The organism is Rhizobium sophoriradicis (genome assembly GCF_003939025.1).
GTDB lineage: Bacteria > Pseudomonadota > Alphaproteobacteria > Rhizobiales > Rhizobiaceae > Rhizobium > Rhizobium sophoriradicis.
This window is the reverse complement of the sequence record NZ_RQIH01000003.1, coordinates 170946-282228: the sequence shown is the minus strand read 5'-3', so window position 1 is coordinate 282228 and position 111283 is coordinate 170946. Positions and strand designations below refer to the sequence as shown.

Annotated in this window: 114 protein-coding genes and 1 pseudogene (2 of these 115 only partly in view); 72 read left to right on the top strand and 43 right to left on the bottom strand. The window is 61.3% G+C overall.

Going from position 1 to position 111283, the window contains the following annotated elements:
• A protein-coding gene (cobO, locus tag EFR00_RS06005; protein WP_009996487.1) for a cob(I)yrinic acid a,c-diamide adenosyltransferase crosses the window boundary here: on the top strand, window positions 1-590 show its 3' portion. Its footprint begins 46 nt before the window's first position; 590 of the gene's 636 nt are visible here — the last part of the coding sequence; the start codon falls outside the window, past its left edge; the stop codon is at window positions 588-590.
• Window positions 591-613: 23 nt separating this feature from the next.
• Here cobO and EFR00_RS06000 read toward each other — a convergent pair whose 3' ends face one another.
• A complete protein-coding gene (locus EFR00_RS06000) occupies window positions 614-1399 on the bottom strand; it encodes a TSUP family transporter (RefSeq protein WP_010055707.1) in 786 nt (261 codons plus the stop codon).
• A 98-nt stretch (window positions 1400-1497) separates the two neighbouring features.
• Between EFR00_RS06000 and EFR00_RS05995 the strand changes: the two genes are divergently transcribed.
• From EFR00_RS05995 to EFR00_RS05960, 8 genes are all read left to right on the top strand, one after another.
• Entirely contained in the window at window positions 1498-1917 is a 420-nt protein-coding gene (locus tag EFR00_RS05995; RefSeq protein ID WP_077989327.1) for a cobalamin biosynthesis protein, read from the top strand.
• 69 nt (window positions 1918-1986) lie between these two features.
• Entirely contained in the window at window positions 1987-2937 is a 951-nt protein-coding gene (locus EFR00_RS05990; RefSeq protein ID WP_077989326.1) for a nucleoside hydrolase, read from the top strand.
• A gap of 299 nt (window positions 2938-3236) precedes the next feature.
• On the top strand, window positions 3237-4076 hold the full coding sequence (cobA, locus tag EFR00_RS05985; protein ID WP_077989325.1) for a uroporphyrinogen-III C-methyltransferase: 840 nt from the start codon (window positions 3237-3239) through the stop codon (window positions 4074-4076).
• A complete protein-coding gene (locus tag EFR00_RS05980; RefSeq protein WP_077989324.1) occupies window positions 4073-5380 on the top strand; it encodes a cobyrinic acid a,c-diamide synthase CobB in 1308 nt (435 codons plus the stop codon). The genes cobA and EFR00_RS05980 overlap by 4 nt, the downstream gene beginning before the upstream one ends.
• Window positions 5377-6483, top strand: coding sequence for a threonine-phosphate decarboxylase (locus tag EFR00_RS05975; protein ID WP_077989323.1), 1107 nt, complete (start codon window positions 5377-5379; stop codon window positions 6481-6483). The genes EFR00_RS05980 and EFR00_RS05975 overlap by 4 nt, the downstream gene beginning before the upstream one ends.
• Complete coding sequence (gene cbiB / locus EFR00_RS05970) at window positions 6480-7460, top strand: adenosylcobinamide-phosphate synthase CbiB (protein ID WP_077989322.1); 981 nt, start codon at window positions 6480-6482, stop codon at window positions 7458-7460. The genes EFR00_RS05975 and cbiB overlap by 4 nt, the downstream gene beginning before the upstream one ends.
• A gap of 87 nt (window positions 7461-7547) precedes the next feature.
• Window positions 7548-7748 carry an ECs_2282 family putative zinc-binding protein gene (locus EFR00_RS05965; protein WP_077989321.1) on the top strand — a complete coding sequence of 67 codons (201 nt, stop codon included), beginning with the start codon at window positions 7548-7550 and terminating at the stop codon, window positions 7746-7748.
• A gap of 149 nt (window positions 7749-7897) precedes the next feature.
• Complete coding sequence (locus EFR00_RS05960) at window positions 7898-8326, top strand: L,D-transpeptidase (RefSeq protein ID WP_077989320.1); 429 nt, start codon at window positions 7898-7900, stop codon at window positions 8324-8326.
• Window positions 8327-8408: 82 nt separating this feature from the next.
• On the opposite strand, the gene EFR00_RS05955 is transcribed toward EFR00_RS05960, so the two are convergent.
• A complete protein-coding gene (locus EFR00_RS05955; RefSeq protein ID WP_077989426.1) occupies window positions 8409-9128 on the bottom strand; it encodes a Crp/Fnr family transcriptional regulator in 720 nt (239 codons plus the stop codon).
• A gap of 367 nt (window positions 9129-9495) precedes the next feature.
• On the opposite strand from EFR00_RS05955, the gene EFR00_RS05950 reads away from it, so the two are divergent.
• From EFR00_RS05950 to EFR00_RS05920, 7 genes are all read left to right on the top strand, one after another.
• A complete protein-coding gene (locus EFR00_RS05950; protein ID WP_003540486.1) occupies window positions 9496-9774 on the top strand; it encodes an acyl carrier protein in 279 nt (92 codons plus the stop codon).
• A gap of 116 nt (window positions 9775-9890) precedes the next feature.
• Window positions 9891-10373, top strand: a complete 483-nt coding sequence (locus EFR00_RS05945) for a 3-hydroxyacyl-ACP dehydratase FabZ family protein (protein WP_077989319.1) — start codon at window positions 9891-9893, stop codon at window positions 10371-10373.
• The gene (locus EFR00_RS05940) at window positions 10370-11575 is read left to right on the top strand and encodes a beta-ketoacyl-ACP synthase (protein ID WP_077989318.1); all 1206 of its coding nucleotides are present in this window, start codon (window positions 10370-10372) and stop codon (window positions 11573-11575) included. The genes EFR00_RS05945 and EFR00_RS05940 overlap by 4 nt, the downstream gene beginning before the upstream one ends.
• Window positions 11576-11585: 10 nt before the next feature.
• Window positions 11586-12872: a beta-ketoacyl-ACP synthase gene (locus EFR00_RS05935; RefSeq protein WP_009993082.1), complete on the top strand. Its 1287-nt coding sequence runs from the start codon at window positions 11586-11588 to the stop codon at window positions 12870-12872.
• Between the two features lie 56 nt (window positions 12873-12928).
• The gene (locus tag EFR00_RS05930; protein ID WP_077989317.1) at window positions 12929-13957 is read left to right on the top strand and encodes a zinc-binding dehydrogenase; all 1029 of its coding nucleotides are present in this window, start codon (window positions 12929-12931) and stop codon (window positions 13955-13957) included.
• A gap of 6 nt (window positions 13958-13963) precedes the next feature.
• Window positions 13964-14896, top strand: coding sequence for a lipid A biosynthesis lauroyl acyltransferase (locus EFR00_RS05925; RefSeq protein ID WP_009990509.1), 933 nt, complete (start codon window positions 13964-13966; stop codon window positions 14894-14896).
• Between the two features lie 175 nt (window positions 14897-15071).
• Window positions 15072-15764, top strand: a complete 693-nt coding sequence (locus EFR00_RS05920) for a PAS domain-containing protein (RefSeq protein WP_183757606.1) — start codon at window positions 15072-15074, stop codon at window positions 15762-15764.
• 5 nt (window positions 15765-15769) lie between these two features.
• Here EFR00_RS05920 and EFR00_RS05915 read toward each other — a convergent pair whose 3' ends face one another.
• Together EFR00_RS05915 and EFR00_RS05910 are read right to left on the bottom strand one after the other, a co-directional pair.
• Window positions 15770-16129, bottom strand: coding sequence for a VOC family protein (locus EFR00_RS05915; RefSeq protein ID WP_004669769.1), 360 nt, complete (start codon window positions 16127-16129; stop codon window positions 15770-15772).
• Complete coding sequence (locus EFR00_RS05910) at window positions 16130-16528, bottom strand: hypothetical protein (RefSeq protein ID WP_009994822.1); 399 nt, start codon at window positions 16526-16528, stop codon at window positions 16130-16132.
• A gap of 239 nt (window positions 16529-16767) precedes the next feature.
• Between EFR00_RS05910 and gndA the strand changes: the two genes are divergently transcribed.
• The 4 genes from gndA (at window position 16768) to EFR00_RS05890 (ending at window position 20092) form a co-directional block, all read left to right on the top strand.
• Window positions 16768-18219, top strand: coding sequence for an NADP-dependent phosphogluconate dehydrogenase (gene gndA, locus EFR00_RS05905; protein ID WP_183757608.1), 1452 nt, complete (start codon window positions 16768-16770; stop codon window positions 18217-18219).
• Between the two features lie 143 nt (window positions 18220-18362).
• A complete protein-coding gene (locus tag EFR00_RS05900) occupies window positions 18363-18857 on the top strand; it encodes a GNAT family N-acetyltransferase (RefSeq protein ID WP_077989424.1) in 495 nt (164 codons plus the stop codon).
• Between the two features lie 15 nt (window positions 18858-18872).
• Window positions 18873-19382 carry a GNAT family N-acetyltransferase gene (locus tag EFR00_RS05895; protein ID WP_077989315.1) on the top strand — a complete coding sequence of 170 codons (510 nt, stop codon included), beginning with the start codon at window positions 18873-18875 and terminating at the stop codon, window positions 19380-19382.
• 92 nt (window positions 19383-19474) lie between these two features.
• Window positions 19475-20092, top strand: coding sequence for a class I SAM-dependent methyltransferase (locus tag EFR00_RS05890; RefSeq protein WP_077989314.1), 618 nt, complete (start codon window positions 19475-19477; stop codon window positions 20090-20092).
• Window positions 20093-20127: 35 nt separating this feature from the next.
• Here the strand turns inward: EFR00_RS05890 and EFR00_RS05885 are convergent, their stop codons facing one another.
• The 3 genes from EFR00_RS05885 to EFR00_RS05875 all read right to left on the bottom strand — a co-directional run bounded on the left by EFR00_RS05885 (window position 20128) and on the right by EFR00_RS05875 (window position 23089).
• Window positions 20128-21204, bottom strand: a complete 1077-nt coding sequence (locus EFR00_RS05885) for a D-alanine--D-alanine ligase family protein (protein WP_077989313.1) — start codon at window positions 21202-21204, stop codon at window positions 20128-20130.
• Between the two features lie 33 nt (window positions 21205-21237).
• Complete coding sequence (locus tag EFR00_RS05880) at window positions 21238-21852, bottom strand: C39 family peptidase (protein ID WP_077989312.1); 615 nt, start codon at window positions 21850-21852, stop codon at window positions 21238-21240.
• Between the two features lie 193 nt (window positions 21853-22045).
• Window positions 22046-23089, bottom strand: coding sequence for a LacI family transcriptional regulator (locus EFR00_RS05875; protein ID WP_038689462.1), 1044 nt, complete (start codon window positions 23087-23089; stop codon window positions 22046-22048).
• 454 nt (window positions 23090-23543) lie between these two features.
• Between EFR00_RS05875 and EFR00_RS05870 the strand changes: the two genes are divergently transcribed.
• The 12 genes from EFR00_RS05870 (at window position 23544) to EFR00_RS05815 (ending at window position 38762) form a co-directional block, all read left to right on the top strand.
• Window positions 23544-24776, top strand: a complete 1233-nt coding sequence (locus EFR00_RS05870; RefSeq protein WP_077989311.1) for an ABC transporter substrate-binding protein — start codon at window positions 23544-23546, stop codon at window positions 24774-24776.
• A gap of 141 nt (window positions 24777-24917) precedes the next feature.
• Window positions 24918-25823 carry a carbohydrate ABC transporter permease gene (locus EFR00_RS05865; protein WP_039620210.1) on the top strand — a complete coding sequence of 302 codons (906 nt, stop codon included), beginning with the start codon at window positions 24918-24920 and terminating at the stop codon, window positions 25821-25823.
• Window positions 25816-26760 carry a carbohydrate ABC transporter permease gene (locus EFR00_RS05860; protein ID WP_039620208.1) on the top strand — a complete coding sequence of 315 codons (945 nt, stop codon included), beginning with the start codon at window positions 25816-25818 and terminating at the stop codon, window positions 26758-26760. Before EFR00_RS05865 ends, EFR00_RS05860 begins: the two co-directional genes overlap by 8 nt.
• Before the next feature lie 4 nt (window positions 26761-26764).
• On the top strand, window positions 26765-27871 hold the full coding sequence (locus tag EFR00_RS05855; RefSeq protein ID WP_077989310.1) for an ABC transporter ATP-binding protein: 1107 nt from the start codon (window positions 26765-26767) through the stop codon (window positions 27869-27871).
• A gap of 268 nt (window positions 27872-28139) precedes the next feature.
• Window positions 28140-30599 (top strand): beta-mannosidase, encoded by a 2460-nt coding sequence (locus EFR00_RS05850; RefSeq protein ID WP_077989309.1) that lies wholly within the window; start codon window positions 28140-28142, stop codon window positions 30597-30599.
• A gap of 39 nt (window positions 30600-30638) precedes the next feature.
• On the top strand, window positions 30639-31400 hold the full coding sequence (locus EFR00_RS05845) for a sugar phosphate isomerase/epimerase family protein (RefSeq protein WP_077989308.1): 762 nt from the start codon (window positions 30639-30641) through the stop codon (window positions 31398-31400).
• Between the two features lie 8 nt (window positions 31401-31408).
• Entirely contained in the window at window positions 31409-32542 is a 1134-nt protein-coding gene (locus EFR00_RS05840; protein WP_077989307.1) for a Gfo/Idh/MocA family protein, read from the top strand.
• Between the two features lie 308 nt (window positions 32543-32850).
• The gene (gene mgrA, locus EFR00_RS05835; RefSeq protein WP_077989306.1) at window positions 32851-33882 is read left to right on the top strand and encodes an L-glyceraldehyde 3-phosphate reductase; all 1032 of its coding nucleotides are present in this window, start codon (window positions 32851-32853) and stop codon (window positions 33880-33882) included.
• A gap of 263 nt (window positions 33883-34145) precedes the next feature.
• Complete coding sequence (locus tag EFR00_RS05830; RefSeq protein ID WP_077989305.1) at window positions 34146-35759, top strand: glycoside hydrolase family 43 protein; 1614 nt, start codon at window positions 34146-34148, stop codon at window positions 35757-35759.
• A gap of 473 nt (window positions 35760-36232) precedes the next feature.
• A complete protein-coding gene (locus EFR00_RS05825) occupies window positions 36233-37159 on the top strand; it encodes an ABC transporter ATP-binding protein (protein WP_077989304.1) in 927 nt (308 codons plus the stop codon).
• Complete coding sequence (locus EFR00_RS05820; RefSeq protein WP_038689444.1) at window positions 37156-37917, top strand: ABC transporter permease; 762 nt, start codon at window positions 37156-37158, stop codon at window positions 37915-37917. Before EFR00_RS05825 ends, EFR00_RS05820 begins: the two co-directional genes overlap by 4 nt.
• Window positions 37918-38024: 107 nt before the next feature.
• On the top strand, window positions 38025-38762 hold the full coding sequence (locus tag EFR00_RS05815) for an SDR family oxidoreductase (protein WP_077989303.1): 738 nt from the start codon (window positions 38025-38027) through the stop codon (window positions 38760-38762).
• On the opposite strand, the gene EFR00_RS05810 is transcribed toward EFR00_RS05815, so the two are convergent.
• The 4 genes from EFR00_RS05810 to EFR00_RS05795 all read right to left on the bottom strand — a co-directional run bounded on the left by EFR00_RS05810 (window position 38716) and on the right by EFR00_RS05795 (window position 41606).
• The gene (locus EFR00_RS05810; RefSeq protein WP_077989302.1) at window positions 38716-39648 is read right to left on the bottom strand and encodes a LysR family transcriptional regulator; all 933 of its coding nucleotides are present in this window, start codon (window positions 39646-39648) and stop codon (window positions 38716-38718) included. The genes EFR00_RS05815 and EFR00_RS05810 overlap by 47 nt on opposite strands.
• Before the next feature lie 243 nt (window positions 39649-39891).
• Window positions 39892-40593 carry a TIGR02281 family clan AA aspartic protease gene (locus tag EFR00_RS05805; protein WP_077989301.1) on the bottom strand — a complete coding sequence of 234 codons (702 nt, stop codon included), beginning with the start codon at window positions 40591-40593 and terminating at the stop codon, window positions 39892-39894.
• Window positions 40593-40805 carry a DUF1289 domain-containing protein gene (locus EFR00_RS05800; protein ID WP_077989300.1) on the bottom strand — a complete coding sequence of 71 codons (213 nt, stop codon included), beginning with the start codon at window positions 40803-40805 and terminating at the stop codon, window positions 40593-40595. Before EFR00_RS05800 ends, EFR00_RS05805 begins: the two co-directional genes overlap by 1 nt.
• An 18-nt stretch (window positions 40806-40823) precedes the next feature.
• Window positions 40824-41606, bottom strand: coding sequence for an adenosylcobinamide-GDP ribazoletransferase (locus EFR00_RS05795; RefSeq protein ID WP_077989299.1), 783 nt, complete (start codon window positions 41604-41606; stop codon window positions 40824-40826).
• A 169-nt stretch (window positions 41607-41775) separates the two neighbouring features.
• Here EFR00_RS05795 and cobT point away from each other — a divergent pair, with 169 nt between their 5' ends.
• On the top strand, window positions 41776-42792 hold the full coding sequence (cobT, locus tag EFR00_RS05790; protein WP_077989298.1) for a nicotinate-nucleotide--dimethylbenzimidazole phosphoribosyltransferase: 1017 nt from the start codon (window positions 41776-41778) through the stop codon (window positions 42790-42792).
• Between the two features lie 142 nt (window positions 42793-42934).
• Window positions 42935-43318, top strand: coding sequence for a diacylglycerol kinase (locus EFR00_RS05785; protein WP_077989297.1), 384 nt, complete (start codon window positions 42935-42937; stop codon window positions 43316-43318).
• Between the two features lies 1 nt (window position 43319).
• Here the strand turns inward: EFR00_RS05785 and EFR00_RS05780 are convergent, their stop codons facing one another.
• Window positions 43320-44855: a sensor histidine kinase gene (locus tag EFR00_RS05780; protein ID WP_077989296.1), complete on the bottom strand. Its 1536-nt coding sequence runs from the start codon at window positions 44853-44855 to the stop codon at window positions 43320-43322.
• A 106-nt stretch (window positions 44856-44961) separates the two neighbouring features.
• On the opposite strand from EFR00_RS05780, the gene EFR00_RS05775 reads away from it, so the two are divergent.
• From EFR00_RS05775 to EFR00_RS05750, 5 genes are all read left to right on the top strand, one after another.
• Window positions 44962-45519 carry a thermonuclease family protein gene (locus tag EFR00_RS05775; protein ID WP_009993546.1) on the top strand — a complete coding sequence of 186 codons (558 nt, stop codon included), beginning with the start codon at window positions 44962-44964 and terminating at the stop codon, window positions 45517-45519.
• 3 nt (window positions 45520-45522) lie between these two features.
• A complete protein-coding gene (locus tag EFR00_RS05770) occupies window positions 45523-46155 on the top strand; it encodes a uracil-DNA glycosylase family protein (protein WP_009993548.1) in 633 nt (210 codons plus the stop codon).
• A gap of 69 nt (window positions 46156-46224) precedes the next feature.
• Window positions 46225-46713, top strand: coding sequence for an Lrp/AsnC family transcriptional regulator (locus tag EFR00_RS05765; RefSeq protein ID WP_004678404.1), 489 nt, complete (start codon window positions 46225-46227; stop codon window positions 46711-46713).
• Window positions 46714-47433: 720 nt separating this feature from the next.
• Window positions 47434-48456: a porin gene (locus EFR00_RS05755; RefSeq protein WP_077989294.1), complete on the top strand. Its 1023-nt coding sequence runs from the start codon at window positions 47434-47436 to the stop codon at window positions 48454-48456.
• Between the two features lie 398 nt (window positions 48457-48854).
• Window positions 48855-49751, top strand: a complete 897-nt coding sequence (locus EFR00_RS05750) for a LysR substrate-binding domain-containing protein (protein WP_077989293.1) — start codon at window positions 48855-48857, stop codon at window positions 49749-49751.
• Window positions 49752-49966: 215 nt separating this feature from the next.
• Here the strand turns inward: EFR00_RS05750 and EFR00_RS05745 are convergent, their stop codons facing one another.
• From EFR00_RS05745 to EFR00_RS05735, 3 genes are all read right to left on the bottom strand, one after another.
• Complete coding sequence (locus tag EFR00_RS05745) at window positions 49967-50404, bottom strand: CBS domain-containing protein (RefSeq protein WP_077989292.1); 438 nt, start codon at window positions 50402-50404, stop codon at window positions 49967-49969.
• A 605-nt stretch (window positions 50405-51009) separates the two neighbouring features.
• Complete coding sequence (locus EFR00_RS05740; protein ID WP_009995934.1) at window positions 51010-51693, bottom strand: DNA alkylation repair protein; 684 nt, start codon at window positions 51691-51693, stop codon at window positions 51010-51012.
• Window positions 51690-52559, bottom strand: coding sequence for an NAD(P)-dependent oxidoreductase (locus tag EFR00_RS05735; RefSeq protein ID WP_038689416.1), 870 nt, complete (start codon window positions 52557-52559; stop codon window positions 51690-51692). The genes EFR00_RS05740 and EFR00_RS05735 overlap by 4 nt, the downstream gene beginning before the upstream one ends.
• Before the next feature lie 156 nt (window positions 52560-52715).
• On the opposite strand from EFR00_RS05735, the gene EFR00_RS05730 reads away from it, so the two are divergent.
• The 6 genes and pseudogenes from EFR00_RS05730 (at window position 52716) to EFR00_RS05705 (ending at window position 55288) form a co-directional block, all read left to right on the top strand.
• Window positions 52716-53090, top strand: coding sequence for a hypothetical protein (locus EFR00_RS05730; protein WP_077989291.1), 375 nt, complete (start codon window positions 52716-52718; stop codon window positions 53088-53090).
• Between the two features lie 220 nt (window positions 53091-53310).
• Window positions 53311-53634 (top strand): ArsR/SmtB family transcription factor, encoded by a 324-nt coding sequence (locus tag EFR00_RS05725; RefSeq protein ID WP_009995928.1) that lies wholly within the window; start codon window positions 53311-53313, stop codon window positions 53632-53634.
• Window positions 53631-54041, top strand: a complete 411-nt coding sequence (locus tag EFR00_RS05720; protein ID WP_009995926.1) for an SRPBCC family protein — start codon at window positions 53631-53633, stop codon at window positions 54039-54041. Before EFR00_RS05725 ends, EFR00_RS05720 begins: the two co-directional genes overlap by 4 nt.
• A 60-nt stretch (window positions 54042-54101) precedes the next feature.
• Window positions 54102-54314 carry a hypothetical protein gene (locus EFR00_RS05715; protein ID WP_077989290.1) on the top strand — a complete coding sequence of 71 codons (213 nt, stop codon included), beginning with the start codon at window positions 54102-54104 and terminating at the stop codon, window positions 54312-54314.
• Window positions 54315-54319: 5 nt separating this feature from the next.
• Window positions 54320-54787: pseudogene (locus EFR00_RS05710) on the top strand (DUF1801 domain-containing protein).
• A 63-nt stretch (window positions 54788-54850) separates the two neighbouring features.
• Window positions 54851-55288 (top strand): DUF1801 domain-containing protein, encoded by a 438-nt coding sequence (locus EFR00_RS05705; RefSeq protein WP_406549658.1) that lies wholly within the window; start codon window positions 54851-54853, stop codon window positions 55286-55288.
• A gap of 18 nt (window positions 55289-55306) precedes the next feature.
• On the opposite strand, the gene EFR00_RS05700 is transcribed toward EFR00_RS05705, so the two are convergent.
• The 4 genes from EFR00_RS05700 to EFR00_RS05685 form a co-directional block, all read right to left on the bottom strand.
• A complete protein-coding gene (locus EFR00_RS05700; RefSeq protein ID WP_009993742.1) occupies window positions 55307-55783 on the bottom strand; it encodes an SRPBCC family protein in 477 nt (158 codons plus the stop codon).
• Window positions 55780-56121: an ArsR/SmtB family transcription factor gene (locus tag EFR00_RS05695; protein ID WP_038689404.1), complete on the bottom strand. Its 342-nt coding sequence runs from the start codon at window positions 56119-56121 to the stop codon at window positions 55780-55782. The genes EFR00_RS05700 and EFR00_RS05695 overlap by 4 nt, the downstream gene beginning before the upstream one ends.
• A complete protein-coding gene (locus tag EFR00_RS05690) occupies window positions 56118-56804 on the bottom strand; it encodes a glutathione S-transferase family protein (RefSeq protein WP_077989289.1) in 687 nt (228 codons plus the stop codon). The genes EFR00_RS05695 and EFR00_RS05690 overlap by 4 nt, the downstream gene beginning before the upstream one ends.
• A gap of 99 nt (window positions 56805-56903) precedes the next feature.
• Window positions 56904-57722 carry a class I SAM-dependent DNA methyltransferase gene (locus EFR00_RS05685; RefSeq protein WP_077989423.1) on the bottom strand — a complete coding sequence of 273 codons (819 nt, stop codon included), beginning with the start codon at window positions 57720-57722 and terminating at the stop codon, window positions 56904-56906.
• 134 nt (window positions 57723-57856) lie between these two features.
• Here EFR00_RS05685 and EFR00_RS05680 point away from each other — a divergent pair, with 134 nt between their 5' ends.
• Window positions 57857-58582, top strand: coding sequence for a DUF2270 domain-containing protein (locus EFR00_RS05680; RefSeq protein WP_077989288.1), 726 nt, complete (start codon window positions 57857-57859; stop codon window positions 58580-58582).
• Here the strand turns inward: EFR00_RS05680 and EFR00_RS05675 are convergent, their stop codons facing one another.
• From EFR00_RS05675 to EFR00_RS05660, 4 genes are all read right to left on the bottom strand, one after another.
• Complete coding sequence (locus EFR00_RS05675; RefSeq protein ID WP_010056865.1) at window positions 58583-58849, bottom strand: usg protein; 267 nt, start codon at window positions 58847-58849, stop codon at window positions 58583-58585.
• Between the two features lie 163 nt (window positions 58850-59012).
• Complete coding sequence (locus tag EFR00_RS05670) at window positions 59013-59843, bottom strand: ABC transporter permease (RefSeq protein WP_009993147.1); 831 nt, start codon at window positions 59841-59843, stop codon at window positions 59013-59015.
• Window positions 59840-60646, bottom strand: a complete 807-nt coding sequence (locus EFR00_RS05665; RefSeq protein ID WP_077989287.1) for an ABC transporter permease — start codon at window positions 60644-60646, stop codon at window positions 59840-59842. Before EFR00_RS05665 ends, EFR00_RS05670 begins: the two co-directional genes overlap by 4 nt.
• Before the next feature lie 113 nt (window positions 60647-60759).
• Complete coding sequence (locus EFR00_RS05660; protein ID WP_038689394.1) at window positions 60760-61533, bottom strand: transporter substrate-binding domain-containing protein; 774 nt, start codon at window positions 61531-61533, stop codon at window positions 60760-60762.
• 331 nt (window positions 61534-61864) lie between these two features.
• Between EFR00_RS05660 and EFR00_RS05655 the strand changes: the two genes are divergently transcribed.
• Window positions 61865-64015, top strand: a complete 2151-nt coding sequence (locus tag EFR00_RS05655) for an OmpA family protein (protein WP_077989286.1) — start codon at window positions 61865-61867, stop codon at window positions 64013-64015.
• A gap of 127 nt (window positions 64016-64142) precedes the next feature.
• Here EFR00_RS05655 and EFR00_RS05650 read toward each other — a convergent pair whose 3' ends face one another.
• Complete coding sequence (locus EFR00_RS05650) at window positions 64143-64901, bottom strand: alpha/beta fold hydrolase (protein WP_009993683.1); 759 nt, start codon at window positions 64899-64901, stop codon at window positions 64143-64145.
• 53 nt (window positions 64902-64954) lie between these two features.
• Window positions 64955-66730: a cytochrome c biogenesis protein DipZ gene (locus EFR00_RS05645; protein WP_208655938.1), complete on the bottom strand. Its 1776-nt coding sequence runs from the start codon at window positions 66728-66730 to the stop codon at window positions 64955-64957.
• A gap of 359 nt (window positions 66731-67089) precedes the next feature.
• Here EFR00_RS05645 and EFR00_RS05640 point away from each other — a divergent pair, with 359 nt between their 5' ends.
• From EFR00_RS05640 to EFR00_RS05605, 7 genes are all read left to right on the top strand, one after another.
• Window positions 67090-68142 (top strand): alpha/beta fold hydrolase, encoded by a 1053-nt coding sequence (locus EFR00_RS05640; protein WP_077989284.1) that lies wholly within the window; start codon window positions 67090-67092, stop codon window positions 68140-68142.
• 226 nt (window positions 68143-68368) lie between these two features.
• Complete coding sequence (locus EFR00_RS05635; protein WP_077989283.1) at window positions 68369-69109, top strand: response regulator; 741 nt, start codon at window positions 68369-68371, stop codon at window positions 69107-69109.
• Complete coding sequence (locus tag EFR00_RS05630; RefSeq protein WP_077989282.1) at window positions 69106-70428, top strand: sensor histidine kinase; 1323 nt, start codon at window positions 69106-69108, stop codon at window positions 70426-70428. The genes EFR00_RS05635 and EFR00_RS05630 overlap by 4 nt, the downstream gene beginning before the upstream one ends.
• A 185-nt stretch (window positions 70429-70613) precedes the next feature.
• On the top strand, window positions 70614-71030 hold the full coding sequence (locus EFR00_RS05625) for an organic hydroperoxide resistance protein (RefSeq protein ID WP_009993038.1): 417 nt from the start codon (window positions 70614-70616) through the stop codon (window positions 71028-71030).
• Window positions 71031-71257: 227 nt separating this feature from the next.
• Window positions 71258-71893: a maleylacetoacetate isomerase gene (gene maiA, locus EFR00_RS05620; protein ID WP_039620133.1), complete on the top strand. Its 636-nt coding sequence runs from the start codon at window positions 71258-71260 to the stop codon at window positions 71891-71893.
• Between the two features lie 348 nt (window positions 71894-72241).
• Entirely contained in the window at window positions 72242-73753 is a 1512-nt protein-coding gene (locus EFR00_RS05610) for an ATPase domain-containing protein (protein ID WP_077989281.1), read from the top strand.
• On the top strand, window positions 73737-75815 hold the full coding sequence (locus EFR00_RS05605) for a PAS domain-containing hybrid sensor histidine kinase/response regulator (protein WP_077989280.1): 2079 nt from the start codon (window positions 73737-73739) through the stop codon (window positions 75813-75815). Before EFR00_RS05610 ends, EFR00_RS05605 begins: the two co-directional genes overlap by 17 nt.
• On the opposite strand, the gene mobB is transcribed toward EFR00_RS05605, so the two are convergent.
• From mobB to EFR00_RS05590, 3 genes are read right to left on the bottom strand one after another with little or no spacing between them, the layout of a single operon-like run.
• Window positions 75812-76333, bottom strand: coding sequence for a molybdopterin-guanine dinucleotide biosynthesis protein B (gene mobB / locus EFR00_RS05600; protein ID WP_038689372.1), 522 nt, complete (start codon window positions 76331-76333; stop codon window positions 75812-75814). The genes EFR00_RS05605 and mobB overlap by 4 nt on opposite strands.
• Window positions 76330-76959 (bottom strand): molybdenum cofactor guanylyltransferase MobA, encoded by a 630-nt coding sequence (gene mobA, locus EFR00_RS05595; RefSeq protein ID WP_077989279.1) that lies wholly within the window; start codon window positions 76957-76959, stop codon window positions 76330-76332. Before mobA ends, mobB begins: the two co-directional genes overlap by 4 nt.
• 10 nt (window positions 76960-76969) lie before the next feature.
• Window positions 76970-77878 carry a DMT family transporter gene (locus tag EFR00_RS05590; RefSeq protein ID WP_009989158.1) on the bottom strand — a complete coding sequence of 303 codons (909 nt, stop codon included), beginning with the start codon at window positions 77876-77878 and terminating at the stop codon, window positions 76970-76972.
• A 339-nt stretch (window positions 77879-78217) separates the two neighbouring features.
• Between EFR00_RS05590 and EFR00_RS05585 the strand changes: the two genes are divergently transcribed.
• Entirely contained in the window at window positions 78218-78982 is a 765-nt protein-coding gene (locus EFR00_RS05585; RefSeq protein ID WP_077989278.1) for an SDR family oxidoreductase, read from the top strand.
• A 218-nt stretch (window positions 78983-79200) separates the two neighbouring features.
• On the opposite strand, the gene EFR00_RS05580 is transcribed toward EFR00_RS05585, so the two are convergent.
• The 5 genes from EFR00_RS05580 to EFR00_RS05560 form a co-directional block, all read right to left on the bottom strand.
• On the bottom strand, window positions 79201-79983 hold the full coding sequence (locus EFR00_RS05580) for a glucose 1-dehydrogenase (RefSeq protein ID WP_077989277.1): 783 nt from the start codon (window positions 79981-79983) through the stop codon (window positions 79201-79203).
• Between the two features lie 232 nt (window positions 79984-80215).
• Window positions 80216-81004: an SDR family oxidoreductase gene (locus EFR00_RS05575; protein WP_077989276.1), complete on the bottom strand. Its 789-nt coding sequence runs from the start codon at window positions 81002-81004 to the stop codon at window positions 80216-80218.
• A gap of 22 nt (window positions 81005-81026) precedes the next feature.
• Window positions 81027-82505 (bottom strand): sugar ABC transporter ATP-binding protein, encoded by a 1479-nt coding sequence (locus EFR00_RS05570; protein ID WP_077989275.1) that lies wholly within the window; start codon window positions 82503-82505, stop codon window positions 81027-81029.
• A 28-nt stretch (window positions 82506-82533) separates the two neighbouring features.
• The gene (locus EFR00_RS05565; protein WP_077989274.1) at window positions 82534-83463 is read right to left on the bottom strand and encodes a sugar ABC transporter substrate-binding protein; all 930 of its coding nucleotides are present in this window, start codon (window positions 83461-83463) and stop codon (window positions 82534-82536) included.
• A gap of 118 nt (window positions 83464-83581) precedes the next feature.
• The gene (locus EFR00_RS05560; protein WP_077989273.1) at window positions 83582-84562 is read right to left on the bottom strand and encodes an ABC transporter permease; all 981 of its coding nucleotides are present in this window, start codon (window positions 84560-84562) and stop codon (window positions 83582-83584) included.
• Between the two features lie 212 nt (window positions 84563-84774).
• On the opposite strand from EFR00_RS05560, the gene EFR00_RS05555 reads away from it, so the two are divergent.
• From EFR00_RS05555 to EFR00_RS05540, 4 genes are all read left to right on the top strand, one after another.
• Window positions 84775-85584: a transketolase gene (locus EFR00_RS05555; RefSeq protein ID WP_077989272.1), complete on the top strand. Its 810-nt coding sequence runs from the start codon at window positions 84775-84777 to the stop codon at window positions 85582-85584.
• On the top strand, window positions 85584-86540 hold the full coding sequence (locus tag EFR00_RS05550; RefSeq protein ID WP_077989271.1) for a transketolase family protein: 957 nt from the start codon (window positions 85584-85586) through the stop codon (window positions 86538-86540). The genes EFR00_RS05555 and EFR00_RS05550 overlap by 1 nt, the downstream gene beginning before the upstream one ends.
• Before the next feature lie 65 nt (window positions 86541-86605).
• Entirely contained in the window at window positions 86606-88072 is a 1467-nt protein-coding gene (locus EFR00_RS05545) for an FGGY family carbohydrate kinase (RefSeq protein WP_077989270.1), read from the top strand.
• A gap of 21 nt (window positions 88073-88093) precedes the next feature.
• Entirely contained in the window at window positions 88094-89044 is a 951-nt protein-coding gene (locus EFR00_RS05540) for a sugar-binding transcriptional regulator (RefSeq protein WP_009996926.1), read from the top strand.
• Between the two features lie 285 nt (window positions 89045-89329).
• On the opposite strand, the gene EFR00_RS05535 is transcribed toward EFR00_RS05540, so the two are convergent.
• Genes EFR00_RS05535 through EFR00_RS05525 form a run of 3 tightly spaced genes read right to left on the bottom strand, consistent with a single transcriptional unit; the run spans window position 89330 to window position 92289 of the window.
• Window positions 89330-90082 (bottom strand): ABC transporter ATP-binding protein, encoded by a 753-nt coding sequence (locus EFR00_RS05535; protein ID WP_009996928.1) that lies wholly within the window; start codon window positions 90080-90082, stop codon window positions 89330-89332.
• A complete protein-coding gene (locus EFR00_RS05530) occupies window positions 90076-91146 on the bottom strand; it encodes a FecCD family ABC transporter permease (protein WP_009996929.1) in 1071 nt (356 codons plus the stop codon). Before EFR00_RS05530 ends, EFR00_RS05535 begins: the two co-directional genes overlap by 7 nt.
• Window positions 91147-91152: 6 nt before the next feature.
• Entirely contained in the window at window positions 91153-92289 is a 1137-nt protein-coding gene (locus EFR00_RS05525; protein ID WP_009996930.1) for an ABC transporter substrate-binding protein, read from the bottom strand.
• Between the two features lie 115 nt (window positions 92290-92404).
• On the opposite strand from EFR00_RS05525, the gene EFR00_RS05520 reads away from it, so the two are divergent.
• Complete coding sequence (locus EFR00_RS05520; protein ID WP_039620103.1) at window positions 92405-93190, top strand: class I SAM-dependent methyltransferase; 786 nt, start codon at window positions 92405-92407, stop codon at window positions 93188-93190.
• Between the two features lie 295 nt (window positions 93191-93485).
• On the opposite strand, the gene moaA is transcribed toward EFR00_RS05520, so the two are convergent.
• The gene (moaA, locus tag EFR00_RS05515; RefSeq protein ID WP_077989269.1) at window positions 93486-94532 is read right to left on the bottom strand and encodes a GTP 3',8-cyclase MoaA; all 1047 of its coding nucleotides are present in this window, start codon (window positions 94530-94532) and stop codon (window positions 93486-93488) included.
• Between the two features lie 181 nt (window positions 94533-94713).
• On the opposite strand from moaA, the gene EFR00_RS05510 reads away from it, so the two are divergent.
• Both EFR00_RS05510 and EFR00_RS05505 read left to right on the top strand, forming a co-directional pair.
• The gene (locus EFR00_RS05510; RefSeq protein ID WP_039620100.1) at window positions 94714-95088 is read left to right on the top strand and encodes a gamma-butyrobetaine hydroxylase family protein; all 375 of its coding nucleotides are present in this window, start codon (window positions 94714-94716) and stop codon (window positions 95086-95088) included.
• Between the two features lie 23 nt (window positions 95089-95111).
• Window positions 95112-96302: a low temperature requirement protein A gene (locus EFR00_RS05505; protein WP_077989268.1), complete on the top strand. Its 1191-nt coding sequence runs from the start codon at window positions 95112-95114 to the stop codon at window positions 96300-96302.
• Between the two features lie 3 nt (window positions 96303-96305).
• Here EFR00_RS05505 and EFR00_RS05500 read toward each other — a convergent pair whose 3' ends face one another.
• Window positions 96306-96773 carry a MarR family winged helix-turn-helix transcriptional regulator gene (locus EFR00_RS05500; RefSeq protein WP_009988727.1) on the bottom strand — a complete coding sequence of 156 codons (468 nt, stop codon included), beginning with the start codon at window positions 96771-96773 and terminating at the stop codon, window positions 96306-96308.
• A gap of 47 nt (window positions 96774-96820) precedes the next feature.
• On the opposite strand from EFR00_RS05500, the gene EFR00_RS05495 reads away from it, so the two are divergent.
• On the top strand, window positions 96821-97801 hold the full coding sequence (locus EFR00_RS05495; protein WP_077989267.1) for an alpha/beta hydrolase: 981 nt from the start codon (window positions 96821-96823) through the stop codon (window positions 97799-97801).
• 37 nt (window positions 97802-97838) lie between these two features.
• Window positions 97839-98450: a pyridoxamine 5'-phosphate oxidase family protein gene (locus EFR00_RS05490; protein ID WP_077989266.1), complete on the top strand. Its 612-nt coding sequence runs from the start codon at window positions 97839-97841 to the stop codon at window positions 98448-98450.
• Between the two features lie 6 nt (window positions 98451-98456).
• On the opposite strand, the gene EFR00_RS05485 is transcribed toward EFR00_RS05490, so the two are convergent.
• Window positions 98457-99524 carry a GGDEF domain-containing protein gene (locus EFR00_RS05485; protein WP_038689334.1) on the bottom strand — a complete coding sequence of 356 codons (1068 nt, stop codon included), beginning with the start codon at window positions 99522-99524 and terminating at the stop codon, window positions 98457-98459.
• Window positions 99525-100116: 592 nt separating this feature from the next.
• The gene (locus tag EFR00_RS05480; protein ID WP_077989265.1) at window positions 100117-101724 is read right to left on the bottom strand and encodes a fumarate hydratase; all 1608 of its coding nucleotides are present in this window, start codon (window positions 101722-101724) and stop codon (window positions 100117-100119) included.
• A 214-nt stretch (window positions 101725-101938) separates the two neighbouring features.
• Here EFR00_RS05480 and EFR00_RS05475 point away from each other — a divergent pair, with 214 nt between their 5' ends.
• Together EFR00_RS05475 and EFR00_RS05470 are read left to right on the top strand one after the other, a co-directional pair.
• Window positions 101939-102766 (top strand): Ig-like domain-containing protein, encoded by an 828-nt coding sequence (locus tag EFR00_RS05475; RefSeq protein WP_077989264.1) that lies wholly within the window; start codon window positions 101939-101941, stop codon window positions 102764-102766.
• Between the two features lie 175 nt (window positions 102767-102941).
• Window positions 102942-103982 carry an acyltransferase family protein gene (locus tag EFR00_RS05470; protein ID WP_077989263.1) on the top strand — a complete coding sequence of 347 codons (1041 nt, stop codon included), beginning with the start codon at window positions 102942-102944 and terminating at the stop codon, window positions 103980-103982.
• An 82-nt stretch (window positions 103983-104064) separates the two neighbouring features.
• On the opposite strand, the gene fumC is transcribed toward EFR00_RS05470, so the two are convergent.
• Window positions 104065-105456, bottom strand: coding sequence for a class II fumarate hydratase (gene fumC / locus EFR00_RS05465; protein WP_077989262.1), 1392 nt, complete (start codon window positions 105454-105456; stop codon window positions 104065-104067).
• Window positions 105457-105542: 86 nt separating this feature from the next.
• Between fumC and EFR00_RS05460 the strand changes: the two genes are divergently transcribed.
• Together EFR00_RS05460 and EFR00_RS05455 are read left to right on the top strand one after the other, a co-directional pair.
• Window positions 105543-105779: a hypothetical protein gene (locus EFR00_RS05460; protein ID WP_038689326.1), complete on the top strand. Its 237-nt coding sequence runs from the start codon at window positions 105543-105545 to the stop codon at window positions 105777-105779.
• 75 nt (window positions 105780-105854) lie between these two features.
• The gene (locus EFR00_RS05455; RefSeq protein WP_077989261.1) at window positions 105855-107762 is read left to right on the top strand and encodes a L,D-transpeptidase family protein; all 1908 of its coding nucleotides are present in this window, start codon (window positions 105855-105857) and stop codon (window positions 107760-107762) included.
• Between the two features lie 128 nt (window positions 107763-107890).
• Here EFR00_RS05455 and EFR00_RS05450 read toward each other — a convergent pair whose 3' ends face one another.
• Window positions 107891-108601 (bottom strand): HAD family hydrolase, encoded by a 711-nt coding sequence (locus tag EFR00_RS05450; RefSeq protein WP_077989260.1) that lies wholly within the window; start codon window positions 108599-108601, stop codon window positions 107891-107893.
• A 232-nt stretch (window positions 108602-108833) separates the two neighbouring features.
• On the opposite strand from EFR00_RS05450, the gene rpiA reads away from it, so the two are divergent.
• The 3 genes from rpiA (at window position 108834) to EFR00_RS05435 (ending at window position 110558) form a co-directional block, all read left to right on the top strand.
• On the top strand, window positions 108834-109532 hold the full coding sequence (rpiA, locus tag EFR00_RS05445) for a ribose-5-phosphate isomerase RpiA (RefSeq protein ID WP_009995049.1): 699 nt from the start codon (window positions 108834-108836) through the stop codon (window positions 109530-109532).
• A 15-nt stretch (window positions 109533-109547) separates the two neighbouring features.
• Window positions 109548-110105 (top strand): DUF2059 domain-containing protein, encoded by a 558-nt coding sequence (locus EFR00_RS05440; protein ID WP_009995053.1) that lies wholly within the window; start codon window positions 109548-109550, stop codon window positions 110103-110105.
• Window positions 110106-110273: 168 nt separating this feature from the next.
• Window positions 110274-110558, top strand: a complete 285-nt coding sequence (locus tag EFR00_RS05435; RefSeq protein WP_038689318.1) for an acylphosphatase — start codon at window positions 110274-110276, stop codon at window positions 110556-110558.
• 45 nt (window positions 110559-110603) lie between these two features.
• Here the strand turns inward: EFR00_RS05435 and EFR00_RS05430 are convergent, their stop codons facing one another.
• Window positions 110604-110822, bottom strand: a complete 219-nt coding sequence (locus tag EFR00_RS05430; RefSeq protein WP_038689316.1) for a hypothetical protein — start codon at window positions 110820-110822, stop codon at window positions 110604-110606.
• A gap of 221 nt (window positions 110823-111043) precedes the next feature.
• Here EFR00_RS05430 and gor point away from each other — a divergent pair, with 221 nt between their 5' ends.
• On the top strand, window positions 111044-111283 hold the 5' end (the start) of the coding sequence (gor, locus tag EFR00_RS05425; RefSeq protein ID WP_077989259.1) for a glutathione-disulfide reductase. It continues 1146 nt past the right edge of the window; only the first 240 of its 1386 coding nucleotides appear in the window; its start codon is at window positions 111044-111046; its stop codon lies off the right edge, out of view.

Genomic DNA, 111283 nt, shown 5'->3' with positions numbered 1-111283 from the left:
GCCACGCCGAGAAGATGGCGAAGAAGAAGGCTGCACGCGACAAGATCATGGCGACAAAGACGGACGGCAAGGGGCTGATCATCGTCCACACCGGCAAGGGCAAGGGTAAATCATCGGCAGCCTTCGGCATGATCTTCCGCCATATCGCCCACGGCAAGCCATCGGCCGTTGTCCAGTTCATCAAGGGGGCGATGTGGACCGGCGAACGCGATCTGATCGAGAAGCATTTCTCCGATCTCTGCCAGTTCCACACGATGGGCGAGGGTTTTACCTGGGAAACGCAGGACCGCGCCCGCGACGTTGCAGCCGCCTCGGCCGCCTGGGAAAAGGCCAAGGAGCTGATCCTCGACGAGCGCAATTCAATGGTGCTGCTCGATGAGATCAACATCGCGCTCCGCTACGACTATCTCGACATCAACGAAGTCGTTGCCTTTCTGAAAAGCGAGAAGCCGGCCATGACGCATGTCGTGCTGACGGGCCGCAACGCCAAGGACGAACTAATCGAGATCGCCGATCTTGTAACCGAAATGGAACTCGTCAAACATCCATTCCGCTCCGGCATTAAAGGCCAGGCGGGCGTAGAATTCTGAGGCGCCTGGGGATGGCTCGGCGGTTAGAAGCCGAGCCAGACGCGCAGCGGGTTCGCGGGATCTGCAAGCAGCTTTACCGCGAGAGCGACGCAGACAATGACGAGCAGCGGCTTGATGAGCTTTGCGCCGATGCGCATGGCGAGCCGTGAGCCGAGCTGGGCGCCGAGGAACTGGCAAAAACCCATCAACAGGCCGATTTTCCAGAGGATCGCGCCGAAGCTCGCAAAGACGATCAGCGCGCCGAGGTTCGAGCCGAAATTGAGAAGCTTGGTGTGGGCGGTGGCCTTCAGCACGCCGAAGCCGGCGAGGGTGACGAAGGCGAGCATGAAGAAGGAACCGGTGCCGGGACCGAAGACGCCGTCATAAAAGCCGATGGCCGGCACCAAGGTTAGGCCGAAGACGAAAGGCGTGATGATCCGGTGTTTGTCGAGATCGTTAAGGTTCGGTTTGACGGCAAAGAATATCGCGATCGCCAGGAGCAGCACCGGCATGATCGCCTGCAGCACCTGTCCGGGCACGATCGTTGCAAGGGCAGCCCCGATCGCCCCACCCACCACGGCCATCAGCGCCATCGGCAGCTGTTCGTGCAACTGCACATGGCCGTTGCGGGCATAGGCGAGTGTTGCCGAGGCGGAGCCGAAGATCGACTGCACCTTGTTGGTGCCGAGCGTCTGTAGCGGCGGAATGCCGGCAATCAGCATGGCGGGGACGGTGATGAGGCCGCCGCCGCCGGCGATGGCATCGACGAAACCGGCAAAGAAGGCAGCCGCGCAGAGCAGCAGAAGCAGATGGAGGGCGATGTCAGGCAAAAGGCTATTCCAGAGAGCGTTCAGCCGGTCTTGTTGCATTTCCCCCTCCAAGCTGCAATGGCTGCGAGGACACAGCGGCGGTGCATTCGACGGCTTCCATGAGTGATATTTCTTTCGATAGGGCGAGGCGATATGTGCTCGGGGTCGGCTGCGAGCGTGGCACGCCGTCCGCGGAGGTGCTGGCGCTTGCCGGCGAGGCGCTGATAGCGGCCGGCATCGGCAGGGCGGAGCTTGCCGCCATCGCTTCCATCGACAGCCGCAGGCAAGAAGCGGCGATCCTTGCCGTTTCGGCGCATTTTGCCGCGCCTGCCGTGTTCTTCGATGCACTGCGGCTGGAGCAGGAAACGCCACGGCTCAAAAATCCCTCCGCCATCGTCTTTGCCCGCGTCGGCTGCCATGGCGTGGCGGAATCGGCAGCGCTTGCGGCGATCGGCGCGGATGCCGAACTGGTGCTCGGCAAGATCAAATCCGCGCATGCGACAGCCGCGATTGCCCGCATCGGGTTGCAGAAAGCCTGACGGTCGTTATGTTGGCGGCAACTCGCGGCGCCAACCGGCAGCTCAGCGATTCATATCTAGAGGACAATCATGCACAAGGTCATTTATGACACTGACCCGGGCGTTGACGACGCCATGGCGCTTCTTTTCCTGCACCGCCATCCCGAGATCGATGTGATGGGCATCACCACCGTTTTCGGCAATGCCTCGGTCGAGACGACGACGCGCAATGCGCTTTTCCTCAAGCGCGAGTGGGATATTCAGGCACCCGTCGCCAAGGGCGCGAGCGTGACCATCGATGCGGCGCGCGCCGAGCGGGAATGGCCGGCGATGGTGCATGGGGATAACGGCCTCGGCAATATCGAGGTGCCGCACACGATCGACCTGCCGCTCGATCCCCGGCCGGCGCACCGCTTCATCATCGACACGGTACGGGCCAATCCCGGCGAGGTCAGGCTGGTGGCCGTCGGCCGGATGACCAATCTGGCGATGGCGCTGAAGGAAGACCCCGAGATTGCCGGCCTGGTGAAGGACGTCGTCATCATGGGCGGCAATTTCTATGTGCCGGGCAATGTCTCACCGGTCGCTGAAGCCAATATTCACGGCGATCCCGAGGCGGCAGACATCGTCACGACGGCGCCGTGGAAGGTAGTCGTCATCGGCCTCGACGTCACCTCGATCACCACGATGAGCCGCAGCTATCTCGGCGTAATGGCGGCCAAGGGCGACGCGGCGGTGAAGCTGCTTGACGGGCTGTCGCAGCATTACATCGATTTCTACAGCCATGCGGTCGATGACGGCATGATGGTGCATGATAGCTGCGCCGCCGTTTACCTCGTGGCGCCGGAGCTTTTCACCACCATCACCGGTGCAGTTCGCGTCGTCTGCGGCGGCATCGCCGATGGCCAGACGGTGATCAAACCGGACGGCCGCCGCTTCCCGCCGGGGGACTGGGATGGACTGCCGAGCCAGATCGTCGCTACGGGAATCGAGTCTGAAAAGGTGATCGATCTGATCCGCGATACGTTGCTTCGGGCTTGATACGGTAGAAGGTCGGTTACAGCCTGCTGACAAGGGCCGCCAACGCCTCTTTCGTCATGCTCGGGCCTGTCCGGAGCATCTGCTTCCGGTCGATAGGGCAGCAGATCCTCGGCACAAGGCCGAGGATGACGACGCGCGGGAGGTGAGCGTTATTCATTATAACATTCATAGCCTTGTCCGGATTTCCCGAGAATTCGAATCCGCCTCCTCGCAAAGTGAATCATCGTCAACTCAGCAACTTCAAGTGAGGTGGCGCGGGCGGCGTTGACCTTGATCCTTGGTGGGCCTAGATCAACAAAATGATGAACAGCGCATTCTCACATTTGCCGGCGCTGGAGCCGGGCAGTGTCTGGCTCGTCGGCGCCGGTCCCGGCGATCCCGGGCTGTTGACGCTGCTTGCCGCCAAGGGATTGGCGGAGGCGGATGTGGTCGTGCACGACGCGCTGGTCAACGAGGACTGTCTGAAGCTCGCACGGCCAGGGGCGGAACTGGAATATGCCGGAAAACGCGGCGGCAAGCCGTCTGCCAAGCAGCGGGATATTTCGCTCCGGCTGGTGGAGCTGGCGCGCGCCGGCAAGCGGGTGCTGCGGCTGAAGGGCGGCGATCCCTTCGTCTTCGGGCGGGGCGGGGAAGAGGCGCTGACGCTGGTCGAGCACAACATCCCCTTCCGCATCGTACCGGGCATTACCGCCGGTATCGGCGGGCTTGCCTATGCCGGCATTCCGGTGACGCATCGGGAGATCAATCATGCCGTGACCTTTCTCACCGGCCATGATTCCTCCGGGATCGTGCCCGATGCGATCAATTGGGAAGCGATCGGCAAGGGTTCTCCCGTCATCGTCATGTATATGGCGATGAAGCATATCGCCCAGATCAGCGCCAATCTGATGGCGTCGGGCCGCCCGGCGTCCGAGCCGGTGGCTTTCGTCTGCAACGCGGCGACCGGCGCGCAACAGGTGCTGGAGACGACGCTCGGCGAAGCGACCGATGCAGCTGAAGCCTCCGGGCTCGAGCCGCCGGCGATCGTCGTGGTCGGTGAAGTGGTGCGGCTGCGGGCTTCGCTCGACTGGCTCGGCGCCCTTGCAGGCAGGCGGCTGCAGCCCGATCCTTTTGGGCGCTCCGGCAAGGTGACGGCATGAGCGGCCTCCTGATCGCAGCCCCTTCCTCCGGCGCCGGCAAGACGACGGTAACGCTTGGGCTGCTGAGGGCGCTTCGCCGGCGCGGCGTCGCGGTCGCGCCGGGAAAGGCCGGGCCCGACTACATCGATCCCGCCTTCCATGCGGCGGCAAACGGCACGCCCTGCCTGAATTTCGATCCCTGGGCGATGCGCCCGGAGCTGATCTCTGCCAATGCCACGCTGCACCGTTCCGGTGACCGCATTCTCGTCGTCGAGGCGATGATGGGGCTGTTCGACGGGGCGGCTGACGGGAAGGGGACCGCGGCCGATCTTGCCGCCCAGCTCGGTCTTTCCGTCGTGCTCGTCGTCGATGCCTCGCGCATGTCGCAGTCCGTGGCGCCGCTGGTATCAGGTTTTGCCGGTTTCCGCGCCGATGTGCGCGTTGCCGGCGTCATCCTCAACAAGGTCGGCAGCGAGCGGCACGAGGCGATGCTGCGTCAGGCGCTCGAAGCGATTCGCATGCCTGTTATCGCGGTGATCGGCAGCGACAAGGCGCTGGCCTTGCCGGAACGTCATCTCGGCCTCGTCCAGGCCGGCGAACATGCCACCCTCAAGAATTTCATCGACCATGCGGCGGACGCCGTTTCCGAGGAGTGCAATTTCGAATTTCTGCTGCGCATCGCAAGGCAGGGCCTCAACCGGCCGTCGGCGGCCAATATCGACCGACTGATGCCGATCGGCGCCCGGGTTGCCGTGGCGCGCGATGTCGCCTTCGCCTTTTCCTATGAGCATATGCTGCTTGGCTGGCGGCGGCGCGGGGCGGATATCTCCTTTTTCTCGCCGCTTGCCGACGAGGCGCCGGCCGCTGATGCCGATGCGATCTATCTTCCGGGCGGTTATCCCGAGCTGCATGCCGGGCGGCTTTCCCAAGCGCAGAATTTCCGCGCCGGCATGCTCGATGCGGCGTCGCGCGGCATCCGGATCTATGGTGAGTGTGGCGGCTACATGGTGCTGGGCGATGGGCTGATCGATGCGGAGGGCAGGCGCCACGAAATGCTCGGCCTGCTGCCTGTTGTCACCAGCTATGCCAAGCGCCGGCGCCATCTCGGCTATCGCCGTGTGACCCCGCTTGACGGCGCCTTCTTCGCGCGGACCATGACGGCGCATGAATTCCACTATTCAACAGTCGTCTCCGAGGGGGAGGGAAAGCGGCTGTTTACAGCGCAAGATGCGCTCGGCACTGATCTCGGTGCTGTCGGGCTCCGGCGCGGCCAGGTGGCGGGCTCCTACATGCATCTGATCGACCTTGCGAGAGCGGCCGGGTGAGCGCGCCGATCGCCCATGGCGGCGGCATCACCGCCGCAGCCGCCGCTTTTGGCGGCAGGCCAGAGAACTGGCTCGACCTTTCCACCGGCATCAATCCATGCCCGCTCGCCCTGCCGGAGATCCCGACAAGGGCCTGGCACCGTCTGCCGGACAGCTATCTGGTCGACGAGGCAAGGCGGGCGGCGCGGCATTACTATGGCAGCGGCGAGATACTGCCGCTGCCGGTGCCGGGCACGCAATCGGTGATTCAGCTTCTGCCGCGCCTGCTTCGACGGGGACGCCAGTTCGCTGTGACGGATGATAGGGTCGCCGTGACGGACGACAAAGTCGCCGTGACGGACGACAAAGTCGCCGTGACGGACGATAAAATCGCCGTGACGGACAATAGGATTGCCGTGGTGTCGCCGACTTATGGCGAATATGCGCGCGCCTTCGCCTCGGCCGGTTTTGCCGTCGACGCGGTCGACGATATCGCTGCGATCGGCGGCCAATATCGGCTTGCCGTTGTCGTCAATCCGAACAATCCCGACGGGCGGGTATGGCCGGCCGAAGCGTTGGCAGCTCTGCACGACAGGATGAAATCGGCAAACGGACTGCTTGTTGTCGACGAGGCTTTCGGGGATGCCGATCCGGCGCTGAGCCTCGCAGCCCGCGCGCAAGACCTTCCCAACCTGATAATCTTCCGTTCGTTCGGCAAGTTCTTCGGGCTTGCCGGCCTGCGGCTCGGTTTTGCAATCGCGCGCGAGGATATTCTCGCGCGGTTCGAGGACTGGCTTGGCCCCTGGGCGGTCTCCGGCCCGGCGCTGTCGCTTGCCGCCTCGCTGCTTGGTTCGGATGTGGCTGCGATCCGCCGCTCTCTCGATGAACGCAGCGGCGCGCTGCAGGCGGCACTAAGCGCTGCCGGGTTGCGGAGCAGGGGGGGAACGGCGTTGTTCACGCTTGTCGCCGATCCCAGGGCGAGCGACATTTACACGCATCTTTGCCGGCATCATATTCTCGTCCGCAAGTTCGATTATGCGCCGGATTGGCTGCGTTTCGGGTTGACGCCCGATGCGGCGGCGGACAGACGGCTTGGCGCAGCCCTTCAAGGATTTGAGCGATGATGATCGACGAAAACCTCCTCGTGCTGCTTCTGGCGCTGCTGCTCGACCGGATCGTCGGCGATCCGCAATGGCTGTGGTCGCGGGTGCCGCATCCCGTCGTCATCTTCGGCGCGGCGATCTCTTACGCCGATCAGCAGCTCAATCCCTCAAGCCTCACGGGCTCTCAGCGCCGGATGAACGGCGTTGCGGCGATCCTGGCGCTGCTTGTGTTGTCGATCGCTGCAGGCTTCGTGTTCGACCGGTTTTTCGCGCTCTTCGGCCTTGCCGGCCTCGTGCTGGAGGCCGGGCTGGTGGCGATCTTCTTGGCGCAAAAGAGCCTGGCCGATCATGTCGCGGCCGTCGCTACGGCCTTGCGCGGCGAGGGGCTTGCCGGCGGCCGGAACGCCGTCTCCCGCATCGTCGGGCGCGATCCGGAGACACTCGACGAGCCGGCCGTCTGCCGCGCGGCGATCGAAAGCCTTGCAGAAAATTTCTCCGACGGCGTCGTGGCGCCGGCCCTTTGGTATGCCGTCCTCGGGTTGCCGGGCCTGCTCGCTTACAAGATGCTGAACACGGCGGATTCGATGATCGGCCACAGGTCGGAAAAATACATCGATTTCGGCTGGGCCGCGGCTCGGCTGGACGATATCGCCAACTGGCCGGCCGCCCGGCTCTCCGTCCTATTGATCGCCGCCGGCGCCTGGATCCGGCGCGGCATGAGCCCCTGCCGCGAGGCGATCCGGGTGGCGATGCGCGACGGTGGCCTGCACCGCTCGCCGAATTCCGGCCGGCCGGAGGCGGCAATGGCCGGTGCTCTCAACGTCCAGCTCGCCGGTCCGCGCATCTATGGCGGTGTCATCGTGACTGAGCCGATGATCAACAACGCCGGCCGGGACGTTGCCACCGCCGGCGATATCGAGGACGGTGTGTCGGTGTTCTATGCCAGCTGCATGGTGCTTACCGGTCTGATCTTCGGATTGTTTTTATGTTTCTTGTAGGATGTGCCGTGAGGCACCGCAGTGGACACTCCCGCCGCAAAGGTTTATTCGAAGCGCCTCCTATCTCCATCAAACCGGAAAAGAGCAATGACAGTCCAGGTTGAATTGCCGTGCCCGAAGTGCAAGAGCACCAAGATGAAATTCGAGCGCCCCGAGATCCGGGAGACCGACATCATCAGCTGCGCGGCGTGCGGCCATAATCTCGGGACGATGGCCTCGATCCGCGAGAAGATGAACAAGGCCTATCAGCAGCTCAAGCGGCCGTCGGCGGCGCGTAAGCTTCAGTGAACAAGCGCCGCCCCCTTGCGGCGTCTCGGTCACGCTTTCGCTCGTTAGAATTGTGATTACCATTCGGGTTAAAGCTATATAATAAGTATCGTCGTAGTCTCTCTGTCGTGAGGGCGCAATCAAACGCGCGGGTGCGAAGAGGGGTTATCATGAAGACGATTTTTGCGGCCGCGGCCGCAAGTTTATTGCTGCAGTTTTCTCCGGTTGTGGCTGAGGCAGCAACGCTGGTTGCCAATATCAGCATCGGCAAGCAGACGATGACCGTCACCGAGAACGGTTTCGTCAAGTATCGCTGGAAGGTTTCGACCGCGCGCAACGGTTATGTCACGCCGACCGGCTCGTGGAGCGCCAAATGGCTGTCACGCGATCACCGCTCCCGCAAATACGACAACGCGCCGATGCCTTACGCCGTATTTTTCAACGGTGGTTACGCCGTTCACGCCACCTTCGATCTGAAGCGTCTCGGCAGGCCGGCCTCGCATGGCTGCGTTCGCCTGCATCCCGACAATGCGGCGGAGTTCTTTTCGCTGGCGCGGCAGGCAGGTCTCGCCAATACCCGGGTGGTCATCACGCGCTGATCTGAACCTGAATTCGGCGTCCGATCTCGTTACGCGCCGATCCCGGATCAGCGCCTGAACCCGAATTCGGCGTCTGATCGCCTTACGCGCTGATCTTCTCCAGCTCATCCATATCCGGAACGACGATATGTCTGGAGTTCTCGATCAGGATGACACCCCGCTTGCGCAGTCTGGTCATCTGCCGGCTCACGGTTTCGATCGTCAGCCCGAGAAAATCGGCGATTTCGGCGCGCGACAGCGGCAGGTCGAAGGCGGCGCTGATGGCGGTCTGCGGCTCGGCATGGGTGGCGATGAGATGGAGCAGACTTGCGACCTTCTCCTCCGCCGTGCGGCGGCCGAGCGTCAGCATCCATTCGCGCGCCGCATCCAGCTCGTTGAGCGCCTGATCGTGCAGGCTGCGCTGCAGCTCCGGCGTCTCCGCTATCATGCGGTCGAGCAGGTTGCGCGGGAAGACACAGATTTCGGCATCGGTGGCCGCTTCGGCCGACAGCGTGCTTTCACGCACGAAGGGCCTGCCGACGAAATCGGGAGCGAACTGCAGGCCGACGATCTGCTGGCGCCCATCCGGCATCATCTTGCAGAGCTTGACCACGCCGCGCATGATGTTCGAGTAGAATGAGCTCTCCGAGCCTTGGGCAATGATCTCCGACCCGGCTTCGACCTTGCGGCGCAGGGAGTGGCGGTTTAGCTCCTTCAGCTGGGCGTTCGACAAGGCGCCGCAGACGACGCCGTGCCGCGCCTGGCAGGAGCGGCACGCGATGGGCGTGCCGGCCTCGAAAACCTCACTGCGTGCGATGTCCATGTCCTGATCCCTTCGAAAATCCGGCGCATGGCGAGACATGCCCGGACCGCGATCTCCATTTCTTCCAGCGCGGTTTGATGATTATCAAATGACCGGCGTCGCGATTTGATCCAGATCAAACTCAGATGCGGATGTTGGTCGCATCGAGCGCGTCACCTATTTGATTCGGACAGCCTCCCATCTCGCGCCGGGAGGGCCCTGCATCGCCTTTCGGGATTCGCGCAACACGCTGGAGCGTCCGGCACTCCATTGCTGTTTAGGCAACACCCGATTGCCAAATTGCCGCAACGCCCGGACGAAAGCATTGGCTTTTGAAATGGATTTGCCTATGAGGGGGTTTAAATCGTCATTTCATGAGGTACAGCGCGTGACCGCTACATTCGATAAAGTTGCCGACATTATTGCAGAAACCAGCGAGATCGATCGTGCCACGATCACGCCGGAGAGCCATACGATCGACGACCTCGGTATCGACAGCCTCGATTTCCTCGACATCGTCTTTGCGATCGACAAGGAATTCGGCATCAAGATCCCGCTCGAAAAGTGGACGCAGGAAGTCAACGAAGGCAAGGTTTCCACCGAAGAATATTTCGTGCTGAAGAACCTCTGTGCCAAGATTGACGAGCTCAAAGCAGCCAAGGCCTGAGCACATATCAGTCTTTTTTGAACGCCCTGCCGCCCTTGATATGGCGGCCGGGCGGTTTCGTTCCTAAGTAGGCGTCACCGGCGGGCGGATTTTGCCCGTCGGGCCGGAGGATCCGAATGCTGCTGGAATATTTCCAGATGATTGACCGCGTCGAAGCGGTGGACCTGAAGAAGGGCACGCTTGCGGCGCGATCCGTCGTGCCGGCCAAAAGCCCCGTTTTCGACGGCCATTTTCCCGGCATGCCGCTCGTTCCCGGCGTGCTTTTGATCGAGACCATGGCGCAGGCCTCCGGCATGCTGGTGCTTGCAGCCACCAATTTCGCCGCCATGCCCTTCCTGATGTCGGTTGACGGCGCCAAGATGCGCACCTTCGTCGAGCCGGAAGCCGTGCTCGATATCGAGGCGGTGCTGGAGCACGACGGTTCCGGTTTCGCGGTCACCAAGGCCAAGATTACCAGCGGCGGCAAGAAGGTCTGCGATGCGCAGCTGAAACTGCGCACTATGCCCTTCAGCGAGGTGCCGCTCGGCGATATCGTGAAAAAACGCGCCGGCGAAGTCGGGCTTCTCGAAGCGATCGCAGCGCAGGGAGTGATTGGATGAGCAAGGCTGCAAACGACGTCGTTATTTCGGGCGTCGGCATCGTTACCTGTCAGGGCGTCGGCAAGGAGGCGCATATCGCGCTGCTTTCGGCCGAAGGCGCGCCGAACACGGTGGTCGAGACCGAGAAGTTCAAACCCTATCCGGTGCATCCGCTGCCCGAGATCGACTGGTCGCAGCAGATCGCCAAGCGCGGCGATCAGCGCCAGATGGAAAACTGGCAGCGCATCGGCGTCTTCGCCGCAGGGCTTGCGCTCGACGATGCCGGCTTCAAGGACAATATCGAGGCCTGCGGCACGATGGACATGATCGTGGCGGCCGGCGGCGGCGAGCGCGACATCAATGTCGATACGCTGATCGTCGACGAGGGCCTGAAGCGCAACGACCGCGAGCTGCTGCTCAACGAGAAGCTGACGACGGAGCTCAGGCCGACGCTGTTCCTGGCGCAGCTTTCCAACCTGCTGGCTGGCAATATCTCCATCGTTCACAAGGTGACCGGCTCCTCGCGCACCTTCATGGGCGAGGAAGCTTCAGGCGTTTCCGCCGTCGAGACGGCCTTCTGGCGCGTCCGGTCCGGTGAATCCACCCACGCACTCGTCGGCGGCGCCTTTGCTGCCGAACGTCCCGACATGATCCTGCTCACTGAAGCGATCGGCGCGCATACGCGCGACGAATGGGCGCCGCTCTGGTCGCGCTCCGGCCTCGAAGGCGGCGGTATGATCACTGGTTCGGCCGGTGCCTTCCTGGTGCTGGAATCGCGCAAGCATGCGGAAGAGCGCGGCGCGCATATCTATGCGACGATCAGCGCTGTCGAAGGCGACCGCGGCAGCCGTAGCGGCGGCAATTTCGAAGTGCGCATGGAGCGGCTGCTGAAGCCTGCCGCCGAGCTGCCGCCAGAGGCGACGGCGATCTTCTCCGGCTCGACCGGCATGCATGAAATCGCCGCCCGGGAAAAAGCGGTGCTGGAACATCAGCTTCCCGGCGCTGCAATCCGCGGCTTCGGCGGCGTGTCCGGTCACACGATCGAGGCGCATTTCCCGCTGGGACTGGCGCTCGCAGCCCTTGCCATCGATACCAAGGCCAAGGTTCCGCCCTTCGACGCTGCTCATGAAGCGCCGATGAAGGCGGGCACGAAAGCCGCCGTCGTAACGACAGTCGGACACCAGCGCGGCGAGGGCGTCGCCGTTCTTTCCGCAGAGGCGTGAGGAGAGAGATATGACAGCTTCCGCTTACAAGGATCATCTCGGCCGGCCGATCGTCGCAGTGACGGGCATGGGCATCATCACGTCGCTGGGCCAGGGCCTGAAGGACAACTGGGCGGCCCTTTCTTCCGGCACCTCGGGTATCCACGCGATCAACCGCTTTCCGACCGAAGGCCTGTCGACACGGATCGCCGGCACGGTCGATTTCATAGAAATTCCGGTGCCGAACGCCGTCGAGCGCTCCTATGCCTTTGCGCGCGAGACGACCATCGAGGCGCTGGCCGATGCCGGTATTTCAGGCGATTTCAACGGCCCGCTGTTTCTTGCCGCGCCGCCGATCGAGCCCGAATGGAGCGCCCGTTTCGAACTTGCCGACCGTTCGCCGGCTGCCGACCATCCCGGTGATGCCTATGAGCGCTTCCTGACGGCGCTGCGCCAGCGGCCCGACCCGGCGTTCCACGAGGCGGCCCTGTTCGGCGCGATTTCCGAACGCCTTGCCGACCGGTTCGGCACGCGCGGACTGCCTGTGACCCTGTCGACGGCCTGTGCTTCCGGCGTGACCGCGATCCAGCTCGGCATCGAGGCGATCCGCCAGGGCCGCACCGACCGCGCATTGACTGTTGCGACGGATGGCTCGCTGAGCGCCGAAGCGCTGATCCGCTTCTCGCTGCTGTCGGCCCTCTCGACGCAAAACGATCCGCCGACCAAGGCTTCCAAGCCGTTCAGCAAGGATCGCGACGGCTTCGTCATCGCCGAAGGCGCTGCGACGCTGGTGCTGGAATCGCTGGAATCGGCGGTCGCTCGCGGCGCCAAGGTGCTCGGAATCATGAAGGGTGCCGGCGACAAGGCCGACAGCTTCCACCGTACCCGGTCTTCGCCCGACGGCGGCCCGGCGATTGCGACGATCCGCGCGGCCCTTGCCGATGCGGGTATCGACGAGAGCGGCATCGGCTACATCAACGCGCACGGCACCTCGACGCCTGAAAACGACAAGATGGAATATGGCGCCATGTCCGCCGTCTTCGGCGAACGGCTGGTCGGCATTCCGGTTTCGTCGAACAAGTCGATGATCGGCCATACGCTGACGGCGGCTGGCGCGGTCGAGGCGGTGTTCTCGCTGCAGACGATGCTGACGGGCACGCTGCCGCCGACGATCAACTACAACAATCCCGACCCGTCGATCGTGCTCGATGTCGTGCCGAACAAGAAGAGGGAAGCCCAGGTTTCGGCCGTGCTTTCCAACTCCTTCGGCTTCGGCGGGCAGAATGCCAGCCTTGTCATGGCGCTCGAACCGGCTTAAGCGGTTCCCGACAATTTTCGAGATGAGATGACGCCTTCGAGGCGAGGGGTTTTGCCATGCGCGCTTTGCAACTGATCGACGACCGCAAGCTGGAGATCACCGACCTGCCGGAACCGGAGGCGCCGGCCGCCGGCGAGGTGACGCTGAGCGTCAAGGCGGTGGCGCTCAACCATATCGACGTCTGGGGCTGGCGCGGCATGGCCTTCGCTAAGCGCAAGATGCCGCTCGTCATCGGCGCGGAAGCCTCCGGCGTCGTCGAAGCGATCGGGCCGGGTGTCGCCAACGTGTTGCCGGGTCAACTGGTCTCGATTTACGGCGCGCGTACCTGCGGGCTCTGCCGCCCGTGCCGCGAAGGCCGCGACAATCTCTGCGAACACGTTTCCGGCGTGCATGGTTTCCATCTCGACGGTTTCGCGCAGGAGAAGGTCAATCTGCCGGCGCGCCTGCTCGTTCCGGCTCCTCCCGGCGTTGACGCTATCGGCGCGGCGCTTGCGCCGGTCACCTTCGGCACGGTCGAGCACATGCTGTTCGACAATGCCAAGCTCGAGCCCAGCGAAACGATCCTCGTCCATGCCGGCGGCTCCGGCATCGGCACGGCGGCGATCCAGCTTGCCAAGAAGATCGGCTGCACCGTCATCACCACTGTCGGCTCCGACGACAAGATCGAGAAGGCCAAGGCACTCGGCGCCGATCACGTCATCAACTACCGCACCGACCGCTTCGAAGGCGTCGTGCGCAAGCTCACCAAGAAGAAGGGCGTCGACGTCGTCTTCGAACATGTGGGCAAGGATACCTGGGCCGGTTCGATGCTCTGCATGAAGCGCGGCGGGCGTCTCGTCACCTGCGGCTCGACTTCAGGCGTTTCGACCGAAATGAACCTCATGATGCTGTTCCAGCAGCAATTGAAGCTTCTCGGCTCCTTCGGCTGCCGCATGGAAAACATGGCGGATGCGATGCAGAAGATGGGCCGCGGGCTCGTCCATCCCGTCATCGATACCGAAGTCGGCTTCGACGATATCGATCGGGCTCTGGAGCGGATGGAATCGCGCCAGATCTTCGGCAAGATCATCCTGAAGATGGATTGAGCGCTCGTGAAGTTGATCATCACCCGAATCGTGCTGGCGCTAAGGAATTTCCAGCAGTGGCTGGTGGCACAGGCGATGTTCGGCTTCCTGAACCTGCTGAAGCTGTTTCCGGCCGATGGCGCGATCCGCTTTGCCGATAAGGTGATGCGCCGCCTCGGCCGGCGGACCCGCCGCCATAAGCTGATGCTGACCAATCTGCGCAACGCCTTTCCCGAGAAGAGCGAGGCCGAGATCGAGGAGATCGCGCTCGCCAGCTGGGGCAATATGGGAAGGCTTGCGGCCGAATATGTCTTCCTCGACCAGCTGTTCGACTATGATCCTGAAAAATCGGAGCCGGGCAGGGTGGAGGTCTCGGGCATTCCGATCTTCCTCGACCTGCGCGACAATCCGCGCCCCTTCATCGTCTTCACCGGCCATACCGCCAATTTCGAGCTGCTGCCAGTGGCGGGTGCTGCCTTCGGGCTGACGGTAACCGTGCTGTTCCGGCCGCCGAACAACCCTTACGTCGCCAAGAAGGTTTTCGACTTCCGCAGCGCCCGCATGGGCAAGCTGGTGCCCTCTCATGCCGGTTCCTCCTTCGCGCTCGCGCGTCAGCTGGAAGCGGGCCAGGGGGTGGGCGTGCTTGTCGACCAGAAATTCGGCAAGGGGCTGAAGGGCACCTTCTTCGGGCGCGAGGTCAAGACCAATCCGCTGTTGCCGAAACTGGTGCGCCAGTTCGATTGCGAGGTCTATCCGGCGCGCTGCATTCGCCTGCCGGGAAACCGCTACCGCCTGGAAATCGAACCGCGTCTCGATATGCCGCGCGACCAGAAAGGCAATCTCGACCTGCCGGCAGCCGCCCAGCTGCTCAACGACAAGGTGGAGAGTTGGGTGCGGGAATATCCGGAGCAGTGGCTCTGGTATCACGACCGCTGGCAGATCAAGAAGACGCTCGCGTAAGAAGGTCCACCCCCATTTGTCAGCGGTGAAAAGCGGCAGGTGCTCTCGGATTGAAACCGAGTACACTTCATGTTACCCGTCACCACCAGGGCGCGAGTAAAGTCTACCGTAAGGCGCAGTTGCAGTCATATCGGTTATGGACACGCCGCTTGGGACAATGGGAGTGGGAGGCGTCTTGCTGGAGCTTTTTCGAGCCTTTTCCTTGCGCTACGCGCAAATAGAGGAAGCCATACGCCTCGGCGACGATCAGCGCGTCATGTCGCTCGACCGGCATGTCGAGCCGCTGGTCGAGGCGATCCTGGCATGCCGGGCAACCAATCTGCTGGAAGTGTATATGCAATTGCAGTTCGTCAGCCATCTCATCGCCCGGGATGCCGACGACAGTGCCAGCGTCCGAGAACATACGACGGTGCTTTCCTACCTGCTCGACCGCTATTTCGGCACTCATGGGCCGGGCTGGCGGGTGCCTTCGCCGCAGGATGTGCGCATTGAACCGCCGGCAGCCTATGAACCCGACACCGACAATGGCCAGTTTCTCAATGCAGCGATCCTCGAGAGCCTGCCGGATCGGGTAGCGGTGCTGACCAGGGACTATCGCTATCTCTATTCCAATGCGGCCAACAGCGCCCATCTCAACAGGAAGCCGATGGAACTCATTGGCCGGCACATTTCCGAATTCATCGGCGAAGAACGCTTTGCCGGATGCGCCAAACATAAGCTGGACGCCTGCTTTGCCGGCAAGCAGATCGACTACACTTATGAGCGGGCGGCCGGCGGCCGCGCGTCGCGGCAGGTGCGCTGTCGCATGTCGCCGCTGCGCGACGGCGGCGGCACCGTGATCGGTGCTCTGATCGTGATGGGCCAGTAATCAGATCAGGCAGTCGCCCAGACGGCGAGCTCATAACCGTCTCTATCAAGGAAATGGAAGCGGCGGCCGCCGGGAAAATCCGTGATCGGCCGGCAGATCGTGCCGCCGGCTCTTTCGACCGACGTCAGCACCTCCTCCAGATCATTGGCGTAGACGACAACAAGCGGACCGCCCGGCCGGACGGGTCCAAAATCGGTGAAGCCGCCCTTGAGACGGCCATCGTCGAATTCGCAGTAGTTCGGACCGTAATCGGTGAAACGCCAGCCGAAGGCCGAGCCGTAAAAGGCTTTGGCGGCGGCAATGTCGGCGACGTTGAACTCGACATAATCGATGCGGCGGTCGTGGTTTTCTGACTTATCGGCCATTTATCTCTCCATCAGGGCTTTCAGCATGGCGAGGTCCTTCTCGACATGGGCGGCGTCGGCGGAAAACTGCGCGTCGGTCATGCCGGGCAGACGCAGCAGCGTAAACATGATCTCGCAACCATCGCCGTTCGGCACGATGCGCAATGCATTATAGACCCTGAGACCGGATTCGATCGTCACCGTATGGTCGATCACGCCGAATTCATTGGCGGGCACGAAGCTCACCTTGACAGTGCCGAGAGCCCCATGGGCGATCCAGTCGGCGCCATTTGGCTCAAGGCCGCTTGCGAGGCCGGAGGCCCAGAGCGGCATATTCTCCGGCTTGCCGGCGAACTCATAGACGTCGCGCCAGTCACGCTCGATCGATTGGTGGATGATTTTTGCAGGCATTGTCGACATGGCTTGCAGATCCTTGATCTTGATCGAGCGAGAGTAACAACCCACCCGACCCATGATAACACGAGACAGGGCATTAGAGATGCGCTAAGGGCAGGTCACACCACATTGCTGCTGGCCGATCAGAGGCGGGTTGTCGGACAAGCCGGTATTGAAAGCTTCATTTCATTGGCTTTTGCGAACCGATTAGACCCTTGGCAGACTTGCCGTTTGAGCGAGACAGTGCCACAACACCGGTCCAAATGACACATCGGAGGTTTGTCGTGGAAAAGGCAGAAATCGGACTGATCGGCCTTGCGGTCATGGGCTCCAACCTGGCGCTCAACATCGCGGAGAAAGGCAATAAGATTGCGGTGTTCAACCGCACGCCTGAGAAAACCGACGAATTCTACGAAAGCGCCGGCGATCTGAAAAAGCAGATCATTCCCTGCAGGACCATCGAAGAGTTCGTCGATGCGATCCGGCCGCCGCGGCCGATCATCATTATGATCAAGGCGGGTGACGCCGTCGACCAGCAGATGGAGGCGCTGCGCCCGCATCTGTCCAAGGGCGATATCATGATCGATGCCGGCAACGCCAATTTCCGCGACACCGTCGCCCGCTTCGACCGTCTTAAGGATACCGATCTCACCTTTATCGGCATGGGCGTTTCCGGCGGCGAGGAAGGTGCGCGCCACGGTCCGTCGATCATGGTCGGCGGCACCGAAGAGTCCTGGAAGCGCGTCGAAAAGGTGCTGACCTCGATTGCCGCCCGCTACAATGACGAGCCCTGCGTCGCCTGGCTCGGCAATGACGGCGCCGGCCATTTCGTCAAGACCATTCATAACGGCATCGAATATGCCGACATGCAGATGATCGCTGAAATCTACGGCATTCTGCGCGACGGCCTCGGCAAGACTGCCTCCGAAATCTCCGGCATCTTCGGCGAATGGAACAAGGGCCGGCTGAACTCCTACCTGATCGAGATTTCCGAGAAGGTGCTGGCGGCGACCGATCCGGTTTCCGGCGGCCCGATGGTCGACATGATCCTCGACAAGGCCGGCCAGAAGGGCACCGGCAAATGGTCGGCGATCGAGGCGCAGAACATGGGCATTCCGGCAACGGCGATCGAAGCCGCGGTTGCCGCCCGCAGCCTTTCCTCGATGAAATCGCAGCGCGAAGCCGCCGAAAAGATTTTCGGCACGCAGGCCGCTTCTTTCCCGATTGCCTACGGTCCCGAGCTCAACAAGGATCTGGAACTGGCGCTCTTTGCCGCCAAGATCGGCGCCTACGCCCAGGGTTTTGCCGTGATGGCGGAAGCCTCGCGCGAGTTCAACTGGTCGTTGCCGATGCCGACGATTGCTAGGATCTGGCGTGCCGGCTGCATCATTCGCTCGCAGTTTCTTGATGAGATCACCTCGGCATTCACCAAGGCTCCCGACGCTGCGAACCTGATCGTCACGCCAGCCTTCTCGGAGATGGTCAAGGAATCGATCCCGGCGCTGCGTCGCGTCGTCGCTGCCGCCATCTCGGCCGGCCTGCCAGTGCCGGCGCTGACCTCGGCACTCACCTATTTCGACGCCTACCGTCAGGGCAGGGGTACAGCCAACCTCATCCAGGCCCAGCGCGATTTCTTCGGCGCCCATGGTTTCGACCGCCTGGATGGTAAGGATTTCCACCACGGCCCCTGGGGCAGCGGCGCGGCGACCTTCTGAGGTTTTCTGGAAAGAGATCGAGAAGCCCGGCCACCGCGCCGGGCTTTTTCGTGGTTATGCGTACCACTGCGCCGGTGCAAAACAGCGCGCAAGCGAGGAAAAGTGTAGGACTTAATCTGGTGCACCCGAGGAAATGGATGGAGATGCTAATCCGATACGAGACGCCGGCGGATATCGACGCGATCCATGATCTGACGTCGATCGCCTTCGCGCCTATGCCTTACAGCGACGGTACGGAGGCGGAGATCATCCGGAGGCTTCGCGCGAGCGGCGACCTGACGATATCATTGATCGCCCATGAGGACGGCGAGATGCTGGGGCATGTTGCGTTTTCGCCGGTGACGATCAACGGCGTGCATGACGGCTGGTTCGGATTGGGTCCGATATCGGTCAGGCCGGAGAAGCAGCGGCAGGGTATCGGCAAGGCGCTGATCGCAAAGGGACTCGCATTGTTGGAGGAGATGGGAGCCAGCGGATGCGCGCTGATCGGCAATCCCGAGGTCTATCGCAGCGCGGGCTTCAGCAGCGACGGAAGACTCAGCTATCACGATCTCGATACGCGGTTCGTGCAGCACATTGTCCTCCGCGGGCCGGCGCCGAGTGGCACGCTTCGGTTCGCTCCGGCGTTCGAAAGCTAGCAGAAAGGCGATGACATGCCCGGAACCGGCGCCATCACTCTCCGAACCGAGCGGCTGATTCTCCGCAAGCCTGAGATCGACGATTTCGAAGCCTATGCGGCGCTGATGGCTTCGCCGCGGTCCGCCGGGATGGGCGGACCATTCGATCTGCGGGCGGCGTGGGGGATGTTCTGCCACGACGTGGCGCTCTGGCAGCTTTTCGGGCATGGAGCTCTGATGATCGAGCTGGCGGAGAATGGCGAATGCGTCGGCCAGGTGGGGATCAATCATGGGCCGCTCTTTCCTGAGAAGGAGTTGGGGTGGTTCGTCTATGATGGGCATGAGGGCCGCGGTTATGCGACCGAGGCAGCCCTGGCGCTGCGGGACTGGGCCTTTTCGGCGCTAAAGCTTTCATCGCTCGTCAGCTATATTGCTCCCGGCAATGCCGCATCCGTTGCCGTTGCCGAACGGCTGCGGGCACGTCTCGACCCCACGGCGCCCCGGACAGATCCTGCCGATCTCGTCTATCGTCACTCGGCTTCGTGAGATCATGCCCGCAGGCGTAACGCGGTTGACGGACGTCTCAATGCTTACATCTTGTTAGGTAGGATCGGGCTCTGCAAGAGCTGGGGTGCCGGATGGCGGACGCGAAGCGCGAACACTGGGATGAGGTCTATCGCACGAAAGCGGCCGACAGCGTCAGCTGGTATCAGCCGACGCCGGGTCCTTCGTTACATGTGCTCGATGAGCTGCAACTGCCGGCCACGGCTTCGCTGATCGATGTGGGCGGCGGCGCATCGAGCCTTGTCGACCGTCTCGTCGAGCGCGGCTGGCCCGATCTCACCGTGCTCGATATCGCCGCGCCGGCGCTAGACGTCGCCAAGGCGCGGCTCGGGGGCGAGTCTGTTCGAATCACCTGGTTGGTTGCCGACGTCACCGTATGGAGACCTGACCGCCGGTACGATGTGTGGCACGACCGGGCCGTTTTTCACTTCCTCACCGATCCCGGGCAGCGGCTGGCCTATCGCCATGCGCTCGAAACCGCTACGGCACCGGGAAGCATCATGATCATCGCGACCTTCGCGCCGGACGGGCCGGAGCGGTGCAGTGGCTTGCCAGTGGAGCGTTACGACGCGGCAGTGCTTGCGACCGAGTTTTCCCCCGCCTTCGCGCTCGAACGCGACTGGCGCCAGGAGCACACGACACCCCGCGGCGGGCGTCAGTCCTTTCAATGGTGTGTCTTTCGCAGACAGTGAGGTTTACCTCGCCGATATCCTTTTCCGACATTGCCTCAGGCAGTCCGGCCTGCGCGCGCCATGCCATGCTCCACCAGCCGGTCGATGACTTCGGCATAGCTGACGCCGCTTGCCGCCATCGCCTTGGAATACATGCTGATATCGGTAAAGCCGGGGATGGTGTTGAGCTCATTGATGACGAAGCGCATGTCGGGGGTCAGGAAGAAATCGACGCGTGCCATGCCGTCGCAGCCAACGGCCCGGAAGGCTTCTGCCGCCGCGTCGCGCATCGCGGCCTCGACCTCGGGCGGCAGCTCGGCCGGCACCTTCAGCGCAGCGCCTGTCTCGTCGATGTATTTCGCGTCGTAACTGTAGAAGCCGTGGCTTTCCGCCGGGACGATCTCGCCGGGGCGTGAAACGAAAAGCTTTCCAGCCGCATCCTCCAGCACGCTGAATTCGATCTCGCGGCCGACAATAAATTCCTCGGCAAGCAGGGTGCGATCGTGGCGGAAGGCTTCGGCAAGAGCGCCTGCGAATTCCTGGCTGGCATGGACCTTGGCGACGCCGACCGACGATCCCTGGCGCGCCGGTTTGATGAACAGCGGCAGGCCGAGTTCGCCTTCGAGCGCTGCGAGTGACGGGCTCGTCCCTTCATGGATCGTTACGGCGCGGGCGACCGGCAGGCCGGCCGCCCTGAGCAGCCGCTTGGCGATCTCTTTATCGAGCGCTGCGGCCGAACCAAGGATGCCGCAACCTGCCAGCGGCACACGCGCCACCTGCGCCACACCCTGTACCGACCCGTCTTCGCCATGCAAGCCGTGCAGCACGGGAAACAGCATGTCGATCGTCGCCAACTCATGCGGTGCGCCATTCGCGGGGATCGCCATCACCCGGCCGCAGCCGCCCGGCACGAGGCAGATTTCCGTGCCCGATGATGGTGTCGCCAAGGCGCCGTCCACGAAGGCGCTCGTGAGCCACCGACCCTCGCGAGTGATGAAAATCGGAAAGGCGTCATACTTTTCGGGCTTGAGCGCACCCATGACGTTGGTTGCCGAAAGGATGGAAACCTCGTGCTCGGCCGAGCGGCCGCCGAAAAGCACGGCGATGCGCAGCCTGTTGGGGGAAGGGTTCATGCAAGCCTCCGGAAGGATCAGGTGTTGAAAGGGTCAGGCGTCGACCGATATGCCGCGATTGGCGAAGAAGCGGTCGAAGACGGCAAGCGGCAGCGTCACGTCGGCCTGGCTCGCCTTGTCATGGCCGGATGGATTGTGGAAGCGGATCGTTTGCTGCGAGGCTGCCGTCACCAGCACCAGATGTCCGCCCTTCGACGGCGGTTTGCGCTGCGGCCAGCGAATGGCCGAATGCACCGAAGCGATGAAGAACCGGCGCTTCGACAGAAGGTCAGGAATGGCCGATGTCTCGACGCCGGTCATCGTCTCGGCGCCGAGCCCGAAATGCTCGGCTGCGAAGCTCACGAAGGGCGCATAGATCAGTCCCTTGATCGAGGCATCGATCTCGTTGACGACATAACCGCCATAGGCGGTGCAGACGCGGGCAAGCTCGAGCGTCGGATGGATTTCGCCACGGGCGGCGAGGATCATCTTCAGACAGGCCATGCCGCAGACATTAACCGCCCAGCGCGCATATTCCTCAACCGTGCCGGCTCCGGATTGGCGCCAGAGCGGATCGCTGAGCAGAGCTTGCCATCCCTCGGCAAGCACCGGCAGCGTCATGCCGGGTGTTTCCCATTGGCTGAAATAGGGCACGCCGCTCTCTTGCATTATGTCGAATCCCCGTGGCTGGGCTTGAGATGGCGGGCAATCTTGGCTTTTTTCGAGCCGATGGCTGCTGGCGAATTCGAGGGTAGGGCTCGTTTTTCGTCAGGAGATCGGTGCCGACCAATGTTCGAGGCCGGCGTGCTTGCGTTCGATGTATGCAAGGAGCAACGCTGCGCATCTCACCCCACCGTCCCGCCTACCGGCTGCTCTCCGGCCAGACGGGCTGGCTGATGCTCTGCAGCAGTTCCGGCTCGACGCCGTCGATGCGGGCGATGACGGCTTTGGCCATTTCGCGGCCGGCTTGGCGCACGTCCTCCTGGGCGGTGATGATCTCGGGACGGATCCAGTTCAGGATCGGCACCGACTGCTTTGAAACCATGTCGAGATCGCGCCCCAGCGCCTTGCCGGCGGCCTCGATGCCGGCATTGACGGCAATCGCCGCGCTGCCGGCGGAACAGACGATGCCGTCAGGCGCGTTCGCCGAACGCATCATCACCTCGACGACGTCGCGAATGTCGGCGAGCGGCGCATCGGTGTTGATGCGCAGCGGCACTTCCTCCGCGCCGTACTCGTGCAAACCGGTCTGGAAGCCGATGCGGATATGGGCGTAATAAGTGAGCTTGCTCGGCGGCTGGAGCAGGGCGATGCGCCGGCGGCCGCGCTGGACGAGCTTTTCGACGGCCTGATGGGCGAAGGCTTCGTTGTCGAAGTCGTGGAAGGGGTGCGTGAGACCCGCATCGGTGCGCCCATGCGTGGCGAAGGGCATGCCGCGCTCGGTCAGCAACCGTACGCGCGGATCGTCCGGCTCGATGCGCGAGATGATGACACCGTCGGCCGAGCCGGTCTCGAGAATATAGCGCACCGGCAGCATCGGGTCCTTGCTATGGGAATGCGGCGTGACGACGATATGATAGGGCGTGCCGGACAGGACCTCCGAGATGCCGAAGACCATCTGGCTCGAGAAGCCCATGATCTCTTCGTCGATGCTGAGGACGAGGGCGATGACATTGGTCTTGCCGGTGCGCAGGCGCACACCCGCCCTGTTCGGCTGGTAACCGAGTTGACGGGCGACCATGCGCACCCGCTCCTTGGTTTCGGCGCCGATATCCGGCGCATCCTTCAGCGCGCGCGACACCGTCGTTACGCCCAGTCCGGTCATGAAGGCGATCGTCTTCAATGTCGGGCGTTCGCGTGCCGCCTGCACCGATGCTGCTTTCTCGAAATTACCCTTGCTTTCCATGCCTGTAGGCCTGCCCCGCGCGAATTGGTGTCGCTTATAGAGGCTTTTTCAAGCGCCGTAAGCCCGTCGCCTGCCAAAATCGCGCCTCCCTGAGGGACGCAATCTGTAACGATACAGTAGAAATGTCGAGGGCTTTTTCTTATGTGCATTGCGGCATTGTTCCCGGTGGTTGAATCTGTCATTTGTGCCCGGTTTTACCGCAGCAGCGAAGAAGGTAAAGCGAGCGGTAGCTCTCGATGCCAGAATTGATCCTTATATTACATGTATATAAGTTGATTGTGCATATGCGGTATTGCTTAATAATGCGGCGATATGATGAGAGCATCGGCGCAGACTGTAACAGCCAGAAGTAGCAATTCCGGCATTCGGCAAAAAATTTGGGGGCGGCCAGTTGCGTGTGGAAATCGATTGATCTAAGTTTTTCCGGCAACGTTTCAGTGAGGGAGGAGAACTCATGAAAATTCGTATGATGGCGGCTGTGCTTGCCGCTTCCGCCGCGCTTCCGATCAGCGCGAACGCGACCGATCTCGAAGTCACGCATTGGTGGACGTCAGGCGGCGAATCCGCGGCCGTCGCCGAGCTGGCCAAGGCATTCGACGCCACCGGCAACCATTGGGTCGACGGCGCCATTGCCGGTTCAGGCGGCACCGCCCGTCCGATCATGATCAGCCGCATCACCGGCGGCGACCCGATGGGTGCGACCCAGTTTAACCACGGCCGCCAGGCCGAGGAGCTCGTCCAGGCCGGCCTGATGCGCGATCTGACCGATGTCGCCACTGCCGAGAAGTGGAAGGACATCATCCGTCCGTCGAGCCTGCTCGACTCCTGCACCATCGACGGCAAGATCTATTGCGCTCCCGTCAACATCCATTCCTGGCAGTGGCTGTGGCTTTCCAATGCTGCCTTCAAGAAGGCCGGAGTCGAAGTTCCGAAAAACTGGGACGAGTTCGTCGCCGCTGCTCCGGCTCTTGAAAAGGCCGGCATCATCCCGCTCGCCGTCGGCGGTCAGCCGTGGCAGGCCGCAGGCGCCTTCGACGTGCTGATGGTCGCGATCGCCGGCAAGGATACGTTCAACAAGGTCTTCAAGGACAAGGATGTCGAAGCTGCAGCCGGTCCAGAGATTGCCAAGGTCTTCAAGGCCGCCGACGATGCCCGCCGCATGTCCAAGGGCAGCAATGTCCAGGATTGGAACCAGGCGACCAACCTCGTCATCACGGGCAAGGCCGGCGGCCAGATCATGGGTGACTGGGCGCAGGGCGAATTCGCACTCGCCGGCCAGAAGGCCGGTACGGACTATACCTGCCTGCCGGGCCTCGGCGTCAACGAGATCATCTCGACCGGCGGTGACGCCTTCTACTTCCCGCTGCTGAAGGATGAGGAAAAGTCCAAGGCGCAGGCGGTACTTGCCAAGACTCTGCTCGATCCCAAGACTCAGGTTGCCTTCAACCTGAAGAAGGGCTCGTTGCCGGTGCGCGGCGACGTCGATCTCGCCGCCGCCAATGATTGCATGAAGAAGGGCCTCGATATCCTGGCGAAGGGCAACGTGATCCAGGGTACCGATCAGCTGCTTTCGGCCGACAGCCAGAAGCAGAAGGAAGACCTCTTCTCCGAATTCTTCGCCAACCCGTCGATGACGCCGGAAGACGCTCAGAAGCGTTTCGCCGAAATCATTTCTTCGGCCGACTGACCGGCAGATTTGCTGTCCTTGCGATCCGGCTCCTCGGAGCCGGATCCCCCGGATGGTCTCGCCGGTACTCCCGGCAGGTCGCAGGGTGGGGATGAAAGAAGGCGGTCATCGGCCGCAGCTGCCATTTGAGGAGAAGAGCTCATGACGGGTCAAGCGCAAGCAGGCCGGCCAAGCAAGTTATTACGCAATCTGAACGCCAAGATTGCGTCTATCCCGATGATCCTGACAGCGCTGGTAATTTTTGTCGGCGGCACGCTCTGGACGGTGTTTTATTCCTTCACCAATTCGAAGCTCCTTCCGCGGTTGAGCTTCGTCGGTTTCGATCAATACGAGCGGCTCTGGGCCGCGCCGCGCTGGGTGACAGCGATCGAGAACCTCGCCCTCTACGGTATTCTCTCGCTGATTTTCAGCCTGGTTATCGGCTTCCTGCTGGCTGCGCTGATGGACCAGAAGATCCGGTTTGAAAATACCTTCCGTACCATTTTTCTTTATCCTTTCGCGCTATCCTTCATTGTGACGGGCCTCGTGTGGCAATGGGTTCTGAACCCGGACTTCGGCATCCAGTCGGTCGTGCGCTCGCTCGGCTGGACGAGCTTCACCTTCAATCCGCTCTACACTCCCGAGATCGTCATCTACGGCATTCTGATTGCGGCGCTGTGGCAGGGCACGGGGCTGGTCATGTGCCTGATGCTTGCCGGCCTGCGCGGTATCGATGAGGATATTTGGAAAGCGGCACGTGTCGACGGCATTCCGATGTGGAAGACCTATCTCCTCATCGTCATACCGATGATGCGGCCGGTTTTCATCACGACGATCGTCATCATCGCCTCCGGCATTGTCAAGGTTTACGATCTCGTCGTGGCGCAAACATCGGGCGGCCCGGGTATCGCCTCGGAAGTGCCGGCCAAATACGTGTACGACTACATGTTCCAGGCGCAGAATCTGGGGCAGGGCTTCGCCGCATCGACCATGATGCTGGTCACGGTCGCGATCATCATCGTTCCGTGGGCCTATCTGGAATTCGGAGGAGGGCGCAAGCGTGGCTAATATCGGAACTCTCAACACAACGGCGGCTGGCATCGACGCCGTCTCAGGGAGGCTCGGCGACGGACCGACCGGTCCAAAGCCGCGCCCGGCATTGTCGCCGCGTAATATCATGCTCTACGGCACGCTGACCATCGCGGCGCTTTATTATCTGCTGCCGCTCTACGTGATGGTCGTCACCTCCCTGAAAGGCATGCCGGAAATCCGTCTTGGCAATATCTTTTCGCCGCCGATGGAAATCACATTTCAACCCTGGGTGAAGGCCTGGGCGGAGGCCTGCACGGGCTTGAACTGCGATGGCCTGTCACGCGGTTTCTGGAACTCCGTGCGCATCACGGTGCCGTCTGTGATCATCTCGATCGCGATCGCCTCGGTGAACGGCTATGCGCTGGCGAACTGGCGGTTCAAAGGGTCTGAGCTCTTCTTCTCGATCCTGATCATCGGGGCTTTCATTCCCTATCAGGTGATGATCTATCCGATCGTCATTATCCTGCGCGAAATCGGCATCTACGGCACGCTGACAGGTCTCGTCATCGTGCATTCGATCTTCGGCATGCCGATCCTGACACTGCTGTTCCGCAACTATTTCGTATCGCTGCCGGAGGAGCTGTTCAAGGCGGCGCGTGTCGACGGCGCGGGTTTCTGGCAGATTTTCCTGAAGATCATGCTGCCGATGTCGCTGCCGATCTTCGTCGTGGCGATGATCCTGCAGGTGACCGGCATCTGGAACGACTTCCTGTTCGGCGTGGTCTTTACCCGGCCCGATACCTATCCGATGACCGTGCAGCTCAACAACATCGTCAATTCCGTCCAGGGCGTGAAGGAATACAACGTCAACATGGCGGCGACGATCCTGACCGGCCTGGTGCCGCTGATCGTCTATTTCGTCTCGGGACGGCTTTTCGTTCGCGGCATCGCCGCCGGCGCAGTGAAGGGGTGATCACATGAACATGAATTCTACTGTCTCCAATTCGAGCGTCTCGATCAGGGATCTGTCGCTGAACTTCGGATCAGTCAGCGTGCTGAAGGATCTCAACCTCGACATCAACGACGGCGAATTCCTTGTGCTGCTCGGCTCATCCGGCTGCGGCAAGTCGACCTTGCTGAACTGCATTGCCGGCTTGCTCGATGCTTCGGAAGGCCAGATCTTCATCAAGGGCAAGAACGTCACCTGGGAGGAGCCAAAGGACCGCGGCATCGGGATGGTCTTCCAGTCCTACGCGCTCTATCCGCAGATGACGGTCGAGAAAAACCTCTCTTTCGGGCTTCGCGTTGCCAAGGTGCCGCAGGCCGAGATCGACAAGCGCGTGGCGCGCGCTGCAGAGATCCTGCAGATCCAGCCGCTCCTGAAGCGAAAACCGGCCGAGCTTTCCGGCGGTCAGCGCCAGCGTGTGGCGATCGGACGGGCGCTGGTGCGCGATGTCGACGTCTTCCTGTTCGACGAACCGCTCTCCAACCTCGACGCCAAGCTGCGCTCGGAATTGCGTGTCGAGATCAAGCGCCTGCACCAGTCGCTGCAGAATACAATGATCTACGTCACGCACGACCAGATCGAGGCGCTGACGCTGGCCGACCGCATCGCCATCATGAAGAGCGGCATCATCCAGCAGCTCGATGATCCGACGACGATCTATAACCGGCCGCGCAACCTCTTCGTCGCCGGCTTCATCGGCTCGCCGTCAATGAATTTCCTGCGTGGTGAGCTGGTCAAATCAGGTGACGGCATCGCCTTCATGGCAAATGGGGTGACGTTCTCGCTCGCCGGCTATGACGCCAACGAGCCGCTGCAGCCCGGCCGCAAGGTCGTGCTCGGCGTTCGCCCCGAGCACATCAAGGTCAATGAGAATGCCGGCGGCGAAGAACATGACGCGACCGTCGATATCGAGGAGCCAATGGGTGCGGACAATCTTCTGTGGCTGAAACATGCCGGTCACACGATGTCGGTCCGCGTCAATGGTGCCCGCCGCTTCAACGTCGGAGCCAAGGTGAAGCTCAGTTTCGACATGGCGCTGGCGTCGCTGTTCGATGCGGAGAGCGAGCTGCGGCTTTAGAAGGTTCTGTAGGTTGAGGCCACTAGCCGGGGCGAGTTTGACGAAAAGGCCAACCCCGCCCTCCGTCATCCTCGGGCTTGACCCGAGGATCCATGCCCGCTGCTGCAGGTGGACGCGGTTTAGATCCTCGGGTCAAGCCCGAGGATGACGGAGAGCGGAGTGGGCGGATGAGGAGAAACACGTCTCTGACGAACGACTGGGTGAAGGCCACCGAACAGCTTTGCCCTTCCTTCAAGACCACAATCCTTTTCGAAATTGGAATGAAATCGTGACGCAGCAATCAACCAACACCAGCATCGAACTTTCCGGTTCGTGGCAGCTGACCTCTGTCGATGGTGAGATCCGGACAGCGATCACGCTGCCGGGCGACGTGCACACGGCGCTCCACCGGGCAGGGCTGATTCCCGATCCCTATTTCGGCCGCAACGAGGAGAAGGTGCAGTGGGTTGCCCAGCGTGAATGGGCGGTCGAACGCAGCTTCACGCTGCTGGAGGCCGAGGGCGACTGGTATCTCGATATCGACTATCTCGATACGGTTGCCTCCGTTTACGTCAACGGCTTCCTGGCGCTCGAAGCCGATAATAGCTTCCGCCGCTACCGGCCCGATGTCTCGAGCATGCTGAGATCCGGCGACAACGTCATCCGCATCGTCTTCGCCTCCAACCCCGCCGTTGGCGCCGAGCGGCAGAAGCAGCAGCCCTTCTACATTCCCTACAGCACAGGCAATTCGCCGATCCCGGACGGCAACATGCTGCGCAAGCCGCAATGCCATTTCGGCTGGGACTGGAATATCGCCATTGCGCCTTTCGGCCTCTACGGCACGATCGCGCTGAAGAAGCTCGAGACGGCGCGCATCGAACATGTCGTCACCCGCCAGACGCATAACAGTGACGGTTCCGTCGACCTGACGGTAACGGCGAGCCTCTACGCCAAGCAGACCGGCGTCGCCCAGGTCTATTTCGATCTGGACGGCGAGCGCGTGCGCCTCGATGTCGGGGTCAAGGGCGAGACGACGGTCAACCATCTCTTTCACATCGACACGCCGCGCCTCTGGTGGCCGTCCGGCAGCGGCGAGCAGGGGCTTTATACGCTTTCGGTCGAGCTATCCGACGAGGCGGTAACGAGACAGATTGGTCTTCGCACCATCGAGCTGATCACCACCCCGGATGCATCAGGCGCCCGTTTTGCCTTCAAGGTCAATGGCCGTGAGATCTTCTGCCGCGGCGCCAACTGGATTCCCGCCGACGCCCTCTATTCGCTCTCCTCGCCGGAGAAGACGGAAGACCTGCTGCAATCGGCGAAAGCCGCCAACATGAATATGATCCGCGTCTGGGGCGGCGGTTTCTACGAGCAGGATCATTTCTACGATCTCTGCGACCGGCTGGGCCTGATGGTCTGGCAGGACTTCATGTTCGCCTGCAACCTCTATCCCTCGACAGAAGACTTCCTTGAAAATGTGGCGATCGAGGTGAATTACCAGGTGCGCAGGCTTTCCTCGCATCCCTCGATCGCGCTCTGGTGCGGCGACAACGAACTTGTCGGAGCGCTGACGTGGTTCGAGGAATCCAGGAAGGACCGCGACCGCTATCTCGTCTCCTATGACCGGCTCAATCGGACGATCGAGCAGGCGGTGAAGAAGGCGCTGCCCGGCGCGCTCTGGTGGCCGTCGAGCCCGGCTTCCGGCTATCTCGATTTCGGCGATGCCTGGCATGCCGATGGGTCCGGCGACATGCATTACTGGTCGGTCTGGCACGAGAACAAGTCGTTCGACAATTACCGCTCGGTGCGCCCGCGCTTCTGCTCGGAATTCGGCTTCCAGTCCTATACTTCGCTACCTGTTATCAGGACCTATGCCGAGGAGAAGGACATGAATATCGCTTCTCCCGTGATGGAACTGCATCAGAAGAATGCCGGCGGCAACGAGCGCATCGCCGGCACGATGTTCCGCTATTTCCGCTTCCCCAAGGATTTCCCGAACTTCGTCTATCTCTCCCAGATCCAGCAGGGCCTGGCGATCAAGACGGCGGTGGAATATTGGCGTTCGCTGAAACCCCATTGCATGGGCACGATCTACTGGCAGCTTAACGACACCTGGCCGGTGGCCTCCTGGTCTAGCCTTGATTATGGCGGGCGCTGGAAGGCGATGCATTATCTCGTCAAGCGCTTCTTCCAGCCGGTGGCGATCGCCGCCATTCCTTCCGAGGACGGCAAGACGATCAACTTCTCGCTGGTCAACGACATGCTTGCCGATGTCAGCGTCGACCTTTCGATCTCTCTGCTGACGATGAAAGGCGAGCGGAAGCATCTGAAAGACGTGCAGGCGGTCTGCTCGCCGGATGCGGCGGTGACGGCCGCGACGATTGACGTCGCCGAAATCGGCGAGGGGACGCTGCTTGCCTGGCGTTTCACTGCCTCGAACGGCATGGGCGGCGAGGGCCATTATGTCAACGGCACCTACAAAGCGCTGGAGCTCGAGCCTGCGGTGCTGACGGTTACGCATGAATATGTCGAGGCCAGCGGCGCCGTCGATATCAACGTCACCGCTAGGGGACTTGCGCTTTTCGTGATGATCGAGAGCGAGACGGACGGCAAATATTCCGACAACGCTTTCGATCTTGCGGCCGGCGAGAGCCGCCGCATTACCTTCACCCCGGCACAGCCGCTCGAACGCGGCAGGCTGCCGGACTTCCGGTTCTACGACCTGCATTCCTGCCAATCGGCGGATTGATCCTTCCCAAGCGTGGGCACGAGGCCCAAGGAGAATATGATGACGAAACTTAGCTACCAGCTCTACAGCGCGCGCAACTTCCAGCCCTATTCGGCAATCTTCGAAAAGCTCGGCAAGGCCGGCTATGCGGAAGTCGAGGGCTTCGGCGGCATCTATGCCGATCTCGACGATGCCGGCCTGAACAGCCTTCGCGCCGAGCTCGACAAGAACGGCCTGGTCATGGCGAGCGGCCATTTCAGCCCTGATTTCCTGGAGAAGGAAGTTCAGAAATCGCTCAACATCGCCAGAATCCTCGGCATGGATTCGATCTATGCGCCGCACTTGGCGGCCGAGCAGCGCCCTGCCGACGCCGCCGGCTGGACCGCCTTCGGCAAGCGCCTGCAGGAGATGAGCAAGCCTTACAAAGACGCCGGCTACGAGTTCGGCTGGCACAATCATGATTTCGAGTTCGTCAAGCTCGCCGACGGCTCGCTGCCGATCGAGCGCATCTTCGAAGGCGCTCCCGACATTTCCTGGGAAGCCGATATCGCATGGGTCATCCGCGGCGACGCCGATCCCTTCGCCTGGATCGAGAAGCTCGGGCCGCGCATCACCGCCGTCCACGTCAAGGACATCGCGCCGGCAGGCGAAGCGACGGACGAGGACGGCTGGGCCGATGTAGGCCATGGCAAGGTCGAGTGGGCCAAGCTGATTGCGGCGCTTCGCGGCACCAAGGCCAAGCACTTCGTCGTCGAACATGACAATCCCAATGACATCGACCGCAACATCAGCCGCTCGATCGCATCCTTCCAGACTTATTGAGGAACATCATGACCAGGGAACTTGGCGTCGGCATCATCGGATGCGGCAACATCTCCACCACCTATTTCTCGCTCGCACCGCTCTTCAAGGGGCTGAAGGTGCTGGCCTGCGCCGATATCAACGTGCAGGCCGCAGAGGCCCGCGCCAAGGAATATGGCGTGAAGGCACAGACAATCGACGCGCTTCTCGCCAATGACGAGATCGACGTCGTCGTCAACCTGACCATTCCGGATGCGCATTTTCCGGTTTCGAAGGCGATCCTCGAAGCCGGAAAACACGTCTATTCGGAAAAGCCGCTGGTGCTTTCGCTGGAGCAGGGCGAAGAGCTTCGCCGCATCGCCAAGGCGAAGAATCTCGCCGTCGGCTGCGCGCCGGACACCTTCCTCGGCGGCGCCCATCAGCTTGCCCGCAAGTTCATCGACGATGGCGGCATCGGCCGGGTGACCTCGGGGGCCTGCTATGTGATGAGCCCCGGCATGGAGATGTGGCACCCGAACCCGGATTTCTTCTTCCTGCCGGGCGGCGGACCGATCCTCGATCTCGGCCCTTACTACATCGCCAACCTGATCAATCTGATCGGTCCGGTTAAACGCGTCGGTGCCATGACCTCGATGGCATCGCCGACCCGCACGATCACCAGTGAGCCGCGCCATGGCGAGATCATCCCGGTCAAAACGCCGACGACGATCCAGGCGCTGCTCGAGTTCGTCAACGGCGCCACGGTGACGCTTTCGGCAAGCTGGGATGTCTGGTCGCATCGCCATGCCAACATGGAGCTCTACGGCACCGACGGCTCGCTCTACGTGCCGGACCCGAACTTCTTCGGCGGCATCGTCGAGGCAAGTGGCCGCGACAAGGACATCAAGCCGCTCGAGGCCTGGGAGCATCCCTTCGGCAAGATCAACCAGGAAAGCCCGAGCGGCTCGCGCGCCAACTACCGCACGGCCGGCCTTGCCGACATGGCGATGGCGTTGATCGAAGGCCGCGACGCACGCTGCTCGCTCGACCGCACGCTCCACGGGGTCGACGTCATGACCTCGATCCTCAAGTCGGGCGAGGAGGGGCGCTTCATCGACCTTAGCACGACCTGCACCCAGCCGGCCGCGCTCGGCATAGAAGAGGCACAGGCGTTGTTGAAGTGATAGAGCATTCGCGCCTGCGCTTGCCGTATCGGCGCGGTTGCTCCAATAGTTCCGTCATGTAAGACCATACGCCGTCGTCCATTTCATGCCGATGGCTGCCCCTCACCCTAACCCTCTCCCCGTAAACGGGGCGAGGGGACAGGCCATGCGAGAGCTGCATGGGGAACGGAGGGGCTGCGGCAATTTCCCTTCTCCCCGCTTGCGGGGAGAAGGTGCCGGCAGGCGGATGAGGGGCAGGTGTCGGCATTCTCGTTAGCCGAGGATGTCGCATGACGATGACACGGATATTGTACGAAGGAGACTTTCATATGAGCTGGCAGCCGGCCGAAGACCGCTATTCGAAGATGAAGTATAACCGCGTCGGGCGTTCCGGCCTGAAGCTGCCGGCCGTCTCTCTCGGCCTCTGGCACAATTTCGGCGGCGACACCTCGCATGACCGCAAGACCGACATGTGCCGCACGGCCTTCGACCTCGGCATCACTCATTTCGACCTCGCCAACAATTACGGCCCGCCCCCCGGCAGTGCCGAGACCGCCTTCGGCGAGATCCTGCGCACTGAATTTTCCGGGCTTCGCGACGAGCTGATCATCTCCTCAAAGGCGGGCTACGACATGTGGCCAGGCCCTTACGGCGAGTGGGGCAGCCGCAAGTACCTGGTCGCCTCCTGCGACCAGAGCCTGAAACGCATGGGCCTCGACTATGTCGATATCTTCTATTCGCACCGTTTCGATCCGGACACGCCACTGGAAGAGACCTGCGGTGCGCTCGACCATATCGTCCGCTCCGGCCGGGCGCTCTATGTCGGCATCTCCTCCTATAATTCGCAGCGCACCCGCGAAGCCGCTGCAATCCTCAGGGAACTCGGCACGCCGTGCCTGATCCACCAGCCGAGCTATTCCATGCTCAACCGCTGGGTCGAGGACGACAGGCTGCTCGATGCGCTCGACGAGGTCGGCATGGGTTCGATCGTTTTCTCGCCGCTTGCCCAGGGTATGCTGACCAAGAAGTATCTCGGCGGCATTCCTGATGACAGCCGCGCAGCCCAGAACCATTTCCTGAAGCGCGACTTCATTCGCCCTTCGATCATCGACAATATCCGGAAGCTCAACGAGATCGCCGAGCGCCGGGGCCAGACGCTGGCGCAGATGGCGATCGCATGGGTGCTGCGCGGCGGACGCGTGACTTCGGCGCTGATCGGCGCCAGCCGTTCCTCGCAGATCGTCGATTGCGTCAAGGCGCTGGATAATCTCGAATTCACGGCCGAGGAGCTGAAGCAGATCGATGTCTACGCCAAGGAAGCGGATATCAACCTGTGGGCCAAGTCCGCAGAGCTGGAGTAGGATGGACAGGGTGGGAGTTTGTGGCAGCATGTCGTCTCAGACTCCCTCATTCCTGTGGCCTCAGGCCTTGCCCGAGGATGTCACAGGAATCCAGCCGCCGCGCGTCTGCACGGCGAGAAGAGTTCTTTCAGCCCAAGGACTTGGGCTGGCTGGATCTCTGTGACATCCCTCGGGTCAAGCCCCGAGGAAGAGATGAGGGAGGAGAGGTTTTTTCCGCCCTCGTCTGACGTACGTACCGCAATTTCCTTCTGAAGGAGCCGCCCATGATCCGCAATCCCATCCTGCCGGGGTTCAACCCCGATCCGTCGATCTGCCGCGTCGGCGCGGATTATTATATCGCCACTTCCACCTTCGAGTGGTATCCCGGCGTGCAGATCCATCATTCGCGCGACCTGGTGAACTGGACGCTGGTGCGCCGGCCTCTGGAGCGCGCCTCGCAACTCGACATGCGGGGGAACCCGGACAGCTGCGGCATCTGGGCGCCGTGCCTTTCCTATGCCGACGGGCAGTTCTGGCTTGTTTATACCGACGTCAAGCGCTTCGACGGCAATTTTAAGGATGCGCCGAACTACATCGTCACCGCGCCCTCGATCGAGGCCGAATGGTCCGATCCGGTCTATGTCAACTCCTCCGGTTTCGATCCCTCGCTCTTCCATGACGATGACGGCCGCAAGTGGTTCGTCAACATGCAGTGGAACCACCGCACCGAAAGCTTTGGCGGCTCGCCGAAATCGCCTGCCTTCGACGGCATCCTGCTGCAGGAATGGGACCCGGTAGCGAAGGCGCTGAAGGGGCCGATCAAGAACATCTTTGCCGGCAGTCAGCTTGGCCTCGTCGAAGGCCCGCATCTCTTCAAGAAGAACGGCTGGTATTATCTGACGACCGCCGAGGGGGGCACCGGTTACGACCACGCGGTCACGATGGCGCGCTCGCGCCGCATCGAAGGGCCATATGAGATGCATCCGAACAGGCATCTCATTACCTCCAAGGATCACCCGGGTGCGGTGCTGCAGCGGGCCGGGCACGGCCAATATGTCGAGACGCCGGAGGGCGAGGCGTACCACACCCATCTCTGCGGCCGACCGCTGCCGCCGAAGCGGCGTTGCACGCTGGGGCGAGAGACGAGCCTGCAGAAATGCGTCTGGCGCGACGATGACTGGCTCTATCTCGAAAACGGCACCACAGTGCCTGATGTCGATGTGCCGGGTCTCTTTGGTGCTGCGCCGGTGGAAAAGCCGATGCGCAGTGAATACAGCTTCGATGGCACGGCACTGCCTGCTGACTTCCAGTGGCTGCGCACGCCCGAGCCGCAGCGTATCTTCAACCTGACGGATCGTCCCGGCCATCTCCGCCTGATCGGGCGGGAAAGTATCGGTTCCTGGTTCGAACAGGCATTGGTCGCCCGCCGGCAGGAGCATCACAGCTTCCGCGCCGAGACGGTGATCGAGTTCTCACCCGACACCTACCAGCAGGTTGCCGGACTGACGCATTATTATAACCGCCACAAGTTCCACGCGCTCGCCGTCACGCTGCATGAAACCCTCGGCCGCTGCGTCACCATCCTTTCCTGCAATGGCGACTATCCGAACGGACGCCTGAGCTTTCCGGCTGAAAGTGGGGTGGCGATCGCCGCCGAAGGCCGCGTCCAGCTCGCCATGGAGATTCGCGAGAACGACCTGCAGTTCTTCTGGCAGACCGAAGGCAAGGGCGCCTGGCAGGCAATCGGCCCGGTGCTCGACGCCGGGATGATCTCCGACGAGGGTGGTCGCGGCGAACACGGCTCCTTCACCGGCGCTTTCGCCGGCCTGTTTGCTTTCGATACGTCGGGGCGAGGGAAGGTCGCGGATTTTGATTGGTTTAATTACGAGGAGTGGTGAGGGCGGCCTCGGCTACTCGGAACCCATAAAAAGAAAGCCGGCCCGGGGCCGGCTGAGACGAACGCGGCTGGACAGGGGATACTCGCCGGTTCCAAACACTTCGTGATTGAACAATAACTTTCATTACAAGCCGAGGCAGCGGTAAAAGGCGCAACGAGAACGCCGGAGGACGGCTCCGCAAAGGGATGGGCGGCGGGGCGGATGCCGGTGCTTGCCTCGGCACCCTTATCGGGCATGAAGATCACCGGATGATGACATCCCAATCCGGCCGTTACCTTCCTTTTCGCGGGCTTGGTGTGCCCAGGATAGCTGAAAAGCCGGCGCCTTGGTCATGTCACCATGGGGTGACTTTGTCGTCGGTGACGGTGTTGGTGCTGCGTGAATGCAGTGTTCACGTTCCCGAAGGATGTCAAACCGTCACAGACAGCTTATATAGCGGGCCGAAATACTTTCCGAATCCGCAAGAGTCCTGCATGGCCCCCATCATCTCCGTTCAGAACCTCACAAAGACCTATGCCAATGGCTTCGAGGCCCTGAAAGGCATCAATCTTACTGTTGAAAAGGGCGAAATCCTGGCGCTGCTCGGGCCAAATGGCGCTGGCAAGACGACGCTGATCTCGATCATTTGCGGTATCGCCAATCCGAGCGGCGGGCAGGTGCTGGTCGCCGGCCATGACGTTGTGAAGGATTTCCGCGCCACCCGCTCGATGATCGGGCTGGTGCCCCAGGAACTGACCACGGACCAGTTCGAAACGGTGTTCAACACGGTGAGCTTTTCGCGCGGGCTGCACGGCAAGAAAGCCGATCCCGCCCATATCGAGAAGGTGCTTCGCGCCCTTTCGCTCTGGGACAAGAAGGACAATATGCTGCGTCAGCTCTCCGGCGGTATGAAGCGGCGCGTGCTGATCGCCAAGGCTCTCTCCCATGAACCGGATATTCTTTTCCTCGACGAGCCGACCGCCGGCGTCGACGTGACGCTGCGCAAGGATATGTGGAATGTCGTCGAGCAACTGCGGGCTTCCGGCGTCACCATCATCCTGACAACCCATTACATCGAAGAGGCCGAGGAGATCGCCGACCGGGTCGGCGTCATCAATGGCGGGCAATTGCTGCTCGTCGAGGACAAGGCGGCGCTGATGGCCAAGCTTGGCCGCAAGCAGCTCATCCTCGATCTCACCGAACCGCTCGAGCGGCTGCCGGACTGTTTTGCCGGCAACGGATTGACGCTGGAAGCCGACGGCTGCCGGCTGACCTACGAATTCGATGCCGACAATGAGCAGGAGAGCATCGCGACCCTGCTCACCCGGCTAGGCGAGAACAATATCCATTTCAAGGATCTCTCGACGCGGCAGAGTTCGCTCGCAGATATCTTCGTGGCGCTGGTGGGAGCGGCAAAATGAACGTCGAGGCAATCAAATCGATCTATCTCTTCGAGATGGCGCGCACACGCCGCACCCTCCTGCAGAGTGTCATCTCGCCGGTGATTTCGACCTCGCTCTATTTCATCGTCTTCGGCGCGGCGATCGGCTCACGCATCCAGGAAGTGGAGGGTGTATCCTACGGCGCCTTCATCACACCCGGCCTGATCATGCTGACGCTGCTCGGCCAGTGCATCAGCAACGGCTCCTTCGGCATCTATTTCCCGAAATTCACCGGCACGATCTACGAGGTGCTCTCGGCGCCGGTGGCGATGACGGAAATCCTGCTCGGTTATGTCGGGGCGGCGGCGACCAAGGGGATGATCATCGGTGTCATTATCCTGCTGACCGCCAATCTTTTTGTCGACGTCAGGATCGAACATCCCTTCATGATGATCCTGTTCTTTCTGCTAACGGCCGTCACCTTCAGCCTGTTCGGCTTCATGATCGGCATCTGGGCCGGCAATTTCGAACAGCTGAACCTTATTCCGATGCTGGTGGTGCCGCCGCTGACCTTCCTCGGCGGCAGCTTCTACTCGGTCAACATGCTGCCGCCCTTCTGGCAGGCGGTCAGCCACTTCAATCCGGTGCTTTATCTCGTCAGCGGCTTCCGCTGGAGTTTCTACGGGATCGCCGACGTCAATCCCATTATCAGCCTGGCGATGATCACGGTGTTCCTGGCGATCTGCCTCGGGACACTCGGCTGGATCTTCAAGACCGGCTACCGGCTGCGCAACTGATCGCTGAACGCGCGTCATCGGAAACTCCGATGTCGCTATCGAATTCTTCCGTTTTTCTTCCGCTGCGGTCCGGGGCATCTGCTCTCTCATTTAAATGGAGATGCGAGATGACTGCTATCAGGATTGAAGGTGCGAAAGTGTTGATCGTCGGCGGCAGTTCCGGCATGGGACTGGCGCTTGCCATGCGTCTGCTTGCCGAAGGGGCGTCGGTGACGATTGCGGGGCGCAGCCGGGCGAAGCTCGCGGCAGCCCGCCGCCACCTCGGCGACCATCCGAAACTTGCGACATGTGCGGTCGACATAGCCCGCGAGGAGGAGGTCGCAGCGCTGTTTCAGGACGGCGAACCGCTGGATCATATCGTCAGCACGGCGGCCGATATCGAAGGCGCCTATCAGCTGCTGCCGTCAATCGAGCTTGCGGCGGCGCAGCGGGTGGTCGAAAGCAAGTTCTACGGACCGCTGCTGCTGGCGAAGCATGGCGCCGCCCATCTGCCGCCGGCGGGGTCGATCACCTATACCTCAGGAGTCGCCGCCTATCGACCGGCGGCGCGTGGATCGGTGGTCGCAGCCGTCAACGCGGCGCTCGAAGGCCTGGTGAGAGCACTTGCCGTCGAGTTGGCTCCGATCCGCATCAATGCCGTATCGCCCGGATGGGTCGATACGCCGATTTGGGGCTTTGTCGCCGGCGACGCCAAACAAGCGACGCTGGACGCGATGGCGGAGCGCCTGCCGGCCGGCCGGGTCGGGCAGCCGGAGGATATTGCCGACGCAATCCGTTTTCTCATCGGCAACGGCTTCACTACAGGCGCGATCCTGCACGTCGAAGGTGGACATCGGCTGGTTTGACAGGTGAGAGATTTTCGCTTGCTGAATGCAGGATGAGGGTGAGTGCCGGCGGCTGAACGCGCCGGCGCCGCCACGTCATCACCAGCGAAGCGGCTGGTGGTTTGCCAGGCCACGACAATTCGACGATATCGCTACGCGCCGGAGACAGTCCGATCGCGAGGCGCGGGACAAGCCCATAGCCGGTGCCGGATGCAACGAGGCGAATGATCGTCGCAATACTGTCTGCTTCCGTCGCAATGGGCGGCGGCGTCACGCCCGCTTCCGCAAAGGCCGTATTGAACAGATGGCGATAGACGCAGCCGGCTTCAGTCGCAACAAAGTGGACCGTACTCAGCGCCGCCAGGCTATCAAATGAGGACAGCTGTGAGTTGTGGCCCGCGATCAACACCAGCGGTTCGCTACAGATATGGCGCGTCGCGAAGCGCTCGTCCTGATGGCCGCGATCGAAAGTGAAGGCGACGTCGATCGAGCCGTTCTGCAATTGCGCATACAATTCGCCACTGCCGCCAACCTTGAGTTTAAGAGCAAGGCCGGGGTTCTGCCGACGGAAGCTGGAGAGCCAGGGCGCCAGCTTTTCAGCGGCGATGGTTTCGAGCGTGCCCAATATGACTGATTGTTCGTCGTTGCCGGCGGCCGAGCGGACGGCGTCCTTCGCCTCGCCATTCAGCGCCAAGATCTCTTCCGCATAAGCCTTCAAAGCCGTTCCAGCCGGCGTGGGGACGACGCCCTGCCGGGATCGGACAAAGAGCTCGGCGCCCAATTCCTCTTCCAACGCCTGTATCTGGTCGCTGAGGCTCGATTGGGCGAGGTTGACCTCGGCAGCGGCGCGCGTGAGGTTTCCGTGGCGGATGACGGCGAGGAATGTCTTCAGCTGTCGTGGGGTCATGTCAGGTTCCGGTATTGCGCGGGCGCAGAATATCAACAAAGAGGACCAGGCGGCAATGGACCCACGCTTGGCGAAGTAGCCCGGAAATGTTGAACGAAAATGTCCAGCGTTGCCGCACTTTCGGCGGCGTTCGTCGACGGGCGAACTGCTCGGGGCGCCCCGCATGGAGAGCCTGTCGAAACCCGACCGAGTGGGTGAGGCCCGCTATTGGAAGGCAGATGACGAGCGCTGCGACGCCAGGGTTCAATCCCGCAGGCGCAGTTCGTCGGTCTGCATCTGCATGGAGTCGAGCGTTTCCAGGAAGCTCATGCCGAGCAGGCTCTGGTCGAGTCGGCCGTCCTCGGCGACGCTGGCTGCGACGTTGTTGCGGACGATCGGACCGATCGCCACCTGGTCAAGCGTGATGGGGGCTGCACGGCTACGGCCGTTTGCGGTCATGACCGTCATCGAGTAGGTGAGGCCGGTGAGATCGATGCCGATGCGTTCGGCATCCTCGTGCGAGAGCGCAACCATGCTGGCGCCGGTATCGACGAGCATCTCGACCTTTCGGCCGTTGACATTGACGTCGGCTTCGAAATGGCCGTTCAACAGCTTATGCAGGATGACTTCGTTGCCACCCTCGCTCGTCGTGACGACGACGGCGCGGCCGGGAACGAGGCCGGCGAGCAGGCGATTGCCGACCCCAAGCGCTTCCTGGCGATAGAGATAGACGGTGACGAGCGCCAGGATGATGACCAGCCAGATCATCATCTGGCGCATGGTTTCACCGACGCTGCGCCGGCTTCCCCAGATGCCGGCCGACAGCATCAGTGCGATCGGTAGAAGGTAGACGAAGCGGCCGAAATCGTCGCTTTGCAGGCCGAGGATGCGGCTGCCGTCATTGCTGAGGATCAACGCGGCAAGGCAGATGCCGATCACGACGAGGAGGACAGTCAAACGGATCATCAGGGCCGCTCCGGCCGTGCCGCGAGGCTTGTTTTCATGTGGCTCCTTGGGGCGGCGGCTGCGAGTCTCGCCGGCAGCAGCGCCATGATCCCGCCGCGCTCGGCATCGGTATAGTTCATCCAGTCACCGATTTCCTCAAGAGTGCGGCCGCATCCGGCGCAAAAACCGGTGACTGAAACTATAGAGCAGACGTGAATGCAGGGTGTTTGCATGGAGGATATATCGGAGTTTCAAAGAGCCGTGGCAAGGGCGCAAAAAGTGGCGATTTCGCATATCTGCTGCGTTGCCCCCAGCGTGTCGCCGGTGTGGCCGGCAAGCCGGCGGCGGATGAAGACGGTGCAGGCAAATCCTGCGATGCCGGCGGCGAGCAGGCTGGCGACGAGCGGCCACAGCCCGAATGCCGGCCAGATCAGAAGTGCTGCGAGGAGACCGGCCGAGACGAGCGCAAAATGCATCGCCGCCTCATCAGGCTGCCCGGTCGAGGCGGCCACGCCATCGGCCTTTGCCGGCGGCAGCCGCTGCCAATGCCAGGCGATCGCGCCGCGGCTTAGCGCCGCGACGGCGGGAATGGTAAGGACTGCTGCGAGAGGCGAGGAATGGCCGACAATGGCGGCAAGGGCTGCCGCGCGGATCGCGAAGGAGAGAAAAAGCGCGATGGCGCCATAGGTGCCGATCCGGCTGTCCTTCATGATGATGAGGCTCTGTTCGCGGCTTTTGGCGCCGCCGATGCCGTCGGCGGTATCGGCTAACCCATCTTCATGCAGCGCGCCGGTGACAAGCGCCTGGACGGCAAGTGCGACCAGTGCGGCCACCAGTGGATCGGCGCGCAGGCCTAAAAGAAGGAGGAGGGCGAGGGCTGGGACAAAGCCGATGAGAAGGCCGGCGACGGGAAAGGCGCGCACCAGGCGGCCGAGCCTGCCGTCATAGCCGTTGAACAGCGCTGGCGGCATAGGAAGGCGGCTGAGGAAGGCGACGGCGCGGGCGGTATCGACCGCATAATCCTTGATCTTCATTCTGTTTCGTTCTGCCGCAGGTCCCGACTTATGGTCGCGGCGCTTTTGGTGTTGTTCGCTTCGTTCGCCGGCTTTAAGAGAGAGCCACCGCAAAGAAGCTGATTTGCTCGACGCAAACAAGTGGTTTGCGTGAAAACAAGAATAGCCGATTCATAGGAACACCGCACAGATGAGCGTTTCAGGCTTGCCGTTCGACGACTTCCGTACCTTGCTCCGCGACCTGCCGGGGCCGGATGCCCGCGCGCTGGTGGCTGCACGCGAACGCGACGCGCAGCTGACCAAACCGCCGGGTGCGCTCGGACGGCTCGAGGAAATCGCCTTCTGGCTCGCCGCCTGGACCGGTCGCCCACCCGCCGTCAACCGGCCGCTGGTGGCAATCTTCGCCGGCAATCACGGCGTCACCAGGCACGGCATCACGCCTTTTCCGCCAGCGGTGACGCAGCAGATGGTCGAGAATTTCGCAGCAGGCGGCGCGGCGATCAATCAGATTTGCGTCGCCCACGATCTCGGGCTGAAAGTCTTCGACCTGGCACTCGACTATCCCACGGGCGACATTACCGAAGAGGCGGCGCTTTCCGAGCGTGACTGTGCCGCGACCATGGCTTTCGGCATGGAAGCGATCGCCGGCGGCACCGATCTGCTCTGCATCGGCGAGATGGGCATCGGCAATACGACGATTGCGGCTGCGATCAATTATGCCCTTTATGGCGGTTCGGCGCGCGACTGGGTGGGACCAGGCACCGGCTCTGAAGGCGACATGCTGGAGCGCAAGATCGCGGCGGTCGAAAAGGCAGTGGCGCTGCACAGCGACCACCTCGACGATCCGCTCGAGATCATGCGGCGCCTCGGCGGGCGCGAGATCGCGGCGATGGCCGGCGCCATTCTTGCCGCCCGCGTGGAGCGCATTCCGGTGCTGATCGACGGTTATGTCGCGACTGCCGCGGCGGCGATCCTCAAAGCCGCAAACCCTACCGCGCTCGATCATTGCCTGATCGGCCACGTCTCGGCCGAACCCGGGCATCTGCGCTCGATCGAGATGCTTGGCAAGACGCCGCTTCTGGCGCTCGGCATGCGGCTCGGCGAAGGCACCGGTGCGGCGCTGGCCGCCGGCATCGTCAAGGCGGCGGCCGCCTGCCATTCCGGAATGGCAACCTTTGCGCAGGCGGGTGTGAGCGGCAAACATTGAGGCTGCGGCCGGCCCCGGCGATGCGGGCTCCGGTTGGCTTGCGCCGTTCAGGCGGATTCGCTATTTGCCTATTGGCTCACCAAAGGGGAGATGGCGAAACCTTTCCCGGGGCCGTGGCGCAACCGGAAGAGGAGAGGGCGTCTTGACGAAGCCTGCGCTGACGAAAGAGACCGCATTTCGGCATTTCATCGCCGCCGCCAGCTATTCCTGGGCGGGCTTTCTGCGTGTGCTGAAAGAGGCGGCCTTCCGCCAGGAACTTGGTTTTTTCGTCGTTTCGATCGCAGCGCTGGCGCTGGTGGGCGCGACGGCCGGCGAGATCGTCGTGGCGGTTCTGCTGTTTCTCGGGCTCTTTTCGATGGAGGCGATGAATACCGCCGTCGAAGAGGTGATCGACCGGATTTCGCCGGAGATATCGATCGTCGGCAAACATGCCAAGGATCTCGGTTCCTTCGCGGTGACCTGTATGATCGCCGCCTGCTGCCTTTATCTCGGCTTCGTTCTCGGCAAACACCTGTTTTTTGGTTGAATCAGGCAAAGCTCTTGCGCTTGCGCGCGACGGCCTGAGCCTCTTCGACAGCCGGCAGGCTCTGGAGCACGCGCTTGGCCGGCAGGATGGCGATGACCTCTGTGCCCTCGCGCAGCTTCGATTTCAGCAGGAACTGTCCGTCATGCTTGGCAAGGATCGCCTGGACGATCGGCAGGCCGAGGCCGGTGCCTTGCTCGGCGCTCTTGATGGCGATCGAGCCCTGGCCGAAGGCCGACAGGACAACGGGAATCTCTTCTTCCGGAATGCCGGGGCCGTTATCCTTGATCGAGATGTACTGGCCGCCGCCGGCCGTCCAGCCGACCTTGACGTGGATTTCGCCGCCCTGTGGCGTGAATTTGACGGCATTGGAGAGAAGATTGAGCACCACCTGCCGCATCGATTTCTCGTCTGCCCAGATGGCCGGCAACTGCCGCTCGAACTGATCCGAAATGGCGATATTCTTGGCGCGGGCGCGCAGCTGGACCATGCCGATGCAATCTTCGGTGATATCGAGCAGCGAGATCGCCTCTTCGCTCAGTTCGTATTTGCCGGCCTCGATGCGCGACAGATCGAGGATTTCGTTGATGAGATCGAGCAGATGCTGGCCGGAGCGATGAATATCGCCGGCATATTCCTTGTAGGTCGGATTGGCGAGCGGCCCCATGACTTCGGCCGACATCACCTCGGAAAAGCCGAGAATGGCGTTGAGCGGGGTCCTGAGTTCGTGCGACATGGAGGCAAGGAAGCGGGACTTGGCGAGGTTTGCCTCCTCGGCGCGACGACGCGCCTCGTCAGACATCGATTTGGCCACTTCCAGCTCGGCGATCAGGTCGTCTTTCTCCGACTGATAGGAGAGAATCCTGAGGTTCGATTTGAACAGCCGGTCGCTGATATAGTTGAAGAAGACCAGGGTGGCCGTGAACAGCCCGGTCAGGCTGATTTCGAGGAGGTCGCGCGACAGGCCGCTCTTGGCGCCCAGCGCCAGGACCGCCGGTGCGAAGGCGACGAGGACGGCAGGCGTCAGCATGAAATTCGACATCGCCGTGACGGAAAGCGCAATCAGCAATGTTGCGCCCTTATAAAGAATGAAGCTCGACGGCTCGCAGGTGTCGCAGCCCTGAAGCGCGAAAACGGCCCAGCAGCAGCCAACCAGGAATTGGCCGGAGAGCAGCAGGCGGCGCCATTTACGGGCGCTCTCGGCGGTGATCTCCTGGCGTCGCGCGCGCCGCGCGAGCAGTATATTGCCGGTGTGGCAGGTGAGCGTCAGCAGCGCCCAGAAGAGCAATCGCGTATCTTGAGTGAAATAGACGCCGAGGGCAGTGATGATGACGACAAAGAGTGGCATGATCGTCGCGCCCTGCAGCATCGACGCTATGTACATCTTGAGTACGTCACGGTCGAAGGAGGAATTGGACGCATGGCCGGACTGAAGACGTTCGCGCGTCTGCCGCACGGCCTTGGAAACGGCCTTGTTGCGGTGGCTGCGCGACCTGTCGACGATAATCTTGTCGGTCGATGTGCTTACGCCGGTACTCATGTGCACGTTGAAACTTCATCCCAGGGTGGATAAGAGCTTAACCGGCAATTCTTAAGAAGATGTTTGCCATCTTTGCCAAGGATTTGTTTTTTAAGGAGGCGAAAGCGTGACACGGGGCCTGCGCCTGATTCGCGATGGCGTGACTGCTTTTGCCCTGCTGGCGCTCCTGGCGCTGATCGCCGCCAAGGTCAACGATATTGCAGCCATCAAGCATGCGGGCGCCTTTCATGCCGCCGACGGCGACAGTCTGTCTTTGGGACGGGAACGCTTCCGTCTCGAAGGCATCGATGCGCCGGAGCTTAATCAGAGCTGCGAGCGGGCAGGAACGGTCTGGGCTTGCGGGCGGGCCGCGCGCCAGGCGCTGCAGGAGATGGTGCTGACATCGGAAACGCTTTGCGAGGGTAGCCGGCGAGACCGCTACGATAGGCTGCTCGTCATCTGCCGCAGTGGGGCAGGCGGAGACATCAACGCCGCCATGGTGCGGCGGGGCATGGCCATTTCCTATGGCGGTTACGGCAAGGAGGAAGACGAAGCGAGGGTTGCGAAGGCGGGGATGTGGGCCGGAAGTTTCGAGCGGCCGCGCGATGTGCGCGACCATGCCCGCCAGAATTCCGGCTTCGACGAGGCGCTGCGCTTCATCGGGCGGATCGTCGGGTGGGAGTAAGCGATGACCGACGAAGCCAGCTTGGAAACTTTGCGGCGTGAAATCGCTGCCTGCCGCATCTGTCGTGACGCGCCGGCAAATGGGCCTGCGCACCGGTTGCCGCACGAGCCGCGGCCGGTGGCCGTGATCTCTTCGAACGCCCATATCCTGATCGCCGGTCAGGCGCCCGGACTTCGCGTGCATGAGAGCGGCTTGCCATTCGACGATGCCTCGGGTGACCGGCTACGATCGTGGCTCGGCGTCGACAGAGCAAGCTTTTACGACCGCGACCGATTCGCCATCGTGCCGATGGGCTTCTGCTTTCCCGGCTACGACGACAAAGGCGCGGATTTGCCGCCGCGGCGCGAATGTGCACCGTTCTGGCGGCAAAGAGTACTTTCGGCGATGCCGCAAATCGAACTGGTGCTGGTCATCGGTCAATATGCACAGACCTGGCATATCGCCGGCGAATCGCGGGGCGGCATGACCGAGACGGTGCGGGGGTGGCGCGACAGCCTCATGTCCGGGCGATCGCCGGCGGTGCTGCCGCTGCCGCATCCGAGTTGGCGCAACAGCGGCTGGCTGAAACGCAATTCCTGGTTCGAGGAAGAATTGCTTCCTGTCTTGCGGGCACGGACGAAAATGCTGCTTTCCTGAAACAAAATTCTTTTCGTCGCGCGGAATCGAGTTATACAAAGAAAATAATTCGAAAGGACTGACGTGCGCATGGACCGCCTCGACCGAAAAATACTGCGTCTGCTGCAAGAAGATTCGACCCTTGCCGTTGCCGACCTCGCCAAGAAAGTGGGGCTGTCGACGACGCCATGCTGGCGCCGCATCCAGAAAATGGAGGAAGACGGCGTCATCAAGCGTCGGGTTGCCATCCTCGATCCCGAGAAGGTCAACACCAAGGTCACCGTTTTCGTGTCGATTCGCACGGCTACCCATTCGATCGAGTGGCTGCGCCGCTTTTCCGAGGTGGTCGCCGAATTCCCCGAAGTGGTCGAATTCTACCGCATGAGCGGTGATGTCGATTATCTCCTGCGAGTCGTCGTGCCCGATATCGCCGCCTATGACGCCTTTTATAAGCGGATGATCGCCAAGATTGAGATTCGCGACGTTTCCTCCGCCTTCGCGATGGAGCAGATCAAGTATTCGACGCAGTTGCCGCTGGACTACATGATTCTCGAGAACGCCAAGTCAAACGAAGACTGAGTCCGAGCATGCGATCTGCGACCCGTTGAATGGAGGCTGATACTCAAATATCGAGGAATGGTCTGCTACCGTAGGGGTATCCTCCTCAAGAAATGGGCTTCGAGCGGTATTCTCATCATCCGTGAGAATGTCCGCCAATGGGGCAGCAAGCAGGGCTGCGAGAAGGTTCTGACTGCAGAAAAGACTCAAAAACAACGAAAAAGCGCTTGAATCGCGGCGAAATCCTGAAAAATAAATAGCCTGATAATGATTAAGGGGCTATTGTGCGTACAACCAGTGGGCCATATGTCATCATTTTGACGCATTGGTATCGAATTCAGGACACTATGTTCTAAGCCGCCATCTTGTGTGTGTTCATTAGCCGGCGGTAGTGTTTTATGAGCTTCACCACTATGTCCGACGAAGATCGGGCGGTGAGGATTTTGATGAAAGAATATGGCGTTTGCGGCTTGCGATGGAAGACTTCCGTCGCCGGGCCGTTTTGTGCGTTTTTTGCTTCAAGCAATTGTAATTGTTGTATAAAAATCACGCTTTCGGGGAAAATGGCTCGGTCGGACCCCTCCAGCATATATCCAGAATTGCTTGATAACGCCCGGTGTGTGATGACGGTTTGGCGGTTCGATCGATCCGCACGCCGAGATGGCTGTTCAAACTGGGCCGGCTTCGAATCGACTACCCGATTGGAAGCCAGCCCCGATCGACAAAGGAATGGATTGGTAAATGAACATCAGAATGGTTTTGCTCGCATCAGCAGCAGCTTTTGCTGCATCGACGCCGGTTCTTGCAGCTGACGCTATCGTTGCTGCCGAGCCGGAACCGGTTGAATATGTTCGCGTCTGCGACGCTTACGGCACCGGCTACTTCTACATCCCCGGCACCGAAACCTGCCTCAAGATCGAAGGCTACATCCGTTTCCAGGTTGATGTTGGTGATCAGCCGCTCAACGGTTCGCTCAGCAACGACTCGGATTGGGATGCTCGTACGCGCGGCCAGGTTCAGTTCACGGCCAAGAGCGACACCGAATATGGTCCGCTGACCGGCGTCATCGTCATGCAGTTCAATGCTGACAACGCTTCGGATCAGGATGCCATCCTCGACTCCGCTTACCTCGACATCGCGGGCTTCCGCGCTGGTCTTTTCTACAGCTGGTGGGACGATGGTCTCTCGGGTGAAACCGACGACATCGGTTCGATCGTAACCCTGCACAACTCCATCCGTTATCAGTACGAAAGCGGCACCTTCTACGCTGGCATCAGCGTCGACGAACTGGAAGACGGCTTCTACAAGACGGGCGAAGAGCCGAACAACGTTGGCGTTGCCTTCGGCGTTGGCGGCACTGCTGGTGCGTTTAGCTACCAGGTCACCGGCGGTTGGGACTTCGACAACGAAGACGGCGCCGTCCGTGCAATGGGTACGGTTGAAATCGGTCCCGGCACGCTCGGCCTCGCTGCCGTATACTCTTCCGGCCCGAACTCCTACTACTCCGCAGCTGAATGGGCTGTCGCTGCCGAATACGCAATCAAGGCAACCGACAAGCTCAAGATCACTCCTGGCGTCCAGTACTACGGTGACTACTACGTCTCCGGTGACGACTTCAGCGATGGCGACGCTTGGAAGGTCGGTCTGACGGTTGATTACCAGATCGTCGACAACTTCTACGCCAAGGCTTCGGTTCAGTACCTCGATCCGGAAGATGCTGACGACTCCACTTCGGGCTACTTCCGCCTGCAGCGTTCGTTCTAATCGACTTGGTGAATGCTCCCGGTCTTCGGACCGGGGGCGTTTCAAATCAGTTTCTGATCCGAGTGACCTCCGATCAGCTACGGGGACGGGTCCGGTCTTCCCTGCCGGACCGTCCTTGCAGTGTTTTCGCTCCCATCTTCATGGTAGTCTTTTTTGATCGCCATCCAGGTAGGCCGAACCGGCATGTTGCATATCGCACGTCGGCACAGCCTCATTGAGGCTTCGCAGTTATTAATACACGAGATTTGACTAGACCGATGAGCATCGGTTTGCCTTGCCGCGACGGGTCGCGGAAAGAAAATCCAATGCCGACAATGTGATTACAGCTTTTTGGGAGAGAGGATACAACCGCTTGCAGCGGGGCAGCATTCATTCCTACTCTCGGATAGCTTGTTCTTATGGAAGATCTCAACGACTATTATTATTTCGCAGCCGTCGTCTCCAGCGGTGGATTTGCGTCTGCCAGTCGCGATCTAAAGATACCGCGTTCGAAACTCAGCAGGCGAATCAGTCGGCTTGAGGACGGGCTCGGCGCACGGCTGATCGAGCGTTCGACGCGCCACTTTCGGGTGACAGATATAGGCCAGGCTTTTTACGAAAGATGCCAGACCATTCTGCAAGAGGCCGATCGTGCCAAATCGATCGTCACCGAAGCCCAGTCCGACCCGCAGGGTGTGGTGCGGATGGCCTGCCCGCTCGGTCTTGTCGACATCGCCGTTGGCGGCATTCTGCCTGAATTCCTGGAACGTTACCCGAAGATCAAGCTGCAGATCATCGGCTCCGACCGGCGCGCCGACCTCATCAACGAACGGATCGATCTTGAGGTGAGGGCGACCAACGAGCCGGAGACGCAGACAAGCCTGACGATGCGCAAGCTTGACCGGGCGCGGCGCATCCTCGTCGCTAGTCCCTCGCTAGTGGAACGCAGCGGTGGTTTGAATTGCGTGGACGATCTCGCCGACCTGCCAACGTTGGCAATGACCTCGTGGGTGTCGTTTCATACCTGGGAACTCATCGGTCCGAATGACGACAAACGGGTCATCCGGCATCAGCCGCGGCTGACCTGCCGCAGCATGACCGCTATTCTCGATGCAGCCCGCGCCGGCCTCGGCTTTGGGCTGCTGCTCGAAAGCGCCTGCGAGGCGGATCTGCAGGCTGGCAGGCTGATTCGGGTCCTGCCGGAATGGCAATCGGAAGAAAGCCAGTTTTATATCGTCTTCACGACGGCCAGGGGCATGCCGCCGGCGGTAAGAGTGCTGATCGACTTTCTGGTCGAAAAATCCAGGCATCATTGACGGCAAGGCGAAAGCTTCGGCCCAAGGCCTCGGCAAACAGAAGCAAGCCTAGTTCGTTCCAACTGGCGCTCATGGCTAACAACGGAGCCACGTGAAGCGTCCTGTGTGCGCAATTGCAGAACTCTCGCGCCAAAGGCAATAGAGCGAGCGTCGAGAGTTGAATGAGCCTATGACCGCCGGCCCGTGGCAGCTTTTCTGTGGCGCGACGCGGACGGTCAGTGGGGCGTCTGTGAATGTGCACCGCCGCGCTGCGAAATGTCGCTCAGTGCTTTGCCCGTTTCCATGGTCTCACCCATCATGGCGAGATCGCCAAGCGAGATGATGCCGACCAGCCGCTTGCTTCGGTTCAACACCGGCAAGCGCCGCACTTGAAGATCCCCCATGTTGTGAAGGACGTCTTCGATATCTTCGTCATCGAAGCAGTATTTGACATCGGTACTCATTACGTCGCGGACCTTTGCGTCGGGGCCTTTGCCCTCTGCCACGCCACGGATGGCGATGTCGCGATCGGTGATCATGCCGACCAGCCGGTCATTCTCGCCCACCGGGAGAACACCGGCGTCGAGACGTCCCATCATTGAGGCGACATCTCGCAATGTGTGCTCCGGATCGGTGATCTGCACGTCTGTGGTCATGCAATCGCTGACTTTCATGATAACCTCCCTGGTGCTGCCCGCGCCTCTCGCACGGGACAAGAAGAATCAACGCGCGCCCTTGGAAAACGTTCCTGCCAAGACCCGGTCCTCTGATTCGTGCCTGGAGTGCCGTCGTCGAAATCGACGCGACGCAAACCGTGAAAATTGTGCCGGGTGTACATCTTCATTCTGCTCGCTGATGGCTGCATCCTCGTCGTCGGCAGTTTGGTGACACCGATTCCGAACCAAGCAGCGCTTCTGGACTCGGAACCTTCAGTGCGGCAGTCGGTTCTGGTCGGTGAAGCTAGAGGAGCTGGCTATGCCTAGAAAAATTGCCGCCCCCGCCAGACGGATCGACCCAAAAGAGCAGCCTGTCCACCGTTCCGACGATCAGGTGGCCCCCGCGGAGTCTGACGATCGCCAACATCCGCCACGAGATACAAGAGAGACGCCGGCACAGAACCCAAACGACAAAGGGCTCCCGAATAGGCCGTCGGAATAACGCAGAGACCGAACACTGGCTCAAGGCGCGCGATCGGTAAGATCATCCTTGTTTTCGCGCATGTGGTTGCCGCAATACCGTTGCATACTTTTCCGGGACATGCGCTAGACGCTGTGTCGCGCTATTTTAGCCGCGCCATAAGCATTTCGCCGGTCAGCTCCCGGACCGCATCCCTGCCGATCCAGCGGGCGGTTTTATCCGGACTTTCGGCAAGAAGCGTCGCCAGCCGCAGCGCCGGGCCATGGCAGCCGCGATTGCGTTTGCCGATGCTGCGCAGTGCCCAATTGACCGCCTTGCGAACGAAGTTGCGGGAATCGCGGGAATGGGTCTCGATCAGCGGCAGCCAGGCAAGGATTGTCAAATCGCTCTCGTTCTTCCTGTGGACGGCGGCGCCTGATATCATGGCGAAGGCGGCGCGGCGAACGAACTCGTGCTCGTCTGCAGCGAATTCTGGTATGAGCTCGTCCAGCCGGGCCTCGATAAAGAGATCGGCGGCGCAGTCGACGATCTCCCAGGAATTGAAATCATTGGCCCAGCTTCTGGCCTCTTCCGCCGTCAGCCGTTTCGGCTCAGCTGTGCAGAGTGCGAGCAGGCGGGCTTCGCGGATATCGCTTTGCCAGAGCTGCATTGCCCTGAGGTGATCCCTCTTCGCCAATCTGGCGACCGCCCTGATGTCGGGATTGGAAATGCCGAGGGCGCGACCGGTGACGATGCCGAATCGCGCCATCCCGGCGACATTTTCCTCCGAGCGCAGCGTTTCGAGATGCGCGATCAATTCTGCCGAATCGGAGGAAGGGCCGATCATTTCTCGAGACGGGCGAGCAGCGAGGACGTGTCCCAGCGATTGCCGCCCATCGCCTGAACGTCGCCGTAGAACTGATCGACGACGGCCGTGACCGGCAGCTTGGCGCCGTTGCGGCGGGCTTCGGCGAGCACAATGCCCAGATCCTTGCGCATCCAGTCGACTGCGAAACCGAAATCATACTTGCCGGCGTTCATGGTCTTGTGGCGGTTTTCCATCTGCCAGGAACCTGCCGCACCCTTGGAGATCACCTCGACGACCTTTTCGATATCGAGGCCGGCGCGCTTGCCGAAATGCAGCCCTTCGGCGAGTCCCTGGACGAGGCCGGCGATGCAGATCTGGTTGACCATCTTGGTCAACTGGCCGGAGCCTGCCGGCCCCATCAGGCCGACCATCCTGGCATAGGCTTCGATGACGGGCCTGGCGCGCTCATAAACGGCTTCGTCGCCGCCGCACATGACGGTCAGCACACCGTTTTCGGCGCCGGCCTGGCCGCCGGATACCGGAGCGTCGATAAAGTCGACACCTTTTTGCTTTGCCGCTGCATAAAGTTCGCGAGCGACCTCGGCGCTGGCGGTGGTGTTGTCGATCAGCACCGACCCAGGCTTCATGCCGTGCAGAGCGCCGCTATCGCCTGATGTCACCGATCGGAGATCTTCATCGTTGCCGACGCAGACGAAGACAAAATCGGCCCCCTCCGCCGCCTCGGCCGGGGTAGGGGCGGACTTGCCGGAGAATTTCTCAGCCCAGGCGGCGGCTTTCTCGGCGGTGCGATTGTAGACGGTAACATCGTGGCCGCCCTTGATCTTCAGGTGACCGGCCATGGGAAAGCCCATGACGCCGAGACCGATGAACGCGACTTTAGCCATATGTCCTATCCTTTCCTGAGTGAGAGGCCCCGAGGATTAACCGAAACGGCGGGAGCAGAAAAGCCGTCAGAAGCGACTTCTGTCGATTGACGTGAGGCTGGCCGTCATTCGGTCCAGCCCTAGATTGCAGGAAGGCGCAATACTGCGGGGAACGGTATGAGCGAAATTCCGACGATCAAGCAGCGGCGCAAGGGCCGCAGTGGCATGCAAGCGATGCTCATTCCGTCGCAGCAGATGGTGGCGGAGCAGATCAGATCAGCACCGCCAGGTGTTCACACCGATCTCGGCGCCCTCCGCCGCCGCCTCGCCGCCCAATACGGGGCGGATGCCTGCTGCCCGGTGACGGTGCAGCGGCATTTGCGAGCCATCGCCGAACTGTCCTTCGGCGCGTTGGCGACGGGCGAGCGGGTTTCGACGGTGACGCCCTACTGGCGTCTGGTCGATCCCGCGAGCCTGCTTGCGGCGCGTCTTGCCGGTGGCCCCACGTTCATTCGAGAGCGGCTGGAGGCCGAGCGTCCGGAGAGTTGTTGAGGCAAGTTGTCGGGTTAGCACGGCGCGGCGCTCGATGCTGCTGCGGCGGCGGTTCGCACTCTATGCGAAATGCTTCTATGCATAGCTCTATAGCTATGTGAATTCTCCATTGTTCGATATGTGCTAGAGGGCCCTGGTGCTCTTCCGCTCGGTTTGGCTTGACTCACGTATGCCTCAGCGGCTATAGGTTTATTCATAGCTCTGGAGGTATGAATCATCAATGCCAGATGCTCACGACGTGCTTTTCCGGACACTTGCCGATCCGACGCGGCGGGCTCTGTTCGAGCGGCTGTGCCGGGAAGGGGAGAAGACGGTCGGGGCTCTGACGGAGCGGGCCGGCGTGTCGCAGCCGGTTGTTTCGAAGCATCTTGGGATCCTGAAGCAGGCCGGATTGGTGCGCTATCGCCACGAAGGACGCCAGACCCATTACAGTGCGCAGCTTGGCGCGCTGGCCCCGCTGGTCGACTGGACGAGCGAGATGGCCGGCTTCTGGCAAAGCCGCTTTAACGCTCTCGAAGATTTGCTGAAAAGGATGGATCAATGACCGACACATCGACAGAAACGCGCTCCGTCGTCATCGAGCGGGAAATGCCCTATCCCTTGGAAAAGATCTGGCGGGCGCTCACCCAGCCGCACTTGCTCCAGGAGTGGCTGATGAAGAGCGACTTCAAGCCCGCCATCGACCATCGTTTCAGTTTCAGCGCGGATTGGGGCTCTGTCGACTGCAAGGTCCTGGAAGTCGAGCCGAACAAGAGCCTGTCCTATAGCTGGGAAGCCTATGGGCTGGAAAGCGTGGTCACCTGGACGCTCACCCCAACCGGCACCGGCACGCATTTGCGGATGGAGCAGTCTGGCTTCCGGCCGGATCAGCGGCAGGCTTACGGGGGCGCCAGGAGCGGGTGGACGCAGTTCTTTGCAAAGCTGGAGCAGGTTTTGGCGCGGTCGGAGTAAGATCGTCGATGGGCGGTTCGTCCGTCGCTGAGGCTTATTTTCCCGGCATAGGAGGTCTCTTTGAACTGGAACAACCGGTTTCGGCTAATTCATCGCTGGCTGTCCGTCGCCTTTACGGCGGCTGTCATCGTCAATATCATCGCGGTGTTGCAGCAGAAATCGACCGTCTGGGTAGGCTTCTTGGCGCTGCTGCCGCTCTGCCTGTTGATGCTGACCGGTCTTTACCTGTTCCTGCTGCCCTATGCCGCGAGGTGGCGCGCCAGATGCGAGTGAATGCGATGGCGGAGAAGAAATCCAAGACGGCGGCCAAGGTGGAAAGCAAGCCGGCCGCCGAACCGGCCGCGATGCCGAAGCTGCTGTCGGGTGGCAACCCGCAGATCGCCAAAGGCTATGGCGACGCGCCCGTGCAAGCCTATATCTAGGCGATGCCCGGCTGGAAAAGCGAGATCGGGCGTCGCCTCGATGGGATAATCACCGACACGGTGCCCGGCGTATCCAAGGCCGTCAAATGGAATTCTCCCTTCTACGGCATCGAAGGGCAGGGCTGGTTCCTTGGCGTCCATTGTTTCACCAAATACGTCAAGGTGGCCTTCTTCTGCGGCGCCCTGCTCGATCCTCCGCCGCCGGGCGCGTCCAAGCAGAAAGACGTGCGTTACCTCGACATCCGCGAGGACGACGACATCGATGAAGCCCAACTCACCGCCTGGGTGGAGCAGGCCAGCCGATTGCCCGGAGAGCGGATGTGACCGCAGCGATGTCATCGACATCAGGGCCGATGAAGAGAGGCAAGCATGAAGAAAGCGCCAAGCATGACGAAAGCGGCAAGCATGAAGAAGAGCGGGTCCGGGCAGGAGGCCGAACAAACCTCGCCCTCCCAGCTGATCGATGCGAGGATCGAGGAGCTCAAGGATTGGCGCGGCGAGACGCTTGCGCGGGTCCGGGCGCTGATCAGGCAGGCCGAGCCTGACGTTGTCGAGGAATGGAATTGGCGAGGGGTTCCGGTCTGGGAGCGCAGCGGCATCATCTGCACCGGCGAGACCTATAAGACGGTGGTGAAACTGACGTTTGCCAGGGGTGCCGCGCTGGAGGATCCTTCGGGGCTCTTCAACTCCAGCCTCGAAGGCAACACTCGGCGCGCCATCGATATCCACGAGAGCGACAAGATCGACGAGGAGGCATTGAAGGCGCTCGTTCGCGCCGCCGCCGCGTTGAACATGTCAGCCAAGGCCTCTCGTTCTAAAAAGTGATTCAATATCTGAAACTTGCTAATGGATCGGGCTTGTCTCGCGCTCGAGAAAGAGTTCAAGATTGTCGAGGCCGATTTCGGTGCCCTGAAGACGGGCGCCGTTGTCGGCATAGCCGTCAAGGAACACCGCTTGTTCGGTAAAGACCATCTTTGTGCCGCCGGGTTCGACTTCGAAGGCGACGGTGGCGAGTGAGACCGAGATGCGGGCTTCGCCGAGCTTCATCTCATAAGCGTAGATGATCCGCGCATCGGGCACGATGTCAATGTAACGGGCGTCATAGGCGTGCAGGAGTCCGTCCGTATCGCCGACATAATTCCTCTCCAGTCCGCCGGGGCGGAAATCCAGGCCGTATTCCAGCGGCACCCAATCGCCGTGGCAGGCAAACCACTGGCGCTTGGATTCCGGCATCGACCAGGCGCGGAAGACCCGGGCGACGGGCGCCTTCAGGTGGCGTTCGATGACGAGGGTGGCGTGTTCTGCGGATCGTGTCGTCATTCGGGGAGGGTCTCCGGCTCATCGGCGAGAAATTGGTCCAGCCTGTCGAAGGTGGTGGTCCAGCGGCTCTTTCGCTGTTCCACCCAACGCTCGACAGCGGCAAGCGCATCCTGCTGCAGGCGGTAGGTCCGCACCCGACCGGATTTTTCGGAGAATACGAGGCCGCTGTCTTCCAACACCTGCAGATGTTTCATCACCGTCGGCAGGGCTACGGCGAGCGGCGCCGCCAGTTCGGTGACGGAGGCCGGGCCGCGGCCGAGGCGGTCGATCATACCGCGGCGGCTGCGGTCGGAAAGCGCATGGAACATGCGGTCGAGATCCGCCTGGCCGTCGATCATCCCGCTGCATCCCGGAAGCCGGCGGGCAGCCTGTCATGGTAAGGGTAAAACTTGAAATAAGGACGAGCCTCCTCCAATGCCCTGGCGAAGGACGGGCGCGCCAGCAGCCGCTCGTAATAGGCGCGCAGTCTCGGCTGATCGGGTGAAAAGGGAACTAGCGTCTCGGCGTAGAAGAGAGAAGGGGCTGCGGCGCAGTCCGCCATGGTGAAGGCCCCGCCGGTTATCCATGGGCTGCCGCCCAACTGCTTTTCGATCATTGCGTAGGCCGTGGCGAGCGTCTCCCGGGAAGAGGCAATTTCGATTTCGTCCGCCTTGCCTTCGGGGCGCCGGCGATTGCTGACCAGTGTCTGCATTGGCACCTGGATGTAGTGGTCGAAGAAACGGTCCCAGAGACGGACCTGCAGCGCCCGGTCGATTTCCTGCGGCAGCAAGGGTGCGGGACCGGGATAATAATGATCGAGATATTCGATGATGATCGAGGTTTCGGGGATGGTGCTGTCGCGGGCCTCGTCACGCAGCAGCGGCATCTTGCCGATTGGCCAGAACCGAAAGAGATCGGCGCGTGAGGTCTCGTCGGAAAGATCGACGAGACGGTTCTCGAAGGGGGTGTCGTTTTCGTAAAGCGCAATCAATACTTTGTGGCAGAAGGAGGCGAGCGGATGCCCATAAAGCACAAGCGACATGGGGCGACCTTTCCAATTTGAAAAACTTTACCGATCGACTAAGTAACAGCTTGCCGCACATCGCGCAACAGATACTTCGCCGATCATGCAAGTATTCCGTCAGCCGGTATATCTGGCGATCACCAGATGGCCGGGCGTCGGCTGTCCATCTTCCATCCGCACGTTGATATCCGATATCTCGACAAGCTCGAAACCGGTGGCAGTCAGCCGCTCTCTCACATAGGCGTCGGCATGGGCGAAGCGCTGATGCGGGCCGACCATGTAAGCGCGTCCGGCGAGAGTTTCTTCGGGCAGGGTTTCGGAGGAGAAGATGAAGAGGCCGCCCGCCGTCAGATTCTCGGCGGCTCCGAAGAACAACGGTTCGAGCGCCCCGAGATAGGGCAGCACATCGGTTGCGGTGATGATGTCGAAGGCTTCCTCGTCATTGTCCTCGAGGAAATCCTCGACCTCGGCGACGAAAAGCGTTTCATAAAGATCCTCCTCATGGGCAATCTCGACCATCTTTTCCGATATGTCGATGCCGGTCATATCTTCGCACAGGTCGCGCAGGGCGCCGCCGGTCAGACCCGTGCCGCAGCCGAGATCGAGCAGCCGCTTGAACGGTCCGAGCTTCAAATGCTGCAGGCGCTGGCGCACCAGCATCGGCACGTGATAGCCAAGCTGCTCGACGAGCACATCCTCGAAGACCTCGGCATGCTGGTCGAACAAGGTCTCGATATAGGCGTCCGGCGCCTTGGCCGGCGTTTCACCGCGGCCCATGGCGGCGATGCGGACGGCGGCTCCGCCGTGGTCGTCCGGGTCGATCGCCAATACTTCCTGATAGGCCGCCACGGCCGCGTCGACATCACCGGCCTTTTCCAGCGCCAGTGCGCGGTTATAGGCCTCGGCAAGAGCTTCTTCATCGATCTTCTTTGCCATCGCGGTCACCATCCTTCTGTTTAAGGCACGGCTCTAAGGCGGCTTTCAATCTTTTGCAATGGCGTGGCTGCAGGCGCAGAATGGTCGGGCGCCCTATGAGAGGCAGCCGAAAGGGAGACGAAGGGAGGAAAATCATGGAGACGGAGCAGGACAGGATATCAACGATAAGGGAAAGAGAGGATGTGCGGATGTCGCTGCTGCCGGGTACGCCAGGTGAGACCACCAATACGCTCATCCATTATTACCGTGGCGAACTCGGACGCATGACGAGCTGGCGCGATCGCATCGACCGGACGTCCAATTGGGCGATCACCGTGGTGGCGGCACTGCTCTCAGTGTCCCTGTCGACGCCGACCTCGCATCACGGCGTGCTGGTGTTCGGGATGATGCTGATTACATTGCTTCTGATGATAGAGGCGCGGCGCTATCGATTCTTCGACATTTACCGCGCCCGCATCCGCCAGATCGAGCGTTGCTATTTCGCACAGATTCTGGCGCCCGACCCCAATAGCGGCAGGGAATGGGCCTCGGTGATCGCCGGCAGCCTGCGCCATCCGCGATTCCTGCTGAGTTATGGTGAGGCGATGCATCGCCGTCTCAAGCGCAATTACGGCTGGATGTACTTCATCCTGCTGCTTGCCTGGTGCCTGAAGATCTCGACGCCGAAGCTGCAGACGGAGGGCGCGCCGGCGCTGCAGGCGCATTCATGGGCCTATGTTGTCGACAACGCGGTGCTCGGGCCGATGCCCGGCCTTGCGGTCATTGCTGCGGTCGTCGCCTTCTATCTCGGCATTCTCTGTTTTGCACTGCGTCCGGATCGTGACGAGGGCGAGTTCGGCCGTGGCGAGGCGCATGTCTGATCAGTGCAGGATGAGCTCACCCCTCAGCGCCCGCCATTCGCTTGCCGAGATCAGCTTGCGGTGGACGTAGCGCACCGAATGCAGCGGTCCGTCGAGCTTCTCCTGCCAGAATCTCAGGAAGCCGCGCATCTCGGGAAAATCCGGGGCGAGATCGTAATCCTGCCAGACGTAGGTCTGCAGGATCGTCGGGTGGTCCGGCAGTCGGTAGAGGATCTGGGCGGTCGTCAGGCCGTAACCTTGCAGTTGTCTTTCCATGTCCGTGTGCATTTTATTCCGCTTCTTCTCGTTCCCACTCGCGCGCTTATTAGCGCTACGTGATATGGAAACATGCGAGTGGTTAACGGAAACTTTACAGATACTTTGGGAAAGGACAATTTATTTTTAATATCAATGGCTTGGCAGCACGGGTCGAAGAGTGCTGCCAGCGCCGTCAGCGCTTGAGATGGCGGGTCAGCCGACGCTCGATCCACGCCCAGAGATGGCGCAGCGCCTCGACGATGGCGAGATAGAAGATCGCCGCCCAGAGATAGGTCTGGTAGTCGAAGGTGCGGGAGAAGGCGTAGCGGGTTTCGCCCATCAGATCGAGCACGGTGATGATGGCAACGACTGCCGAGCCCTTGATCAGAAGGATAATCTCGTTGCCATAAGGGCGCAGCGCCACGATGAAGGCTTGCGGCAGGATGATCTTGCGGAAAGCAATGGCCTTGTGAATGCCAAGTGCGGCGGCCGCCTCGTGCTGGCCGTGCGGCACGCTCTCGATTGCGCCGCGCAGGATTTCCGCCTGATAGGCGGCCGTATTGATGGTCATGGCGAAGAGGCCGCAATACCAGGCCTCGCGGAAGAACCACCAGATGCCGATGGCTTCCAGCTGCGGACGGAAAACGCCGAGGCCGTAATAGACCAGAAAGAGCTGCGCAAGCAGCGGCGTGCCGCGAAAGAAATAAATATAGCAATAGGCGAACCAGTTGAGCGCCCGGTTCTTCGACAGCCGCGCCATGGCGAGAGGCAGCGACAGGATGGCGCCGCAGACGACGGAGATGGCGACAAGGCTCAGCGTCACCCAGAGACCGTGCAGATAACGCGGCCCATAGCGGGTAAACTTTTCAGGATCCCAGCCATTGACGACGGTAAAGATCAGCAGCGTTGCGAGCAGCGCCCAGAAGGCAACGAGGATATAGCCGCTGAGGCGGGTCGCGGTCATCGGCTTTGCCACCTCTCGAGGGGCGGGCTGCGGCGGGATCAAGGTTTCGGCATAGCTCATCGGCGGACCTCGGAACGTTTGGCCCAGCGGTCGATGCGGACGAGCAGGAACGAAGAGAGGATGGCGAGCACCAGATAGAGACAGCAGGCGATGCCATAGAAGAAGAAGGGTTCCTTGGTCACCCGCACGGCGACGCTCGTCTGGCGCAGGATGTCGGCAAGGCTGATAATCGAGACATAGGACGTGTCCTTCAGCAGCACCATCCAGAGGTTCGTCAGGCCGGGGAGTGCGATTCGCACAAGCTGCGGCAGGATGATGAGCCGCAGCGTGCGGCCGCGATGCAGGCCGAGCGAGTCTCCCGCCTCATACTGGCTCTTGGGTATGGCGCGGAAAGCCGAGAGCAGCACTTCCGAACAGTAGGCGGAGAAGACGACCGACAGCGCGATCACGCCGGCGAGAAAAGCGTTGATCTCGATCGGCGGTCCGACATAGCCGGCAAGCTCCAGAAGGGACTGGATCAGCATCTGCATGCCATAATAGATGATGAAGAGCGTCAAAAGCTCCGGCAGGCCGCGGAAGATCGTCGTGTAGATGCCGGCGGCCAGCCGCAGCGGCTTCTCCTCCGACTGTTGGCCCAGCGCCACGAGGAAACCGATCACGAGCCCGATCGGCAGGGTGACGATTGCCACCGAAACGGTAACCTGCAAGCCGAGAGCGATTTCGTCGCCCCAGCCAGTATCGCCGCAGGCAAGAATCGTCGACTGACCAAACCAGGTGAAGATGCCGACGGGTCCGCACAGCGGATCGAAAATGTGCACAAGTGAGCTCCAGAAGGAGCCAAGCGCGGAAAATAATCCGCCCATGCGAGAATTCCCCTCACGGCTTTTGCCGTTTTGATCTTGCCACCTTTGTCAAACAAAAATGGCGGAAGAGCAAGCCTTCCGCCATTCGCTTGATCGGCCAGATACCGAATTTCTCAGTCGCCGTAAACGTCGAAATCGAAGTACTTGTCCTGGATCTTCTTGTACTCGCCGTTGGCGCGGATCGCTGCGATCGCGGTGTTCAGCTTTTCCTTCAGCGGATCACCCTTACGGATGGCGATGCCTGCGCCTTCGCCGTTGATTTCCTTGTCGACCGGCAAGGTTGTCAGGATCTTGCAGCAGGCGCCGGCGTCGGACTTGACCCATTCGGAGAGAACCACGACATCGTCGATGACGGCGTCGACACGGCCGCTGGAAACGTCGAGCTTGTATTCGTCAGCGGTCGGATAGAGCTTCAGCTCGGTGTCGGCAAGGTGCTTCTCGGCGTAGTTGGCGTGCGTCGTTGAGGTCTGCGCGCCGATCACCTTGCCCTTGAGGCCAGCAACGTCGGTGATCTTGGAATCCTTCGGGACGGCGATGGCCGGCGGGGTGTTGTAGTACTTATTGGAGAAGTCGACGAGCTTCAGGCGTTCCGGCGTAATCGACATGGAAGAGACGATCATGTCGAATTTCTTGGCGTTGAGCGCCGGAATGATGCCGTCCCAATCGGTACTGACGAAGCTGCATTCAGCCTTCATCTCGGCACAGAGCGCCTTGGCGATATCGATGTCGAAGCCCTGGATCGTGCCGCTGGCGTCGACGAATTCGAAGGGCGGATAGGTCGAATCGGTGCCGATCACGTATTTTTCGCCTTCGGCCATGGCCGAGCCGGCAAAGAGCGACATTGCCGCGATCGAGGCTGCCGCGAAGATGCGGGTGGAGTTAAACATGAGGATCCTCTCTGTTGGTGGCCGCCGTCTGTTTTTCTCTTGGACTCGCGACCGCAATTCAACGGTGTCGACACCGCCTTGCGGCGATAATCAGACTTTTTTTCATGAAATTGCAACACAAATTCCCGCGCAATTGTGCGGTGCAAATAACAGGCGAGATGAACGAAAGCAGACCGCAACATTCACGGGAGGTTAATCAAGGGCTTCCTAGAACCGGAACAAATCGGCGACTTGGCGCTTTGCCAATTCGCCGTTTCGCCTCATTGCGAAGCTAGGGGCGAAGCAAGGCCTGTCGGCCTTCAGGAAGCTCAAACAGGATCGAGGAAACCCGATGGGCAAGAAATCTAGATTGTTTGCGAGTGCAGCTTTCCCGCTGCTTTCCCTATCGCTGGCTCTCCAGCCCGCCACGACGATGGCTGCCGTCCGCGACGTCGCGACGCCGGCCGCGGCCGTGCAGCAGGCGGAACAAGGCAGTTTCGAAGTGGCGCAGGACGCGCCGTCGGAAGAGGAACTGCTGAAGAAGAAGCGCAAGGAAAAGAAGGAGGCCCCGGCCGAACAGGCGCCGGCAGCCGAGCAGCAGAAGGAAGAACCTGCCGAAAAGCCGAGGAAGGCCGAGCAGAAGGAGGCCCCGGCGCCCGAGCCGAAGGCAGCGCCGGAACCGTCGAAGGCAGAAGCGCCAAGGGAGGAGCCCGCACCGAAGGCCGAAAGCAAACCCCAGCGCAAAGCCAAGCAGGAGGCTCAGTCCGAAGTAGAGCCCGAGGCCCAGCCGCAGCAGGAAGAGCAGCAGCCGGTGACGCAGGAAAAGCCGAAGAAGCCCAAGAAGCCTCAGGTACAGCAGGCCGAGCCGGAAGCTCAGCCGGAGCCCGAACAGCAGCCGGCCGCCAAGGAAGCTCAGCCGCAGGTGGAACAGGCTGAGCCTGAAGCCAAGCCGGAGGGCAAGCAACGTCAGGAGAGGGCCCAAGGCAAGGACAAAGGCAAGGGCAAGGCCGAGACCGCCGCCCCTGAGGCGGTAACGCCGGCCGAGGAGCAGGCCAAGCCCGAAGCAAAACCCGAGGTAAAACCGACAGCCGAGGCGCCGGCCGAGAAGAAGCCGGCAAAGGGCGAGGCCACAGCGCCGGGAGATAAGCCAACCGAAGACAAGGCTGCCGCACCTGAGGCCGCGCCCGTTGAAAAGCCGATGGAAGGCACGGCCGAAAAACCTTCCGAGGCACCAACGGTCGCGCCCAGCACCGACACTGCCCAGCCGGCGCCGGATTCCAGCGGCGGCCAGCAGGTCGAGCATGCGCTTCCGGCACCGGAAAAGGTTTCTCCCGAGGAACTGGAGCGCCGCAAGAAGATTGCCGCGGATCCGGCCAAGAGCAACGAGACCGTCGTGCTGCCGGTCGAGAACGGTGCCGCCGTGCTTGACAGCGACAAGGATGCCGATCGCAGCAAGGGCCGCGAAAGCCGCCGTGATCGCGACAAGCTGCGCGCCGAGAGCCAGGAGGTGAAGGTGCCGACCTCGGATGCCGATGCGCAGGCCGCTGCAGCTGCTGCTGCGCCGGCGATAAAGCTCGAGGCAGTCACCAGCGAGAAGGGCACGAGGCTCGACACGCGGCCGCAATTTGCCCGTCCCGAGGGAGCGCGCATCGACGACCAAACCGACGATAACCGGGTGATCATCCAATACAACAACCAGGTGATCGTGCGCAGCGACGACGACAGACGGTTCCTGCGCGACGGTGAACGACCGATCTATGAAGAGCTCCCGGACAATCGCTATCGCGAGACCATCACGCGGCCGGAAGGCTATCGTATCGTCACCATTCGCAACCGCTACGGCGACATCATCCAGCGGTCGCGCGTCGATGCCCGCGGGCGCGAATACGTGCTCTACTACTCACCTGATCTCTACGAGGATCCTGATCGCGGCTATTTCGACGACCCGGGCGCTGATCTGCCGCCAATGCGGCTGCGTGTCCCGCTCAACGACTATATCATCGACACCAGCAGCGATCCTGACCGGGACTATTACGAGTTCCTCAGCGAGCCGCCGGTCGAGCAGGTGGAGCGGGTCTATTCGCTTGACGAGGTGAAGTACTCCGCTCGTATTCGCGACAAGGTGCGCCGCATCGACCTCGATACGATCACCTTCGCCACCGGCAGCGCCGAGATCCCGATGACGCAGGCACGCACGCTGCGCAAGGTTGCCGACGCAATCAACCAGGTGCTCGAAAAGGATCCGAGCGAGACTTTCCTGATTGAAGGCCATACGGATGCGGTCGGCTCCGACCAGAGCAACCTGATCCTTTCCGACCAGCGGGCGGAATCGGTCGCCAACGTGCTCACCGACGTCTACGGCATCGCGCCGGAAAACCTGGCAACGCAGGGCTATGGCGAGCGCTACTTGAAGGTCAATACATCAGACCCGGAGCAGGAAAACCGCCGCGTCACCATCCGCCGCGTCACGCCGCTGGTTCGTCCGGTAGCCGCCAAACAGTAAACGATGTTGCCCCTCTCCATTCGTCGAGAGGGGCAAACTGGACTGGCTGTCCCACACTCTATGGGGACAAAAGTTGGATAGGGACGGCATGCGGGCTTCGAGCACCTGCCGCCCCATACTGCCGGTTCTACTCGCCGGCTTTTCTGGCCGCCTTTTCGATGACGTCGGCAACTTTTTCCGGTTGGGATGCGAAGACGGCGTGGCTGGACTTGATCTCCGTCACTTCGCTGCCGGCGCGTTTGGCCATATCACGCTCCAGTTCGGGGTTGATGGAGCGGTCCTCGGTGGCGACAATCGACCAGCTGGGCTTCGTGCGCCATGCGGGTTCCGCGATCTTGGCTGCGAAGGCTTGCTTTGAGGCGAGGACTTGCGACTTTGCCAGGAAATCGGTCTCGGCTTTCGGAAGGTCGGCTGCGAAATCCGCCGCAAAAGCCGCGGGGTCGAGATAGAGGTATTTGCCATCCTTCGTCTCCTTGATGTCCATGCTGCCGGCCGGCTTCGAGCTGGCGAGGCTCAGCAGGCTTTCGCCCTGGTCGGGCTGGAACGCGGCGACATAGACGAGGCCGGCGACATGAGGATCGTTGCCGGCCTCGGTGATCACCATGCCGCCATAGCTGTGGCCGACGAGCAGGGACGGTCCTTCCTGGAGGTCGAGAACCCGTTTCGTCGCCGCTACGTCGTCTTCGAGAGAGGTGAGGGGTTCCTGGACGATTGTGACGTTGAAGCCGCGCCTTTCGAGGATCTCTGTCGCCTTGCGCCAGCCCGAGCCGTCGGCCAGCGCGCCGTGGACGATCACGATGTTCTTGACCGAGGCAGCCTCGGCTGCAAATGCGATCCCGGCGGTGGCAAAGGCAAGGGCTGCGATGAAAGTCAGATGCTTGTTCATGGGTTTACTCCTTGTGGTCGATGTTGAAGGTCTTGAAATGGAACGGTGTCGGGTCAGCCGAACGTGAAGGCGTAGGCCTGGACGCCGGGATCGAGGAAGCGGATCTCGAAGTTGCGGGCAGCGACGGTGCCCGACTGCCGCACGAGCTGGTAAAGACGCGTCGCGGTGACCGCGCCGTTGCCGTCGGCATCGATGTCGGAGCCGTGGTCCGGGCCCGGAGACTTGCCGTCGATCTTCACCTGGAAACGGACCGGTTTAGCTTCATCGCCGGGTCCGAGAACCAGATGCAGGTCACGGGCGCTGAAGCGATAGGTGATGCCACCGCCTGCCTGATCGAGCGTTGCCTGATCCTTACCAACGGTCCAGGTTCCCGACAGGCCCCAGCCATTGAGGCTCGGCTTGCTGATCGAGTAGTTCTGCGGAGCATCTGCCTGCAGCCCCTCGGGTGAGCTGAAGTTCGTCGCCTGCTCGTAGCCGAGATAGGTCTCGCCGGAGCGGATGTTGCCGAGATCGGGACCGGCTTCCACGCCCTTTGCATCGGGGGTGACCGGCGCGCTGGCGGTCATTTCACTTCCGGCTTCGCGCAGCAGGTCCTGAATGGCCTTCTCGGTCCTGCCGTAATTGCCTTCGCCGAAGTGGTGGTAGCGGATCTGGCCCTTGGCATCGATCAGGTAGGCGGCTGGCCAGTAGCTGTTCTCGAAGGCGCGCCAGATCTTGTAGTCGTTGTCGACGGCAACGGGATAGCCGATCTTGAAGTCATCGATTGCGCTTTTGACGTTGTCGATCTTCTTTTCGAAAGCGAATTCCGGGGCGTGGACGCCGATCACTACGAGACCTTGATCGGCATATTTTTCCGCCCAGGCCTTGGTGTAGGGGATCGTGCGAATGCAGTTGATGCAGGAATAGGTCCAGAAGTCGACGAGAACGACCTTGCCAGGCAGCTCTTCGGTGGTCAGGGGCTTGGAGTTCAGCCATTCGACTGCGCCGTTGAGCGAGGGCGCATAACCCTCGACCGGCAGATCGCTGCGGAAAGGCTTCTTCGCATCGGCCGCGACGATCGTCGCGTCGTTGCTTGCGAGTTCGGAGGGTGCAGCGGCGAGCTCCTTTGCATGCAGCCGGTGGAGCACGGCCTGTTCCAGAGATGCGGTGCTGGCATAGGAGAGGCGGGACAGCAGGCTGGTGTCGAGCCCGAGGGCAATGATGGCGACACCGGCGAGCACGGCAGCGCCGAGCACCTGGCGAATGCGATCACCAAGACCGAGCGAACGCTTCATGGCGGCAAATATCTTTCCGCCGACCGACAAGGCGACGGCAAGGGAGGTCGCGGCACCGGCTGCATAGGCAGCGAGCAGGAAGCTGGTCTCAAGGTTGGCGCCCTGCAAGGCAGCACCCGTCAGCACGAGGCCGAGGATCGGCCCGGCGCAAGGCGCCCAGAGCAAGCCGGTGGCAACGCCGAGAATGAGGGCGCTCCGGACCGTCGGCGCCGTGCGTCCGCCGCCGCTGGCGTTCACGAGGTTATTTCCCAGATCGACGATCGGACGGGCAAGGGTGCTGGCAAAGCGAGGCGAAAGCAGGCTCACGCCGAAGAGAGCAAGCAGGACGATGGCGGCAAGGCGGCCATATTCATTGGCGCGGATGGCCCAGCTGCCGCCGACCGCGGCAAGGGTGGCAACGAGCGCGAAAGTGGCGGCCATGCCCGTCAGCATCGGCAGCCTGCTTTTGACGAAGGGCTGGCCGGCGCGGGCGAAGACGAAGGGGAGGATGGGGAGGATGCAGGGGCTGAGGATGGTCAGCACGCCTCCGAGATAGGCAATGATCAGAAGTGTCATCATCGTTTCCTCTGAAACCGATTGATCGGACTCTGGACGGCGATGGGCCTGAACCAGCAACGGCGCGATGTAGCTGGGCGGAGGTATCTCCGATGTGTCTGGTTTGGCGGGAAAATGTACCAAACTATTGCGCTGGGGCAGGAGCGATACAAAAGAAAACATACTGCCTCATCCGCAGAAGCGGCGGCAAAATAGTCGAGGCGGACCCGCGATGCTCTGCGCAGTCAACGCGATTGTATCAGAGTGTATCTGACAGGGCGGAGTCTACATTCGTATTCAAAAACCGCGCCTTTGCGACATACGGGCGATACAAGCCGAACGTCTTCTGAGCACCGTGATCCATTCGACAGGAGAGTCCGATGTCCGAGCAAATCAACCACCACCGCCGCCGCTTCTTCGGCATGACAGCCATCGCCCTTGCGGCAGTGGAATTCGGCGTAGCAGGCGCGGTCTCTGCCCAGCCGTCGCCGGCTTCGCCCGCGTCCTTGCCTGATATGAAGGCCGGAACCCATACGTCCTTCGAAGCGCTGAAGCAGATCAAGACCGACGTGCTCGATATCGGCTATGCCGAGGCCGGCAAGGCGGACGGTCCTGTTGTCCTGCTGCTGCACGGCTGGCCCTATGACATCTATAGTTTCGTCGACGTCGCGCCGCTGCTTGCGTCGGCCGGCTACCGGGTGATCATACCTTATCTGCGCGGCTACGGCACGACGCGTTTCCTCGATGACAAGACGCCTCGAAACGGCCAGCCTTCGGCACTCGCCGCCGATATGATCGCCCTGCTCGACGCGCTCAACATCGAAAAGGCGGTGATTGCCGGCTACGATTGGGGCGGGCGGACCGCCAATATCATGGCCGCGCTCTGGCCGGAGCGGTGCAAGGCGATGGTATCGGTCAGCGGCTACCTGATCGGCAGCCAGAAAGCCAACAAGAAGCCGCTGCCGCCGAAGGCCGAGCTTGCCTGGTGGTACCAGTTCTACTTCGCCACCGAGCGCGGCCGGCTGGGCTATGCCAGCAACACCCATGATTTCGCAAAGCTCATCTGGCAGACGGCCTCGCCGAAGTGGAATTTCGACGATGCGACCTTCGACCGATCCGCTGCCGCCTTCGACAATCCCGACCATGTCGACATCGTCATTCACAATTATCGCTGGCGCCTGGGGCTCGTCGAAGGCGAGGCCAAGTACGACGCCTATGAGAAGAAGCTGGCCGTCTTGCCGATGATTTCGGTGCCGACGATCACCATGGAGGGTGATGCAAACGGAGCGCCGCATCCGGAGCCCTCCGCCTATGCCGCAAAGTTCTCCGGCAGATACGAGCATCGCACGATCGGTGGCGGCATCGGCCATAACCTGCCGCAGGAGGCGCCGCAGGCCTTTGCGCAAGCCGTGATCGACGTCGATCGCTTCTAAAGCACTTCGCGATCTGTCAGATTCGCTTCCCGCGCTTTAGGTCTTTATTTTCTCGCATGTCGTCAACGCAAAACCGCAGCACACTTTTGCGCGACATGCTTAGAGGCGGCATCAAGCCGCAGAGCCTCGTTGCTCCGACTGGCGGAATATGCGTAGGTCGCGTCTGTCGCTTCGGCATCATGGCTGAGGCGGCGGGCGCGGCCATATCGTTGAGGAATAAGCAAATATGGATCATGTCGATCATATCCTGATCGTCGACGACGATCGTGAAATCCGCGAGCTGGTCTCGGGCTATCTGCAGAAGAATGGCCTCAGGACCAGCGTTGCCGCGGACGGGCGCCAGATGCGCAGTTTTCTGGACGCCAATGCCGTCGATCTGATCGTGCTCGACGTGATGATGCCCGGCGATGACGGTCTGGTGCTGTGCCGCGAACTGCGCGGCGGGCGGCACAAGGCGATCCCGATCCTGATGCTGACAGCCCGCACCGACGAGATGGACAGGATCCTCGGGCTGGAGATGGGCGCCGACGACTATCTCGCCAAGCCGTTCGCAGCGCGCGAGCTGCTGGCCCGCATCAAAGCAGTGCTGCGCCGCACGCGCATGCTGCCGCCCAACCTGCAGATCAGCGAGGCGGGACAATTGTTGACATTCGGCGACTGGCGGCTCGACACGGTTGCGCGCCACCTCCTGGACAAGGAAGGGACGGCGATTGCGCTGAGCGGCGCCGAATACCGCCTGCTGCGTGTTTTCATCGACCATCCGCAGCGGGTGCTCAACCGCGATCAGCTTCTGAGCCTGACGCAGGGGCGCGACGCCGAGCTCTTCGATCGCTCGATCGATCTGTTGGTGAGCCGCCTGCGGCAGCGGCTGGGAGACGATGCGCGCGAGCCGACCTACATCAAGACGGTGCGCAGCGAAGGCTATGTCTTCTCGGTTCCGGTCGAAATTTCGGAGCCGCGCCAATGAGGAGTGCGATCGCCATGCTGCCGGGCCTGATGTGGCCGAGAACACTGCGATCGAGGATTTTTCTCATCCTGCTGATCGGCCTGGCCTTCGCCTACGGGCTTTCCTTCAGCGTTCTCTACATGGAGCGCTACATGTCGGCCAAGGCGGTAATGCTCGGCACGCTGGAGAACGATGTTGCAACATCGATTGCCGTTCTCGACCGACTCCCGGCAACCGAGCGCGGTGACCTTGTGGACTGGCTGAGCCGCGGCAACTATCGTTTCGAACTCGGGCCCGGTTTGGCCGGCGTGCCCGACGCCTCCAGCAAGGGCAGGGAGATCGCAGGAAAGATAGAGGCGGCCGTCGGGCACCGCTTCCCGATCCGCATTGAACGGATACCGGGCGAAGTCAACCGGCTGCAGGCACATCTGACGCTGAGCGACGGCAGCCCGCTCACCATCGATGTGACGCCGAGGGGCGTCATGCCGATCGCGGAATGGCTACCCTATGTCTTTGCCGTCCAGATGGCGCTGCTCGTCCTCTGTACCTGGTTTGCTGTCCGCCAGGCGATCCGGCCGCTCGGCGAGCTTGCCGCGGCCGCTGATGCCCTCGACCCCGACAAGAACGGTCCTGATTTGAGCGAGGCGGGGCCAAGCGAGGTTGCGCATGCGGCGCGAGCTTTCAACGCGATGCGGGAGAGGATCGCCCACTACCTCGAGGAGCGTGTGCAGATCCTGGCGGCGATCTCGCATGACCTGCAGACACCGATCACTCGCATGCGGCTGCGGGCCGACATGGCGGAGGATTCGCCCGAGAAGGAGAAGCTGGTGCGCGACCTTGCCGAGATCCAGCGCCTCGTCCAGGACGGCATCGCCTATGCGCGCAGCGCTCACGGGAGCGGCGAAAAGAATGCCCGCATCGATCTCGCCTCTTTTATCGACAGCATAGCCTATGACTATCAGGACACCGGAAAGTCCGTCACGGTCACTGGGCTGGTTGAGGGCGCCGCCTTCACCAGACCGCATGCCCTGCGCCGGATACTGTCGAACTTCATCGACAATGCCCTGAAGTTTGCGGGCTCCGCCGAGATCACCGTCGAGCATAACGCGGAGAAGGCGGTCGTCATTTCAGTCATGGATCGCGGGCCGGGGATTCCTGATGACATGCTGGAAGCCGCCATGCAGCCGTTCTTCCGGCTCGAGCAATCCCGCAACCGCGAGACCGGCGGCACGGGCCTCGGTCTTGCGATCGCCCAGCAGCTGACGGCGAAGCTCGGCGGCTCGCTCAGGCTCTACAATCGGCCCGGCGGCGGACTGGCGGCGGAAGTTACCCTTCGGTGATTTTGGACGCCGGGATTTTCCGGCAGTTTGTACGAAAAGATGTCTCCGATACCGGAAGCTACGTTTTGTGACATTTCAGCCGATTTCGGAAACATGCAGGATATATCGGCCGGTCAAAACTCACTTCGTCAACCCGGCCGCAGCAGCGATCTCCTCGCTTACGGCGCCCATATACGGAGTGTTCAATGACAAAGATCGAAAAAGTTCTCTACACCGGCAAGACCCGCACGACAGGCGGGCGCGACGGCGCTTCGCAAAGCGATGACGGGCAGCTCGACATCAAGCTCTCTCCTCCCGGCAGCGCGCGGCCCGGTACCAATCCCGAACAGCTCTTCGCCGCAGGCTGGTCTGCCTGCTTCATCGGCGCGATCGGCATTGCCGCCGGCAAGCTGAAGATCAGGCTACCCACTGATACGGCTGTGAACGCCGAAGTCGATCTCGGAACGACGGAGGGCGACTATTTCCTGCAAGCCCGTCTCAAGGTCAGACTGCCCGGCATCGAAGCGGATGTCGCGAAGGCGCTTGTCGACGAGGCGCACCGGACCTGCCCCTATTCGAAGGCGACACGCGGCAATATCCATGTGGAGCTGAGCATTGCCTGACCGGCAGACGCCGAAGGAACAGGGCGAGGCTGTCGGGCCTCGCCGCTGGAGGATTTCATGAGATTGATGATCGTCTGCGTTCTGGGAGCGGCGGTGTTTGCCGCGCCCTGCATTTACGACATACGCTCGCAGGAGCCTTCGCCCCTCGCGGGCCTTGTGACGGCGGCATCGGCCGCGTCTTCCGCGGAGGGGTTGCCGCTCCTCCGCGACCATAAGGGAGAAAGACAATGAAGCTTTACCAGAACGAAATTTCCTCGGCGACATCGAGGGTCCGGATTGCCCTCGCCCTGAAGGGGCTGACGGCGGAGGCGTTGCCGGTCACCATTCTCGGCGAGGAGGCAGAAAGCCGGCAGGCCGGATACCGCAGCGTCAATCCTCAGGGGCTGGTGCCGGCCCTGCTCACCGACGGCGGCGTCCTCGTCACCCAGTCGCTGGCCATCATCGAATATCTCGATGAGATCCAGCCTGAACCGCCGCTGCTGCCCGACACGGCGGAAGACAGGGCGCAGGCGCGGTCCATCGCGCTTGCGATCGCGGCCGAAATCCATGCGCTGCTGCCGCCGCGGATCGGCCTGCATCTCAAAACCGCCTTCAAAGCTGATGCCGACTCGATTGCGGCATGGGGCCGTCACTGGGTCGGCGAAGGAATGGCCGCTGTGGAGACGATGATTGCCAGCCGCAGGCGTGGGGCGTTCGCGGTCTCCGATCAGCCTGGCATTGCCGACATATTCCTCTTCCCGCAGGCGATCAGCGCCAGGCGCATGGGGTTCGATCTCGCGCGGTGGCCGAACATCGCCGAGATTGTCGGCAGGCTGGAGGCGTTACCGGCTTTTCAGGAGAATGCGCCGGCGCCGAGGAAATGACGTTATCGGTGAGGACGCGGCCGCAACGGATTGCGGCCATTTCCGTCTCAGCGGTTGACCCTAGCCTGCAGCTGGGACGCCGTGCAGGCCTATCTTGAGGACGGGCAACTGGTGCGGGTGCTCGAAGTCCAGTGTCCGCCGTTTTCCGAGTCGCATCTTGATTATCCCTCCGGCTGGCATGCATCGGTGGCCTTTGTGGTCGTCGCCGATGCGCTTCGGTATCGAGGGTAGAGACTTATATTTAGCCCTGTGGGCGGCGCGTTGAAGCAGTGTCAGGTCATAGCGCGCCTGCCGTTTGACATTCCATCCTTCACCACTAGTTCAAAGTGAAAATGAAGGAAACAATGAATGAATACTGCTATTCCTGCCGCGAAAGCTCGGACCGGAGTGTCCGGTTTGGACACAATTCTGGCAGGGGGCCTTTCCGCCGGCCACGTGTTTCTACTCGAGGGAAATCCAGGGGCTGGAAAGACCACTATTGCACTGCAGTTTCTGATCGAAGGCGCGCGGCTTGGCGAGCGCGGGCTCTACATCACGCTCTCGGAAACCGAGAGCGAATTGCGAGCTGGAGCCGCGTCGCACGGCATGATCATCGATGGCAATATCGAAGTCTTTGAGGTCGTGCCGCCGGAAAGTCTGCTGGATTCCGACCAGCAGCAGAGCTTGCTTTATTCGTCAGACCTTGAGCTCGGGGAGACGACCAAGGAAATTTTCGCCGCGTTCGAGAGGGTTCGGCCAAGCCGTGTCGTTCTTGACAGCCTGTCGGAGATAAGGCTGCTGGCGCAAAGCTCGCTGCGCTACCGCCGGCAGATCCTTGCGCTCAAACATTACTTCGCCCGGCAGGGGGCGACCGTGCTTCTGCTCGACGACCTGACGTCCGACGTCCTCGACAAGACGGTTCACAGCGTCGTACATGGGGTCATCCATCTCGAGGAACTGGCGCCCGGCTACGGCTCCGAACGGCGACGCCTGAGGGTCATAAAATATCGCGGCCAAGCCTTCCGCGGTGGTTATCACGATTTCACCATTCAAACCGGCGGCGTCGTCGTATTCCCCCGCCTCATTGCATCAGAGCACAGGACGAGTTACGCCCGTGACGATGTTTCGAGCGATATTGCGGAACTGGACCTTCTGTTGGGCGGCGGACTCGAGAGGGGCTCCAGTACGCTCATTCTCGGGCCGGCCGGGACCGGGAAAAGCACTTTTTCGTTTCAATTCCTTGCCGCAGCGATCGGGCGGGGAGAGAAGGCGGCGGCCTTCATTTTCGATGAAGAGCTTGGCTTGCTTTTCGGGCGGCTGAAGCTGCTTGGAATCGATCTGGAAGCGATGAGGGACGCTGGCCTTGTTCATATCGAGCAAGTGGATGCCGCCGAATTGTCACCCGGCGAATTTGCGCATCGTGTGCGGGACTGCGTCGACAAGTCAGGCGCCAAAACCGTCATCATCGACAGCATCAACGGATATCAGGCTTCGATGCCGGATGAGAATGCGTTGATCCTCCACATGCATGAGCTACTGCAATATTTGAACAGACAAGGCGCAAACACCTTCCTCACCGTCGCCCAACACGGGTTGGTCGGTGACATGAAGGCGCCGGTCGACGTCACCTATCTTGCCGATACCGTCATTCTGCTGCGCTATTTCGAGGCGGCGGGAAGGGTACGACGCGCAGTATCGGTGATCAAGAAGAGGACCGGATTCCACGAAGATACAATCCGGGAATATCGCATCGGCGCGGCGGGCCTGACATTCGGAGGACCGCTTGTCGGATTTCAGGGAGTGCTGCGCGGCGTTCCGGAATTTGTTTCAGACACCGCGTCGCTTATGTCGCGCGATAGCGGGGATGGCGGCAATTCCTAATTCCGGTCAACCAAAGGCGCTGATCTACGCACCGACCGGACGCGATGCTCTGGTGGCGGCATCCCTGGTGAACGAAGCCGGCGCAACAGCGGTTACTGCTCAGGACCTTCCGATGTTCGCGGCGTTGCTTGATGACGATGTCGCCTTCGGCATCCTGACGGAGGAGGCTGTTCGCTCAAGTGATCTGAAGCCGATCGCTGCCTGGATTTCGGCGCAGCCGAGCTGGTCTGATCTGCCGTTCATCGTGCTCACCACGCGGGGCGGCGGGCCGGAGCGAAATCCAGCTGCTGCCAGGCTTTCCGAGGTCCTTGCCAATGTTACCTTCCTGGAGAGACCTTTTCACGCCACATCATTCATCAGTATTGCCAGGACAGCGTTGAGGGGACGGCTGCGACAGTACCAGGCGCGCGCCCATCTTGAGGCTCTCAGCGAGGGAGAGCGGCGGCTGCAGGGCGCGCTTGCTGCCGGCCGCCTCGGTGCATGGGAACTCGAACTATTCTCAATGAGATTATCGGCCTCCGATACCTGCAAGGCGATCTTCGGCCGAGGTCCGAACGAGGAATTCACTTATCCCGATTTGATTGCGAGCATCCATCCCGATGATCGAGAGCTCGTTCAGACAAACCTAGATTGGACGATCGAAACAGGACGCGATTATTCGGTCGAACACAGAACGATCTGGCCTGATGGATCGCTGCATTGGGTGGAGGTGCATGCGCAGCTTTATGCCGACAGATATGGCTCGGCGAAGAAACTCGTCGGCGTTTCCTCCGATGCCACGGCCCGCAAGACCACCGAGGAGAACCTCAGACGACTGAATGAGAGCCTCGAAGAGCGGGTGAGGGAACGGACCGACGAGGTGCATGCTGCCCATCGGAGCTTGCTCGAGGAGGTAGCTCAGAGAGAACAGGCCCAGGAGCAGCTTCGCCATTCGCAGAAAATGGAAGCGATCGGCCAACTGACCGGCGGCGTCGCGCATGATTTCAACAATTTGCTGATGGTCGTTCTCGGTAATCTCGAACTGCTCGGTAAGCATGTAACGGGAGATCGGAAAGCGTCGCGGCTGGTCGAAGGCGCCCTTCAGGGCGCTCGCCGCGGGGCGGCCCTAACACAGCGTCTGCTGGCTTTCGCCAGACGGCAGGATCTTCAGGTAAAGCCGGTCGATCTGGCCGAACTGGTATCCGGAATGAACGACCTCTTGCGTCGCTCGGTGGGATCGTCAGTCAGCATCGAAACCCGGCTGCTGCCGGGGCTGCAGCCGGCACTGGTCGATGCCAACCAGGTCGAACTGGCGCTGCTCAACCTTGCCGTCAATGCGCGCGATGCGATGCCGGATGGAGGCGTGCTGTCGATCTCGCTGCGCGAAGAGCAAGTCGTAGGTGACGCCGGCGACCTCGACGGGGGGACCTATCTCGTCCTCAGCGTGACCGACAACGGCAGCGGGATGGACGCGGAGACGCTGAAGAAGGCCGTCGATCCCTTCTTCTCGACCAAGGAGCTCGGAAAGGGCACTGGCCTTGGGCTGTCAATGATTCACGGCCTTGCCGTCCAGCTCAATGGCGCGCTGCGCCTGACGAGCAAGCTCGGCGTGGGAACGACTGCCGAATTATGGCTTCCCGCAACCGAGCGGCGCCCTGAGCAGCCGGCTGAAACCGATTTGCCTCTCCCGCAAACCGCATCGAAGCTAAAAATCCTGCTAGTCGACGATGATACCTTAATTGCCATGAGTTCGGTCGAGATGCTTGAAGATCTCGGCCATGAAGTCGTCGAAGCAAATTCCGGCTCGCAGGCGCTGGAGCTGATCAGGACCGGCGGACATTTCGACGTGATGATTACTGACTATTCGATGCCGGGCATGACCGGCGCGCAGCTTGCCCAGGCGGTGCGGACCATTCGGCCGACACTGCCGATCGTGCTGGCAACGGGTTATGCCGATCTTCCTGCCGGCGCCGAGGTCGACCTTCCAAGATTGGGAAAGCCGTACAACCAGGATCAGCTCGCAAGGGAAATTCACAAGGCGATGGCAAGCGACACGGACATGCCCCTCAAATCAGCGAGCTAGCTAACGCCGGCCTCAAGACCGACAATCTCAGCGATGAAATCGGCAATAGCGGCGGTGTCGTCGAGGTTGAAGACAGGCAGGGCCGTATCGGTGACGGGATGATCGGCAGCAATCGCCGCGATGTGAGGATCGTCAGGCGCGAGCGGCGTACGGTTTGCGGCTTCCAGGCGGCGGGCTTCGATCTTCGGGATCGGCTCGCGCTTATAGCCTTCGATCAGAACGAGATCGCAGGGGGCGAGACGGGCGAGGATTTCCTCGAACTCGGGTTCGGGCGCGCCGCGTAGCTCATGCATGATCGCGTAACGCGTGCCGGAAACGATGGTAACCTCGTGGGCGCCGGCCTGGCGGTGGCGGTAGCTGTCGGCGCCGACCTTGTCGATATCGAAATCATGATGGGCATGCTTGATCGTCGAGATCCTGTAGCCGCGGCGCGTAAACTCCGTCACCAGCCGGACGGCGAGGCCGGTCTTGCCCGAGTTCTTCCAGCCGGCGATGCCGAAGATTTTGGGTGCGGTCATGCGCGAAGGGCCTCCAGCCAGCGTTGCGCCTCGACAAGATCGTCCGGCGTGTTGATGTTGAAGAAGGGATCGAGAAGGCTGGCGCGGGTCGGATGAAGCGGAAACGCGACTTCCGTAACGTCATGCCGCAACAGGAAGTCGCGCACGCGGCGTTTCTCGTCGTTGGCGATCCAGGCTTCGAGATCGGCGGCGAGCGTCACCGGCCAGAGCCCGAAAACGGGATGGCTGCGGCCTTCGGAGGCCGCGATGGCGATCTGCGACGGGCGGTCGAGCGCTGCTGCCAGCCGGGCGACGAGGTCGGCGGGGAAGAACGGGCAATCCACCGAGACGGTGACGACATGGGTGATCCCGGGAAGGCCGGCGGCATAGAGCATGGCCGCGTGAATGCCGGCCAATGGCCCGGCCTTGCCGGGAAGACGGTCGGGCACGACGGGCACATCTTCTGCAGCGGCATCGGCATTGACGGCGACGGCGGCGACCTGTTGCGAGAGGCGGCTCAGGACATGGTGCAGCAGGCTTTCGGCCCCGAGAATCACGTTTGCCTTGTCGCGGCCCATGCGCTGTGAGCGGCCGCCGGCCAGCACGACGCCTGCTATTTCGGATCTGTCGAGCGAGAACTCCGTCATCAATCCTGCCTCAAACCGGTGAGCGCGGCGCGGATTCCTGAGCGATCGGCGGCACACGGCGCTTGGCTTCACGATAGAACGTATAGAGGCCGGAGGCGATGACGATTGCAGCGCCCAGGAGCGTCCAGCTGTCGGGCACTTCGGCGAAGAAGAAAAAGCCGAGCAGCGAGGAAAAGATCAGGCTGGTATAGCGGAAGGGCGCGACGAAGGAGATTTCGCCAGTGCGCATGGCGAGAATGACCGACTGGTAGCCGACGAGCACCAGCACTGAGGCGAGCAGCAGATGCCCTAGCGACGTCGCGCTGACCGGTTGCCAGCCGCCGAGCATCGGGATGAGCAAAGCGCCGAAGAAGGAGGCGGAGATGGCGGTGATGACCGTGATCATCAGCGAGGGAATCTCCGGATCGATCGAGCGGGTGGCGAGATCGCGGCTGGCCGTCGTCAGCACCGCGCTGACGCAGAGGAGGGCGGCGGCAGTGAAGCCTTCGGGGCCGGGACGGATGATGATCATCACCCCGACGAGGCCGACCAGGATCGCCAACCAGCGCCGCCAGCCGACCGGCTCGTTGAAGAACAGCGCGGCACCGAAGGTGACGACCAGCGGCAGCGACTGCAGGATCGCCGAGGCATTGGCGATCGGCATCATGCCGAGCGCGGTGATATAGGTGACCGCCGACAGCATCTCGCAGATGATCCTGAAGATGATCATCGGCTGCAGCACAATGCGCCAAGAGCGCAGCGCGCCCATTTTCCAGGCGATCAGATAGACGAGCACGCTGGTGAACAGGCCGCGCAGGAACATGATCTCGCCGGCATTCATAGAGGCGATCACCGATTTGGAGAGAGCGTCGCTCGCGGAAAAGCCGGCCATCGCCAAGCTCATATAGATGGCGCCCTCAGTATTGCGTGACCGCGGCATGAAGAGATTCCCATTACCTGTGCGCCCCTTCTTAGTCGGGAAGATACATCAAGGGAATCGAATGAATGCCACACCGCGGATAAATCGTTGATGCAGCGCACAATGGTGCCGACGTTGCGGCAAGTGAATGATTGAAAACCGCGGCAAGTGAAGGTTTGCAATGTGAATTCCGGTACTTCCAATGCGTATCGATGCTTCCGTCCTCCATCGGCGATCGAGCTGATCGCCGACCGAGAACATCGATTGCCGGCGGTTTTCGTTTGTGGGCGCGGGAAACGGGTGGCTGCATCGCCTGATGTTTGAGATTTGGGATGCCTCGACAACTGAGGAGATACGGACATGACACTTCTGAACGACAAGGTCACAATCATCACAGGCGCGAGCTCCGGCATCGGCCGCGCGGCGGCGAAACTCTTTGCGCGAGAGGGTGCGAAGCTCGTGGTCACGGGACGGCGACAGGAGGCGCTCGATGCCGTCGTCGGCGAAATCGAGGCGGGGGGCGGGCAGGCCGTCGCCATATCGGGCGATGTCAAGGACGAGGCGTTGCAGGCAAGGCTCGTAGATACGGCGGTTTCGCGTTTCGGCAAGCTCGATATCGCGTTCAACAATGCCGGCGGCGTCGGGGAGATGGGACCAGTGGCGGAGCTGTCGCCGGAGAGCTGGCGCGAGACGCTCGAGACCAACCTCACCGCCGCCTTCCTCGGCGCCAAACACCAGTCGGCGGCGATGGGAAAAGGTGGATCATTGATCTTCACCTCAACCTTCGTCGGCCACACTGCCGGCATGCCTGGCATGGCTGCCTATGCGGCGAGCAAGGCCGGGCTAATAGGTTTCGTGCAGGTGCTCGCCGCCGAACTCGGACGGCAGAACATCCGCGTCAACGCCCTGCTTCCCGGCGGCACCGATACGCCGGCCAGCATTACCAATGCGCCCGACGCGACGTCGGAAGTCCTGGCTTTTGTGGAGGGGCTGCATGCGCTGAAACGTATGGCCCAGCCTGAGGAGATCGCCAATGCCGCATTGTTCCTGGCGTCCGATATGGCGAGCTTCGTGACAGGCACGGCGATGCTCGCCGATGGCGGGGTTTCGATCAGCCGGACGTAGGGTGGGCGAGGGTGGGATCGGCCTGTTGCAGGTCGAGCCACCCGCCCTCGTCCTTCGAGGCTCCGGCCCGCGGCCTGCACGCCTCAGGATGAGGGCTGATTGTGGTGCCATGCGGCTGCGGCTTTTGGTGCGACAAGCGCTACAGGCCTCTCTCCGACCTCATCCTGAGGTGCCCCGAATGGGGCCTCGAAGGACGAGGTCGGCCACCGTCCCTGGGCTCAGGACATAATCAACCCACCGTCGACATTGATCGTCTGGCCGGTGATGTAGGCGGCGTCGTCGCTGGCGAGGAAGGTGACCAGGCCGGCGACATCTTCGCCGGTTCCGGCACGCTTCATCGGAATGCCTTCGACCCATTCCTTCATCAGTTCGCCGGGGGCGTAGTTGCCGAGGAGCTTGCCCCAGGCCTGGTCGTTATAAGCCCACATGTCGGTTTCGATGATGCCGGGGCAGAAGGCGTTGACGGTGATGTTGTCGGTCGCGACTTCCTTGGCGAGGCTCTGGGTGATGCCGACGACGCCCATTTTCGAGGCGGCGTAGTGCGGCGTGTAGATGAAGCCGTCGCGGGCCTGACCGGAGGCGGTGTTGATGATGCGGCCGCCGCGCTTGTGCTTGCGCATTCTGGCAATGGCCTCCTGGGCGCAGAGGAAGACGCCCTTGGTGTTGACGGCCATGACCTTGTCCCACTCGTTTTCGGTCATGTTCTCGATGCGGGCGATGGTGATGACGCCGGCATTCTGGATCGAGACGTCAACCGCGCCGAACTCACCCTCGGCGGCATCGTAGAGCGCCTGGACGCTCGCCTTGTCGGTGACATCGCCGATGAAGGAGATCGCCTTGCCGCCTTTGGCCCTTATCGCTTCGGCAACGCCGTGGACCAGATCCTCGTTCGCCGAGACGACGAGATTGGCGCCTTCGCGCGCAAAGCGCTTGGCGATGGCCGCGCCGATGCCGCGGCTGGCCCCTGTGATAACGACAGTCTTGTTTTCGAAGCGTTTCATCCTCTTTCCTTTCAAATATCCCTCGGCGACGGCAATCCGTTCAACGGATGCGCGCGGTCTTGAGCGCCAATGGCGGCGCCGTAGCCTCAGCTCCTTTATCGGCGGGAAGGGCGGGCGGACGACGATATCGCGCCGTCTTGCCCGTTGGTCCCTTCAGCGCCTCGATCTCAGCCAAGGAGGAAGCGAGATCGTTTCAGGTGCCGGTTGCCGGCAGCAAGCTTTCACATCCGCATCACCAGCAGCAGAAACCGCCATCGACGAGAAGATCGACGCCCGTCACGAAACTTGCTGCGTTCGACAGCAGGAACACGGCCGGACCGACCATCTCGTCGACATCAGCCATGCGCTGCATCGGTGTCTGCTCTTCGAAGAGCTTGGTCTGATGAACCATCTCCGGACGGGTATTCATCGGCGTTGCCGTATATCCCGGCGAGATGGTGTTGACGCGAATGCCGCGGTCGACCCATTCCATCGCCATCGACTTCGACATATGGATGACACCGGCCTTGGAGGCGTTGTAATGCGCTTGGCTGAGGCCCCGGTTGACGATGACGCCCGACATGGAGGCGATGTTGACGATGGAGCCGCGCCCATTCTTCAGCATGGCGCGGGCCTCGGCCTGGCAGGAAAGGAATATGCCCTTCAGGTTGATATCCATCAACGTCTGGTATTGATCCTCCTCCATATCTTCCGCCGCGTTCGCATTGGCGATGCCTGCAGCGTTGACGGCCAGCGTCAGGGAGCCGAGATCCGCCTCGGTTCGTGCGACGGCATCGGCAAGCGAGGATTTGTTTATGACATCGGCCGCGATCTCGATCGAACGGCGACCGGCGGCGCGAATATGTTCAGCAGTCTTGGCCAGTCCGTCGTCGGTTCGACGGTCGAGCAGCGCCACATCAGCGCCGCATTGCGCAAGTCCAATGGCAATGCGCTGCCCGATGCCGCTGCCGGCACCGGTGACGATGGCAACCTGGCCGCAAAGATCGAAAAGTTTCGGGGCGTTCAGAGTGATGTCGGACACCGCTCTTCCTTTCTCTGTCTGTTTAGATGGTCGCTAATTCCATGACTGAGACGTCATTTGCCTGGTCACGATCGAGGATGCCTGCCTGCTTGCCCTGGGCAAGCACGAGAATGCGATTGGAAATTCCGAGAACTTCCTCGAGGTCCGAGCTTACGACGATGACGGCCACACCCTGTTTGGCAAGATTGACGATGATGTCGTAGATGCCCGCGCGGGCGCCGACGTCGATGCCTCGCGTCGGTTCGTCGAGCACGACGACCTTGGGATCACGCAACAGCCACTTCGCGATCACCACCTTCTGCTGGTTGCCGCCGGAAAGGTCAGAGGCGAATTGCTCGGCGCGGCCCTTGACGCCGAACTTCGCAACAGCCTTTTCCGCAAACGAGCGCTTGATGCGCGGCGTAATCCAGCCACCGCCCAATTTGTCGAGGTTGGCGTAGACAATGTTCTCGCTGATCCGGTGCCCGACGATCAGGCCCTGCTCCTTGCGGTCTTCCGGAACCATCACGATGCCTTTGGCGATCGCGTCGGCCGGGTCCCGCAGCCTGAGTTCCTCGCCTTCCAGCTTGATCGAACCCGCACTGATCGGGTCTGCTCCCGAAATCGCCCGCACCAGTTCGGTGCGGCCGGCGCCGACCAGTCCGGCGATGCCGAGAATTTCGCCTGCCCGAACCTCGAAGGTAACGTCACGGAAAGAGTTCTCAGGCGAGCTCAGCCCGGACACCTCAAGGACCGGGCGGTCGGTTGGAACCGGCAGGGCAGGGAACAGGCGATCAAGCGGGCGTCCGACCATGCTCTCGACGATCGTTCGCACCGGGGTGGCACTGTCTGAGAATTCCTGCACCCGCTCCCCGTCGCGAAGAACGACGATCCGGTCGGTGATCTGCTTGATCTCTTCCATGCGGTGCGAGATGTAGACGATGCCGACACCTTCCGAGCGAAGCTTGCGAACCTGTTCGAACAGAGCTTCCGTCTCGGCGCCGCCAAGGGCGGCTGTCGGTTCATCGAGGATCAGGAGCTTGGCATTGAGAGCGAGCGCCTTGGCGATCTCGATGAGCTGTTGATTTGCCGTGGAAAGGCCGGCGACCATCCGTGTGGCAGGTATATGAAGGTTCAAGCGAGCGAGCTGGTCCTGGGCCCGGCGGACCATCTGAGCTCGATCGACGACGCCGTTCTTCATCGGCCAGCGTCCGATGAAGACGTTTTCGGCGATCGACAGCTGCGGCAGAAGCTGCAGTTCCTGATGGATCAGGACAACGCCCTTGTCGATCGCTTCGCGTGGGGTGGCCGGGGCATAAGGCTGCCCCAGCCACGTCATCGATCCCTCGGAGGGTGTGCGTGAGCCGGCAATGATGCCTGACAGCGTCGACTTGCCCGCTCCGTTTTCGCCGAGAAGTGCCACCACTTCACCGGGGTAGACGTCCAGGCTGACATTCTTCAGCACCTGGAGCGGCCCATACCACTTGGATATGCCCCTCAGGGAAAGAACGGGATCAGTCACGGCACACCTCCTCAAGACCTCGTTTTCATTATGGATGGTTGGCGATGAAGCCTGCGACGTTTTCCTTGGTTGTCAGCGTGGCATCCAACAGCTGTACCGGCGGTACCTTTTCACCGGCGACAAGCTTGGCGGCGTTTTCGACTGCATCGCGGCCCATTTTCTGCGTCTGCTGCGTCGCCGTCACGTTGAAGACGCCCTTGCTGAGGGCTTCGAGAGCCGCGGTATCGCCGTCGAAGCCGCCGACCACGATCTTCTGCGAGGGATTTGCGACCTTGATCGCCTGAGCGGCGCCAAGCGCGAGACCATCGGCCTGGGCGAAGACGATCGAGACGTCGGGATTTGCCTGCAGCATATTCTGCATGATCTGGAAGCCTTCGTCCTGGCTCCAGATGTTCGAATATTGCTCGGCGACAACCTTCACATCCGGATAGGCCTTGAGCGATTCACCGCAGCCCTTCGAGCGATCGACTTCCGGGGTGGTGCCCTTCTGGCCATGGATGATGACCATCTTCCCCTTGCCGCCGGCTTCCTTCAGAATGTAGTCGCACACTGCCTTGGCCGATGCGACGGAATCCGTTGCAAGGAAAGTATCGCCCGGCGCGCCCTCGGCGTTGCGGTCGACGTTGACAACAGGAATGCCGGCGTTCTTTGCAAGCTTGACCGGAACGGTCGCCGCTGCCGCACCTGCCGGAATGTAGATCAGCGCGTCGATTTTCTGGGTCAGAAGATCCTGGATCTGGTTGACCTGCGTCGGTCCGTCGCCCTTGGCGTCGACCGTGATGACTTCGATGCCGCGCTTCTTGGCTTCGGCCTCGACCGATTGCTTGATCTGGTTGAAGAAGTTTGCCTGAAGGTTGGCAACGGCCAGGCCGAGCTTCTTCAGTTCCGCCGCGTGCACAGGACCGAGCATGAGACCGAGTAGTGCAGCGGACGCGAACATGGTGCGCGCTATTTTCATTGTATTTCCTCCGTTGTTTGATGGAACCCTCGGGTATGTCCTCCCCCTCGGGGTATTGATCCGCCCCAAAATTTTCGGGGCGGAATTCCGCGTCCGCCAACGTGGCGGACGATGCGCGTCAGGCGCGACGCCGACGAATGGTCTCTGCACCGACCGCGAGCACGATGACGATGCCGATGATCACCTGCTGCAGGAAGGGCGAGACGTTGAGAAGGTTGAGACCGTTGCGAAGCACACCGATGATCAGGACGCCGATCAGCGTTCCGCCGATGCCGCCGGCGCCGCCGGAGAGCGACGTTCCGCCGATGACGACCGCGGCGATCGTGTCCAGTTCATAACCGAGACCGCTGGACGGCTGGACGGAATCCAGCCGGGCAGCGAGCACGATGCCTGCAAGTCCCGCGAGGACGGCGCTCACGACATAGACTGATATCGTCACCAGCGGGACGTTGATGCCGGCGAGACGGGCGACTTCGGGGTTACCGCCCACCGCATAGAGCATGCGGCCTTCGGACCGGAAGTGCAGGAAGAGCCATGCCGCAAGAACGACCGCGAGCATGAGGAAGACCGTGGCAGTCATGACGCCGAAATGACGATCGATCGCCAGCATCATGAACCAGTCGGGGAAGCCGACGATCTGCTGGCCGTCGGTGATCATGTTCGCAACGCCGCGCGCCGCCGACATCATCGCAAGCGTAGCGATGAAGGCTGGAACCCTGAACTGCGTCACCAGAAGCCCGACGATGAGGCCTGATGCCGCCGATGCGATCAGCGCGAAGGCGATGCCGACGGGCAGCGGCAGGCCGGCGACATTGGCGGTCCAGCCCATGACCATCATCGCCAGGGCGAGGGCGGAGCCGACGGAGAGATCGATGCCGCCGATCAGGATGACGAACGTCATTCCGACCGCCATGATGCCGAGGACGGTGATCTGGTCGAGGATATTGAGGCCGTTTCGAACCGAAAGAAACGTGTCTGTGCTGAAGCTCAGAAAGATGCACAGCGCGAGCAATCCCACGAGCGGACCGGTTGCTCCCTTGAGCTTGCCGAGCCAAGCGCCGGACGAAAGCCTTTGTTCATTGATATCGAGCGCCACCATTGCTCCTCCCTATGCTTAGGCTTGTATCCGATATTTGTGCAAGCTAGAATAATTATTCAGTGTTGCTGGAAAATTCATTAACAACTTGCTTTTCCCCTGTCAATAGGATTTGTTCCGGCATGGCGCTGCCAGCTTCTCGCTTAGAGGCTTGACTAATCGGCGCGTTATGCAAAAATATTGAATAGTGAATATTTATGCATGAAGAGGAACCCATGGATACGACAGAACTTGAGCGCATCGCCCGCGAGATCCGATTGCGCGATCTCCAGGCGGTCTTTGAAGCGGGCGCCGGCCATATCGGCGGGGAGATGTCGGTCATCGACATTTTGACGGCGCTCTATTTTCGTGTGCTGAATGTCTGGCCGGATCAGCCGAGACATCCCGACCGCGACAGGTTCGTTCTTTCAAAGGGACATACGGCTTGCGCTCTCTATGTGACGCTCGCAAAACGCGGCTTCATCCCGGAGGGGGAGATTTCCACCTTCCTGCAGCCGCATTCGAGGCTGAACGGGCATCCGAACTGCAACAAGGTTCCCGGCGTCGAAACGAATACAGGGCCGCTCGGCCACGGTCTTCCGGTTGCAGTCGGAATGGCGAAAGCCGCTAAACTCTCGGGCGCTGGATATCACACCTATGTCGTCACCGGCGACGGTGAGATGCAGGAGGGTTCCAACTGGGAAGCGATCATGGCGGCAGCCCAGTTCAAGCTCGACAACTTGACGCTGGTCATCGATCACAACAGGTTCCAGCAGGGCGCAGCACTTGCCGAAACCAACGATCTCGCTCCACTTCGTCCGAAGCTCGAAGCCTTCGATTGGGAAGTCACCGAGATCGACGGCAACAATATGCGCGAGATCGTTCCGGGCCTCGAACACCGGGGGTCGAGACCGCATTGCATCGTCGCCCATACCAACAAGGGCCATGGAATATCCTTCATGCAGGACCGGGTCGAGTGGCATCATAAGGTGCCGAGCAAGGAACAATACGAAATCGCATTGGCAGAATTGTCGGAGGCACTGTAATGAACGCGCCAGTAAACCCACCCAAGCTCCACGACTGCCGCGACGCATTCGCCTCTACGCTCGAGCGGCTGGCAGCCGAAAACGAAACGATCGTTGCCGTCTGCAACGACTCCGTCGGTTCCTCCAAGCTCGGCGGCTTCAAGTCGAAGTTTCCGGAACGCCTCGTCAACGTCGGCATCGCCGAGCAGAACATGGTCGGCGTCGGAGCAGGCCTCGCCAATGGCGGACGGCTGCCCTTCGTGTGCGGCGCGGCGCCGTTTCTCACGGGGCGGTCGCTGGAGCAGATCAAGGCCGACATTTCCTACTCGAATGCCAACGTCAAGCTGGTGGGCATTTCGTCCGGAATGGCCTATGGCGAACTCGGTCCGACGCATCATTCGATCGAAGACTTCGCCTGGACGCGCGTCCTGCCCAATCTTCCCGTCATCGCGCCCTGCGACCGCATCGAAACCGCTGCCGCCGTTGCGTGGGCGGCGACCTATAGCGGGCCGTGTTTCCTGCGTCTGTCACGGGTCGGAGTGCCCGACCTTCTTCCGGAGGGGCACAGGTTCGAACTCGGCAAGGCGAATCTCCTTCGCCAGGGCTCCGACGTCACGCTGATTGCCAACGGCACCTTGACCCATCGCATTGTAAAGGCGGCCGAGATTCTCGCCGGCCGCGGCATCGAGGCCAGGGTGCTCAACCTCGCCACGGTTCGTCCGATCGACGAGGAGGCCATCATCGCCGCGGCGAAGGAGACCGGAGCGATCGTCACGGCCGAAGAGCATTCGATCTTTGGCGGGCTCGGTTCCGCGGTCGCCGAAGTGGTGGTTGACAATGCTCCGGTCCCGATGAAGCGTCTCGGCGTTCCCGGCGTCTATGCCCCCACCGGTTCGGCAGAGTTCCTGCTCGACGAATACGGGATGGCGCCGTCGGCTATCGCCGACGCCGCACAGTCGCTGATCAAGCGTAAGTAAACTGGGATGGCGTGACCGGCCGGAGGTTTTTGTCGCCCGGCCGCCACCTGATCCGGGAGGATAGAATGCGGGCAATTCTGGCAATCGACCAGGGCACGACCAATTCAAAAGCAGTTCTCGTTTCCGAAAAGGGAGACATCATCGGCAGAGGTTCGTCTCCTGTCGGCATCTCCTATCCGAAGGAGGGCTGGGTCGAACAAGACCCGCGCCGGCTCTACGCATCGGTCTGCGAAGCGATCGACGCCTGCCTGAAGGCCAGCCCGGCTGCGAGCATCGAGGCGGTCGCCATTTCCAACCAGCGCGAGTCCGTTACCGCCTGGGACGCCGAAACGGGAGAGGCGCTCGGACCGGTGGTCAGCTGGCAGTGCCGTCGAACGGCGCAGGATTGCGAACGTCTAATTGCCGAAGGCCGCCTCGATCGTGTGCAGGCGCTGACCGGCCTGCCATTGGATCCGATGTTCCCGGGTTCGAAATTCAGATGGCTGCTCGACCGTATTCCGGCTGGGCGATCGGTGCGGCTGGGAACGATCGACAGTTGGCTGGTTCACTGCCTGACGGGCGGGCGCCGGCATGTCTGCGATGCATCCAATGCCGCCAGGAGCCAGTTGTTCGATCTCCGGGAACAGAGATGGAGCGAGGAACTTGGCGAGATCTTCGGCGTCGACATCGCGCTCCTGCCCGAGGTGCTCGACAGTTCCGCCGATTTCGGCAGAACGCAGGGATTGCCGGGAGTGCCCGATGGCACTCCGATAAAGGCCGCGATCGGAGACAGCCACGCTGCCCTGTTCGGTCACGGCGCATTCAAGCCGGGCGACGGCAAGGTGACCTTCGGAACCGGCTCTTCGGTCATGACGACGTTGCCGCAATTCATAGCCCCGCGCAACGGCATCACGACTACCGTCGCATGGCGGATCGCGGGAAAGCCGGCTTTCGCTTTCGAGGGCAATATCCTCGTTTGCGCCGCCAGCCTTCCCTGGATGGCTGACATTCTCGGCCTGGCGGATGTAGCCGCCCTTGTCGAACTTGCGGCGAGTGCTGCGCCGGGCGCGCCTGGTTTTGTGCCGGCGTTCGTGGGGCTCGGTGCGCCTTACTGGAATTCCGACGCCCGTGCTCTGTTCTCCCAAATCAACTTCAATACATCACGTGCGCAAATGGCGCGGTCGGTAACCGATTCCATCGCCTTCCAGGTGCATGATGTGATTGCGGCCATGCGGGCGCAGAGCGGCGGTGAGCTCGGCGCGCTCTATGTGGACGGCGGACCGAGCCAGAACCGCTTCCTGATGCAGTGTGTCTCGAATCTCATCGAACATCCCGTGATTCAATGCGAAGCGCCCGAAGCGTCGGCCCTGGGCGCCGCTTATCTGGCGGGGCTCTCCCTCGGCTTATGGAGCGATCTGCATGTCATCTCGGAGCTGCCGCGAAACACCCAAACCATTGAGCCGCAAGCCGTGGATCGAGCTGCCCTTCTGGCGACTTGGAATGATGCGCTAGCCCGCTCGACGTCCCGCGAAACACAGGTTAAAGGTGAATAAAAATTCACTCCGGGATCAGTGATGACTCGCCTCAACGAACTCCGCCTCATTTCACGGGTCGCCCAGATGTACCACATCGAGGGGCGGCGACAGGCGGAGATCGCAGAGCACCTTCGCCTGTCGCAGGCGACGGTATCGCGCATGCTCAAACGTGCCGAGGCTGAAGATATCGTCCGAACCAGCGTGATCCCTCCCGTCGGCACCTATAGCGAGCTGGAGGGCGCGCTTCGCGAGAAATACGATCTGCCGGAGGCAATCGTCGTGGAGTGCACGGAAGATCGGGACGGAGCCATCATGGCTCGTATCGGGGAGGCGGCGGCGCATCTCCTGGAGGTGACACTTGCGCCCGGCGAGATCATCGGCGTTTCGAGTTGGAGCCAGACCATCTTCAAGATGGTCGAGAACATTCATCCGCAGAAGAGCGCTCAGGCGAAGTATGTCGTCCAGACCCTTGGAGGCATGGGTGACCCTTCCGTGCAGACGCATGCGACGCAGCTGACGACGCGGCTTGCACGGCTGACCGGCGCCGAGCCGAAATTGCTGCCGGTGCAGGGCGTGACGACATCAAGAGAAGCAAAACTTCTGATGCAGGCCGACCCGTTCGTCCGCGAGACGATGGACCTGTTCGGCAGCATAACGCTTGCGATCGTCGGCATCGGAGCGGTCGAACCATCCGAACTTCTCGCTCGATCAGGGAATATCTTTTCCTCGCGCGAACTCTCTGATCTCGCGGAAGCGGGTGCCGTCGGCGATATCTCGCTTCGCTTCTTCGATAAGAACGGCAAGCCGGTCAAGACGCCCCTGGATGATCGGGTCATCGGGCTTCCACTTGAGGATCTTGAGCGAGTGGACCGGGTCATTGCCCTTGCCGGCGGTGCCAAAAAGACCGACGCAATTGCAGGTGCGCTCCGCGTCGGGGTCATCGACATGCTGGTTACGGACAAGTTTACCGCGCAGCGATTGATTGATTGAAGGGCAGCGGCATCCTCCACGGGTCCTCATCCTGAGGTGTGATCCGCAGGCTCGAAGGATGCTGCCGCAGCGTGCCTATGTGCTTACTCAAGATGGTTGCGCCTGGGTGGGAGCGCCCGCCTGGTCCTTCGAGGCTTCGCCCTACGGGCTACGCGCCTCAGGATGAGGCTCTCTTGGGCGTTGGCATCTTAGGCTGACGCGTTCTCGGGTGTTGGCACTTCAGGCTGAGGCTCTCATGCATGTGGGCTTCAGGATGCGCTGTCTTTCGCGTTGGCCCTGCCAGCCTCAATGCGCCGTCCCGTCGACGATGACATGGTCGTGGTCCAGCGAGCATTTCTCCACCCTAGCTTCGACCCTGTAGATCTCCCGCAGCATCTCAGCGGTGACGACGTCCCTTGGGGCGCCGCAGGCGCGCATGCGGCCGTTGGCGATGACGAGGACTTTGTCGGCGAAGCGGAGCGCCTGGTTGAGGTCGTGGATGGCGATGAGGACGAGCATGCCTTTGGCGCGGGCGCGGCAGCGCATGAAATCGAGGACCTCGATCTGGCGGTGAAGATCGAGCGCGCTTGTGGGTTCGTCCATCAGCATGATCTCGGGTTCGCGGACGAGCGCCTGCGCGATCGAGACGAGCTGGCGCTGGCCACCGGACAGCGCCCCGAGATCGCGGAAGGCGATGGCTGATATATTGAGCGCCTTCATGATCTCGTCGATGAAGCGCAGGTCGCTGTCGCCGACGGCCCAAGACTGTCCTTGTTTGCGGGCGAGCAGGATGGATTCGTAGACGGTCAGCACCGCATTGGCTGAGGTATCCTGCGGCATGTAGCTGATAGCGTTTTTCGCCTTCGAGCCTTCGACGACGACATCGCCCGGGCCCTTGAGTAGGCCGGTGATGCGCTTGAAAAGCGTCGACTTGCCGGCAGCGTTCGGGCCGATGACCGCGACGATCTCGCCCGATTTCATCACCGGCGTCGTGACATCTTCGACGAAGAGCTTGCGGCCGTGATAGGCGCCGACCGACTGTAACTGAAGCGCTACCATGACCGGCTCCTGTTCGAGAGGATGAGCGAGAAGAAGAAGGGCACGCCGACCAGTGCGGTGATGATGCCGATCGGGAAGACGACGCCGGGGATGATCGATTTCGAGACGATCGAGGTGAGCGACAGCAGCAGCGCGCCGGAGAGGATCGAGCCCGGCAGGAAGAAGCGCTGATCCTCGCCAAGGATCATGCGTGCGATATGGGGACCAACGAGGCCGACGAAACCGATGGTGCCGACGAAGCTGACGGGCACGGCGGCAAGCAACGAGACGACAAGCATGGTTTCCAGCCGAATGCGACGGACATTGACGCCAAAGCTTGCGGCCTTGTCCTCTCCGAGGCGGATCGCGGTTAGCGCCCAGGCATTGCGGGCGAAGAGCGGCAGGGCGATCAGCAGGACGGCAAGTGTCACCCAGATCTTCGGCCATGTCGCCTTGGTGAGGCTGCCCATCGTCCAGAAGACGACGGCCGACAGCGCCTGTTCGGAGGCGAGATATTGCAGGAAGGCGAGAAGCGCGTTGAAGGTGAAGACCAGCGCGATGCCGAGGAGGACGACCGTCTGCACCGATACGCCGCGGGCCTGCGAGACGAAATGGATGAAGAGCGTGGCGATCAGCGCCATGACGAAGGCATTGACCGGCACGAGCAGGCCGGCAGCGACCGGCAGCAGCGGAACGCTGGTGACGATTGCGAGCGCCGCACCGAAGCTTGCTGCGGCCGAGATGCCGAGCGTGAAGGGGCTGGCGAGCGGATTGGCGAGGATCGTCTGCATCTGGGCGCCGGCAACGGAGAGTGACGCGCCGACGACGATCGCCATGACGGCGACCGGCATGCGGATGTTCCAGACGACGGCCCGCACCTGATCGGAAACGGAGGAGGGATCGAAGAGGGCGGTGATGACCTCGCCGAGGCTGTAGCGGGCCGGCCCCCAGGCGAGATCGACGGCGAAGGACAGGCAGAGTGCTGCCGTCATGGCGGCTAGGATCAAAAGCTTGCGCCGGGTGAGGGCGCGGTAGCGCTCCCTCCCGGCTTCAGCTTCGATCGATATGGCGGCGACCTCGGCCATTTTGGACTACTGGCCCGCCTTGGCGTCGACCCAGTAACCCGGCTGATAAGCGACCGGTAGGAATTTCTCGTGGAACTCCTTGAAGGTGGCGTCCGGGTCGAGATCGGCGAAGAGGTTCGGATGGAACCATTTGGCGAGCTGCTGGACGGCGACGAACTGGTAGGGGCTGGTATAGAACTGGTGCCAGATCGCATGGACATTGCCGCCGGCGACTGCCTTGGAGCCGGTGAAGGCCGGGTTTTCCATCAGCGTGTTCAGCACCTTGCGGCTGTCGCCGAGGGTAGACGCAGCGCTTGGGCCGACATTCACATAATCCTTGGCATTCTTGGACTGGCTCCAGTTGGAGCCGGTGACGACGATGACCTCGGGATTGGAGGCTACCACCTGTTCGGCATTGATGGAGCCGGTATAGCCGGGAAGGAAGTCGGAGCCGAGATTGTGGCCGCCGGCCCAATCGACCATCAGCCCGAAATTATCAGGCCCGAAGGTGCCGCAGCACTCCACCAACCCCGCTGCGCGGTACATGAAGACCTTCGGCTTCGGCGGGTTGGCGGCCTTCAGCTTGTCGGTGACACTCGCCATCTGCTCTTTCCAGTAGGCGGCGACGGCTTCGGCGCGGTCCTCGTGGCCGAAGAGCTTGCCGAGGATCTTCAGGCTCGGCTCGGTGTTGGCGAGAATGTGCTCGCGGAAATCGATATAGACGATCTTCACGCCGATGCCGGCGAGCATCTCTTCGAGCTTCACCTCGTCGGCGGCCGTCTTGTTGCCGATCGGCAGCAGCAGCACGTCGGGATGAAGCTTGACGACCGTTTCGGTCTGCAGCGTGCCGTCGGTCAGGTTGCCGAGGAAGGGCAGATCCTTGCCCTTGGGAAACTTCTCGACATAGGCGTTGAAGCCATCCTTGTCTGTGGTCCAGAGGTCGTTACGCCAGCCGACGATCTTGGCGAAGGGATCTTCCTTCTCGATCGGCGCGACGGCGTAGAGCATGCGGCCTTCCCCAAGGATCACACGCTCGACCGGCTTGTCGAAGGTCACTTCACGGCCTGCCACATCCTTGATGGTGAAGGACTGCGCCCAGGCCGAAAGCGGCATCAAGCCGGCAATCGCAGCTGCGGAAACTGCGAGCATTTTCACGAAATTCATCTGGAAATTCCCCCGAGGTCTGAATAATGTCCGCAGGCATAAGAAATATGACTTTATGAATCAAGTTATATGTTTTAGAGCTTTTCCAAACTAATCCGATGCCGAGGCACTTGAGATGAATTCGATGAATACAAATTACTCGATCCGCGACGAAATTCGCGATTTCTGGTCGGAGAGGGCGGCGACCTTCGACCAGAGCGTCGGCCATGAAATCTTTTCGGAAGGCGAGCGGAAGGGCTGGCAGCGGCTGATCCGAAAGCATCTCGGCGAGGGGCAGGGCCGCGCGGCGCTCGATCTTGCCTGCGGCACCGCCGTCATCTCGCATCTGATGAACGATGTCGGTTTCAAGGTCACCGGGCTCGACTGGTCGGACGCGATGCTGGCGCAGGCGCGCGCCAAGGCGAAGAAGCGCGGCACCGATATTCGTTTCGTTTCCGGCGACGCCGAAAACACCATGGAGCCGCGCGACAGCTACGATGTCATCACCAACCGGCATCTCGTCTGGACGCTGGTCGATCCGGCTTCGGCTTTCAAGGAATGGTTCGCGGTGTTGAAGCCGGGCGGCAAGGTGCTGATCCTCGACGGCAATATGGGTCGGGAAACCTGGGTCAAGGGCCTGCAGAAGCTCTGGACGAAGATATCAGGCAAGCCTGCGGCGAGCCATATGTCGCCTGAGATGATGGCGCGGCACCAGAAGATCCGCTCGCGCGTGCATTTTTCGCACGAGATGCCGGCCGAAGCGGTCGTCGATCTTCTGCGCAAGGCCGGCTTTGTGGACATCGTCGTCGACCGCAAGCTCGGGGATATTCACTGGGCACAGGCGCGCAAGATGCCGTTTTTGCGTGGGTTGGAGCGCATGGTGCAGGAGCGGTTTGCGATTTGTGCGCGTAAGCCCGGGTGATGGGGATAGATTGGCGCCGATGCTGCGGCAATTTCAGACACGTGGCTCGACCCTGGTTTGTGGCCCGAAGGGTCGGATGAGGGGGCACGCGGCAGGCCATTTATTGCTCTTCGCTTGGGCTCAGCGCATCGCTCCTGTCGTCGCTCACCCCCTCATCTGCCCTGACGGGCATCTTCTCCCCGCTGGGGAGAAGAGGGCAAGTCGCACCGTTGCCCGGCCCTTCGCCTGGGCTCAGGGCGTTCGACGCTGCGATCGATTCACTGGATCGATCGCTCCCGCTTTGCGGGATCGCGTCTCACCCACCAGTGACACTCATGTGCCGCGCCACCGCCGGGCGGTTATGCGTGCGGTCGATGATAAAATCGTGGCCTTTCGGTTTGCGGGTGATGGCCTCGTCGATGGCGGTGTGGAGGAGGGCGTCGTCTTCGGTGGCGCGCAGTGCGGCGCGCAGATCGGCGGCGTCGTTTTGGCCGAGGCACATATAGAGCGTGCCGGTGCAGGTGAGGCGCACACGGTTGCAGCTCTCGCAGAAATTATGAGTCATCGGCGTGATGAAGCCGAGGCGGCCTCCGGTCTCTGTGACCCTGACGTAACGCGCCGGGCCGCCGGTCTGGTAGTCGATATCGGTGAGCGTGAACTGACCTTCGAGATCGGCGCGGAGCTCGGAGAGCGGCAGGTACTGGTCGGTGCGGTCCTCGTCGATCTCGCCCATCGGCATGGTTTCGATGACCGTCAGATCCATACCGCGGCCATGGGCGAAGCGCAGGAGATCGGGTATCTCGGCGTCGTTGAATTCCTTGAGCGCCACGGCGTTGAGCTTGATCTGTATGCCGGCCTTCTGAGCCGCATCGATGCCCTCCATGACCTTGGCAAAATCACCCCAGCGGGTGATCTTGCGGAATTTGTCGGGGTCGAGCGTATCGAGCGAGACATTGATGCGGCGCACGCCGAATTCATAGAGCTCCTCGGCATGGCGCGACAGCTGCGAGCCGTTGGTGGTCAGCGTCAGCTCATCGAGGCCGGAGCCGATCTTTTCGCCGAGCCGGCGCACGAGATACATGATGTTCTTGCGCACCAAAGGCTCGCCGCCGGTCAGCCGAATCTTACGCACGCCCTTGGCGATGAAGGCGGAACAGAGCCGATCGAGTTCCTCGAGCGTCAGCAGATCCTTCTTCGGCAGGAAGGTCATGTTCTCGGCCATGCAATAGGTGCAGCGGAAATCGCAGCGGTCAGTGACGGAGACGCGGAGATAGGTGACTGCCCGGCCGAAAGGGTCGATCATTGGGTGTGCGCCCGCAGCCAGCGGCGATGCGGCGCCTATCGTTCCTATTCTCGTATTCACTTATTCCTCCGCAACCGGATCTGACGAGCCAGACCGTGTGCCTGCCTGTTTTCAAGCGATATCTTTCTATTTGTGCATATGTGATTGCGCCGTCAAGGGAAACGGATTTCGCACACGCTAATTTGCGCTTGCCACGAAAAAGGCGAACGCCTACTTCTCCAGGGGAAAGAGGGTGATAGAGATGAGCGATACCTGGCCCAGCGAGCTTCGTGTTTCGAAAGACCGGCAGCGGCTGGCAATAACCTTCGACGACGGCCGCAGCTTCGACCTGTCGGCCGAGCTTTTGCGCGTGTTGTCGCCATCGGCCGAGGTGCAGGGCCACGGGCCAGGCCAGAAGGTGACGGTGCCGGGGAAACGCAACGTGGCAATCATCTCGATGACGCCGACCGGCAATTATGCCGTCAGGATCGGCTTCGACGACATGCACGATACCGGCATCTATACCTGGACCTATCTGCGCGAACTCGGCGAACGGGGTGCGGAGCTGTTTTCGGTCTATGAGGAAGAGCTCAGGGAAAAGGGCATGAACCGCGACACGGCGGAAAAGCCGCGCTGAAATCAATGGGTATTGGGGGATACATGGCGAAAGCGAACGGAAAGAACTGGCTGCGCGCTAAGGGGAGTGCGGCCGGCAGCAAGGTGACCTTCCTCGAGCTGTTCTTCGATCTGGTCTTCGTCTTTTCGATCTCGCAGCTTTCGCATGCGCTCGCCGCCCATTATACGCCGCTCGGTGCCGCCGAAGCGGCGCTGATGACCTTTGCCGTCTGGTGGGTGTGGATCTTCACCGCCTGGGTGACGAACTGGCTCGATCCCGACAAGATGCCGGTGCGCGGCATGCTAGTGGTGCTGATGATGCTAGGGCTGGTGCTGTCAGCCTCCATTCCCGAAGCTTTCGGCGACAAGGGGCTGCTTTTTGCCGGAGCCTATGTAGCGATGCAGGTCGGGCGTTCGCTTTTTACGACTTATGCGATGACGCGCGTCGACCGCGCCAACACGCTGAATTTCATCCGCATTACCGCCTGGCTCGTGGCAGCCGCCGTCTTCTGGATTGCCGGTGGATTGCTGGAGCATGAAGCTCGGCTGATCGCCTGGGTGATCGCGCTTGCGATCGAATATATCGGGCCGGCCGCGGGTTTTGCCGTGCCTCGGCTCGGCCGGTCGAGGCCGAGCGACTGGGATGTGTCCGGCGCGCATATGGCCGAGCGCTGCGCGCTCTTCGTTATCATCTGCCTCGGCGAGGCGATCCTCGTTTCCGGCCGCACCTTTTCGGAGCTGCCGGTTTCGGGGCTGACCAGCATCGTCTTCGTCACCGGCTTCATCGGCACGGTCGCCATGTGGTGGCTCTATTTCCGCTTCGGCCACGGGCGCGCCGCCCACCGTATCGAGCATGAGGCGACGCCGGGAGCCTTGGCGCGGCAAGCCTTCACCTATGGGCATATCCCGATCCTGGCCGGGATCATTGTCCATGCGGTCGCGGTCGAGTTCATGTTCTCGCATCCGCATGAGACGGGCGATCTCGGCATCGCCGCAGCGGTGCTCGGCGGTTCCGGCCTGTTCCTGATCGGCAATCTCTGGTTCAAGGGCGCGACCAGCGGGCGAATGCCGCTGTCGCATCTGGCCGGTCTCGTGATTGTGATCCTGCTCGCCTTTGTGGCGCCGTTCATCGAGATCTATCTGTTGGGCATCCTGGCGACGCTGGTGCTGATCATTGTCGCGGCCTGGGAATACCGTTCGCTGACCGGCACAGCGGCGGCGCCGACGATACATTGAATGTCAGTCCTCTTCCCTGAGATCCTGTAGCAGCACGCCGATGATCCGCTCCATCGAGGTGGCGGTCGCCATGCACTGCTCGATCGGCTCGTCGGAGAGCGTGCGCTCGATGAGGTCGGTCTGGATCGCCATCGCCGCTTCGGTTAGCCTGCGGCCTTCCGTGGTAAGGTAAAGGCGCAGCACGCGCTTGTCACGCGTGTCGCCGCGTCGCTCGATCAGCCCCCGCTTTTCCATCTGCGGCAAGAGCATGCTCATATTGGAGCGGCCGACCAGCAACTTGCGGGCCAGCTCCTGCTGCGAGATGCCTTCGAAACGGTAGAGATTGACGAGAATGTCGAGGTGAGGCGGCTTGATGTCGAGATCGGCAAGCTGGCGGGTCAGCGACTGCTGCATCAGCTGGCAGGCGCGCGCCACTGCGATCCAGCTGCGAAAACGCGGATGATCCCAGGGAAGGGATTGATTTTTGTTCATCGTTGCACTTTATTGTTCAGTGTTGAACAGTCTTTTGGATTCTCACTATGGCAAATTTTGCGCTTGAGGTCACCCGCCTGGGTATTTCGGCTCTGCAGGCAATTTCGCCTGGTCTGGCCGGCAAAGCGGCGTTCCGGCTGTTCTGCCGCACACCGTCGCCCCGGCCGAAGGGAGCAAGGGCGAAGGCGGCGCACGCGTCGGGCGCCGCCCGGCTCGCCGACGCAGAACGCTTTACGCTCAAGCTTGCAGGCGGGGCGAAAGCGCATGCCTATCGGCTGAATGGCGGGGCGCGGGGGAAGCGCAAGCGTTTCCTGGTGACGCATGGTTGGGGCTCGAGCGCCGAATATATGGCCGAGCTGGTATCGATGCTTTCGGCGACCGGTGCGGAGGTGGTGGCGCTCGATTTTCCCGGACACGGGCGTGCCGGCGGGCATTTCCTGCACATGGGACTTGCCGTCCGATCGATCGCCGCGGCCGAGGAGCGTTTCGGTGTCTTCGATGCGGTCATCGGCCATTCCTTCGGCGGTGCGGCGCTGATGGTTTCAGCGGCTGGCCTGCTGCCAGCCGCGGCGCCGGTCGCCTGCGGGCGACTGGTGCTGATCGGCGCGCCGAGCGAGATGCGCTGGCTGTTTGTCGATTTCGGCCGGATGATCGGCCTTCGCCCCGCTGCGCAAGCGGCACTGGAGAATGAGGTCCATCGCGTCACCGGACGGAGACTTGACGAGTTCGACGCCGGCAATACGGTGGGCGCGATCAGCCGGCCTGTGCTCGTCATCCATGCCGAGGACGACAAGGAGGTGCCGCCGGTCCATGCGAGGCGCTATGACGCAGCCGGCGAGAATGTGCGGCTGTTCTGGGCGAACGGCTTCGGGCACCGGCGCATAGTCGGCGCAGCTCCCGTCCTTGGCGCAATTGCGGCATTTCTCGAAGGTGGTCGGGGCGAAGACGGCGCTTCCGACGAAAGCATCAAAAAAGATGCGGAAATCATTCCGATTTTTGAGCTTCCGGCACGGCGCGCGGCATTGTAGCGTCCGGCGCGAAGATCAAGCCGCGGCGGGACGCCTCATGAAAATCATCAGCAGCATCGAAGAGCTCAATACGATCTATGGCGCAGGCCTATCGCAGGCCTCAGTCGACAAGGTGACCAAGCGGCTGACGCCGCTTTACCGTGAGATGATCGAGATCTCGCCCTTTGCTGCGCTTGCGACCGTCGGGCCGGAAGGGCTCGACTGTTCGCCGCGTGGTGATCTCGGCGGCGTGGTGCGCGTCGTCGACGACGAGACGCTGCATCTGCCCGATTGGCGCGGCAACAATCGTGTCGACTCGCTCTCCAATATCGTCCGTGATCCCAGGCTTGCGCTGATGTTCCTGATTCCCGGCTCGAACACGACGATGCGCATCAATGGCCGCGGCGTCGTCTCCGACGACGAGACGCTGCTCCGGGGCTTTGAGATGGACGGCAAACATCCGCGTACCGTCGTGCTCATTTCGATCGACGAGGTCTATTTCCAATGCGCGCGCGCCGTGATGCGGGCCGAACTCTGGAATGCCGAGCATTTCGCTGATCCGGCAGGCCTGCCGACGCCGGGGCAGATGCTGAAGGCCGCCGTCGGCGATTTCGACCAGGAAACCTACGACCGGGAATGGCCCGGTCGCGCGGCGAAGACGATGTGGTGAAAGCCGTCAGGCCTTGTAGATCAGCCAGCTCTTGCTGAAATCTTTCTGCATCCCGTCCTGATAGAGGACGATGCAGTTGCGCCCGGCATTCTTGGCGCCGTAAAGGGCGATGTCGGTCTTGCTGTAAAGCTCGCCGGCATCCTCGGCATTCGAGGCCATGCAGATGCCGATCGACACGGTGATCGGGCCGTAATTCACCCGTGTGCGCGAGTTTTTGAACGGGGTGGTCTCCAGCGTGCGGCGTATGCGTTCGGCGATCGCCGACACTTCCTCGGCCGTGTTACCCTCGATGATCAGCGCGAATTCCTCACCGCCGGCGCGGGCGACGAAGACGTCGCGCCGGACATTGCTGCGGATGACGGAGGCGACGGTGGCGAGGATCTTGTCACCGACGGGATGCCCGTAGGTGTCGTTGATCTTCTTGAAATTGTCGATGTCGGCAAGCAGCAGAGCCGTCACCGGCCGCATGCCGGGATTGTCGAAAACGGCAGCAAGGCGATCGTCGAAGGCGCGGCGGTTGGATAGGCGCGTCAGCGAATCGGTGTTGGCGATGCGCTTATATTCGTCGAGTTCCTTGCGGACCTGATCCATCTCCTGGGAACGCTGGACGACGTCCTCAACGGTGCGTTCGCCATGCGCCATGGTATCGCCCGTCGCCCGGCTTAAAAGTTCTATAGCGTTTTCGATCAGTTCGACGCTGGCATTGCTCTTGGAGGTGATCCGCTTATGGGTTTCGCCGAGCAGCCTGGTATAGCTTTCGAGTGAACTCTGCTCCTGCCGCAGAATCCGAAGCAAGCCGTCGAGTTCGCCTGATATGCGGGTATGGGCGTCATCGAAGACCTGACCTGGGCTCGTGTTGAAATATTGCGCGCCGAGCGCGTCGAGTTCGGCCTGTGTCGCATGGGTGCCGAGGGCCGCAAGTTCTCGGGTAAGGGCAGGATTGGAGCCGATATAGGCTTCGTAGAAGAGTTCGTAATTGCGGGGTATCGGGGCAACGCCCATCGAGCGCATGGCATAGGTGATCTGACCCGCTACGTCGGGGACCTGCACCTTGGGCGCGACAGCCGTATTCATCCGGCGAACTCCTCATGTATTCGAAGGCAATATTCTATTTGGTAGCTTAAATTTCTTGGGAAAAGATTAAAGCGACATATACCAAAGATTACATATGAGAACTACGAAGTGAGGCGGCGCCTCGAGTAGGCCTATGATTCTGCATCAGAAAACGTATCTTCGTCGGGACAATCCGTACCCGCTTGGCGAGTGCGGTTTTTCGAAAACTTACAGTTATTCTCTGCTTCACGGATCGTATTCATCTTGTCGACACCTGCAGACCAAGAGATGAGAACATGAAAAGGTCTCGTCCCATCTCTGTCGCCATCCTCGGCTTAACTGCCATCGCAGCCAGTGCCGTGCTGCTGGAGCATGCCGGTACCTTCGCCGGAGCATTCCGTACGGAGATCCTGGCCAGGGTGGATGACGCAGATGTCGCGCGTCCCCGCCCATGGCCCTGATGGCGCAGGATATCAGTGTCTTGGACAAGGCGTCGACCCGGTAGACGCGGTGTGAGATGCAGATACCGCAGACGATTCCGGTTGTTCCATGCCTCTCGCTGACGTTCAACACACTCTTGGCTCTGCTGCTCGCGAACCGATTGGCGCCGCAATCACCCCAAATTCAATTCCTGGAAGAAATCATTGCCCTTGTCGTCGATGACGATGAAGGCGGGGAAGTCCTCGACCTCGATCTTCCAGACCGCTTCCATGCCGAGTTCGGGATATTCGAATACTTCGACCTTGCGGATGCAGTCCTGCGCGAGGCGGGCCGCGGGGCCACCGATCGAGCCGAGGTAGAAACCGCCATGTTTTTTGCAGGCCTCGCGTACGGCGCGCGAGCGGTTGCCCTTGGCGAGCATGACCATCGAGCCGCCGAAGGACTGGAACTGGTCGACGTAGCTATCCATGCGGCCGGCCGTCGTCGGGCCGAAGGAGCCGGAGGCGTAGCCGGCCGGCGTCTTTGCCGGGCCGGCGTAGTAGACCGGGTGGTTTTTCAGGTAATCAGGCATGCCTTCGCCCTTTTCCAGCCGTTCGCGGATTTTGGCGTGGGCGAGGTCGCGGGCGACGATGATCGTCCCGGTCAAGGACAGGCGCGTCTTGACCGGATGCCGCGACAGCTCGGCAAGCACCTCGGCCATCGGCCGGTTGAGGTCGATATGAACGGTCGATTCCGAGAGTTTCGCCTCGTCGATCTCGGGCATGTATTTCGACGGGTCGGTTTCGAGCTGCTCGATGAAGATGCCGTCGCGGGTGATCTTGCCCTTTGCCTGGCGGTCGGCGGAACAGGAGACGCCAAGGCCGATCGGCAGCGAGGCGCCGTGGCGGGGCAGGCGGATGACACGCACGTCATGACAGAAATACTTGCCGCCGAACTGGGCGCCGACGCCCATCTGCTGTGTCAGCTTGTGGATTTCCTTTTCCATCTCGAGGTCGCGGAAGGCATGGCCGCTTTCCGAACCTTCGGTCGGCAGCTCGTCGAGATAGCGCGTCGAGGCGAGCTTGACCGTTTTCAGGTTCATCTCGGCCGAGGTGCCGCCGATGACGATCGCCAGATGATAGGGCGGACAGGCCGCCGTCCCCAACGTCAGAATCTTCTCCTTGAGGAAGTCGATCATCCTGTCATGCGTCAGGAGCGAGGGCGTGCCCTGATAGAGGAAGGTCTTGTTGGCCGAGCCGCCGCCCTTGGCGACAAAGAGGAATTCGTAGGCGTCGGTACCTTCCTCGTAAATATCGATCTGCGCCGGCAGGTTGTTCCTAGTGTTCTTCTCCTCGAACATCTTCACCGGCGCGAGCTGCGAATAACGCAGGTTCTTCTTCTCATAGGCATCCATGACGCCGCGGGCGAGTGCGGCGGAATCCCCGCCCTCGGTCCAAACCCTGCGGCCCTTCTTGCCCATGATGATCGCCGTGCCGGTATCCTGGCACATCGGCAACACGCCGCCGGCGGCGATATTGGCATTCTTCAACAGGTCGTAGGCGACGAAGCGGTCGTTATCGGTCGACTCTGGATCATCAAGGATCGAGGCGAGCTGCTTCAGATGGCCGGGCCGGAGCAGATGGTTGATATCGGCAAAGGCGGTTTCGGCAAGCATGCGGATGCCTTCCGGCTCGACGGTCAGGATTTCCTGACCCTTGAAGCTATCGACCGAGACGTAATCGCTGCTGATCTTGCGATAGGGGGTGGCATCCTTGCCGAGCGGAAAAAGATCGTCAGCCATCGAAGTGACCTTTCTGGTGGGCGCGTCGCTAAATTGGAACCGGTCTAAATCTCCTGTCGGGCAAAAGCAATCAGGATGCCGCGAGAGTTCGGCGGGTGCGCCAAGCGAAGTGGACGAGGCGAGGCGGCGACCGCGTCGACACAAGACCACTTCAGTTGCCTTCGGTTCGGAGCCAGTCCATATTCCCGGTCGCGTTAACTTGCAGGAGCTTCCGATGACGAACGCAAAGCCAACTGCTAACGACGACCTCTTCATTTCTTTCGAACATGATCCGATCAGAGGGAACCTGCTCGATAACGACAGCGATCCTGAGGGCGCGCCTCTCTATCTTCGCTTTTTCGACGGTGTCCGCGTCGATGCGAAACAGGGATCGACGCAGGAGACGATCATACAGGGGAAATACGGGACTTTCACCGTGCGGCCCGATGGTCATTTTACCTACGAGCTGGATTACACGCTCGACGTGGTGAAGAACCTGCGGGCGCACGAACAGCTGATTGAAGAGATCCGCTACAAGATCTCGGATGGCGCCGGGGGGACGGATGTCGGCATTTTGACTCAGGCGATCGACGGCGTCAACGAAGAGGACAAATACCATGAGGTCCTGGATTTCGACGATATGGGCGTCTTATCGAGGGCAGATAATTTCTCCCTTCCCAATTACCGGGGCTTTGCGCTCTCCGTGAATGGCAGCCACGACGTGACGCTTCTGAACGGCATCGTCTATGATACCATTCCTGGTGTCGACGCCATTACCGAGGACGGTTTCAGCGATACCGTACTAGCCCCCGGTTCTGCGCCCGTAACCCTGAAAATGCTCGATGGCGGGGAGTTCACCTTTCAGAGCGTCTCGATCGCCGGACTGTCTGCATCGCCCTTTCACCTGACGCTCACCGCCCTGAACGACGGCCAGATTGTCTATCAGCAGGAGCTTGAGGTCACCGGTCCCAATCTCGAGCTCAATATCGAAGACATCGAAGAAATCCGTTTCGATTTCATGGGGAATTCTGTCGTGATGGACAATTTTTCGCTGCTGGTATGAGGCTCGTCAGTCGCTCTTATCGTGCCCGCGCTATCGCCTTTTCTTTCGAATTAGCGAGGCCGAAGCCTCGGCAAAAACGCCCGTCCGGTTGATAGCGCGCTATTTAAGTTTTCGAAACTTTGATTGAATGTACAACTCTCTCGTGTCATGTTGCGACGCACAAAGCGAGGAGCTCATGGTTTACTCTATACAATACCTCCGTGCTGTTGCGGCTATTGCGGTTACGATTTTTCATGTTGCGTTCATTTTTGGTTGGAATTTTGTTCCGCTGGCAGCTGGCGTAGACCTGTTTTTCATCATCAGTGGCTTCATCATGTGGACTATTTCGGACGCGAGACCGACCGCGCCGCTACAGTTCATCCGAAACCGCATTCAGCGGGTTCTGCCCATCTATTGGATCTGCACTCTGCTATTTGTGATTGCAGCTAGCGTTTCGCCCAAAAATTACGACAATGCCGTCTTTAACGCAGCCGATATCATCCGGTCACTGCTGTTTGTCCCCTATGCAGACGGCACTGGTGTCGTTCAGCCGGTTCTCGTTCCAGGTTGGACGCTGAATTATGAGATGTTCTTTTATACCGCCTTTTGCCTTGTCCTGTTTTTGAAAGGAAGAACGCAGCGTCTTCTGGCGATAACGGGTTTTCTGACGCTTTGCGTGGCAATCGGCCTGTTCGCGCCAGTGACCCCATATTCTATCGTTTACGCATCGCCACTGTTGCTGGAGTTTCTGGCCGGCGTCGTCATCGCATTCGTTATGTCGAGAGCCGACGTCGCGTCGACCAGGCTGGCGGTGGCATTGATGGTAGTGGGTCTCGTGTCCATCGCCGCTTCCTCCTTCCTTGACAAGCCACACGGTTTCGTTCGGGTTCTCGTATGGGGCGTTCCGTCGGTCCTTATCGTCCTGGGTGCCCTGGTCGGCGAACGTGCAAGCCTTTTTCCGAAATTGACATGGTTGAAGATATTGGGGGATTCGTCCTACTCGCTCTACCTCACTCATATGATTGCGATCGGTGTGGCAAAGCTCGCCATCTATGTTGCCGGGGTGGAACGCTGGACTGCGCCGCTTGCCCTGCGAATTCCATTGTTCGTGGTCACGACGATATTCTGCGTTTCTGTTGGACTCGTCTTTTACTTCTGCGTCGAAAAGAAGATTGCGCAGTTTATCAAACGGTTGGAGAGAGGCAGAAAAGCCGCTTCATACATGCCTGCTGAATAAGTCGCGGCCGCGTCGGAATGGAAGGGTGGGTCGAACCTGTGGCTCAACCCGACACTTGTCGCGGGCGGGATGGGAAACCGGCTTATTTCGGGCCGATCATCGTTTCCGGGCGGACGATCGCGTTATAATCCTCGGCTGATACGAGGCCGCTGGCGAGGGCCTCTTGCTTCAGCGTCGTGCCGTTCTTGTGGGCAGTCTTGGCGATCTTGGCGGCCGCGTCATAGCCGATCTTCGGGGCAAGTGCCGTCACCAGCATCAGCGAGCGTTCGAGGCCGGCCTTGATATTGTCCTCGCGCGCCTCGATGCCGACGACGCAGTTGTCGGTGAAGGAGACGGCGGCGTCGGCAAGCAGCTGTACCGACTGCAGGAAATTATAGGCCATCATCGGATTGTAGACGTTGAGCTCGAAATGGCCCTGGCTGTCGGCGAACGTCAGGGCGGCGTGATTGCCGAAGATGTGGATGCAGACCTGGGTCAGCGCCTCGCATTGCGTCGGGTTGACCTTGCCGGGCATGATCGACGAGCCGGGCTCGTTTTCCGGAAGCGCCAGTTCGCCGAGACCGGCGCGCGGGCCGGAGCCGAGGAGGCGAATGTCGTTGGCGATCTTGAAGAGGGCAGCTGCTGCGGCGTTGATGGCGCCATGGGAAAAGACCATGCTGTCATGCGAGGCAAGCGCCTCGAACTTGTTCGGCGCGGTGACGAAGGGCATGCCGGTGATGGCGGCGATCTCTTCGGCCACCTTCTCGGCAAAGCCCACCGGCGCATTGAGGCCAGTGCCGACGGCGGTACCGCCCTGGGCGAGTTCGCAAAGGCCGGGCAGGGTCATCTCGATGCGCCTGATGGCGGAGCCGACCTGGGCGGCATAGCCCGAAAATTCCTGGCCGAGGGTCAGCGGCGTCGCATCCTGGGTATGGGTCCGGCCGATCTTGATGATGTGGCTGAATTCGGTGACCTTCATGTCGAGGGCGGCATGCAGGTGCTTCAGGGACGGGAGCAGATGATGGGCGATCCGTTCGGCGCAGGCGATGTGCATCGCCGTCGGGTAGGTGTCATTGGACGACTGGCTCATGTTGACGTGATCGTTCGGGTGCACCGGCTTCTTGGAACCCATGACGCCGCCCAGCATTTCTATGGCACGATTGGAGATCACTTCGTTGGCGTTCATGTTGGACTGCGTGCCGGATCCGGTCTGCCAGACGACCAGCGGAAAATGGTCGTCGAGCTTGCCGTCGATCACCTCCTGGGCGGCATTGACGATCGCCTCGCCGAGGGCTGGGTCGAGCTGGCCGAGCGACATATTGGCACGGGCGGCCGCCTGCTTGACGATGCCGAGTGCGCGCACGATCGAGAGCGGCTGCTTTTCCCAGCCGATCTTGAAATTGCCGAGCGAACGCTCGGCCTGTGCCCCCCAATATCGGTCGGCGGCGACATTGATGGGGCCAAAAGTATCGGTTTCGGTACGGGTTGCGGTCATTGGGGCCTGCCTTCCTGTGCTGTTTCGGGCATCTTCGAAAGATGAGGTTTTATAGGTTGGAAACCAGGCCAAGAAAACCGGATGTCATGAGAAATATTGAAAATGCCAGTCAGGTTTATGCTGACTGGCGGCCGTGCTTTTTCGGCCACTTCGAAAATTTTATGCATAGGCCGGTGTTTGCCGCACTGGTCTGGCGGCAAAAATTCGGTAAAAAATTAACTAATAATTTCATAATTTTGTGTGAACTGTTGCGCGGCGCCGTGCAGCATTTCCGTCACAGAGAATTGAGTCCGCCGGCGCTGGCGGCGAAGGCCGGTTTCTGATCAATGAGCCCCTACGCTGCCTGAGTTTCGCGGGATTTGAGCTGAGAACAGCATGACATCGGGACTGGAATATATATGACGTTCTTTTTGAAAAGCGCGGTATCCGCATTGGCAGTTTCCAGCGGCTTGGCAGTGATGGCCGCTCCCGCGCATGCTTATACGCTGATGGATATGCTGCGTGGCGACAGGCAGCGGAGCCAGAGCACCATCTTCATGGATCAGGCGCCGGGCCGACCGGTGCCGCGTGGTGCCGCCGGAGGCTCGCTCGGCGGGCTTGATCCGGAAGCGCCGCTGCCGAAGGTCAGCGGTCCGCGTTATTACACCTATAAAACCGAAACGCTGCAGTTCGTCGACACCGGCAAGTTTGCCGATCCCGTCGTCACCGGCGCGGTCGCCGAGGTTTCGCCGAGCGGCGAGGCCGGCGCCGAACCGGCCGTGCAGCGCCGTTTCCTGGCGCAGGCCAAGGTGCGCGCCAATGCCGACGTCGGCAAGGCGCTCGAGGCCTACTACGGTGACAGCCGAAACCCGCTCGTCTGGGTCGAAGGCAATGGGATCAACGAGCGCGCCAAATCGGCGATGGCGGCACTTGCCGATGCGGCCTCCGTCGGCCTTGATCCCGCCGATTACGCCATCCAGACACCTGCTATCGATCCGGCCAATCCCGATCCCGCCGCCCGCGACCGGGCGCTGACCCAGTTCGAACTCGAACTCTCGGCCAAGGTGCTTGCCTTCGTGCAGGACACGGTTCGCGGCCGCATCGATCCGAACAAGATTTCCGGCTATCACGATTTCCAGCGCAAGGTCGTCAATCTGGCGCCGGTCCTGAAGCTTGCCCGCTTGAGCCCCGATACCGGCGCTTATATCGCCAGCCGCTCGCCGGATAGTCCGCAGTTCGAGGCGCTGAAGGCGGAGCTAGCCAAGCTTCGCGCCGCCGATGGCGGCAATGAGGGGCAGATCGTCGTCTCGCTCAGCGGCCTGCTGAGGCCCGGCGACAGCTCGCCCGAGATCGCCAACATCGTCAAGGCCGTCCAGAAGCACGGTTCCGAGACGCTGAGGACCGATCACGCCGCGACCTTTGCAGCTTACGCCGGCGGCAGCGACTATTCGCCTGAGATCGTCGCGCTGGTCGAGGATTTCCAGAAGGAGCGCGGGCTGAAGGCCGACGGCGTTATCGGTCAGGCGACGGTGCGCGCCATGACCGGCGGCGACACAAATGCCTCCAAGATCGACAAGCTCGAAGTTGCCATGGAACAGGCGCGCTGGCTGCCGGAAGATCTCGGTTCGCGTTACGTCATGATCAATCAGCCGGCCTACATGGCCTACTATCACGATGACGGCAAGGAACAGCTGTCGATGCGTGTCGTCGTCGGCGGCAAGAACAATCAGACCTATTTCTTCAACGACGAGATCGAGACGGTGGAGTTCAACCCGTTCTGGGGCGTGCCGCAGTCGATCATTATCAACGAGATGCTGCCGAAGCTGCGCTCGGATCCAAACTATCTCGATCAGCTCGGCTACGAGGTCGAAGTGAACGGCCACGCTGTCGCCTCGTCCAGCGTCGACTGGTACGGCTCGACCGACAATGTTTCGGTCCGCCAGCCGCCAAGCAGCGACAATGCCCTCGGCGAACTCAAGATCCTGTTCCCGAACAGCCATGCGATCTACATGCACGACACGCCGTCGAAGAGCTTCTTCAAGCGCGACATGCGGGCTCTCAGCCACGGCTGTGTGCGCCTTTCCAATCCGCGCGCAATGGCTGCCGCCGTGCTCGGCACGACGGTCGACGACGTTGCCAAGCAGATCGCCAACGGGCAGAATCATGCGGTGAAGGTGCCGCAGAAGATCCCGGTCTACGTGTCCTACTTCACCGCCTGGCCGAACAAGGACGGCGTCGTGGAATATTTTGACGACGTGTACGGCCGTGATGCCTATGTCAAAAAGGCCTTCGACGCGACGACGAAGGCGCGCGGCGCGCAAATCTGACGTAGGCTTTATTGGGTTATCGAATGGGCGGTCTCCGGGCCGCCCGTTTTGTTTTGGGGCGGTCTTTTGGAAAGGGCTGTGCCGCGTGGCCCCCTCATCCGTAATCGCTTCAGCCAGATTTATTAGTCTTACACCGCGACCTTCTGCGCATGCTCCCGCAATAACCGCTCCACCAGCTCCGGCGTCAGCTCATCGTAATGCGTGATGATCACATCCGGATCGAGGCTTGAAACCGGCACATCCGAATAACCGAAAGGCACGGCGATCGAAGGCACGGCAGCGTTCTTCGCCACGGCGATGTCGTTGATGCTGTCGCCGATCATCACTGTGCGGGCGATGTCGCCGCCGGCGCGGTCGATGGTGCCGGTGAGATGGCGGGCGTCGGGTTTGCGATATTCGAAAGTATCGCCACCGGTGATGGCGTCAAAGTAGCTGACAAGGTCGAGCTTGTCGAGCAGGCCGAACGCCAGGCTTTCCAACTTGTTGGTGCAGACGGCGAGGCGGTAGCCGTCGGCTTTCAGCCGGTCCATCGCGGCGACCAGACCGGGATAGGGTGCGGTGTGGCCGGGCATGTTGCCGGCATAATGGGCGACGAAGCGTTCGAGCAGCTGCGGGACGGCGGCGCTTTCGAGCGAATGGCCGCGCAACCGGCAGGCACGCTCGATCATCACGCGCGCGCCCTGGCCGACGAGATGGGTGAGATCGTCATAGCTGACCGGTTCGAGGCCAAGGGCTGCGATCGTATGGTTCAGGCTTTCGACCAGGTCTGCATGGGTATCGAGAAGAGTACCGTCGAGATCGAAGACGATGAGCGCCGGGTGCATGGGGGCAGGGGTCAAGGGCTTGCCTCTTTGAGCGATGGGTCCTCCGGGCAAGCGACGGGTCGCGCCTCGGACGAGGGATCGTTCCTGAGGTAGGCGATCGCGCGGAGGAAAGCAACTTCCTGTGATGGCCGGGGCGGCCGCAGGCATTTGTTTCGGCTTTTCATTTTCCGTGATGATTTTGACTTTCGTTTGCCAGGCCAGCCGTGTAAACAGCACATCCAACGCAATAAATCGGAGCTGGCGGCGCATGGATGCCCGCGAAATGAAGATCAAGGCCGCCGAGGCCGCACTCGCCCATGTCGAAGACGGAATGCGTCTCGGGATCGGGACGGGCAGCACGGCGGAAGAATTCGTCCGGCTGCTGGCCGAAAAAGTTGCGAGCGGCTTTAGGGTCGAAGGCGTTCCGACATCCGAAAGAACGGCGCGGCTCTGCGTCGAGCTCGGTGTCCCGCTGAAGTCGCTCGACGAGCTGCCGGCGCTCGATCTGACGGTGGACGGCGCCGACGAGGTTGATCCGGCGCTCAGATTGATCAAGGGCGGCGGCGGCGCGCTGCTGCGCGAAAAGATCGTTGCCGCCGCTTCGGAGCGGATGATCGTCATCGCCGACGAGAGCAAGCTGGTCGATACGCTTGGCGCCTACGCGCTGCCGATTGAGGTCAACCCGTTCGGTCTGGTCTCGACACGGATGGCGATCGAAAAAGTCGCGGCCCGGCTCGGCCTTTCCGGCGAACTCAGCCTGCGCCAGTCGGGTGACGGAGAGTTTACCACGGATGGCGGCCATCACATTATCGATGCATCTTTTGGCCGCATTCCTGATGCAGAGGCGCTTTCGAGCGAGCTGAATTCCATACCCGGCGTCGTCGAACACGGGCTCTTTATCAATATGGCGGCACTTGCGATCATTGCCGGTCCTGCAGGTGCACGCACGCTGCAGGCAAACAGATAACAGGAGCATACACTCATGATGAACATTGCAGGTCTTGGCCGTCTCGCCGCTGCGACCCTCGTTCTTTCCGGGCTTGCCTTCGGCTCCGCCGTCAAGGCGCAGGAAGTCTCCGAGGAACAGCTGAAGGCGTCTCGCGCCGCGATCGACGCCATCGGCGCCACTGCCCAGTTCGACAACATCCTGCCCGGTCTGGCCGAGCGCCTGAAGGCCGGCCTGATTCAGGATTCGCCGAACTATCAGGACATCATTTCCTCCACGGTCGACGAGCAGGCGCTGAAGCTGGCGCCGCGCCGCGGTGATCTCGAAAAGGAGGCGGCACTCACCTATGCCAAGACCTTTACGATCGACGAGCTGAAGGCGATTGCCGATTTCTATAATTCCGACGTCGGCAAGAAGCTGCTGCGCGATGGCCCGGTCGCCTCCCGCGAAACGGCCAAGGCTGCCGACATCTGGGCGCAGGGAATTTCGCGCGACTTGGAAAAGCAGAGCAATGCAGAGCTTTCCAAGGTTATCAAGGCACCGCCGCCGGCAACCGACAGTCCGGTCGCTCCGGCACCAGCCGCCCAGCAGTAACGACTGCTGGCCAGAATTCGCGAAAGCCCGGCATCGCCCGGGCTTTTTTGTTATGATGCATCGGAGCATGATGCCGAAAGTGTGAGCGGTTTCCGGACGACATCATGCTCTTTGGCCCATCGGGCCTAAAATCATCTAGAGCCGGTGGCGAAGGTTGGCGAGGCAGACATGTCCGATCGTTACGAGGCTGTGCGCGTACGAATATCAGGCAGGGTCCAAGGTGTGGGTTTTCGCATGTGGACGCGGGATGAGGCGCTGCGGCTCGGGCTGACCGGCTGGGTGCGCAACGAAGCGGACGGATCCGTCGCCGCCTTGATCGCCGGGCCGGACAATGCGATCTCAACGATAATCGAGCGTTTGAGGCGCGGGCCTGCAGGGGCATGGGTTTCTGGCGTGGAGACGGAAGCGATCCGGCTTGATGAGATGCCGACGGATTTCCGCATCACAGGCTGATAGCGGCAATCCACCAAGGGCGGCCATCGCAGATGGATGTGACGCTCAGCCCCAATCCTTCGAGCTCTTGGCCAATTGCCATGCTCCTGTCTCGTCCGGCTCAACGCGCTTGTTGCCGCGGTAGAAAATCGGCAGTCCGGTTTTCTTGTCCATCGCAAAGCGGCTCGGTGTGAATTTCTCGTCTTCGTGGCCCTCGATGGCGAGATTCAGCGCCTCCTTGAATTTGCCGGCCTTGCACAGCTTGGCGAACTGAGTTTGATCCATCTTTTGCTCCGGCATCCTTTTGCATCTCAAGCATTGCCTGCCAGCCTCAGCTGGCTCGGTCAACCGTAAAACGGTGACCGGGTCAACCGTAAACGGTGACCGGTTCAGACCATGATTCGGCAATGGAGAGTCGGAAGACGCAGGAGCGGGGCTTTTGTTTTCATGAGGATCGCCCCTATATCAGGAACGTCCTTTCCTGCGATTCCCTTCCGGAGTTCCTCATGTCTTCCTACGACTACGACCTCTTCGTCATCGGCGGCGGTTCCGGGGGCGTGCGCACCGCCCGCGTTGCCGCCTCGCTCGGCAAGAGAGTGGCGATCGCCGAGGAATATCGCTATGGCGGCACATGCGTCATCCGCGGCTGCGTTCCGAAGAAGCTCTTCGTCTATGCCTCGCAGTTTCACGAGCATTTCGAGGATGCGGAGGGCTTCGGCTGGACGGTCGGCGAAAGCAGCTTCAAC

What these genes read in the sequence shown, in the direction of transcription:
- EFR00_RS05995 (WP_077989327.1), top strand. Translation starts at nt 1,498, where the DNA reads ATGAGTGATATTTCTTTCGATAGGGCGAGGCGATATGTGCTCGGGGTC.
- EFR00_RS05990 (WP_077989326.1), top strand. Translation starts at nt 1,987, where the DNA reads ATGCACAAGGTCATTTATGACACTGACCCGGGCGTTGACGACGCCATG.
- cobA (WP_077989325.1), top strand. Translation starts at nt 3,237, where the DNA reads ATGATGAACAGCGCATTCTCACATTTGCCGGCGCTGGAGCCGGGCAGT.
- EFR00_RS05980 (WP_077989324.1), top strand. Translation starts at nt 4,073, where the DNA reads ATGAGCGGCCTCCTGATCGCAGCCCCTTCCTCCGGCGCCGGCAAGACG.
- cbiB (WP_077989322.1), top strand. Translation starts at nt 6,480, where the DNA reads ATGATGATCGACGAAAACCTCCTCGTGCTGCTTCTGGCGCTGCTGCTC.
- EFR00_RS05965 (WP_077989321.1), top strand. Translation starts at nt 7,548, where the DNA reads ATGACAGTCCAGGTTGAATTGCCGTGCCCGAAGTGCAAGAGCACCAAG.
- EFR00_RS05960 (WP_077989320.1), top strand. Translation starts at nt 7,898, where the DNA reads ATGAAGACGATTTTTGCGGCCGCGGCCGCAAGTTTATTGCTGCAGTTT.
- EFR00_RS05955 (WP_077989426.1), bottom strand. Translation starts at nt 9,128, where the DNA reads ATGGACATCGCACGCAGTGAGGTTTTCGAGGCCGGCACGCCCATCGCG.
- EFR00_RS05945 (WP_077989319.1), top strand. Translation starts at nt 9,891, where the DNA reads ATGCTGCTGGAATATTTCCAGATGATTGACCGCGTCGAAGCGGTGGAC.
- EFR00_RS05940 (WP_077989318.1), top strand. Translation starts at nt 10,370, where the DNA reads ATGAGCAAGGCTGCAAACGACGTCGTTATTTCGGGCGTCGGCATCGTT.
- EFR00_RS05935 (WP_009993082.1), top strand. Translation starts at nt 11,586, where the DNA reads ATGACAGCTTCCGCTTACAAGGATCATCTCGGCCGGCCGATCGTCGCA.
- EFR00_RS05930 (WP_077989317.1), top strand. Translation starts at nt 12,929, where the DNA reads ATGCGCGCTTTGCAACTGATCGACGACCGCAAGCTGGAGATCACCGAC.
- EFR00_RS05915 (WP_004669769.1), bottom strand. Translation starts at nt 16,129, where the DNA reads ATGGCCGATAAGTCAGAAAACCACGACCGCCGCATCGATTATGTCGAG.
- EFR00_RS05910 (WP_009994822.1), bottom strand. Translation starts at nt 16,528, where the DNA reads ATGTCGACAATGCCTGCAAAAATCATCCACCAATCGATCGAGCGTGAC.
- gndA (WP_183757608.1), top strand. Translation starts at nt 16,768, where the DNA reads ATGACACATCGGAGGTTTGTCGTGGAAAAGGCAGAAATCGGACTGATC.
- EFR00_RS05900 (WP_077989424.1), top strand. Translation starts at nt 18,363, where the DNA reads ATGCTAATCCGATACGAGACGCCGGCGGATATCGACGCGATCCATGAT.
- EFR00_RS05895 (WP_077989315.1), top strand. Translation starts at nt 18,873, where the DNA reads ATGCCCGGAACCGGCGCCATCACTCTCCGAACCGAGCGGCTGATTCTC.
- EFR00_RS05890 (WP_077989314.1), top strand. Translation starts at nt 19,475, where the DNA reads ATGGCGGACGCGAAGCGCGAACACTGGGATGAGGTCTATCGCACGAAA.
- EFR00_RS05885 (WP_077989313.1), bottom strand. Translation starts at nt 21,204, where the DNA reads ATGAACCCTTCCCCCAACAGGCTGCGCATCGCCGTGCTTTTCGGCGGC.
- EFR00_RS05880 (WP_077989312.1), bottom strand. Translation starts at nt 21,852, where the DNA reads ATGCAAGAGAGCGGCGTGCCCTATTTCAGCCAATGGGAAACACCCGGC.
- EFR00_RS05875 (WP_038689462.1), bottom strand. Translation starts at nt 23,089, where the DNA reads ATGGAAAGCAAGGGTAATTTCGAGAAAGCAGCATCGGTGCAGGCGGCA.
- EFR00_RS05870 (WP_077989311.1), top strand. Translation starts at nt 23,544, where the DNA reads ATGAAAATTCGTATGATGGCGGCTGTGCTTGCCGCTTCCGCCGCGCTT.
- EFR00_RS05865 (WP_039620210.1), top strand. Translation starts at nt 24,918, where the DNA reads ATGACGGGTCAAGCGCAAGCAGGCCGGCCAAGCAAGTTATTACGCAAT.
- EFR00_RS05855 (WP_077989310.1), top strand. Translation starts at nt 26,765, where the DNA reads ATGAACATGAATTCTACTGTCTCCAATTCGAGCGTCTCGATCAGGGAT.
- EFR00_RS05845 (WP_077989308.1), top strand. Translation starts at nt 30,639, where the DNA reads ATGACGAAACTTAGCTACCAGCTCTACAGCGCGCGCAACTTCCAGCCC.
- EFR00_RS05840 (WP_077989307.1), top strand. Translation starts at nt 31,409, where the DNA reads ATGACCAGGGAACTTGGCGTCGGCATCATCGGATGCGGCAACATCTCC.
- mgrA (WP_077989306.1), top strand. Translation starts at nt 32,851, where the DNA reads ATGAGCTGGCAGCCGGCCGAAGACCGCTATTCGAAGATGAAGTATAAC.
- EFR00_RS05830 (WP_077989305.1), top strand. Translation starts at nt 34,146, where the DNA reads ATGATCCGCAATCCCATCCTGCCGGGGTTCAACCCCGATCCGTCGATC.
- EFR00_RS05825 (WP_077989304.1), top strand. Translation starts at nt 36,233, where the DNA reads ATGGCCCCCATCATCTCCGTTCAGAACCTCACAAAGACCTATGCCAAT.
- EFR00_RS05820 (WP_038689444.1), top strand. Translation starts at nt 37,156, where the DNA reads ATGAACGTCGAGGCAATCAAATCGATCTATCTCTTCGAGATGGCGCGC.
- EFR00_RS05815 (WP_077989303.1), top strand. Translation starts at nt 38,025, where the DNA reads ATGACTGCTATCAGGATTGAAGGTGCGAAAGTGTTGATCGTCGGCGGC.
- EFR00_RS05810 (WP_077989302.1), bottom strand. Translation starts at nt 39,648, where the DNA reads ATGACCCCACGACAGCTGAAGACATTCCTCGCCGTCATCCGCCACGGA.
- EFR00_RS05805 (WP_077989301.1), bottom strand. Translation starts at nt 40,593, where the DNA reads ATGATCCGTTTGACTGTCCTCCTCGTCGTGATCGGCATCTGCCTTGCC.
- EFR00_RS05800 (WP_077989300.1), bottom strand. Translation starts at nt 40,805, where the DNA reads ATGCAAACACCCTGCATTCACGTCTGCTCTATAGTTTCAGTCACCGGT.
- EFR00_RS05795 (WP_077989299.1), bottom strand. Translation starts at nt 41,606, where the DNA reads ATGAAGATCAAGGATTATGCGGTCGATACCGCCCGCGCCGTCGCCTTC.
- cobT (WP_077989298.1), top strand. Translation starts at nt 41,776, where the DNA reads ATGAGCGTTTCAGGCTTGCCGTTCGACGACTTCCGTACCTTGCTCCGC.
- EFR00_RS05780 (WP_077989296.1), bottom strand. Translation starts at nt 44,855, where the DNA reads ATGAGTACCGGCGTAAGCACATCGACCGACAAGATTATCGTCGACAGG.
- EFR00_RS05770 (WP_009993548.1), top strand. Translation starts at nt 45,523, where the DNA reads ATGACCGACGAAGCCAGCTTGGAAACTTTGCGGCGTGAAATCGCTGCC.
- EFR00_RS05765 (WP_004678404.1), top strand. Translation starts at nt 46,225, where the DNA reads ATGGACCGCCTCGACCGAAAAATACTGCGTCTGCTGCAAGAAGATTCG.
- EFR00_RS05755 (WP_077989294.1), top strand. Translation starts at nt 47,434, where the DNA reads ATGAACATCAGAATGGTTTTGCTCGCATCAGCAGCAGCTTTTGCTGCA.
- EFR00_RS05750 (WP_077989293.1), top strand. Translation starts at nt 48,855, where the DNA reads ATGGAAGATCTCAACGACTATTATTATTTCGCAGCCGTCGTCTCCAGC.
- EFR00_RS05745 (WP_077989292.1), bottom strand. Translation starts at nt 50,404, where the DNA reads ATGAAAGTCAGCGATTGCATGACCACAGACGTGCAGATCACCGATCCG.
- EFR00_RS05740 (WP_009995934.1), bottom strand. Translation starts at nt 51,693, where the DNA reads ATGATCGGCCCTTCCTCCGATTCGGCAGAATTGATCGCGCATCTCGAA.
- EFR00_RS05735 (WP_038689416.1), bottom strand. Translation starts at nt 52,559, where the DNA reads ATGGCTAAAGTCGCGTTCATCGGTCTCGGCGTCATGGGCTTTCCCATG.
- EFR00_RS05730 (WP_077989291.1), top strand. Translation starts at nt 52,716, where the DNA reads ATGAGCGAAATTCCGACGATCAAGCAGCGGCGCAAGGGCCGCAGTGGC.
- EFR00_RS05725 (WP_009995928.1), top strand. Translation starts at nt 53,311, where the DNA reads ATGCCAGATGCTCACGACGTGCTTTTCCGGACACTTGCCGATCCGACG.
- EFR00_RS05720 (WP_009995926.1), top strand. Translation starts at nt 53,631, where the DNA reads ATGACCGACACATCGACAGAAACGCGCTCCGTCGTCATCGAGCGGGAA.
- EFR00_RS05705 (WP_406549658.1), top strand. Translation starts at nt 54,851, where the DNA reads ATGACGAAAGCGGCAAGCATGAAGAAGAGCGGGTCCGGGCAGGAGGCC.
- EFR00_RS05700 (WP_009993742.1), bottom strand. Translation starts at nt 55,783, where the DNA reads ATGACGACACGATCCGCAGAACACGCCACCCTCGTCATCGAACGCCAC.
- EFR00_RS05695 (WP_038689404.1), bottom strand. Translation starts at nt 56,121, where the DNA reads ATGATCGACGGCCAGGCGGATCTCGACCGCATGTTCCATGCGCTTTCC.
- EFR00_RS05690 (WP_077989289.1), bottom strand. Translation starts at nt 56,804, where the DNA reads ATGTCGCTTGTGCTTTATGGGCATCCGCTCGCCTCCTTCTGCCACAAA.
- EFR00_RS05685 (WP_077989423.1), bottom strand. Translation starts at nt 57,722, where the DNA reads ATGGCAAAGAAGATCGATGAAGAAGCTCTTGCCGAGGCCTATAACCGC.
- EFR00_RS05680 (WP_077989288.1), top strand. Translation starts at nt 57,857, where the DNA reads ATGGAGACGGAGCAGGACAGGATATCAACGATAAGGGAAAGAGAGGAT.
- EFR00_RS05675 (WP_010056865.1), bottom strand. Translation starts at nt 58,849, where the DNA reads ATGCACACGGACATGGAAAGACAACTGCAAGGTTACGGCCTGACGACC.
- EFR00_RS05670 (WP_009993147.1), bottom strand. Translation starts at nt 59,843, where the DNA reads ATGAGCTATGCCGAAACCTTGATCCCGCCGCAGCCCGCCCCTCGAGAG.
- EFR00_RS05665 (WP_077989287.1), bottom strand. Translation starts at nt 60,646, where the DNA reads ATGGGCGGATTATTTTCCGCGCTTGGCTCCTTCTGGAGCTCACTTGTG.
- EFR00_RS05660 (WP_038689394.1), bottom strand. Translation starts at nt 61,533, where the DNA reads ATGTTTAACTCCACCCGCATCTTCGCGGCAGCCTCGATCGCGGCAATG.
- EFR00_RS05655 (WP_077989286.1), top strand. Translation starts at nt 61,865, where the DNA reads ATGGGCAAGAAATCTAGATTGTTTGCGAGTGCAGCTTTCCCGCTGCTT.
- EFR00_RS05650 (WP_009993683.1), bottom strand. Translation starts at nt 64,901, where the DNA reads ATGAACAAGCATCTGACTTTCATCGCAGCCCTTGCCTTTGCCACCGCC.
- EFR00_RS05645 (WP_208655938.1), bottom strand. Translation starts at nt 66,730, where the DNA reads ATGACACTTCTGATCATTGCCTATCTCGGAGGCGTGCTGACCATCCTC.
- EFR00_RS05640 (WP_077989284.1), top strand. Translation starts at nt 67,090, where the DNA reads ATGTCCGAGCAAATCAACCACCACCGCCGCCGCTTCTTCGGCATGACA.
- EFR00_RS05635 (WP_077989283.1), top strand. Translation starts at nt 68,369, where the DNA reads ATGGATCATGTCGATCATATCCTGATCGTCGACGACGATCGTGAAATC.
- EFR00_RS05630 (WP_077989282.1), top strand. Translation starts at nt 69,106, where the DNA reads ATGAGGAGTGCGATCGCCATGCTGCCGGGCCTGATGTGGCCGAGAACA.
- EFR00_RS05625 (WP_009993038.1), top strand. Translation starts at nt 70,614, where the DNA reads ATGACAAAGATCGAAAAAGTTCTCTACACCGGCAAGACCCGCACGACA.
- maiA (WP_039620133.1), top strand. Translation starts at nt 71,258, where the DNA reads ATGAAGCTTTACCAGAACGAAATTTCCTCGGCGACATCGAGGGTCCGG.
- EFR00_RS05610 (WP_077989281.1), top strand. Translation starts at nt 72,242, where the DNA reads ATGAATACTGCTATTCCTGCCGCGAAAGCTCGGACCGGAGTGTCCGGT.
- EFR00_RS05605 (WP_077989280.1), top strand. Translation starts at nt 73,737, where the DNA reads ATGGCGGCAATTCCTAATTCCGGTCAACCAAAGGCGCTGATCTACGCA.
- mobB (WP_038689372.1), bottom strand. Translation starts at nt 76,333, where the DNA reads ATGACCGCACCCAAAATCTTCGGCATCGCCGGCTGGAAGAACTCGGGC.
- mobA (WP_077989279.1), bottom strand. Translation starts at nt 76,959, where the DNA reads ATGACGGAGTTCTCGCTCGACAGATCCGAAATAGCAGGCGTCGTGCTG.
- EFR00_RS05590 (WP_009989158.1), bottom strand. Translation starts at nt 77,878, where the DNA reads ATGCCGCGGTCACGCAATACTGAGGGCGCCATCTATATGAGCTTGGCG.
- EFR00_RS05585 (WP_077989278.1), top strand. Translation starts at nt 78,218, where the DNA reads ATGACACTTCTGAACGACAAGGTCACAATCATCACAGGCGCGAGCTCC.
- EFR00_RS05580 (WP_077989277.1), bottom strand. Translation starts at nt 79,983, where the DNA reads ATGAAACGCTTCGAAAACAAGACTGTCGTTATCACAGGGGCCAGCCGC.
- EFR00_RS05565 (WP_077989274.1), bottom strand. Translation starts at nt 83,463, where the DNA reads ATGAAAATAGCGCGCACCATGTTCGCGTCCGCTGCACTACTCGGTCTC.
- EFR00_RS05560 (WP_077989273.1), bottom strand. Translation starts at nt 84,562, where the DNA reads ATGGTGGCGCTCGATATCAATGAACAAAGGCTTTCGTCCGGCGCTTGG.
- EFR00_RS05555 (WP_077989272.1), top strand. Translation starts at nt 84,775, where the DNA reads ATGGATACGACAGAACTTGAGCGCATCGCCCGCGAGATCCGATTGCGC.
- EFR00_RS05550 (WP_077989271.1), top strand. Translation starts at nt 85,584, where the DNA reads ATGAACGCGCCAGTAAACCCACCCAAGCTCCACGACTGCCGCGACGCA.
- EFR00_RS05545 (WP_077989270.1), top strand. Translation starts at nt 86,606, where the DNA reads ATGCGGGCAATTCTGGCAATCGACCAGGGCACGACCAATTCAAAAGCA.
- EFR00_RS05540 (WP_009996926.1), top strand. Translation starts at nt 88,094, where the DNA reads ATGACTCGCCTCAACGAACTCCGCCTCATTTCACGGGTCGCCCAGATG.
- EFR00_RS05535 (WP_009996928.1), bottom strand. Translation starts at nt 90,082, where the DNA reads ATGGTAGCGCTTCAGTTACAGTCGGTCGGCGCCTATCACGGCCGCAAG.
- EFR00_RS05530 (WP_009996929.1), bottom strand. Translation starts at nt 91,146, where the DNA reads ATGGCCGAGGTCGCCGCCATATCGATCGAAGCTGAAGCCGGGAGGGAG.
- EFR00_RS05525 (WP_009996930.1), bottom strand. Translation starts at nt 92,289, where the DNA reads ATGAATTTCGTGAAAATGCTCGCAGTTTCCGCAGCTGCGATTGCCGGC.
- EFR00_RS05520 (WP_039620103.1), top strand. Translation starts at nt 92,405, where the DNA reads ATGAATTCGATGAATACAAATTACTCGATCCGCGACGAAATTCGCGAT.
- EFR00_RS05510 (WP_039620100.1), top strand. Translation starts at nt 94,714, where the DNA reads ATGAGCGATACCTGGCCCAGCGAGCTTCGTGTTTCGAAAGACCGGCAG.
- EFR00_RS05505 (WP_077989268.1), top strand. Translation starts at nt 95,112, where the DNA reads ATGGCGAAAGCGAACGGAAAGAACTGGCTGCGCGCTAAGGGGAGTGCG.
- EFR00_RS05500 (WP_009988727.1), bottom strand. Translation starts at nt 96,773, where the DNA reads ATGAACAAAAATCAATCCCTTCCCTGGGATCATCCGCGTTTTCGCAGC.
- EFR00_RS05495 (WP_077989267.1), top strand. Translation starts at nt 96,821, where the DNA reads ATGGCAAATTTTGCGCTTGAGGTCACCCGCCTGGGTATTTCGGCTCTG.
- EFR00_RS05490 (WP_077989266.1), top strand. Translation starts at nt 97,839, where the DNA reads ATGAAAATCATCAGCAGCATCGAAGAGCTCAATACGATCTATGGCGCA.
- EFR00_RS05485 (WP_038689334.1), bottom strand. Translation starts at nt 99,524, where the DNA reads ATGAATACGGCTGTCGCGCCCAAGGTGCAGGTCCCCGACGTAGCGGGT.
- EFR00_RS05480 (WP_077989265.1), bottom strand. Translation starts at nt 101,724, where the DNA reads ATGGCTGACGATCTTTTTCCGCTCGGCAAGGATGCCACCCCCTATCGC.
- EFR00_RS05475 (WP_077989264.1), top strand. Translation starts at nt 101,939, where the DNA reads ATGACGAACGCAAAGCCAACTGCTAACGACGACCTCTTCATTTCTTTC.
- EFR00_RS05470 (WP_077989263.1), top strand. Translation starts at nt 102,942, where the DNA reads ATGGTTTACTCTATACAATACCTCCGTGCTGTTGCGGCTATTGCGGTT.
- fumC (WP_077989262.1), bottom strand. Translation starts at nt 105,456, where the DNA reads ATGACCGCAACCCGTACCGAAACCGATACTTTTGGCCCCATCAATGTC.
- EFR00_RS05460 (WP_038689326.1), top strand. Translation starts at nt 105,543, where the DNA reads ATGAGAAATATTGAAAATGCCAGTCAGGTTTATGCTGACTGGCGGCCG.
- EFR00_RS05455 (WP_077989261.1), top strand. Translation starts at nt 105,855, where the DNA reads ATGACGTTCTTTTTGAAAAGCGCGGTATCCGCATTGGCAGTTTCCAGC.
- rpiA (WP_009995049.1), top strand. Translation starts at nt 108,834, where the DNA reads ATGGATGCCCGCGAAATGAAGATCAAGGCCGCCGAGGCCGCACTCGCC.
- EFR00_RS05440 (WP_009995053.1), top strand. Translation starts at nt 109,548, where the DNA reads ATGATGAACATTGCAGGTCTTGGCCGTCTCGCCGCTGCGACCCTCGTT.
- EFR00_RS05435 (WP_038689318.1), top strand. Translation starts at nt 110,274, where the DNA reads ATGTCCGATCGTTACGAGGCTGTGCGCGTACGAATATCAGGCAGGGTC.
- EFR00_RS05430 (WP_038689316.1), bottom strand. Translation starts at nt 110,822, where the DNA reads ATGGATCAAACTCAGTTCGCCAAGCTGTGCAAGGCCGGCAAATTCAAG.